The organism is Streptomyces sp. NPDC090045 (assembly GCF_044747975.1).
GTDB lineage: Bacteria > Actinomycetota > Actinomycetes > Streptomycetales > Streptomycetaceae > Streptomyces.
This window is the reverse complement of sequence record NZ_JBIVFA010000005.1, coordinates 113,354-223,583: the sequence shown is the minus strand read 5'-3', so window position 1 is coordinate 223,583 and position 110,230 is coordinate 113,354. Positions and strand designations below refer to the sequence as shown.

The 110,230-nt window shown below is 72.4% G+C and carries 104 protein-coding genes, 1 tRNA gene and 2 pseudogenes (1 of these 107 only partly in view); 53 read left to right on the top strand and 54 right to left on the bottom strand.

Going from position 1 to position 110,230, the window contains the following annotated elements; all coding sequences use genetic code 11:
• From ACIPYQ_RS16400 to ACIPYQ_RS16390, 3 genes are all read left to right on the top strand, one after another.
• Positions 1–705 carry the 3' portion of a hypothetical protein gene (locus ACIPYQ_RS16400; protein ID WP_361769837.1) on the top strand. It extends 114 nt beyond the left edge of the window, so only the last 705 of its 819 coding nucleotides appear in the window; its start codon lies beyond the left edge, outside the window; the stop codon is at positions 703–705.
• A gap of 20 nt (positions 706–725) precedes the next feature.
• Complete coding sequence (locus ACIPYQ_RS16395) at positions 726–1,463, top strand: hypothetical protein (RefSeq protein ID WP_401251348.1); 738 nt, start codon at positions 726–728, stop codon at positions 1,461–1,463.
• 223 nt (positions 1,464–1,686) lie between these two features.
• A complete protein-coding gene (locus tag ACIPYQ_RS16390; protein ID WP_401251345.1) occupies positions 1,687–2,478 on the top strand; it encodes a VOC family protein in 792 nt (263 codons plus the stop codon).
• A 1-nt stretch (position 2,479) separates the two neighbouring features.
• Here ACIPYQ_RS16390 and ACIPYQ_RS16385 read toward each other — a convergent pair whose 3' ends face one another.
• From ACIPYQ_RS16385 to ACIPYQ_RS16365, 5 genes are all read right to left on the bottom strand, one after another.
• Positions 2,480–3,286, bottom strand: a complete 807-nt coding sequence (locus tag ACIPYQ_RS16385; protein ID WP_401251343.1) for an enoyl-CoA hydratase/isomerase family protein — start codon at positions 3,284–3,286, stop codon at positions 2,480–2,482.
• A 162-nt stretch (positions 3,287–3,448) separates the two neighbouring features.
• Entirely contained in the window at positions 3,449–5,683 is a 2,235-nt protein-coding gene (locus ACIPYQ_RS16380) for an acetate--CoA ligase family protein (protein WP_401251340.1), read from the bottom strand.
• Between the two features lie 138 nt (positions 5,684–5,821).
• Positions 5,822–7,369: an MFS transporter gene (locus ACIPYQ_RS16375; RefSeq protein ID WP_401251337.1), complete on the bottom strand. Its 1,548-nt coding sequence runs from the start codon at positions 7,367–7,369 to the stop codon at positions 5,822–5,824.
• Positions 7,370–7,479: 110 nt separating this feature from the next.
• On the bottom strand, positions 7,480–7,965 hold the full coding sequence (locus ACIPYQ_RS16370; RefSeq protein ID WP_361764250.1) for a MarR family winged helix-turn-helix transcriptional regulator: 486 nt from the start codon (positions 7,963–7,965) through the stop codon (positions 7,480–7,482).
• Positions 7,966–8,024: 59 nt separating this feature from the next.
• Positions 8,025–9,212: a flavin-containing monooxygenase gene (locus ACIPYQ_RS16365; RefSeq protein ID WP_401251333.1), complete on the bottom strand. Its 1,188-nt coding sequence runs from the start codon at positions 9,210–9,212 to the stop codon at positions 8,025–8,027.
• A 192-nt stretch (positions 9,213–9,404) separates the two neighbouring features.
• On the opposite strand from ACIPYQ_RS16365, the gene ACIPYQ_RS16360 reads away from it, so the two are divergent.
• Both ACIPYQ_RS16360 and ACIPYQ_RS16355 read left to right on the top strand, forming a co-directional pair.
• Complete coding sequence (locus ACIPYQ_RS16360; protein WP_401251331.1) at positions 9,405–9,857, top strand: DoxX family protein; 453 nt, start codon at positions 9,405–9,407, stop codon at positions 9,855–9,857.
• Positions 9,854–10,282, top strand: coding sequence for a Zn-ribbon domain-containing OB-fold protein (locus ACIPYQ_RS16355; RefSeq protein WP_361764241.1), 429 nt, complete (start codon positions 9,854–9,856; stop codon positions 10,280–10,282). The genes ACIPYQ_RS16360 and ACIPYQ_RS16355 overlap by 4 nt, the downstream gene beginning before the upstream one ends.
• 4 nt (positions 10,283–10,286) lie before the next feature.
• Here the strand turns inward: ACIPYQ_RS16355 and ACIPYQ_RS16350 are convergent, their stop codons facing one another.
• Positions 10,287–10,988, bottom strand: coding sequence for a pyridoxal 5'-phosphate synthase (locus ACIPYQ_RS16350; RefSeq protein ID WP_401251328.1), 702 nt, complete (start codon positions 10,986–10,988; stop codon positions 10,287–10,289).
• Between the two features lie 23 nt (positions 10,989–11,011).
• Between ACIPYQ_RS16350 and ACIPYQ_RS16345 the strand changes: the two genes are divergently transcribed.
• Together ACIPYQ_RS16345 and ACIPYQ_RS16340 are read left to right on the top strand one after the other, a co-directional pair.
• The gene (locus ACIPYQ_RS16345; RefSeq protein ID WP_401251325.1) at positions 11,012–11,602 is read left to right on the top strand and encodes a hypothetical protein; all 591 of its coding nucleotides are present in this window, start codon (positions 11,012–11,014) and stop codon (positions 11,600–11,602) included.
• A gap of 105 nt (positions 11,603–11,707) precedes the next feature.
• Positions 11,708–11,914 carry a DUF4287 domain-containing protein gene (locus ACIPYQ_RS16340; protein ID WP_327414595.1) on the top strand — a complete coding sequence of 69 codons (207 nt, stop codon included), beginning with the start codon at positions 11,708–11,710 and terminating at the stop codon, positions 11,912–11,914.
• 10 nt (positions 11,915–11,924) lie between these two features.
• Here the strand turns inward: ACIPYQ_RS16340 and ACIPYQ_RS16335 are convergent.
• Positions 11,925–12,194 (bottom strand): annotated as a pseudogene (locus ACIPYQ_RS16335) (glyoxalase/bleomycin resistance/dioxygenase family protein); the annotation flags it as partial.
• Here ACIPYQ_RS16335 and ACIPYQ_RS16330 point away from each other — a divergent pair.
• Complete coding sequence (locus tag ACIPYQ_RS16330) at positions 12,195–12,539, top strand: arsenate reductase ArsC (protein ID WP_401251322.1); 345 nt, start codon at positions 12,195–12,197, stop codon at positions 12,537–12,539.
• A 47-nt stretch (positions 12,540–12,586) separates the two neighbouring features.
• Here ACIPYQ_RS16330 and ACIPYQ_RS16325 read toward each other — a convergent pair whose 3' ends face one another.
• Complete coding sequence (locus tag ACIPYQ_RS16325) at positions 12,587–13,771, bottom strand: thiolase C-terminal domain-containing protein (protein WP_401251319.1); 1,185 nt, start codon at positions 13,769–13,771, stop codon at positions 12,587–12,589.
• 264 nt (positions 13,772–14,035) lie between these two features.
• On the opposite strand from ACIPYQ_RS16325, the gene ACIPYQ_RS16320 reads away from it, so the two are divergent.
• From ACIPYQ_RS16320 to ACIPYQ_RS16300, 5 genes are all read left to right on the top strand, one after another.
• Complete coding sequence (locus tag ACIPYQ_RS16320; RefSeq protein ID WP_401251316.1) at positions 14,036–14,218, top strand: hypothetical protein; 183 nt, start codon at positions 14,036–14,038, stop codon at positions 14,216–14,218.
• 58 nt (positions 14,219–14,276) lie between these two features.
• Positions 14,277–15,695, top strand: a complete 1,419-nt coding sequence (locus ACIPYQ_RS16315; RefSeq protein ID WP_401251313.1) for an N-6 DNA methylase — start codon at positions 14,277–14,279, stop codon at positions 15,693–15,695.
• Entirely contained in the window at positions 15,692–16,954 is a 1,263-nt protein-coding gene (locus tag ACIPYQ_RS16310) for a hypothetical protein (protein WP_401251310.1), read from the top strand. Before ACIPYQ_RS16315 ends, ACIPYQ_RS16310 begins: the two co-directional genes overlap by 4 nt.
• Before the next feature lie 116 nt (positions 16,955–17,070).
• Positions 17,071–18,318, top strand: a complete 1,248-nt coding sequence (locus ACIPYQ_RS16305) for an acyl-CoA dehydrogenase family protein (protein WP_401251307.1) — start codon at positions 17,071–17,073, stop codon at positions 18,316–18,318.
• Positions 18,318–18,800 carry a nitroreductase family deazaflavin-dependent oxidoreductase gene (locus ACIPYQ_RS16300; RefSeq protein ID WP_327414592.1) on the top strand — a complete coding sequence of 161 codons (483 nt, stop codon included), beginning with the start codon at positions 18,318–18,320 and terminating at the stop codon, positions 18,798–18,800. The genes ACIPYQ_RS16305 and ACIPYQ_RS16300 overlap by 1 nt, the downstream gene beginning before the upstream one ends.
• Positions 18,801–18,861: 61 nt before the next feature.
• Here ACIPYQ_RS16300 and ACIPYQ_RS16295 read toward each other — a convergent pair whose 3' ends face one another.
• On the bottom strand, positions 18,862–19,509 hold the full coding sequence (locus ACIPYQ_RS16295; RefSeq protein ID WP_361764211.1) for a TetR family transcriptional regulator: 648 nt from the start codon (positions 19,507–19,509) through the stop codon (positions 18,862–18,864).
• Positions 19,510–19,794: 285 nt separating this feature from the next.
• On the opposite strand from ACIPYQ_RS16295, the gene ACIPYQ_RS16290 reads away from it, so the two are divergent.
• The 3 genes from ACIPYQ_RS16290 (at position 19,795) to ACIPYQ_RS16280 (ending at position 24,376) form a co-directional block, all read left to right on the top strand.
• Complete coding sequence (locus ACIPYQ_RS16290; RefSeq protein WP_361764208.1) at positions 19,795–20,586, top strand: VOC family protein; 792 nt, start codon at positions 19,795–19,797, stop codon at positions 20,584–20,586.
• 797 nt (positions 20,587–21,383) lie between these two features.
• Positions 21,384–23,810 (top strand): serine/threonine-protein kinase, encoded by a 2,427-nt coding sequence (locus ACIPYQ_RS16285; RefSeq protein ID WP_401251302.1) that lies wholly within the window; start codon positions 21,384–21,386, stop codon positions 23,808–23,810.
• Positions 23,811–23,878: 68 nt separating this feature from the next.
• Positions 23,879–24,376 (top strand): peptidylprolyl isomerase, encoded by a 498-nt coding sequence (locus ACIPYQ_RS16280; RefSeq protein ID WP_401251299.1) that lies wholly within the window; start codon positions 23,879–23,881, stop codon positions 24,374–24,376.
• A gap of 80 nt (positions 24,377–24,456) precedes the next feature.
• On the opposite strand, the gene ACIPYQ_RS16275 is transcribed toward ACIPYQ_RS16280, so the two are convergent.
• Positions 24,457–24,642 (bottom strand): hypothetical protein, encoded by a 186-nt coding sequence (locus ACIPYQ_RS16275; protein ID WP_401251296.1) that lies wholly within the window; start codon positions 24,640–24,642, stop codon positions 24,457–24,459.
• Positions 24,643–24,950: 308 nt separating this feature from the next.
• Here ACIPYQ_RS16275 and ACIPYQ_RS16270 point away from each other — a divergent pair, with 308 nt between their 5' ends.
• Positions 24,951–25,559 (top strand): hypothetical protein, encoded by a 609-nt coding sequence (locus ACIPYQ_RS16270; RefSeq protein WP_401251293.1) that lies wholly within the window; start codon positions 24,951–24,953, stop codon positions 25,557–25,559.
• Positions 25,560–25,575: 16 nt separating this feature from the next.
• Here ACIPYQ_RS16270 and ACIPYQ_RS16265 read toward each other — a convergent pair whose 3' ends face one another.
• From ACIPYQ_RS16265 to ACIPYQ_RS16255, 3 genes are read right to left on the bottom strand one after another with little or no spacing between them, the layout of a single operon-like run.
• Entirely contained in the window at positions 25,576–26,352 is a 777-nt protein-coding gene (locus ACIPYQ_RS16265; protein WP_401251290.1) for an enoyl-CoA hydratase/isomerase family protein, read from the bottom strand.
• The gene (locus ACIPYQ_RS16260) at positions 26,349–26,816 is read right to left on the bottom strand and encodes a Zn-ribbon domain-containing OB-fold protein (RefSeq protein WP_401251287.1); all 468 of its coding nucleotides are present in this window, start codon (positions 26,814–26,816) and stop codon (positions 26,349–26,351) included. Before ACIPYQ_RS16260 ends, ACIPYQ_RS16265 begins: the two co-directional genes overlap by 4 nt.
• Positions 26,817–26,823: 7 nt before the next feature.
• Entirely contained in the window at positions 26,824–27,975 is a 1,152-nt protein-coding gene (locus ACIPYQ_RS16255) for a lipid-transfer protein (RefSeq protein WP_351294864.1), read from the bottom strand.
• A 94-nt stretch (positions 27,976–28,069) separates the two neighbouring features.
• On the opposite strand from ACIPYQ_RS16255, the gene ACIPYQ_RS16250 reads away from it, so the two are divergent.
• The 4 genes from ACIPYQ_RS16250 to ACIPYQ_RS16235 all read left to right on the top strand — a co-directional run bounded on the left by ACIPYQ_RS16250 (position 28,070) and on the right by ACIPYQ_RS16235 (position 33,104).
• A complete protein-coding gene (locus ACIPYQ_RS16250; RefSeq protein ID WP_401251284.1) occupies positions 28,070–29,719 on the top strand; it encodes a FadD3 family acyl-CoA ligase in 1,650 nt (549 codons plus the stop codon).
• A 157-nt stretch (positions 29,720–29,876) separates the two neighbouring features.
• On the top strand, positions 29,877–30,161 hold the full coding sequence (locus tag ACIPYQ_RS16245; RefSeq protein WP_361764187.1) for a lactococcin 972 family bacteriocin: 285 nt from the start codon (positions 29,877–29,879) through the stop codon (positions 30,159–30,161).
• Positions 30,162–30,672: 511 nt separating this feature from the next.
• Positions 30,673–32,400, top strand: a complete 1,728-nt coding sequence (locus tag ACIPYQ_RS16240; RefSeq protein ID WP_401251281.1) for a hypothetical protein — start codon at positions 30,673–30,675, stop codon at positions 32,398–32,400.
• A 38-nt stretch (positions 32,401–32,438) separates the two neighbouring features.
• Positions 32,439–33,104, top strand: a complete 666-nt coding sequence (locus tag ACIPYQ_RS16235; RefSeq protein WP_401251278.1) for an ATP-binding cassette domain-containing protein — start codon at positions 32,439–32,441, stop codon at positions 33,102–33,104.
• A 42-nt stretch (positions 33,105–33,146) separates the two neighbouring features.
• On the opposite strand, the gene ACIPYQ_RS16230 is transcribed toward ACIPYQ_RS16235, so the two are convergent.
• From ACIPYQ_RS16230 to ACIPYQ_RS16215, 4 genes are all read right to left on the bottom strand, one after another.
• A complete protein-coding gene (locus ACIPYQ_RS16230; RefSeq protein ID WP_401251276.1) occupies positions 33,147–33,974 on the bottom strand; it encodes a hypothetical protein in 828 nt (275 codons plus the stop codon).
• Positions 33,975–34,070: 96 nt separating this feature from the next.
• Complete coding sequence (locus tag ACIPYQ_RS16225) at positions 34,071–34,796, bottom strand: methyltransferase domain-containing protein (protein WP_401251273.1); 726 nt, start codon at positions 34,794–34,796, stop codon at positions 34,071–34,073.
• A 169-nt stretch (positions 34,797–34,965) separates the two neighbouring features.
• A complete protein-coding gene (locus ACIPYQ_RS16220) occupies positions 34,966–35,184 on the bottom strand; it encodes a hypothetical protein (protein ID WP_401251271.1) in 219 nt (72 codons plus the stop codon).
• Positions 35,185–35,356: 172 nt separating this feature from the next.
• On the bottom strand, positions 35,357–38,449 hold the full coding sequence (locus ACIPYQ_RS16215; protein WP_401251269.1) for a BTAD domain-containing putative transcriptional regulator: 3,093 nt from the start codon (positions 38,447–38,449) through the stop codon (positions 35,357–35,359).
• 132 nt (positions 38,450–38,581) lie between these two features.
• Between ACIPYQ_RS16215 and ACIPYQ_RS16210 the strand changes: the two genes are divergently transcribed.
• Positions 38,582–39,808: an amidohydrolase family protein gene (locus ACIPYQ_RS16210; RefSeq protein ID WP_401251266.1), complete on the top strand. Its 1,227-nt coding sequence runs from the start codon at positions 38,582–38,584 to the stop codon at positions 39,806–39,808.
• Between the two features lie 19 nt (positions 39,809–39,827).
• Here the strand turns inward: ACIPYQ_RS16210 and ACIPYQ_RS16205 are convergent, their stop codons facing one another.
• Positions 39,828–41,069: an MFS transporter gene (locus ACIPYQ_RS16205; protein ID WP_401251263.1), complete on the bottom strand. Its 1,242-nt coding sequence runs from the start codon at positions 41,067–41,069 to the stop codon at positions 39,828–39,830.
• Positions 41,070–41,210: 141 nt separating this feature from the next.
• Positions 41,211–42,557, bottom strand: coding sequence for a ricin-type beta-trefoil lectin domain protein (locus ACIPYQ_RS16200; RefSeq protein WP_401251260.1), 1,347 nt, complete (start codon positions 42,555–42,557; stop codon positions 41,211–41,213).
• A gap of 104 nt (positions 42,558–42,661) precedes the next feature.
• Between ACIPYQ_RS16200 and ACIPYQ_RS16195 the strand changes: the two genes are divergently transcribed.
• Positions 42,662–43,177: a GNAT family N-acetyltransferase gene (locus ACIPYQ_RS16195; RefSeq protein ID WP_401251257.1), complete on the top strand. Its 516-nt coding sequence runs from the start codon at positions 42,662–42,664 to the stop codon at positions 43,175–43,177.
• Positions 43,178–43,246: 69 nt separating this feature from the next.
• Positions 43,247–44,104 carry a trypsin-like serine protease gene (locus ACIPYQ_RS16190; RefSeq protein WP_401251254.1) on the top strand — a complete coding sequence of 286 codons (858 nt, stop codon included), beginning with the start codon at positions 43,247–43,249 and terminating at the stop codon, positions 44,102–44,104.
• Positions 44,105–44,201: 97 nt separating this feature from the next.
• On the opposite strand, the gene ACIPYQ_RS16185 is transcribed toward ACIPYQ_RS16190, so the two are convergent.
• From ACIPYQ_RS16185 to ACIPYQ_RS16165, 5 genes are all read right to left on the bottom strand, one after another.
• Positions 44,202–44,645, bottom strand: coding sequence for an NUDIX domain-containing protein (locus ACIPYQ_RS16185; protein WP_361764151.1), 444 nt, complete (start codon positions 44,643–44,645; stop codon positions 44,202–44,204).
• Between the two features lie 124 nt (positions 44,646–44,769).
• Positions 44,770–45,885, bottom strand: coding sequence for an ABC transporter permease (locus ACIPYQ_RS16180; protein WP_362233181.1), 1,116 nt, complete (start codon positions 45,883–45,885; stop codon positions 44,770–44,772).
• A 200-nt stretch (positions 45,886–46,085) separates the two neighbouring features.
• The gene (locus tag ACIPYQ_RS16175; protein WP_401251851.1) at positions 46,086–46,769 is read right to left on the bottom strand and encodes an ABC transporter ATP-binding protein; all 684 of its coding nucleotides are present in this window, start codon (positions 46,767–46,769) and stop codon (positions 46,086–46,088) included.
• Positions 46,770–46,810: 41 nt separating this feature from the next.
• On the bottom strand, positions 46,811–47,920 hold the full coding sequence (locus ACIPYQ_RS16170; protein WP_401251249.1) for a peptidoglycan-binding protein: 1,110 nt from the start codon (positions 47,918–47,920) through the stop codon (positions 46,811–46,813).
• Positions 47,917–48,435 (bottom strand): hypothetical protein, encoded by a 519-nt coding sequence (locus tag ACIPYQ_RS16165; protein WP_401251246.1) that lies wholly within the window; start codon positions 48,433–48,435, stop codon positions 47,917–47,919. The genes ACIPYQ_RS16170 and ACIPYQ_RS16165 overlap by 4 nt, the downstream gene beginning before the upstream one ends.
• A 90-nt stretch (positions 48,436–48,525) precedes the next feature.
• Here ACIPYQ_RS16165 and ACIPYQ_RS16160 point away from each other — a divergent pair, with 90 nt between their 5' ends.
• The 3 genes from ACIPYQ_RS16160 (at position 48,526) to ACIPYQ_RS16150 (ending at position 51,436) form a co-directional block, all read left to right on the top strand.
• Positions 48,526–49,188, top strand: coding sequence for a response regulator transcription factor (locus ACIPYQ_RS16160; RefSeq protein WP_361764139.1), 663 nt, complete (start codon positions 48,526–48,528; stop codon positions 49,186–49,188).
• Between the two features lie 68 nt (positions 49,189–49,256).
• Positions 49,257–50,612: an ATP-binding protein gene (locus ACIPYQ_RS16155; RefSeq protein ID WP_401251848.1), complete on the top strand. Its 1,356-nt coding sequence runs from the start codon at positions 49,257–49,259 to the stop codon at positions 50,610–50,612.
• A 26-nt stretch (positions 50,613–50,638) separates the two neighbouring features.
• A complete protein-coding gene (locus ACIPYQ_RS16150) occupies positions 50,639–51,436 on the top strand; it encodes a L,D-transpeptidase family protein (protein WP_401251243.1) in 798 nt (265 codons plus the stop codon).
• Here the strand turns inward: ACIPYQ_RS16150 and ACIPYQ_RS16145 are convergent.
• Both ACIPYQ_RS16145 and ACIPYQ_RS16140 read right to left on the bottom strand, forming a co-directional pair.
• A complete protein-coding gene (locus tag ACIPYQ_RS16145; protein ID WP_401251240.1) occupies positions 51,408–52,079 on the bottom strand; it encodes a hypothetical protein in 672 nt (223 codons plus the stop codon). The genes ACIPYQ_RS16150 and ACIPYQ_RS16145 overlap by 29 nt on opposite strands.
• A 71-nt stretch (positions 52,080–52,150) precedes the next feature.
• Positions 52,151–53,161 carry a helix-turn-helix transcriptional regulator gene (locus ACIPYQ_RS16140; protein WP_401251237.1) on the bottom strand — a complete coding sequence of 337 codons (1,011 nt, stop codon included), beginning with the start codon at positions 53,159–53,161 and terminating at the stop codon, positions 52,151–52,153.
• Positions 53,162–53,254: 93 nt separating this feature from the next.
• Here ACIPYQ_RS16140 and ACIPYQ_RS16135 point away from each other — a divergent pair, with 93 nt between their 5' ends.
• Complete coding sequence (locus ACIPYQ_RS16135; RefSeq protein ID WP_401251235.1) at positions 53,255–53,653, top strand: VOC family protein; 399 nt, start codon at positions 53,255–53,257, stop codon at positions 53,651–53,653.
• Positions 53,654–53,727: 74 nt separating this feature from the next.
• Here the strand turns inward: ACIPYQ_RS16135 and ACIPYQ_RS16130 are convergent, their stop codons facing one another.
• Positions 53,728–54,642, bottom strand: coding sequence for a hypothetical protein (locus ACIPYQ_RS16130; RefSeq protein WP_401251232.1), 915 nt, complete (start codon positions 54,640–54,642; stop codon positions 53,728–53,730).
• A gap of 157 nt (positions 54,643–54,799) precedes the next feature.
• On the opposite strand from ACIPYQ_RS16130, the gene ACIPYQ_RS16125 reads away from it, so the two are divergent.
• The 5 genes from ACIPYQ_RS16125 (at position 54,800) to ACIPYQ_RS16105 (ending at position 61,322) form a co-directional block, all read left to right on the top strand.
• Positions 54,800–55,747 (top strand): LLM class F420-dependent oxidoreductase, encoded by a 948-nt coding sequence (locus tag ACIPYQ_RS16125; protein WP_401251229.1) that lies wholly within the window; start codon positions 54,800–54,802, stop codon positions 55,745–55,747.
• Between the two features lie 10 nt (positions 55,748–55,757).
• Positions 55,758–56,546 carry an SDR family NAD(P)-dependent oxidoreductase gene (locus ACIPYQ_RS16120; protein WP_401251226.1) on the top strand — a complete coding sequence of 263 codons (789 nt, stop codon included), beginning with the start codon at positions 55,758–55,760 and terminating at the stop codon, positions 56,544–56,546.
• Between the two features lie 114 nt (positions 56,547–56,660).
• On the top strand, positions 56,661–57,782 hold the full coding sequence (locus ACIPYQ_RS16115) for an LLM class flavin-dependent oxidoreductase (RefSeq protein ID WP_401251846.1): 1,122 nt from the start codon (positions 56,661–56,663) through the stop codon (positions 57,780–57,782).
• A gap of 337 nt (positions 57,783–58,119) precedes the next feature.
• The gene (locus tag ACIPYQ_RS16110) at positions 58,120–59,859 is read left to right on the top strand and encodes an amidohydrolase family protein (protein WP_401251223.1); all 1,740 of its coding nucleotides are present in this window, start codon (positions 58,120–58,122) and stop codon (positions 59,857–59,859) included.
• On the top strand, positions 59,856–61,322 hold the full coding sequence (locus ACIPYQ_RS16105) for an aldehyde dehydrogenase family protein (RefSeq protein ID WP_401251221.1): 1,467 nt from the start codon (positions 59,856–59,858) through the stop codon (positions 61,320–61,322). Before ACIPYQ_RS16110 ends, ACIPYQ_RS16105 begins: the two co-directional genes overlap by 4 nt.
• A 97-nt stretch (positions 61,323–61,419) precedes the next feature.
• On the opposite strand, the gene ACIPYQ_RS16100 is transcribed toward ACIPYQ_RS16105, so the two are convergent.
• The 3 genes from ACIPYQ_RS16100 to ACIPYQ_RS16090 all read right to left on the bottom strand — a co-directional run bounded on the left by ACIPYQ_RS16100 (position 61,420) and on the right by ACIPYQ_RS16090 (position 65,083).
• Entirely contained in the window at positions 61,420–63,165 is a 1,746-nt protein-coding gene (locus tag ACIPYQ_RS16100; RefSeq protein WP_401251219.1) for a hypothetical protein, read from the bottom strand.
• Positions 63,166–63,219: 54 nt separating this feature from the next.
• A complete protein-coding gene (locus tag ACIPYQ_RS16095) occupies positions 63,220–64,308 on the bottom strand; it encodes a DNA alkylation repair protein (protein ID WP_401251216.1) in 1,089 nt (362 codons plus the stop codon).
• Between the two features lie 76 nt (positions 64,309–64,384).
• Positions 64,385–65,083 carry a hypothetical protein gene (locus tag ACIPYQ_RS16090; RefSeq protein WP_401251213.1) on the bottom strand — a complete coding sequence of 233 codons (699 nt, stop codon included), beginning with the start codon at positions 65,081–65,083 and terminating at the stop codon, positions 64,385–64,387.
• Between the two features lie 312 nt (positions 65,084–65,395).
• On the opposite strand from ACIPYQ_RS16090, the gene ACIPYQ_RS16085 reads away from it, so the two are divergent.
• On the top strand, positions 65,396–66,961 hold the full coding sequence (locus tag ACIPYQ_RS16085; protein WP_401251210.1) for an APC family permease: 1,566 nt from the start codon (positions 65,396–65,398) through the stop codon (positions 66,959–66,961).
• A gap of 138 nt (positions 66,962–67,099) precedes the next feature.
• On the top strand, positions 67,100–67,378 hold the full coding sequence (locus tag ACIPYQ_RS16080; protein ID WP_401251208.1) for a hypothetical protein: 279 nt from the start codon (positions 67,100–67,102) through the stop codon (positions 67,376–67,378).
• Between the two features lie 26 nt (positions 67,379–67,404).
• Here the strand turns inward: ACIPYQ_RS16080 and ACIPYQ_RS16075 are convergent, their stop codons facing one another.
• Positions 67,405–67,803 (bottom strand): VOC family protein, encoded by a 399-nt coding sequence (locus tag ACIPYQ_RS16075; RefSeq protein WP_401251205.1) that lies wholly within the window; start codon positions 67,801–67,803, stop codon positions 67,405–67,407.
• A 161-nt stretch (positions 67,804–67,964) separates the two neighbouring features.
• On the opposite strand from ACIPYQ_RS16075, the gene ACIPYQ_RS16070 reads away from it, so the two are divergent.
• On the top strand, positions 67,965–68,468 hold the full coding sequence (locus tag ACIPYQ_RS16070; protein WP_401251202.1) for a hypothetical protein: 504 nt from the start codon (positions 67,965–67,967) through the stop codon (positions 68,466–68,468).
• A 6-nt stretch (positions 68,469–68,474) separates the two neighbouring features.
• On the opposite strand, the gene ACIPYQ_RS16065 is transcribed toward ACIPYQ_RS16070, so the two are convergent.
• On the bottom strand, positions 68,475–68,720 hold the full coding sequence (locus tag ACIPYQ_RS16065) for a DUF397 domain-containing protein (RefSeq protein WP_401251200.1): 246 nt from the start codon (positions 68,718–68,720) through the stop codon (positions 68,475–68,477).
• A pseudogene (locus ACIPYQ_RS16060) lies at positions 68,717–69,551 on the bottom strand (Scr1 family TA system antitoxin-like transcriptional regulator). Before ACIPYQ_RS16060 ends, ACIPYQ_RS16065 begins: the two are co-directional and overlap by 4 nt.
• A 129-nt stretch (positions 69,552–69,680) precedes the next feature.
• Between ACIPYQ_RS16060 and ACIPYQ_RS16055 the strand changes: the two are divergent.
• Positions 69,681–70,133, top strand: coding sequence for an ATP-binding protein (locus ACIPYQ_RS16055; protein ID WP_401251197.1), 453 nt, complete (start codon positions 69,681–69,683; stop codon positions 70,131–70,133).
• A gap of 108 nt (positions 70,134–70,241) precedes the next feature.
• On the opposite strand, the gene ACIPYQ_RS16050 is transcribed toward ACIPYQ_RS16055, so the two are convergent.
• From ACIPYQ_RS16050 to ACIPYQ_RS16030, 5 genes are all read right to left on the bottom strand, one after another.
• Entirely contained in the window at positions 70,242–71,492 is a 1,251-nt protein-coding gene (locus ACIPYQ_RS16050; protein WP_401251194.1) for an esterase/lipase family protein, read from the bottom strand.
• Positions 71,493–71,620: 128 nt separating this feature from the next.
• On the bottom strand, positions 71,621–72,193 hold the full coding sequence (locus tag ACIPYQ_RS16045) for a hypothetical protein (RefSeq protein ID WP_401251191.1): 573 nt from the start codon (positions 72,191–72,193) through the stop codon (positions 71,621–71,623).
• Positions 72,194–72,244: 51 nt separating this feature from the next.
• The gene (locus tag ACIPYQ_RS16040) at positions 72,245–72,949 is read right to left on the bottom strand and encodes a hypothetical protein (protein ID WP_401251188.1); all 705 of its coding nucleotides are present in this window, start codon (positions 72,947–72,949) and stop codon (positions 72,245–72,247) included.
• Between the two features lie 66 nt (positions 72,950–73,015).
• Positions 73,016–73,876 (bottom strand): TIGR03619 family F420-dependent LLM class oxidoreductase, encoded by an 861-nt coding sequence (locus ACIPYQ_RS16035; RefSeq protein ID WP_401251185.1) that lies wholly within the window; start codon positions 73,874–73,876, stop codon positions 73,016–73,018.
• Positions 73,877–74,022: 146 nt separating this feature from the next.
• The gene (locus ACIPYQ_RS16030) at positions 74,023–75,213 is read right to left on the bottom strand and encodes an ADP-ribosylglycohydrolase family protein (RefSeq protein ID WP_401251182.1); all 1,191 of its coding nucleotides are present in this window, start codon (positions 75,211–75,213) and stop codon (positions 74,023–74,025) included.
• 1,675 nt (positions 75,214–76,888) lie between these two features.
• Here ACIPYQ_RS16030 and ACIPYQ_RS16025 point away from each other — a divergent pair.
• Positions 76,889–77,974: a tyrosine-protein phosphatase gene (locus ACIPYQ_RS16025; RefSeq protein ID WP_401251180.1), complete on the top strand. Its 1,086-nt coding sequence runs from the start codon at positions 76,889–76,891 to the stop codon at positions 77,972–77,974.
• A 77-nt stretch (positions 77,975–78,051) separates the two neighbouring features.
• Here ACIPYQ_RS16025 and ACIPYQ_RS16020 read toward each other — a convergent pair whose 3' ends face one another.
• The 7 genes from ACIPYQ_RS16020 to ACIPYQ_RS15990 all read right to left on the bottom strand — a co-directional run bounded on the left by ACIPYQ_RS16020 (position 78,052) and on the right by ACIPYQ_RS15990 (position 84,781).
• Positions 78,052–80,628: a bifunctional FO biosynthesis protein CofGH gene (locus ACIPYQ_RS16020; protein WP_401251178.1), complete on the bottom strand. Its 2,577-nt coding sequence runs from the start codon at positions 80,626–80,628 to the stop codon at positions 78,052–78,054.
• A gap of 51 nt (positions 80,629–80,679) precedes the next feature.
• Positions 80,680–81,462 carry an SDR family oxidoreductase gene (locus tag ACIPYQ_RS16015; protein ID WP_401251175.1) on the bottom strand — a complete coding sequence of 261 codons (783 nt, stop codon included), beginning with the start codon at positions 81,460–81,462 and terminating at the stop codon, positions 80,680–80,682.
• A 113-nt stretch (positions 81,463–81,575) separates the two neighbouring features.
• Positions 81,576–81,923, bottom strand: a complete 348-nt coding sequence (locus ACIPYQ_RS16010; RefSeq protein ID WP_401251172.1) for a hypothetical protein — start codon at positions 81,921–81,923, stop codon at positions 81,576–81,578.
• The gene (locus tag ACIPYQ_RS16005) at positions 81,920–82,297 is read right to left on the bottom strand and encodes a hypothetical protein (RefSeq protein ID WP_401251169.1); all 378 of its coding nucleotides are present in this window, start codon (positions 82,295–82,297) and stop codon (positions 81,920–81,922) included. The genes ACIPYQ_RS16010 and ACIPYQ_RS16005 overlap by 4 nt, the downstream gene beginning before the upstream one ends.
• Positions 82,297–82,806 (bottom strand): hypothetical protein, encoded by a 510-nt coding sequence (locus tag ACIPYQ_RS16000; protein ID WP_401251167.1) that lies wholly within the window; start codon positions 82,804–82,806, stop codon positions 82,297–82,299. The genes ACIPYQ_RS16005 and ACIPYQ_RS16000 overlap by 1 nt, the downstream gene beginning before the upstream one ends.
• Positions 82,797–83,570 carry a hypothetical protein gene (locus ACIPYQ_RS15995; RefSeq protein ID WP_401251164.1) on the bottom strand — a complete coding sequence of 258 codons (774 nt, stop codon included), beginning with the start codon at positions 83,568–83,570 and terminating at the stop codon, positions 82,797–82,799. The genes ACIPYQ_RS16000 and ACIPYQ_RS15995 overlap by 10 nt, the downstream gene beginning before the upstream one ends.
• Positions 83,567–84,781, bottom strand: coding sequence for a PLP-dependent aminotransferase family protein (locus tag ACIPYQ_RS15990; protein WP_401251161.1), 1,215 nt, complete (start codon positions 84,779–84,781; stop codon positions 83,567–83,569). The genes ACIPYQ_RS15995 and ACIPYQ_RS15990 overlap by 4 nt, the downstream gene beginning before the upstream one ends.
• A gap of 153 nt (positions 84,782–84,934) precedes the next feature.
• Between ACIPYQ_RS15990 and ACIPYQ_RS15985 the strand changes: the two genes are divergently transcribed.
• A complete protein-coding gene (locus tag ACIPYQ_RS15985; protein WP_401251158.1) occupies positions 84,935–85,792 on the top strand; it encodes a hypothetical protein in 858 nt (285 codons plus the stop codon).
• A 124-nt stretch (positions 85,793–85,916) separates the two neighbouring features.
• Here ACIPYQ_RS15985 and ACIPYQ_RS15980 read toward each other — a convergent pair whose 3' ends face one another.
• From ACIPYQ_RS15980 to ACIPYQ_RS15970, 3 genes are all read right to left on the bottom strand, one after another.
• Positions 85,917–86,126 (bottom strand): DUF397 domain-containing protein, encoded by a 210-nt coding sequence (locus ACIPYQ_RS15980; protein ID WP_319722484.1) that lies wholly within the window; start codon positions 86,124–86,126, stop codon positions 85,917–85,919.
• Between the two features lie 218 nt (positions 86,127–86,344).
• Entirely contained in the window at positions 86,345–87,229 is an 885-nt protein-coding gene (locus tag ACIPYQ_RS15975; RefSeq protein ID WP_361762318.1) for a helix-turn-helix transcriptional regulator, read from the bottom strand.
• A gap of 275 nt (positions 87,230–87,504) precedes the next feature.
• Positions 87,505–88,239, bottom strand: coding sequence for a GPP34 family phosphoprotein (locus ACIPYQ_RS15970; protein ID WP_030390041.1), 735 nt, complete (start codon positions 88,237–88,239; stop codon positions 87,505–87,507).
• 186 nt (positions 88,240–88,425) lie between these two features.
• On the opposite strand from ACIPYQ_RS15970, the gene ACIPYQ_RS15965 reads away from it, so the two are divergent.
• The 6 genes from ACIPYQ_RS15965 to ACIPYQ_RS15940 all read left to right on the top strand — a co-directional run bounded on the left by ACIPYQ_RS15965 (position 88,426) and on the right by ACIPYQ_RS15940 (position 96,016).
• Positions 88,426–91,014 carry a D-alanyl-D-alanine carboxypeptidase family protein gene (locus ACIPYQ_RS15965; protein WP_401251153.1) on the top strand — a complete coding sequence of 863 codons (2,589 nt, stop codon included), beginning with the start codon at positions 88,426–88,428 and terminating at the stop codon, positions 91,012–91,014.
• 110 nt (positions 91,015–91,124) lie between these two features.
• Positions 91,125–93,170, top strand: coding sequence for an MFS transporter (locus ACIPYQ_RS15960; protein ID WP_401251150.1), 2,046 nt, complete (start codon positions 91,125–91,127; stop codon positions 93,168–93,170).
• A 136-nt stretch (positions 93,171–93,306) separates the two neighbouring features.
• A complete protein-coding gene (locus ACIPYQ_RS15955; protein ID WP_361762325.1) occupies positions 93,307–93,510 on the top strand; it encodes a hypothetical protein in 204 nt (67 codons plus the stop codon).
• A gap of 200 nt (positions 93,511–93,710) precedes the next feature.
• Positions 93,711–94,394 carry a sortase domain-bontaining protein gene (locus ACIPYQ_RS15950; RefSeq protein WP_401251147.1) on the top strand — a complete coding sequence of 228 codons (684 nt, stop codon included), beginning with the start codon at positions 93,711–93,713 and terminating at the stop codon, positions 94,392–94,394.
• A gap of 141 nt (positions 94,395–94,535) precedes the next feature.
• Positions 94,536–94,721: a hypothetical protein gene (locus tag ACIPYQ_RS15945; RefSeq protein WP_401251144.1), complete on the top strand. Its 186-nt coding sequence runs from the start codon at positions 94,536–94,538 to the stop codon at positions 94,719–94,721.
• Entirely contained in the window at positions 94,718–96,016 is a 1,299-nt protein-coding gene (locus ACIPYQ_RS15940) for an ATP-binding protein (RefSeq protein WP_401251141.1), read from the top strand. The genes ACIPYQ_RS15945 and ACIPYQ_RS15940 overlap by 4 nt, the downstream gene beginning before the upstream one ends.
• On the opposite strand, the gene ACIPYQ_RS15935 is transcribed toward ACIPYQ_RS15940, so the two are convergent.
• Positions 95,940–96,806 carry a nitroreductase/quinone reductase family protein gene (locus tag ACIPYQ_RS15935; RefSeq protein WP_401251139.1) on the bottom strand — a complete coding sequence of 289 codons (867 nt, stop codon included), beginning with the start codon at positions 96,804–96,806 and terminating at the stop codon, positions 95,940–95,942. The genes ACIPYQ_RS15940 and ACIPYQ_RS15935 overlap by 77 nt on opposite strands.
• Before the next feature lie 235 nt (positions 96,807–97,041).
• Positions 97,042–97,114, bottom strand: a tRNA-Arg gene (locus ACIPYQ_RS15930).
• Positions 97,115–97,300: 186 nt separating this feature from the next.
• Here ACIPYQ_RS15930 and ACIPYQ_RS15925 point away from each other — a divergent pair.
• Positions 97,301–98,053, top strand: coding sequence for a thioesterase II family protein (locus tag ACIPYQ_RS15925; protein ID WP_401251136.1), 753 nt, complete (start codon positions 97,301–97,303; stop codon positions 98,051–98,053).
• A gap of 101 nt (positions 98,054–98,154) precedes the next feature.
• Here ACIPYQ_RS15925 and ACIPYQ_RS15920 read toward each other — a convergent pair whose 3' ends face one another.
• A complete protein-coding gene (locus tag ACIPYQ_RS15920; protein WP_401251132.1) occupies positions 98,155–99,432 on the bottom strand; it encodes a M6 family metalloprotease domain-containing protein in 1,278 nt (425 codons plus the stop codon).
• 279 nt (positions 99,433–99,711) lie between these two features.
• Here ACIPYQ_RS15920 and ACIPYQ_RS15915 point away from each other — a divergent pair, with 279 nt between their 5' ends.
• From ACIPYQ_RS15915 to ACIPYQ_RS15905, 3 genes are all read left to right on the top strand, one after another.
• The gene (locus ACIPYQ_RS15915) at positions 99,712–100,494 is read left to right on the top strand and encodes a TetR/AcrR family transcriptional regulator (protein ID WP_401251129.1); all 783 of its coding nucleotides are present in this window, start codon (positions 99,712–99,714) and stop codon (positions 100,492–100,494) included.
• A gap of 62 nt (positions 100,495–100,556) precedes the next feature.
• Positions 100,557–102,101 carry an MFS transporter gene (locus ACIPYQ_RS15910; RefSeq protein WP_401251126.1) on the top strand — a complete coding sequence of 515 codons (1,545 nt, stop codon included), beginning with the start codon at positions 100,557–100,559 and terminating at the stop codon, positions 102,099–102,101.
• Positions 102,102–102,208: 107 nt separating this feature from the next.
• A complete protein-coding gene (locus ACIPYQ_RS15905; protein ID WP_401251123.1) occupies positions 102,209–103,033 on the top strand; it encodes a dioxygenase in 825 nt (274 codons plus the stop codon).
• A 71-nt stretch (positions 103,034–103,104) separates the two neighbouring features.
• Here the strand turns inward: ACIPYQ_RS15905 and ACIPYQ_RS15900 are convergent, their stop codons facing one another.
• Positions 103,105–103,374 carry a GNAT family N-acetyltransferase gene (locus ACIPYQ_RS15900; RefSeq protein ID WP_401251120.1) on the bottom strand — a complete coding sequence of 90 codons (270 nt, stop codon included), beginning with the start codon at positions 103,372–103,374 and terminating at the stop codon, positions 103,105–103,107.
• A 196-nt stretch (positions 103,375–103,570) separates the two neighbouring features.
• Between ACIPYQ_RS15900 and ACIPYQ_RS15895 the strand changes: the two genes are divergently transcribed.
• A complete protein-coding gene (locus tag ACIPYQ_RS15895; protein WP_361762358.1) occupies positions 103,571–104,548 on the top strand; it encodes a sigma-70 family RNA polymerase sigma factor in 978 nt (325 codons plus the stop codon).
• A 225-nt stretch (positions 104,549–104,773) separates the two neighbouring features.
• Here the strand turns inward: ACIPYQ_RS15895 and ACIPYQ_RS15890 are convergent, their stop codons facing one another.
• Positions 104,774–105,733: a helix-turn-helix transcriptional regulator gene (locus ACIPYQ_RS15890; protein ID WP_401251118.1), complete on the bottom strand. Its 960-nt coding sequence runs from the start codon at positions 105,731–105,733 to the stop codon at positions 104,774–104,776.
• 62 nt (positions 105,734–105,795) lie between these two features.
• On the opposite strand from ACIPYQ_RS15890, the gene ACIPYQ_RS15885 reads away from it, so the two are divergent.
• The 3 genes from ACIPYQ_RS15885 (at position 105,796) to pfkB (ending at position 109,205) form a co-directional block, all read left to right on the top strand.
• The gene (locus ACIPYQ_RS15885; RefSeq protein ID WP_401251115.1) at positions 105,796–107,358 is read left to right on the top strand and encodes an MFS transporter; all 1,563 of its coding nucleotides are present in this window, start codon (positions 105,796–105,798) and stop codon (positions 107,356–107,358) included.
• 138 nt (positions 107,359–107,496) lie between these two features.
• Positions 107,497–108,258, top strand: coding sequence for a DeoR/GlpR family DNA-binding transcription regulator (locus tag ACIPYQ_RS15880; RefSeq protein ID WP_401251113.1), 762 nt, complete (start codon positions 107,497–107,499; stop codon positions 108,256–108,258).
• On the top strand, positions 108,255–109,205 hold the full coding sequence (pfkB, locus tag ACIPYQ_RS15875) for a 1-phosphofructokinase (protein WP_401251111.1): 951 nt from the start codon (positions 108,255–108,257) through the stop codon (positions 109,203–109,205). The genes ACIPYQ_RS15880 and pfkB overlap by 4 nt, the downstream gene beginning before the upstream one ends.
• A 110-nt stretch (positions 109,206–109,315) precedes the next feature.
• Here the strand turns inward: pfkB and ACIPYQ_RS15870 are convergent, their stop codons facing one another.
• The gene (locus ACIPYQ_RS15870) at positions 109,316–110,086 is read right to left on the bottom strand and encodes a DUF6227 family protein (protein ID WP_401251108.1); all 771 of its coding nucleotides are present in this window, start codon (positions 110,084–110,086) and stop codon (positions 109,316–109,318) included.
• Between the last annotated feature and the right edge of the window lie 144 nt (positions 110,087–110,230).

Sequence of the window (110,230 nt, the reverse complement as noted above, 5' to 3'; positions counted from 1 at the left end):
GGAGGCACGCTCCCGAAGATCACGCTGCTCATCCTGAGCACGGTCACCCTCTTCCTCCTGATGGAGTTCGACCGCCTGAAGGTGCTCGACAGCATCAGCACGCAGATCTCCGGCCTCACCCTGGACGGCCTGACGGGCGAGCTCCGGCGCCAGCACTACCTCGGCGTGACGAGGGTCCACCCGGAGTTCCCGACCGCGGAGTTCAAACGGCTCGTGGGCGGCGCCCGGCGCGAGGTGGCCATCCTGCAGACCTGGATCCCCAACCTCGCGGCTCTCGAGGAATCACTGGAGAAGGCCATCACCGAGCGGAACGTCGAGGTGCGCATCCTGCTGGTGCACCCGAAGTCCGACGTGGTGTACCTGCGTGACCAGGCCTTGCGCAACACGAGCCGCACGGTGTCCGTGAACGCCAGCCTCGACATCCTCCACGGGGTCCACCGCCGCCTTCCGGGGGAACTCCGGAACAAGCTCCAGGTACGGGTCTACAACTCCCTGCCGTCGATCTCCGTGTACAAGGCCGACGAGCACTACCTGGTCAGCTCCTTCCTGCACGGGCAGCTCGCCATCGACTCCACCCAGATCGAGATCGACGGGTGCGACACCGTGATGGGCCTGCAGGTTCAGGGAGAGCTGAACATCCTGTGGGGCATCGGGAGCGAAGTGGATCTGCGCGACCCGATGAGATCCATCGACGTCATCCAGTGATCCGGAGAAGGGCTACGACCGTGTGGGAACTGGACAGGTTCGAGGACGAACTGATCGAGCAGTACAGGCGGCATCCGGTGCTCGCGAACATCGAGCGGCTCCCGGAGGAGGCGTTCGCCGAGATCCTGCTCCAGCGGCGCTTCCTGTCGCTCGCCTTCACCCCGGCCTACGACCTGGCGATCGACCTCTTGCAGGACGAGGCGGGGCTGCGGATCGCGCGGATGATCCTGCGCGAGGAGTACCCGGACGACCGGGGGAACACGAAGTCGCACCGCGAGGACATGACGGACGACATGCTCCGGCTCGGGATCTCCCGGACGGCCCTCGTCCGTTCGAGGCCGACGGCGGCGACGAAGCGGGCCGTCGAGGACACCTTCGCCCTGATCGCCGACGAGGGTGACCGTGAACACGCCGACCTCAGGCTGTTGACGGTCCTGCGCTTCTGGGGCGAGATCCTGGTCTCCGTCGAGTACGGACGGCTGTGGGAGCGCATGGAGCCCCTGCTGGTGCGCGACGGCGAGAACCACTCGCGCTTCTACTACCCGCACCACTTTCACGATGCCAAGAAGAACGCGCTGGAGACCGTGAACATGCGGGCCACCACCCACTCCGACCGGCTGGGCAACCGGCTGCGGCACTTGATCGGCGACGGCGGGGCGACCGCCGACTGCTTCAAGGAGGCGGAGCAGCACGCGCTGCGGCTCAAGGTGAGCTTCTACGACCAGTTCCTGCCGGCGCTGGAGCGCGTCGGGAGCTGAAGCGGGGCCGGCGGACGGGGCACGGGGGCACGGGGGCACGGGGGCACGGGGGTACGGGGGTACGGGGGTACGGGGCCACGGGGGTACGGGGCCACGGGTCCCCTTTGTTCCCCCACACGGGTGAACCGTGTCGCCTCCGTGGGTCCGTACGCCGGGGCGGGGGTGGAGGCTCGGCATCGTGGCAGCGACCTCGTAGCGCCGCCGTACTCCCGGGAGGACCCCCATGCTCGGCACCGACTTCAGCACCGGATCACCCAACTGGCTCGACCTCGGCAGCCCCGACACGAAGGCGGCCGCCGCCTTCTACGGAGCCGTCTTCGGCTGGGACTTCGCCTCCGCCGGGCCCGAAGCGGGCGGCTACGGCTTCTTCCAGGTGGACGGGAAGACCGTCGCCGCGCTCGGGCCGCTCACCGAGGAGGGGGCGACGTCCGCCTGGATGCACCACTTCATGACCCCCGACATCGAGGCCACCACCGCGGCCGTCCGCGACGGCGGCGGCACGGTCCGGATGGAGCCCGGGGACGTCATGGGGGAGGGCCGGCTCGCGCACTTCACCGACCCGCAGGGCGCCGAGTTCGCCTGCTGGCAGCCCGGGAACACCGCCGGATTCGAAGTGGCCTCCGCCGAGAACACGCTGGTGTGGGCGGAGCTCCACGTGCCGGACCCGGTCGCGGCCATCGGCTTCTACGCCGGCCTGTTCGGCTGGCGGTACGCCGAGATGGACGTGCCCGGGATGACGTACCGCGTCCTGAGCACCGCCGACGGGGACCAGGAGGACGCCTCCTTCGGCGGGGTCGCGCCGCTGGGCGAGGGCGCCGGCGGCGGGGAGGAGGAGGCGCGCTGGGTGCCGTACTTCCACGTGGCGGACGTGGACGACACCATCGCGAAGGCCGAGAAGGGCGGCGGGTCGGTGCTCATGCCGGCGGCGGACGTGCCGGACGTCGGGCGGCTCGCGTGGCTGGCGGACCCCTTCGGTGCGGTGTTCGCGCTGCTCAAGCCGAACCCCCAGGCGTAGCTCACCGGCCCAGGTACTTGGGCGTGCGGCGCTCCACGAAGCTCGCCACGCCCTCGTTCGCGTCGGCCGTGGTCATGTTGATCTCCTGAGCGGTGGCCTCGGCGGCCAGGGCGGCCGCCCGGTCACCGTCCAGGGAGGCGTTGACCAGCTGCTTCGTCAGGGCGAGGGCACGGGTGGGGCCCTGCGCGAGCCGCTCGGCCCACGCGCGGGCCGTCTCCTCCAGCTCCTCGGCCGGAACCACCTTGTTGACCAGGCCGAGGCGCTCGGCGTCGGCCGCCGGGAGGGCGTCGCCGAAGAACATCAGCTCCTTGGCCTTCTGCGGGCCGACGAGACGGGGCAACAGGTACGCGCCGCCGCCGTCGGGGACCAGGCCGCGGCGGACGAACACCTCGATGAAACGGGCCGGTTCGGCGGCGATGACGAGGTCGCAGGCGAGGGCCAGGTGGGCGCCGATGCCGGCGGCCGTGCCGTTGACGGCGGCGAGGACGGGCTTCTCGCAGTCCAGCACCGCGGTGATCAGGCGCTGCGCGCCGAGGCGGATCATGCGGGCCACGTCGCCGGCGACCCTCTCGCCCGCGGGGGCGCCGCCGCCCCCGCGGAGGTCCGCGCCCGCGCAGAAGCCCTTGCCGGTGGCGGTGAGGACGACGGCGCGGATCGCCGGGTCGGCGGAGGCGTCGGCGAGCAGCGCGATGACGCGTTCGCGCTGGTCCCAGGTGACGGCGTTCATCGCCTCGGGGCGGTTGAGGGTGATCCAGGCGACGCCGTTGTCGACGCGGTGCAGGACTTCGTCCTCGGTGAGGCCGGTCATGGTGAACTCCCGTTCGTGGGTGGGCGCAGCGCCGTTGCCGGGGGCCAGCCCCCGGACCCCCGCGCCTCAAACGCGGCGGGGCTGAAATCCAGCCCCGCCGGCGTTTGAGGCGCGGGGTTCGGGGCGGAGCCCTGAGAAACGGCGCCGCGGGGCAAGCGCAGCTCAGCGGCAGATGGCGAGGGCGTCCAAGGCCACCGCACCCTGGCCTCGGGGGAGGACCATCAAGGGGTTGATGTCCAGTTCGGACAGCTCGTCGCCGAGTTCCAGCGCCATCCGCTGGATCCGCAGGACGACCTCCACCAGGGCGTCCACGTCGGCCGGGGGCGCCCCCCGTACGCCCTCCAGCAGCGCGTGCCCCCGCAGTTCCGTGAGCATCGCGCGGGCCTGGTCCTCGCCGAAGGGCGGGACGCGGACCGCCGCGTCGTGGAGGACCTCGACCAGGACCCCGCCGAGCCCCACCGTGACCGTCGGGCCGAAGAGGTCGTCCTGGGTGACGCCGACGACCATCTCCACCCCCCGCTCCACCATCTGGCAGACCAGGATCCCGTCGAGCGGCACGCTCTCGTAGCGTGCGATGTCGGTCAGTTCCCGGTACGCGTCGCGGATCTGGCTCGCCGAGGTCAGGCCGATCTTCACCAGGCCGAGTTCCGTCTTGTGGCCCAGCTGCGGGCCCGAGGCCTTCATCACCACCGGGTAGCCGACCAGGCCGGCCGCCCGGACGGCCGCCGCCGCGCTCGTCACCAGCTGCTCGCGGGGCACCCGTATCCCGTACGCGCGCAGGAGCTGCTTCGCCGCGTGCTCGCTCAGCTGCTGGCCGGGCCGCATGAGGGCCTGCGCCTTGCGGTACGAGGGCGAGGGCGTGCGCGGTGCGTCCTCGAAGGGGGAGCGGTAGCCGGCGGTGAAGCGGTGGTGGCCGAGGTAGGCGCGTACGGCGGTGATGCAGTTGCCGAAGGTACGGAAGGTGGCCACGCGGGAGGAGCCGAGGAGGGTGGTGCGGTAGGCGTCCTCGGTGCCGACCGGGGAGCCCCAGATCACGCAGATGAGCTTGTCCGAGGACTCGGCCGCGTCGACCAGGTCCTGGGCGAGCTTGTCGCTCATCGGCGGGAAGGGGCCGGTGATCGGGCAGATCAGTACGCCTACGGAGGGGTCCGCGAGGATGGCGTCGATGATCTTCCGGCCGCGCCAGTCGCCGACCGGGTGGCCGCCGTTGTCGACGGGGTTGGCGACGTTCAGGTACTCGGGGATCCACTGGTGGAGCTCGTCCTGCTTGGCCTGGGAGAGGGTGGGCAGGGTCAGGCCCGCCTCCGTCGCCAGGTCGGAGAAGTGCGCCCCGGTGCCGCCGGAGATGGAGTAGACGACGACCCCGTCGGCCTTCGGCTTGCGGGCGCGGGCGAGCAGGGCGGCGGTGTCCTGGAGTTCGTCCAGGCCGTCGACGCGGATCACGCCGAACTGGCGCATGGCGGCGTCCACGACGGTGTCGGCGCCGGTCAGCTTTCCGGTGTGGGAGGCGGCCATGCGGGCGCCGGTCTCGGTGCGGCCGACCTTGACGGCGACGACGGGGACGCCGTTGCGGGCGGCCCGGTCGGCGGCGAGGAGGAAGGACCGGCCGTCCTTGAGGCCCTCGACGTAGCAGGCGATGGCTCCGACCTCGGGCTGCTCGGCGAAGTAGGAGATGAAGTCGGAGGTCTCGAGGTCGGCCTCGTTGCCGGTGGGTGCCCAGTGGGAGAGGCGGATGCCGAGCTCCTGGAGGGTGTACACCGGGCGGCCCTGGTGGCCGGACTGGGTGATCAGGGCGATGGCCGGGCCGTCGAGGTCGTCGCGGAACCCCTCGAAGGCGTTCAGGTTGGTGTTGGGGCCGAGGAGGCGCAGGCCGGAGCGCTGGACGGCGGCGCCGAGCCGGTCCTGGGCGGCGGCGCCCGCGTCGCCGGTCTCGGCGAAGCCGGAGGCGAAGGCCACGGCGAACTTCACCTTGGTCTCGGCCAGTTCCTCGATGACGGGGAGCGGGTCGGCGACGAGGAGGACGGCGAGGTCCACCTGCTCGGGCAGCTCGGCCACGGAGGCGTGGCAGGTCAGCCCGAAGACGGTGGGGCGGGTGGGGTGCACGGGGTGGATCCGGGCGCCGACGCGTTCCGCCCAGGCGATGAGCTGGCGGGTGATGCCGGTGTTCGGTCTGCCCTCGGCGTCGGAGGCGCCGATGACGGCCACGGACTCGGGCCGGAAGAACCGGTCGAGGTCGGGCACGTCGGCGTGCAGCGGCCGCCCGCTGACGTCCACGGCGACCGCGTCGTCGGCGGAGGGGGCCGCCGATGAGTGGACGGCCGTCCTGGGGGTCTCCCCGCAGGCCTCGACACGTGCGCGGAAGTCGGTGGTGAGGGTGCCGTGAGTAGATCCAAGCATCGTTCCGCCCGCTCCTGCTCGATGAACCTTGATGGAACTGGAACTCAATAACTGACGTGTAGTCAGATTACTGAACTGACGCGCCGTCAGGAACAGGCCTGCGCAGGAAAGGTGGTGGAGGTGATGTGGTGAACGGTGTCAGATCCGCGCGGGGTCGGTCCAGAGTGCGGTTCGGCCAACGGCGTCCTGCCCGGCGGCCGCCTCCCGCGGGGCGTCCTCCGGCGCGTCCTCCGGTGCGTTCTTCGGGCGGCGCAGGACCGTGAAGGCGATGGTCAGGGCGGCGACGAGGAGGGCCGCCCCGACCGCGAAGGCCAGGTGGTAGCCGCCGGTCAGGGCCTCGGGGGCGGGACGTCCGGCCTCGGTGAGGGACTCGGTGCGGGAGGCGGCGAGGGTGGAGAGGACCGCGATGCCGAGGGCCATGCCGATCTGCTGGGTGGTGTTGAAGAGCCCGGAGGCGAGGCCCGCGTCCTCCTCCTTCGCGCCGGACATGCCCAGGGAGGTCAGGGCGGGCAGGGCGAGGCCGAATCCGGCGGCCAGCAGCATCACGGGGAGCAGGTCGGTGAGGTAGTCCGCCTGCTCGGCCCGGCCGGGCACCCGGGTCAGCAGGCCGAGTACGCCGATCAGCAGCACCAGGCCGGCCAGCAGGACGGCGCGCTCGCCGAACCGGGCGTTGAGGCGGGCCGAGACGGTCAGGGAGACGAGGCCGATGACGGCCGCGGCCGGCAGCATCGCGAGACCCGTTTCGCCGGCGCTGTAGCCGAGGACGTTCTGCAGATAGAGGGCGACGAGGATCTGGAAGGAGAAGAGGGCGGCGACCATCAGCATCTGGACCAGGTTGGCGCCGGAGACGCTGCGCGAGCGGAGGATCCGCAGGGGCATGAGCGGGTTCGCGGCGGTGGCCTGGCGTAGGAGGAAGCCGGCGAGCAGGGCGAGCGCGAGGGCGCCGTAGCCGAGGGTGCGGGCCGAGGTCGCCCCGTACTCCTCGATCTTGACGACCGTGTAGATGCCGAGCATCAGGCCGGAGGTGACGAGCAGCGCGCCGAGGGTGTCCGCGCCGGCCTTCAGGCCGAGCCCGCGGTCGCCGGGCAGGGCGGGGAGGGCGAGGAGGGCGGTCGCGATGCCGATGGGCAGGTTGATGAAGAAGATCCAGTTCCAGGTGAGCGCGTCGGTGAGGACACCGCCGAGGACCTGTCCGATCGAGGCGCCGGCCGCGCCGGTGAAGCTGAACACGGCGATGGCCTTGGCCCGTTCGCGCGGTTCGGTGAAGAGCGTGACCAGGATGCCGAGGCTGACGGCGGAGGCCATCGCGCTGCCGGCGCCCTGGAGGAAGCGGGCGGCGATCAGCAGGCCGGGGGAGGTGGCGGCGCCGGCGAGGAGCGAGGCCGCGGTGAAGACCCCGGTGCCCGCGAGGAACATCCGCTTGCGGCCGATCAGGTCGCCGAGGCGGCCGGCCAGGAGCAGCAGCGAACCGAAGGCGATGAGGTAGGCGTTGACGACCCAGCTCAGGCCGGCCGGGGTGAAGCCCAGATCGTCCTGGATGGCCGGCATCGCGACGGTCACGATGCTGCCGTCGAGGACCGTCATCAGCATGCCGGTGGCCAGGACGCCGAGGGCGAGCCGGCGGGAGCGCGGGCGCGCGGCTGCGGAGGTGGTGGGGGCGGTGGAGGTGGAGGCGGTGGAGGGCATTGCGGTCTCTCCTGTCGTCGGGAGGCAACAGGAGAGACCGTAGCAGATAGTTTTGTTGCAGACTATCTTTTACGGATCGGAGTGCGAGAGGGGTGTGACGGGTCGCGGTGTCAGCCCTTCTGGCGTGCCCGCCGGGCCGGCCGCGGTCCCTCCTCGGGTGTCTGCAGGTGCCCCGTGACCAGGCGGTTCAGTGCGCGGAGCAGCACCTCGCGCTCCTCGTCCGGCAGGGCGCCGAGGGCACTCCCGTGGACCCGGTCGACGATCTTCTGGCTCTCCTTCGCGACCTTCGCCCCCTCCTCGGTCACCGCGATGATCCGGGCCCGCCGGTCCGTGCCGGACGGCCTGCGCTCGGCCAGGCCGGCCTTCTCCAGCGCGTCCACCGTCACCACCATCGTGGTCTTGTCCATGTCCCCGATCTCGGCGAGCTGCGCCTGGGTGCGCTCCTCCTCCAGGGCGTGGACGAGCACGCAGTGCATGCGCGGGGTGAGCCCGATCTCGCCGAGCTGCGCGCTCATCTGGCTCCGCAGCACGTGACTGGTGTGGTCCAGGAGGAACGACAGGTCCGGTTCGGTGCGGGTGCGCGTCATGGCGGTCATGTCGACCAGGGTAACGAAAGTCGATCCGTCGCGGATTATCGACAAACGGACGACTGGCCCTACCGGGACCGCGCCTGCCGGGCCACGGCCTTGGCGATCCGCTCCGCGTCCATGGCCATTTCCCGGAGCATCCCGCTGATGGGATTGGTGAAGCCGGTGAAGTACAGCCCGGGGGCCTGCTGCGAGGTGCGGGCGCCGTGCGTACGGGGCCGCCCCCGCTCGTCGAGCACGCCGAGGCCGCCGACCAGCCCCTCCAGGGCGCGGCGGTAGCCGGTGGCCGCGATCACCGCGTCCGGGGTGATCCGCGAGCCGTCCGCGAGCACCACCTCGGCTCCGTCGAAGGACTCCACGGCGGCCACCGGCTCCACCGCGCCGCGGCGCACCGCGTCGACCAGGCCGACGTCCTGGAGCGGGATCGCCCCCTCCTTGACCCGGCTGTAGAGGCCGGTGGCGGGGCGCGGAAGCCCGTACGCCGACAGGTCCGGGACCGAGGCCTTCGTGACGAGCCGGCCCAGGCCGTCCACCAGCCTCACGGGCAGCCGGCGGACGAGGATCCCGCTGCGCTGGGCCGGCCAGCCGGCGGTGGAGCGGCGCAGGATGTGCGGTGCGGTGCGCACGGCGAGCCGCACCCGCGCCGCCCCGCCCTCGACGAGGTCGACGGCTATCTCGGCGCCGGTGTTGCCGACACCGACGACGAGGACGTCCTGGCCGGCGTAGGGCTGCGGGTTGCGGTAGTCGGCGGCGTGCAGCAGCCGGCCGCCGTACGTATCCAGGCCCGGCCAGTCGGGGATCGCCGGCGTGTGGTTGTACCCGGTGGCGACGACGACGGCCGCGGCGGTCAGCACCCGCCCGCCGCTGGCGTGCAGGGTCCAGCCGTCCTCGCCCTCGGGGGCGGGTCCGGCGGGCTCGATCCGGGTCACCTCGACGCCGGTCACGAGCTCCAGCTCGTGGAACTCGGCGTACTTCTCCAGGTAGCGCACGACGTCGTCACGGGAGACCCAGCGCCCGAAGCGGCGCGGCATCGGCAGGCCCGGGAGGGCGGAGAGCCGGCGCGTGGTGTGCAGGTGCAGCCGGTCGTAGTGCCGGCGCCAGGACGAACCGACCGCGTCGGACTTCTCGACGACCACCGCGCGGACCCCGCGGGCGCGCAGCGCGGCGGCCACGGCGAGGCCGCCGGGGCCGGCCCCGATGACGTACACGGGGCGGGGCTGGGTGGTCAGGTCGGGTGCTGCGGGGACTCCAGGCATGAGGTGTGATCGTATCGCCACGCAGAGTTGATGGGTCTCGGACAAGGAGGGAATCGATTGCGGATCGGTCACGTTCCGGGCCCGCGGCCGGCGCTTCGCCAACCCGTGGCCGGCCGGGGCCTTGCGGGATCGCCCCGCATCCGCTGAACTGACGTACCGTCAGATCAGTGGTGAGAGGGGTGGGGGCTGCCGATGCAGACCATCTGGCTCAGTGGGGCCGAATGGCTCGCCGTGCTCCGGATAGGCCTCGGCCTGTGGTGGCTGGAGAGCTGGCGGCACAAGGACAAGAGGGGCTGGTTCGAGCGCGGCACCGGCATCGCGTGGGCCGCCGACGTCGCGAACAAGCACCGCTGGACCTTCGTCAAGGGCGGCTTCGAACTGGTCGTCGCGCCGCGCCCGAAGGCGATGGCGTACCTCGTCGTCTACGCGGAACTCGCGCTCGGGCTGGGCCTGGTGCTCGGCTTCCTGACCCCGGTCGCCCTGGTCGGCGGGCTGCTGCTGAACCTGCTCTACCTGGTGCTGATGATCCACGACTGGGCCGAGCAGGGCCAGAACGCGATGATGGCGCTCATCTCGCTCGTCGCGCTCCTCGCCATGTCCTGGCAGACCTGGTCCCTCGACGCGGCGATCGGACTGTTCCTGTGAGCGGCGGCACGGCGCGATACGACCTCCCGGAGACCGACGACTTCACCCGCACCTACTGGGACGCGGCGGCGCAGGGCCGGCTCCTGCTGCGCCGCTGCGGGGACTGCGGGCGGGCGCACCACTACCCGCGCGAGTTCTGCCCGTACTGCTGGGCCGGCGAGGACCGCGTGACGTGGGAGCCGGCGAGCGGCCGGGCGACCCTCTACACCTGGTCGGTGATCCACCGCAACGACCTCCCGCCCTTCGGCACGCGCGTCCCGTACACGGCGGCGGTGGTCGACCTGGCGGAAGGCCCGCGGATGATGACCGAGGTGGTGTCCTGCGAGGCGGCGGACCTGCGCATCGGCATGCCGCTGACGGTCACCTTCCGCGAGGCGGCGGACGGGGTGTGGGTGGCGGTCTTCCGGCCGGGCCCGCCGGACTGACGGATCAGGGCCAGAGCAGCTCGCGGACCCAGGACCCCTCGGCGGTACGGGAGTACCGCAGGCGGATGTGCCGGCGCGCGGCGTCCCCCTGGAAGAACTCCACCTCGTCGGCGTCCAGTACGTACCGGGTCCAGGTCGGAGCCGGTGCGTCCGGCTCGGCCCCGGCCCGTTCCCAGGCCTGCTCCGAGGCCCGGACCAGGTCCTCGGCCGAGTCCAGCACCTCGCTCTGGCGCCCGGTGAGCGCGGCGGCGAGCGCCCCGCGCGAGCGGACCGCCAGGTCCGCGCGGCTCTCCTCGGGCCCGCAGGCGGTGACCCGGCCCCGGATCCGGATCTGCCGGGCCACCGTCGGCCAGTAGAACCCGAGCGCCGCCTCCGGCCGCGCGGCCAGCTGCACGCCCTTGGCGCTGGTGACGTGCGAGGCGAAGTGCCAGCCCCGCGCGTCGGCGTCGTGCAGCATCAGCGTCCGCACATCGGGCCGCCCCGCGCCGTCCACCGTCGCCAGGCTCATCGTGTGCGGCTCCAACTGCCCGGCCCGGGCGGCGTGCACGAGCCATTCCCGGAACAGCGGGAGCGGCTCGTCGGGCGCGGCCCCGGTGTCGAAGCCGGGAAGCGGGGAGTCCCACACGCGCAGGGAGTGCAGGGTGGCGTGGAAGTCGTCGGCGCCGTCAGCGGCGTCGGTACCGAACTCGCTGTTCTCGCTGGTCATGCCCCCAGGCTAGGGTGCCGGCCATGGACGTTCACAGAGGTGTCGCACGAGGTGCCGCACGCGGGCTCTTCGCTCTCGCGGTGGCCCTGACGGCGACCGCGGTCGTCGCCCCGCTGTACGACCGCCCGGGCGGCCCGGCCGTCCTGGCCGAGCTCGACCACCCCGTGCTCCTCGCCGTCCTCGCCGCCCTCTCCCTGACGGCGGGGGTCCTGCTCTCCTCCCGCCGCCCCGAGGTCCGCAAGGCCACCGTCGGCGGCCTCGCGATCGCGGCCGTCTTCGGCGCACTGGCCACCGTGGTGTACGCGCTGGCCGCCGACCCCTTCCCGTCCCGGGAGTACGACGTCCCGGCCCCGGGTGGAGTCCAGCGCCGCCTGGTGGTGGAGCGCACGTCCCCGCTCATCGACCCCGTCTGGCGGGTCTACGTGGACACGGGCGGCTTCCCCACGGCCCGCCGCTGGCCGGTGGCGGAGTACACGGAGTCGAGCTGGCCGACGGGAGTCCTCCACGCCGAGTGGATCGGCCCGGACCGCATAGGGCTGACCGACTACGACCACCGCCAGCACGAGGTCGAACTGGCCCCGGACGGCCGCCCGTTGAACGGGGTGGACTGGTAGGGACGGCCGTCTCCACGGGATTTCGGAAATTCTCCGCAGGACCGATGAGTTCTGCGTCCGGCCGCGGTCATACAGGCAACGGCACCGCGACGAAGGAGAGAGACCATGGCCGAGACAGTGAAGGGCCCCGCCGCCTACTTCCCCTCGATCGAGAAGAAGTACGGCCGGCCGATCGCCGAGTGGAAGGACCTCATCAGGTCCTCGCCGCTGACCAGGCACATGGAGCTCGTCACCTGGCTCAAGACCGAACACGGCCTGGGCCACGGCCACGCCAACGCCCTCGTCGCCCACACCCTCGCCGAGGGCGAGTAGGCCGCCGGCCCTACCCGCAACAGCAGGCGCCGCCGGCCGGGGCCGGGGTCTTGCCCAGCTGGTCGGCGTCGGCCTTGACGACGTAGACCTCCCACGGTTCCCGGCCGGGTCCGTGGACCCACACCTTGTCCTGGAGGGCGTAGCAGCAGGACGTGTCGTTCTCCGCGAACGTCGCGAGCCCGGCCTCCTCGAGCCGGGTGGCGGCGGTGACCTCCTCGGTGGACTCGACCTCGACGCCGAGGTGGTCCAGGCGCGTCTCCTGACCCGGTTCGCCTCGCAGATGGCCGCCGCCTTCCTCACCCACCTCTCCCGGGGCCGGGTCGAGGTCCGTTCCGCCGGGTCCGCGCCGGCGGACGCCGTGAACCCGGCCGCCGTGGAGGCCATGGCGGAGGCCGGCATCGACCTGTCCGCCGAGACGCCGAAGGTGCTGACCGTCGAGGCCGTTCGGGCGTCCGACGTGGTGATCACCATGGGCTGCGGCGACACCTGCCCCGTCTTCCCCGGCAAGAGGTACCTCGACTGGAAGCTCGACGATCCGGCCGGGCGGGGCGTCGAGGCGGTCCGCCCGATCCGGGACGAGATCGAGCGGCGCGTCCGCGCTCTCCTCGCCGAGCTCCTGCCCTGACGGCCCGGCCGCGAGGCCCCGTACGGTGATCCGGAGGGGTCCGCGCGCTACCCCCGGCCCAGCAGGACCGTGCCCGAGGAGCAGAACCAGCCGCCCGTCCCCGAGGCCAGGGCCACCTCGGGGAGGCGGCCGCCGCTCTTGGTGACCTGGCCCGGGCCCGCCTCGCCGCGGAGCTGGCGGACCGCCTCGACCAGCAGGAACAGGCCGCGCATGCCGGGGTGGCAGGCCGAGAGGCCGCCGCCGTCGGTGTTGACCGGGAGCTCCCCGTCGCGCAGCAGGCGGCCCTTCTCCACGAAGGCCCCGCCCTCGCCCTTCGCGCAGAAGCCGAGGTCTTCCAGGGTCACCAGGGTCATGTACGTGAAGGCGTCGTAGATCTCGGCGAGGTCCACGTCCGCCGGGGTGAGGCCGGCCCGCTCGAAGGCGATGCGGCCCGAGACCGCCGCCGGGGACACGGTGAAGTCCTCCCACTCCGACATGGTGGTGTGCGAGACGGAGGTGCCCGCGCCGAGGACCCAGACCGGAGCCTTCGCGGTGTCCGGTACGTAGTCCTCCGCCGCCAGCAGGACGGCGCAGCCGCCGTCCGAGCGGATGCAGCAGTGCAGCTTGGTGAAGGGGTCCGCGATCATGTCGGAGGACAGGACCTCGTCCACCGTGATCGGGTCCCGGAACATGGCGTCCGGGTTGGTGGCCGCGTTCGCCCGGGCCTGTACGGCCACCGCGGCGAGCTGCTCCAGCGTGGTCCCGTACTCGTGCATGTGCCGGCGGGCGGCCATCGCGTACTTGGAGATCAGCGTGTGCCCGTACGGGACCTCGAACTGGAGCGGTCCGCGGGCCCCGAAGGAGAGGTTCGAGGTGCGCCGGCGCGCCTTGATGTCGGCCCGCGCCGTGGAACCGTAGACCAGCAGCACGGCGTTGGCGTGCCCCGCGGCGATGGCGTCCGCCGCGTGGGCGGCCATGACCTCCCAGGTCGAGCCGCCCACCGAGGTGGAGTCGACCCAGGTGGGGCGCAGGCCGAGGTACTCGGCCACCTCGACCGGCGCCAGCGTGCCGAGGCCGGCGGAGGCGAGGCCGTCGATGACGGAGCGGTCCAGGCCGGAGTCGGCCAGGGCGCGCCGGGCGGCCTGCGCGTGCAGGGCGTAGGGGGTGGGTGCGTCCACCCGGCCGCAGTCGGAGAGGGCGACGCCGACGACCGCGACCCGGCGCCCCGGAGTGGGCGGTATGGCTGAAGACATGAATCTGACGGTACATCAGATACGTGTCACGGGGCAGGTCTTGGCGCCCGCGACCGTCGCGCGGATCGCGAATACGCGGAGGAATTGGAAGAGGTGAATTCGTATCCTGAGCGTTGCCTGTCGGCTGACCGAACCGACTGCTGACTGAAAACCAAACGGACTGCTGCGTCTGCTACCGTGGTGCGTGCACCGATGAGGTGGTCTGGTTTCGCCTTGTCCGATGCGACCAATCGGTTGATTCCGGCATAAGAATGGTGGGGGTCCATGACGCACAAGGTTCTGGTGGTCGCGTTCATCGTCACGTTCGCGGCGCTCGCCGCCGTGGTGGCGGGGGCCTGCCTGCGGAGGGTGGGGGCCGAGCGGCCGATCGCCCTGGGCGGGGGAGGGGCCGCCTTCGTGGCGACCGTCACCGTGGGGTTCGTGATCGCGAGCTACCTCCGGTCCTGATGACCCGCGGGGCATGATGGGGTCGGTACGGGGTGGAAGCGAGTGCGGAGGAGGCGGCGTGGCGGCGAACGCGGCGCGAGAGGCGGCGGCGCTGTCGCGGGCGCTGGATGCTCTGGGCGGGGTCGTGTCCGCCGAGGAGGCGCATCGACTCGTCATGGTCCTCGGGCTGCTGCGGCACCACGCGGAGTCCTCGCGCTCCGATGACCTGCCGGACCGCTCGTACAGGACCTACGCGTGGGACCGGCTCCTGTCCTCGGCCATGGGCGGAGACCGCCTGTACGACGTGATCGGCGACGGCGTGCGGGACTGGGAGGCGGACAGCGGGCGCCGGCTCGAGCAGCGTGTTCCGGACCTGCGCGCGGTGCGCCCCGCGCAGCTGCACGAGGTCCTCGACGCGGTGACCCTGGTGCGGAGCCCCGTCCGTCTGTTCGACCTCGTCCTGCAGGCGCAGTCCCGAGACGCCAAGGGCGGTCAGTACTTCACGCCGAGGGACGTGACGCGTCTGATGGTGGAGCTGCTGGATCCCCGCGCGGGCGAGTCCGTCTACGATCCCGCCTGCGGATCGGGCGGCCTGCTCGTCGAATCCGCCGCCTACGTGGCCGCGCACGGCGGCAAGGCCGAGGACCTGGGGCTGTACGGGCAGGACGTCAGCGCCTCCGTGCTGGACACCGCCGCGATGAACATGGGAGTCCGCGACCTCGAAGCCCGTCTCGCGGGGCCCGAGTCGAGCCTCCTCCGTGACGGCTTCCCGGAGCAGACGTTCGACGTCGTGGCGGTCAATCCGCCCTTCAACCAGTCGCGTTGGGACTACGGCCACGGACGGTACGACGGGCTGTGGCCCCTGGGGGTCCCACCGCAGGGGAACGCCAACTTCGCCTGGGTGCAGCACTGCCTGAAGAAGCTGGCGCCCGGCGGGAGGGCGGCGATCCTCCTGCCCACGGGTGCGGCGACCGGAACGCGGGGCGCCGAACGGGACGTACGGGCACGCCTGGTCGACGCGGGGCTCCTGGCCGCGGTGGTCGAACTCCCCGCCGGCCTCATCCCGCACGTCCGCAACCCGGTCTGCCTGTGGATCCTGTCCTCCTTCCGGGGCGCCGGCCCCCTGAAGGAGCGCGGCGAGGTGCTTCTCGTCGACGCGCGGGAAGGCGCCCTCACCGTGGACAAGCGCCAGCGCGTCCTCCCGGACGAGGTCGTCGAGCGGATCTCGGACACCTTCGCGTCGTGGCGCGGGCGGTCCGGCGCTCCCCGCTATGCGGACCGGCCCGGATGGTGCCGGTCGGTCCGCGTCGAGGAACTCGCCGAGCAGGCCGAGTACGACGTACTGCCGTCCCGGCACGTGCCCGCACCCGCCACCCGGGGCGAAGAGGAATCCGACGGCCTTGGGCGGCTGGCGGAACTGACCGCCGAACTCGTACGTCACTTCGAGGACTCGCGCCGCCTGGAGCGCGAGCTCCTGGACCTGCTGGGGAACCGGTGACCACGGGGCGCGTCGAAGAGCGGCTGAGGGCGCTCCCCCCGGACTGGATGCTGGTGCCCCTCGGCGACCTGCCCCTGCAGTCGCCCGTCGGATACGGGATCACCCGCCCCGGTCCCCACGTGGACCACGGCGTGGGCATGCTCCGGGCCACGGACATCCAGGGCGGGCGGGTCCGTCCGGATCAGGCCCGGCACGTCAGCGACCAGGTGGACCGGGCCAACGAGCGCAGCCGGATCGGCGTGGGTGACGTGCTGGTCGTGATGGTCGGCAGGGTGGGTGAGGCGGCCGTCGTCACCGAGGAGTTCGCCGGCTGGAACATCTCCCGGACGATCGGGCGGGTCAGCCTGCGCGAGGAGGGTCCGGTGGACCCGGCCTGGCTCTCGGCCTGGCTCAACTCCTCCTATGTACGCACATGGTGCGCCCAGCGGGCGACGGGCTCCACCCTGCAGCGCACGCTGAACCTGGCCGCGCTGCGCGAGCTGCCGGTGCCGGTGCCGCCCCGGGCGCAGGCCCTGGAATTCCTCCGCCTGATGACCGTGATCGAGGAGAAGGCGCAGGTCGACGCCGAGATCGTGGGTACGGCGCCGGCGGTCGCGGACGCCTGGTTCCGCACGGAGGCGGCCGAAGGGCTGCGGCGTGCGCCGTTCGGGGAGCTCGCGCGGATCAGCGTCGGAGTCCGCATGCGACCGCACCCCGAGGGGCTGGAGCCGGCCGGACCGTCCGTGCCGGTCGTGGCACCCGCGGACATCCTGCAGAGCGAGCTCGCCCACCTCGGCGACACCGGTACCGGGCAGGTCGTCACCGAGGACGTGCCGCTCTGTCCGCCCGGTTCCCTGCTCGTGGCCGTCCGGGAGGGCGGCGTGCGCGTGGTCGTGAACGACGTCGCCGTCGTCCCCGGCAGGGGCGTGCTCGTGCTGGAACCGTGGTCCGAGGACGACCGGTACTGGCTGCTCCACGCGATCCGCTGCCATGCCCTCGAACTGGCCTCGACGGCGCAGGGCTCGGCCGGGCGCGAAATCAGTCACCGCGCCTTCGCGGGTGCCGCCGTGCCCTGGGCCCCGGCGGAGGTCCGCGCCCGCTTCGCGGCGGTGGCCGGGCGTCTCCATGGACGGGCGCGCACGGCCGCGCAGGAGGTCAGCACCCTCGCCGCGCTGCGGGAGGTGCTGCTCGAGGAATTCCTCGCGACGGGCGCCGCGCCGTCGCGCGGGGGCCCGGCACGCGGCGGGGGAGTGCAGGAGGGGCTCTTCGCCATGGAGTAGCGGCTCGGAGAGACGTCTCCGCCCCCTGTGCATCTGCGGCCGCCGGCCCTAACATGACGGCCCGTCAGATCCGCCCCCGGCCGCCGCCGGGAGGTGCCCCCAGGAGGAGCCAGACGATGGATGCCGCCTTCACTGCGGAGCAGGCCGAGATACGCCGCACCCTGCGCGAGATCCTGGGCAAACGCTGCGGCCCCGACGAGGTCAAGGCCGCCGTCCGCACCGCCGCCGGACACGACCGCGAGCTGTGGCAGCAGCTCGCCGAGCGGCTCGGCCTGCCCGGCCTCGCCATCGCCGAGGAGTACGGCGGCGTCGGCTGCGCCCCCGCCGACCTGGCCCTGGCCTGCGAGGAGACCGGGCGGGCGCTGCTGCCCTCGCCGCTCCTGGCCACCGCCGTGCTCTGCGCGCCCCTGATCACCGCCCTTGGCACCGAAGCCCAGCGCTCCGCACTGCTCCCGCCGCTGGCGGCGGGCGGGCTGACCGCCGCCCTCGCCGTCCCGGGCCCGGCACTGGCCACGGCGCTCGCGCTGACCGGCGACGACAGCACCGGGCAGTGGTCCGGCGGCGGCCGCGCGGGCGGGGTGCAGGCCCGCGCCGACGCCGCGGGCGGCGGCTGGCGGCTGTACGGGGAGGCCGCGCAGGTGCTCGACGGGCACAGCGCCCCGCTGCTGCTGGTCGCCGCGCACGCCGGGGGCTTCGCCCGCAGCCGTACGCTGCTGTTCCTCGTACGGGAGGACGCGCCCCGCCTCGTACGGTCCCGGCAGGCCGTGCTGGACGAGACCCGCCCGCAGGCCAGGATCCAACTGCGCGACGTACCCGCCGAGTTGCTCGGCGACGAGGAGGGCGACGTACCGGGCGCCCTCGCCGCCACCGGGCGCACCGCCTCCGCGGTGCTCGCCGCCGAGGCGGTCGGCGCGGCCGGGCAGGCACTCGCCCGCACCGTCGAGTACGTGCGCCAGCGCGAGCAGTTCGGCCGGGCGATCGGCTCCTTCCAGGCGGTCAAGCACCGGCTCGCCGACCTCTACGTACAGGTGCAGGCGGCCCGCTCGGCGGCCTACTACGCCGCCTGGGACCCGGACCAGGGCTGCCTCGCCCTCGCCCAGGCGCTCGAGGCCCTGCGGGTGACCGCGGGCGAGGCGATCCAGCTGCACGGCGGCATCGGCTTCACCTGGGAACACGACGCGCACCTCTACTTCAAGCGGGCGGCGGCCGACGAGCTGCTCTTCGGACCGGTCCACCGGCTGCGGGCGCACGCCGCGGACCGCGCGGGCCTGTTCACGGCCCCCGCCCCGGACCCCGTCGCGCCCACGGCGGTCGCGGCTCCCGCACCCCACGTCCCGCCCGCCCAAGAGAAGGTGGCCGTCTGATGGCTCGCGTGGCTCCCGGCGTCAAGCTGATGCAGAAGGTCTCCTCGACCATGCTGTTCGCCAAGATCGCACCGCACTTCATCCCCGCCCTGGACAAGGCGGTGCACAAGCTCACCCGCGGCAAGGTGATGCTCAGCGCCCAGATGCTGCCGGGCGTGATCCTCACCGCCAAGGGCGCCAAGACGGGCGAGCCGCGCACCACCCCGCTCGCCTGCATGCCGGAGAACGGCGGCACGAGCTGGGTCCTGATCGGCTCCAACTTCGGCCGGCCCGGGCACCCGGCATGGACCGGGAATCTGCTCAAGCACCCGGACGCGGACGTGAGTTGGCAAGGCCGGGACATTCCCGTACGGGCCCGGCTGCTGGCGGGGGAGGAACGCGCTGCGGCATGGCAGGCGGTGCTGGGGTTCTGGCCGCCGTACGCGACGTACCAGGCGCGCATCGAGCGCGAGATCCGGTTGTTCCGTCTGGAGCGTCGCTGATCCCGGACGGTACACGTCGGCACGGAGCCGCCCAAGGCGGCGGACCCCGAGGGATCCGCCGTTACTTGGTGGGCTTCTTGCCCGTGATGCCGAGGTGGACGAGCAGCGCCAGGTTCGGCTTGAGCTCGGCCTGCTTGACGCCCCAGGTCTGGAAGCCCTTCTGGTGCGAGGCGACCGCGGCCAGCATCGCGACCAGCGAACCGGCCATGGCCGCGGGACTGACGTCCTTGTCGACCTTGCCCTTGGCCTGGAGCTCCTTCATCGACTCCGTCAGGGAGTTGGTGACCGAGTTCAGGATCTTCATGCGGATCTTGTAGAAGCGCTTGTCGCCCTCGGCCGCACCGAGGTCGACGACCCGCAGGATCGCGTCGTTGCGGCGCCAGAACTCGAGGAAACCGTCCACGAGTTCCTCGGCGGCGGACCAGCCGGACTTGCCGACCCAAGTGCGGCCCTCGACGAGCGACGTCAACTGCGCGCCCTCGGTGGCCATTTGCTCGGCGATCTCCAGGACGGCGCCCTCGACGTCCGGGAAGTACTGGTAGAAGGTCGCGGGGGAGGTACCGGCCTTGCGGGCGACGTCGATCACTTTGACGTCGCGGTACGGCGAGGAGCTGAGCATCTCGCTGAGGCAGTCGAGCAGCTTCTGCCGCGTCGCCTGGCCGCGCCGGCCGGCGACACGCCCGTCGACGGTGCGTACTTGTCCTGTCATGCCGTCAGCTTACCGAGGGGTGATCGGCGCGCTATTCGGCCGCCTGCAAATGGGGTTACGGGGTCCCTGGCCTGGGCGGGAGGCGGTCCGAGGGGTCGCGGAGGCGGATTTCCGGCCGGGCGCGCCCCGGGTACACCGCGTAGTCGCAGGCCGGGCGTGTCGCCCGGTTCCGCAAGGTTTCCCCCGAATAGTCTTATCAACAGGCTGTGGACAAGTTTTCGGACGGATCATGGCTGAGAGAGGTGAGAGGGTACACACCCCCGCACAACGGAAGGAACCGGGCCCATGGCCGCATTCGTGGAAGGCGCACCCTGCTGGGTGGACGCCTCGCTTCCGGACGTCGAGGCGGGCAAGCGCTTCTACGGCGAGCTGTTCGGGTGGACCTTCGCGGACAGCGCGGGAGCCGAGTACGGCCACTACACGCAGGCCTACAGCCGCGGCCGCAACGTGGCCGCCCTCGCACCCAAGCCGGACGGCCGGATGCCCACCGTCTGGGGCGTCTACCTCTACACGAGGGACGCCTACGCCTGCGCCCAGCGCATCCGCGCCGCGGGCGGCCAGATGGTGATGGACCCGATGCCGGTGGGCCCGTACGGCACCGCCGCGATGGCCGCCGACCCCGGCGGGGCCGTCTTCGGCCTGTGGCAGCCCGGCACCCACGACGGCTTCGAGGCCCAGCAGGAGCCGTACACGTACTGCTGGACCGAGGTCTACACGCGGGCCCGCGACGCCGTCGACGTCTTCTACGCCAAGGTCTTCGGCTACGTCCCGCAGGACCAGGACGACGCCGGTGTCGAGTACCGCATCTGGTCCCCGCCCGGCAGCGCGCCCGGCATCGACAGCGCGGTCCTCGGGCGCAGCCTGATCACCGACGCCTTCCCGGAGATCATGCCCGCGCACTTCCTCGTCTACTTCGCCGTCCCGGACTGCGACCAGTCCGTGGCCACGGCGCGGCGGCTCGGCGGCCGGGTCACCGCCGATCCCTTCGACACCCCCTACGGACGGATCGCGGTCGTCGCCGACAACCAGGGCGCCGTCTTCGGCCTCCTCTCGGAACCCCGCACCAAGCCGGACTAGGCGTGCTTCCGCCGGGGCTCCGCTGCTGGGACTCCGCCCCAGACCCTCCCCCAGACTCCGTCCGGGGGACCCCCACGCCTCAAACGCCGGCGAGGCTGAAAGACCGGGGCTCCGCCCCGCACCCCGCGCCTCAAACGCCGGCGAGGCTGGAATGTGCGGCAGGGCTGGATGGTGCGGCTCAAAGATCGGGGCTCCGCCCCGGACCCCGCGCCTCAAACGCCGGAGGGGCTGGATTGTGCGGCGAGGCTGGAATGTGCGGCGGGGCTGGAGTTGGTGCGGCGGGGCTGGATGGTGCGGGGGCGGGTGTGTGCAGGGGCGCTCCCCGCAGGGCGTCGAACACAAGGTGCCTCGGCCCTCCGACCCCCCGACACGTTCGACGTCCGAGGAGACGCACCGGAACACACCCGGCCCCACCCCTCCGACCCCGCCCGAGCGGCGCAGCCAACCGGCCTGGCCCAAGCCGCACCGCCGAAGCCCGCACCCCGGCCGGCCAGGCCACCGGCACGCCCGGCCCCACCCCTCCGACCCCGCCCGAGCGGCGCAGCCAACCGGCCCGGCCCCACCCGAACCGATCTGCCAGCCTCCCGCACCCCGGCCGGCAAGGCCACCGGCGGGCGTTCGCCGAGCAGATCACACCGCGCTGCTCGACGTGCCGGGACCGGACCCGGCCCGGGCCTGACAGAATCGGGGTTGCGCGACCCGGGCGGCGCCCGGAGTGAGACGCTGCACGAGGCCCACGGCCCCGTGCCGGTGGGAGCGGGTCCGGCGAGGGCCCGTACGGGGAGGTGTGGAGGCGAGTGGTGGAGCAGCTGACGCAGCACGACCCGAGACGGATCGGCCCCTTCGAGGTGCTGGGACGGCTCGGCGCCGGCGGCATGGGGCTGGTCTATCTCGCGCGGTCCGCGTCCGGACGGCGGGTCGCGATCAAGACGGTGCGCACCGAGCTCGCCGAGGACCAGTTGTTCCGGGTGCGCTTCACCCGCGAGGTGGAGGCGGCGCGCGCCGTGTCAGGCTTCTACACCGCGGCCGTGGTCGACGCCGACCCGCGCGCCGCCGTGCCGTGGCTGGCCACCGCGTACGTCCCGGCGCCCTCCCTGGAGGAGATCGTCAACGAGTGCGGGCCCATGCCCGCCCAGGCCGTGCGGTGGCTCGCCGCCGGCATCGCCGAGGCCCTGCAGTCCATCCACGGCGCGGGCCTGGTCCACCGCGACCTGAAGCCGTCGAACGTGCTCGTCGTCGAGGACGGCCCGCGCGTGATCGACTTCGGCATCGCGAGCGGGGTCTCCAACACCCGCCTGACCATGACGAACGTCGCCGTCGGCACCCCCGCGTACATGTCGCCCGAGCAGGCGAAGGACTCGCGCAGCGTCAAGGGCGCCAGCGACGTCTTCTCGCTCGGCTCCACCCTCGTCTTCGCCGCCACCGGGCACCCGCCGTACCACGGGGCGAACCCGGTGGAGACGGTCTTCATGCTGCTGCGCGAGGGGCCCAACCTGGAGGGGCTCCCCGAGGAGCTGCGGCCGCTGATCGACTCCTGCATGCAGATGGACGCCACGCAGCGGCCGACCCCGGCCGACCTGCAGGCGCAGCTCGCCCCGCACCTGTTCGACGGCGGCGACGACAGCGGTACCGCCTCGGCGTGGCTGCCCGCGCGGGCCGTCGCGATGATCGAGGCCCGGCGCGCCGGCAACCGTACGCCCGCCGCCGTTCCCGCGCCCGCGCCCGCCCCCGGCCCCGGCCGGGACTCCGGCTCCGGCCGGGACTCCGGCTCCGGCGGCCCGGCCTCCGGGCACGCCACGCACCGCCGCCCGCGCGGCGGCGCCGACCCGTGGGTGGACCCGCGGACCGGCCAGGCCGTACCGCCGCGCCCGCACCGCCCGCCGATGTCCCCGGCGCCCTCGGGCGAGCCGGTGCGGCTGGGCGGCTCGCCGGTGCCGATCGGGCCCGGTCCGCGCGCGACCGCCGCGGCCCCGGCCGCGCACGCCTCCGCCGCGGACTCGGCGACCGGCTGGGTCCGCCCGCCCGGCGGGTCGGCGGCAGCGGTCACCCCCTCCGCCATGGCCGTGCCGAGCCCGGGCCCGGCCCCGGACAGCGGCCGCTGGCGCCCGTGGCGCTTCCGCATGTCCAACGAGGTCTGGGGCACCCCGACCGTCGCCGGCAACCTGCTCTACGTCACCTCCTTCGAGGTCCACGCGCTGGACGTGGCGAGCGGCCGCCGCCAGTTCAAGACCCGCGACGTCGCCTGGTCCATGGCGGTCTCCGACGGCCGGATCCACGCCTCCGACGGCCCCTCCCTCTACGCGCTCGACGCCTCCGACGGCTCCGAGCGGTGGCGGCTGTCCGCCGACGCCTGGGTGTACGCGCTGCGCGCCGACCACGGCACGGTCGTCACCGCCACGCGCGGCGGCGGCGTCCAGGGCTGGGAGGCCTCCAACGGCCAGAAGCTGTGGGAGCTGACCGGCGCGCAGAGCGACTTCGAGACCCCGGAGGCGGCCCCCGTCCTCCACGACGGCACCGTGTACGTGTGGCAGGACGCCCGGCTGCGCGCGCTCGACGCCCGCAGCGGCCGCGAGTCCTGGTCGTACCCGGTCGGCGACGCGGCCTCCTGCGGGAACGTGCCCGTACGGGTCACCCCCGCCCCCGACGGCAACGTCTACATCGCGGCCGGCACCCGGGTGCTCTCCGTGGACCGGGCCTCTGGCCGGGTCCGCTGGCACTTCGAGGCCCCCGCGGTCTTCCTGGCCGCCCCGGCCTTCGCGCCGGGCGCGGCCGTCACCGGCGGCGGCGTCTACCTCGTGGACTACCTGGGGACCGTCTACGCCCTCGACGCGGCCACCGGCCACGACCGCTGGCGGATCGCGACCGAGTCCCGGCAGTCCTCGGACCCGGTGGTCGTCGCGAACGGAAACGTGCACCTGGGCGCGGGCAGCGCGCTCTACACGCTCGACGCGGTCACCGGCACCCCGAAGTGGCGCTTCGCGGCGGGCGGCGAGATCACCGGCCTGCCGGCGGTCGCGGACGGCCGGGTGCACTTCGGCTCCGCCGACCACTGCCTCTACACCCTGGACGCGGCGGGCGGCCAGCTCCGCTGGAAGCTGGCCACGGGCGGCGAGATCACGGGCGCGCCGGTGGCGGAGGCGGGCGTGGTGTACGCGTGCAGCAAGGACCGCTGCGTGTACGCCCTGGACGCGGCGAAGGGCACGGGCACCCGTACGAGCGGTTGACCTGCCCGGAGGCGGGGCTCCGGCCCCGCCGGGTAGCGCACCGCACCGGGAGTGACAGGATGGACCCCATGAGCAACGTCTACTTCGACATCACCATCAACGGCGCCCCCGCCGGCCGCATCGTCTTCGCCCTCTTCGACGAGGTCGTCCCGAAGACGGCGCGCAACTTCCGTGAGCTGGCCACCGGCCAGAACGGCTACGGCTACGCCGGCTCGGGCTTCCACCGCGTCATCCCCCAGTTCATGCTGCAGGGCGGTGACTTCACCAACCACAACGGCACCGGCGGCAAGTCCATCTACGGCGAGAAGTTCGAGGACGAGAACTTCCAGCTGAAGCACGACCGCCCGTACCTGCTGTCGATGGCGAACGCCGGCCGCAACACCAACGGCTCGCAGTTCTTCATCACCACGGTCGTCACCTCGTGGCTCGACGGCAAGCACGTCGTGTTCGGCGAGGTCGTCTCGGGCCAGGAGCTCGTGGACCAGATCGAGGCCCTGGGCACGCAGTCCGGCGCCCCCAAGGGCAAGGTCGAGATCGCCGCCTCCGGCGTCGTCGAAGCCGCCTGATCCCACCCGCCTGCCCGGCCGGTCGGCCCCGCCCCCACCCGGGGGCCGGGGCCGCCGCCATGTCCGCACCACCCCCGCGCTCAGCGCGCAGCGCCGAAGGCGTTGGCGAGGGCGGCCCTGTGATCGGTGATCCCGGCGGCGGTGAAGAGCTCCAGGACGCGGTAGCCGCGTCCGTGACGGCCGTCGTACCAGGCACGGAAGGGGCTCCAGACGGCGGCCGCCGCTCCGATCAGACCCATCAGCGAGCCGAGTACGTTGCGGATCATGCCCGGCCCTTCGCGGTAGGGGTCCGATCCCGACGCTACGCCCGGCGCCTGCGCCGCGCATGCGGGAGCGGCCGGGCGGAGTCCGGCCCAGCGGCCCGAAGCCGCTGAGGCCCCCAGGGGCCGAGGGGTGCGAGGGGTGCGTTGGGGAGAGGTCGCTACGCCCGGCGCCTGCGCCGCGCATGCGGGAGCGGCCGGACGCCCCGCATGTGGGGGCCGCCGGGCGGAGGCGGTCGCTGGCCGGACCGTTACCGGCGTGGCGGCGCACTGATAGCGTGGCCCGCCGTTGTCCAGGGGGAGGGGTTCTGGCCATGGTGGCTGGGCGTCGTATCAGGTTCACCGCGGTGCTCGTGGCCGTCGTCTTCGCGCTGACCGGGTTCTCGTCACACGGTGGAAGCAGCAGCAGCGGGAGCAGCGGCAAGAGCAAGGGCAAGAGCAGCAGCGGGGGCGGCTGCTCCAGCTCCAAGAAAAAGAAGAAGTCGCACAGCAGCGGCAACGGCCACGGCGGCAGCACCGCATCCGCCTCGCCCTCGTCCAGCCCGAGCGGGGATCCGGCCACCGCCGTCGTCGTGACCTGCGCGGGCGGCGGCGCCCAGCAGGCGACCACCGTCAGGTTTACCTCGCGGCTGGACCGCAAGGCGGACGTGAAGGTGAACCTGTACCGCGAGGACGCGGCCGGAACGGTCATCGAGTCGACCGTCGTCCGGGTCACCCTGGCGGCGCGCGAGACCCGCACGGTTGACGTCGCCCTCGAGGATCCGTCGCATGCCGCCGAGGTCAAGGGCTGCCGGCTTGCCTCGCCCGAGTCCGACAGCGCCGGCAGCGGCTCCGCGTCGAGCGGCGGCACCTCGAATGCCACGCCCAGGGCGACGCCCAAGTCCACGCCCAAGGCGACGCCGAAGCCGGCCAAGTCCCGCTGACGGGGGCGCATCGCGCTCAGCGCAGTCGGAACTCCGTCCCGGGCCGCCGCCCGAAGAACAGTTCCGCCTGCCGCTCCGGCGTCAGGTTCCCCAGCGCGATCAGCGCCGGGGCCTGGGCCAGGGCCTGCTGGAGCGCGGCCTGCTTCGCCGACCACAGGGCCCGTACGGTGCCCTGTACGGCCTCCGTCGGGAAGCCGGCCAGGGTCTCCGCCGCCCGCAGGGCCGCCGGGAGCAGCCCGTCGGGCGCGGTCAGCTCCGAGACGAGCCCGATCTCGTGGGCCCGCCGCGCGGAGAGCCGTTCGGCCGTGCCCATCAGGGACATCCGGGCGGCCTCGCCGAAGGGCATGCGCTGCGCCATGTAGACGGCCTCGTAGGCGCTGACCATGCCGTAGGTGGTGTGCGGGTCGAAGAAGGTCGCGGTCTCGGAGGCGATCAGGAACTCCGCCTCGCCCAGCAGGTAGAAGGCCCCGCCGCAGGCCATGCCGTTGACGGCGGCGACGACCGGCTTCCACAGGTCGCCCGCCTTGGGGCCGATGGCGATCAGCGGGTCGTCCGCCGAGTAGGGCGAGGCGGGCTGCGGCACGTCCACGCCGCGGTCGATGCCGGTGCAGAAGGCGGCCGTCCCGGCACCCGTCAGCACCACCGCCCGCACCTCTTCGGCGAACCGGAACTCCCGCCACACCGCGCTCAGTTCGTCCGCCGTCGCCAGGTCGATCGCATTGTGCCGGCGTTCCCGGTCCAGGGTGACGACCGCGACCCCGGTCGCCTTGTCCCGCTCCACCCGTACGGTCACGACTTCTCCAGGAGCCAGCGCGGCACGGCCATCCCGCCGAGCTCGGTGAAGGCCACCTGGACCCGCGCGCCGATGCGCAGCCGGGCCGGGTCCATCGAGTCCAGCGGGGCGTCGGCCGAGGTCACCAGGTTCCCGGCGAGCCGGATGTCCGGGGCGTCGGCGAGCTCCACGAGGACCACGTTGTACGGGGCCTGCGCGGCGTAGGCGGGCAGCAGTGGCGGGTGCGGCCGGACGTAGGACCAGATGCGGCCGCGGCCGGACATCAGCCGCCAGTCGCTGTCGAAGGATCTGCAGTGCGGGCAGCAGGGGCGGGGCGGGAAGCGCAGCCGCCCGCAGGCGGCGCAGGCCTGGATGCGGAGCTCGCCCTGGGCGGCGTACTCCCAGAAGGGGGCGCCGTCCTCGTCGGGGACGGGGAGGAGCAGCTCGGCCGCGGCCTCGGCGGCGGCTTCGGATGCGGTGGTCATCGGTCGGTCAGCTCCTCAGCAGGATCGCGGACGTCGGGACTCCCTCGCCCGCCGTCACCAGGCAGGTCGCGGCGTCCGGCACCTGGGCGGTGGAGATCCCGCGCAGCTGCTTGACGCCCTCGTTGATCAGGTTGAAGCCGTGCACGTACGCCTCGGACAGGCCGCCGCCCCCGGTGTTGATCGGGAGCCGGCCGCCCATCTCCAGGGCTCCGCCCTCGGTGAAGGCGGCGCCCTCGCCGCGCCCGCAGAAGCCGTAGCCCTCCAGCGAGAGCGGGATCAGCGGGGTGAAGGCGTCGTAGATCTGGGCGACGTCCACGTCCTGCGGCCCGAAGTCGGCCTGCTTCCACAGGTGGCGGGCGGCGGTCCAGGCGGGCCCGGAGAGCGGGTCGTCGTTCCAGTAGTTGACCATCCCGTGGTGCTGGGAGGGCAGGCCCTGGGCGACGGAGTGCACGTAGACGGGCTTCTGGCGGCAGTCCCGGGCCCGCTCGGCGGAGACGATCACGCAGGCCAGCGCCCCGTCGGTCTCCAGGCAGTTGTCGAAGAGGCAGAGCGGGTCGCTGATCATGCGGGAGGTCATGTACATCTCGCGGGTCAGCGGGCGCTCGTACATCATCGCGGCCGGGTTGGCGTTGGCCCGGTTGCGGCAGGCCATGGCCACGTTGAAGAGGTGGTCGCGGGTGGCGCCGTACTCGTGCATGTAGCGGCGGGCCAGCATGCCGATCTCGTCGGCGGGGCGCAGCAGCCCGAAGGGGCGGGTCCACTGGCCGGGGGTGGGCAGCTGGACGGCGGTGTTCTTCCAGGGGCGCGGGCCGGAGCCGCGTTTGCGGGAGCGCCAGGCGACGCCGACGGTGGCCTGGCCGGTCGCGACGGCAGAGGCGAGGTGGCCGACGGTGGCGCAGGAACCGCCGCCGCCGTAGCCGATCTTGGAGAAGAAGGTGACGTCGCCGGCGCCGATGGCCTTGGCGACCTCGACCTCGTCGGTCTCCTCCATGGTGTAGGAGGAGAAGGCGTCGACCTCGGAGGGCTCGATGCCGGCGTCGGCGAGGGCCGCCAGGATGGCCCGGCAGGCCAACTCCTTTTCGGACTGCGGCAGTCGTTTGGCAAAGGCGGTCTGCCCGATGCCCACTATCGCCGTAGCGTCCTTGAGCGTTGCCGCCATCGCCACCTCCGGAGTGCGCCAGTACTGACAGCCGCGAAGGCTACAGCTAATCTGACGGATAGTCAGCTACTGGGTTCGCGGGAGGATGACACGCATGGGCGACGACGCACGCGGGGCCGTACGCGACGTGAGCGACCACGGACGCGCGGACCTGCGCTGGGGCAGCATCGCGGGGCTCGTCCGGGCGGCGGCCGTACGCCACGCCGACCAGGAGGCCGTCGTCGACGGCCGCGTCCGCATCAGCTACGCGCAGCTCGGCGAACGCGTCGAGCGCGCCGCGGCCGCGTGCATCGCCGCCGGGGTCGAGCCCGGCGACCGGGTCGCCGTCTGGGCCCCCAACACCCTGGAGTGGATCGTCTCCGCGCTCGGCGCCGTCTCGGCGGGCGCCGTGCTCGTCCCCCTCAACACCCGTTTCAAGGGTGCGGAGGCGGCGTACGTCCTCCGGCGCAGCCGGGCCCGGCTGCTCTTCGTCACCGGCACCTTCCTCGGTACCTCCTACGTCGCCTCCCTGCGCCGGGCCGCGGGCGAGGGCCCCGGAGCCGGGCCGCTGCGCGGGCTCCCGCACCTGGAGCAGGTCGTCGTCCTCGCCGAGGACGCGCCCGAATCCTTCCGCACCTGGAAGGACTTCCTGGCGGGCGGGGACCGCGTACCGGCCGCGGCCGTGCGCGAACGCGCCGCGTCCATCCCCTCCGACGCCCCCTCCGACATCATCTTCACCTCCGGCACCACCGGCAGCCCCAAGGGCGCCGTCATCACCCACGCCCAGTCCCTGCGCTGCTACGACGTGTGGTGCGAGCTCGCCGGACTCCGCGAGGGCGACCGCTACCTGATCGTGAACCCCTTCTTCCACACCTTCGGCTACAAGGCCGGGATCATCGCCTGCCTGATGCGCGGCGCCACGATGGTCCCCCAGCCCGTCTTCAACGTGGACACCGTCCTCGCCAACGTCGCCGCCGAGCGGATCTCCGTACTCCCCGGCCCGCCCACCCTCCACCAGTCGCTCCTCGACCACCCCCAGCGCGACCACCACGACCTGTCCGCGCTGCGCCTGGTCGTCACCGGCGCGGCCGTGGTCCCGCTGCGGCTCGTCGAGCGGCTGCGCGGCGAGCTGCACATCGCCACCGTCCTCACCGCGTACGGGCTCTCCGAGGCCAGCGGCATCGTCACCATGTGCCGGCGGGGCGACCCCGCCGAGATCATCTCCGAGACCTCGGGGCGGGTCATTCCGGACACCGAGGTGGTGATCGTGGACGCCGGCGGGGCGCCGCGGCCGACGGGCGAGGCCGGCGAGATCCTCGTCCGCGGCTACCACGTCATGCAGGGCTACTTCGAGGACCCCGACGAGACCGCCAGGGCGATCACCGCCGACGGCTGGCTGCACACCGGGGACGTCGGGTTCAAGGACGCGCACGGCAACCTGCGCATCACCGACCGGATCAAGGACATGTTCATCGTCGGCGGCTTCAACGCCTACCCCGCCGAGATCGAGCAACTCCTGGGCCTGCACCCGGACATCGCGGACGTCGCGGTCGTCGGCGTCCCCGACCCCCGCCTCGGCGAGGTCGGCAAGGCGTACGCGGTCCGCCGCCCCGGCTCCACGCTCACCGCCGACGACCTGGTCGCCTGGTCCCGGCGGGAGATGGCCAACTACAAGGTGCCGCGCGCGGTGGAGTTCGTCTCCGAGCTGCCGCGCAACGCGAGCGGCAAGGTCCTCAAGCGCGAGCTGCGCGCCCGCCAGGAGTAAGAACCGGCCATGTCTAACCATAGGTAACCGTGAGATGAACAGCGGTTTTCGGAATCATTTCAAATGAATCAAGCCATTGTTGCCCTGGTTGGCGATCATGAACATGGCCTGATGTCACCCTTACGAGGTCAAGATCGTTTAGCTGAAAGAGCTCCTCGTGCAGATCAAGCGTGGTATTAAGACCGCCCTCGCCGCCGGCGTCCTCGTGGCGGCCATCGCCACCCCGGCGATGGCCGACAACGTCTCCGGTGGCATCTGGAACTACGGCGTTTCCGACGGCAAGGCGTACTCGAACTACTACCACCCCGACAAGTGCCACGGGTCTTCGGTGCAGGGCGCCTACTTCGCCTCGAGCGGCAACGCCGACAAGGGGACGTGGGCCCTGGCCTCGGTCGCCAAGGCCCGCTCGGGCAACAAGTCGTACTACCGTTCCTCCTGCTGATCCAGGGCGAATCGCAGCTCCGGGTTCCCCGTAGCTGATCCGGGCCGTGGGGAGGCGAGAGTCTCCCCACGGCTCGTTCCGCGCCGTGCCGAGATGTGCTCCCTGAGTGCCCTGACCTAGGTAATAGATGCTGCACCGAGGTATCAAGTTCGTCCATGCCGCCGTGTTGGCGTTCTCGGCGGTCGTAGCGTTCCTGTTCGTGCGAGGACTGGACGAGGACTGGGTACTGGGTCACTCGGCGCTCGTGTGGGTGTCCGAGTCCGAAGACTCGGCAAGCGGCGCTCAAGTCGCCGATGCGGTGTCCGCGTTCGCCGCAAGACGGGGCGTCACGGTGGCACGGGAAGTGCCGGACCTGCAGGATCCCGACAGGCGCCGGCACCTCTATCTCGCCCCGGGCAGGCCGGGATCCGATGCCGCGTCATGGCCGGGCGAAGGCTACCCGGCGTTCGGACGGGACTACCGTACGGATGTCCACCCGATCGCAGACATCGGGCAGCGGGACCCCAGAGGCATGTACTACATCTTCGGCACCCCCGAGGACACCAACGCGCTGGTGGCCGAATTCTCCGGCCTCGGCCTGAGCGCCGGCCCCGATCACCCGCTCTCCTTCAGCGCACTGGCGCCCTACTACACGGACACCGCCCTGTACTGGTCCGCCCTCGTGGTCGCCCTCGCCGCCATGACGATGACCGGCGCCGGCGTCCTGCTCAACGCCAAGGCGTACGGGGTCCTGCGGCTCCAGGGCAAATCCTTCACCGACATCCTCGTGCGCGATCTGCGCCAGCTGGCGGTGTTCTGGGCAGCGGCGGCAGCAGCGGTGGCCGCTGCCGCGCTCGCCTTCCTCGGCCTCTACAACGGCCTGGCATGGCTCGGCCTGTTCGCGTCGGTGGCCGCCGTCCTCACCGGTGTGATCGTCCTGCTGATGCTGGCCACCCACACGGCCGCCCTCGCCCTGACGTTCAAGACCGACGTGCTGCACGCCCTCAAGGGCGAACTCCCGGCCCGGGCGGCCTCGGCCAGCGCCTACCTGGTACGCATCCCCGCACTCCTCCTGGCCCTGGCCATCGCCACGGACGTCGTCCTGGCCAGCCAGGACGTAGCGGCCCGCCAGGACAGCCGCATCGCCTACGCCGCGGCCCGCGACGCCACCGCCATCCGTCTCAACGGCAGCCTCGGAAGCGAATCGCCCCGGATGGAAGCGCCGGTGGGCCAGTGGCTGCGCCGATCCGACGCCGAGGGGAAGACCATCATCGCCGGGCGCCGGGATCTCCAGGGGATCGCCCCGACCGCGCACCTGCCCCAGGGCGAGATGCTCATCGTCAACGAGACCTTCCTCGCCAAGCAGCCGTTCCTGGACCCCGCAGGACAGCGCCACACCCCGGCGGCTCAGGGCGGTACGGCCCCGGACGCCCGCAAGGTGCGCCTCATCGTCCCCGAGTCCCTCGGCGCGCACGCGACGACCATCGCCGCCAGGATCCCCGGGATCCTCAGCCCGACCGACCCGAAGCTCATCCGGCCGGACGCGGTGGAGACGCTCCGGGCCAGGAGCGGTCAGTCCGTCTTCGCCTACAGCCTCGGTGACCAGACCTTCAGCGGCGGCCACACCGCCGACCAGGACCGCTCCTTCGTACGCGACCCCGTCCTCGTCGTCGTACCCAACGGGTCCACCTTCCTCACCGACAACGCCTACACGGCGTTCGCCACCCAGGGCGGAGTGGTCTTCACCGACCCGGACGACGTCCTGGCCGGCATCGCGGCGAACAAGCTGCAGACCTACGTCACCGCCCTGCGCCCGATCGGACAGAACGCCGCCCTGCAGATGCGGGACGCCGAGATCAACCTCCGGCTGCAGCTCTTCAACCTCATCGTGGCCGTGGCAGTGCTCCTCATCACCGGCGTCGGCGTCTGCATCGTCTACTCGCGCAAGAACGCCCAGGCCATCTTCGTCAAGCACATCAGCGGCTGGACGTTCGCCGCCACCCACCGCTCCGCACTCGCCGTGGAGGGCGTGCTCGTCGTACTCCTCACCGCCTGGGTCCCGTTCAACGTGTGGCAGCAGAACCAGGAGCTCGAGCAGTTCACGGCCATGGGCGTACCCGCCCCCCGTCCGCCGGTCACCGTCACCACACTCGACATCGCCCTCACCGCCGGGCTGATCGTCACCGAGGTCGTCGCCGTACTCGTCGCCCTGGCCTTCTTCCACAGCCGCATCGCCAAGGAAGGGGCGACGGAATCGTGAGCCCCGCCTCGACCGCAGCCTTCAGCAGGAGCACCACCATGATTGAGATCGACCACCTGGCGAAGTCGTTCGGCACCCGGAACCTGTGGACCGACGTGACCCTGACCATCGGCCGCGGCGACATGCTCGCGCTCGTGGGCCCCAGCGGATCGGGCAAGTCCACCCTCCTCAACTGCCTCGGCCTCCTCGACAAGCCGAGCGCGGGTGCGATCCGTTACGACGGCAAGGACATCACCAGGTTCAACCAGCGGGCGGTCCGCGCGTTCCGCCGGAACGTCCTCGGCTACCTCTTCCAGAACTACGCCCTGATCGAGAACGCCACGGTCGCGGCCAATCTGGAGATCGCCGTCAGGCCGCAGCGCACGCTCCCGCGGGAAGGGCGCGTCACCATAGCCGAAGCCCTTGAGCGCGTCGGCCTCGCCGGGCGCCAGAAGGAGAAGATCCACCACCTCAGCGGTGGGGAGCAGCAACGCGTCGCCCTGGCCCGGCTCATCGTCAAGCAGCCGGCCCTGGTCCTCGCGGACGAGCCGACCGGCGCCCTCGACCAGGAGAACACCACCATGGTCGTCGACATCCTCCGCGACATGAGCGCCGCCGGATGCGCCGTCGTCATCGCCACCCACGACGACTACGTCCGCGACCGGTGCGACTCCACGTTCGCCGTCAACCAGCCCGTTTCCCTGCGGAGCCCGCAGGCGAAGTAGGCCACCGGATCCGTTCGACCGGGTGCGGCGCGGGCTGCGGGCTCAGCGGGCGTACGAGCCGAGGCCGACCAGGCAGTACACGTACTGGTTGAGGACGATGGCACCGCGCATGTAGCGGTAGGAGAACGCGTACTGCGTCCTGGGGTTGGAGTTGCAGCGTTCCATGTCCGAGGTGCCGGGGATGGACTCGATCACCTTGTAGTGCGCGTCGGACGCGGAGCACGAGACCTCGTCCACGCCGCTGACGCTCTGCGGCGTCGTCGAGTCCGGCAACTGTCCGTTGAGGCAGGTGCCCCGGTCGAACGGACTCGGCTCCGGGGTCGCCTCCGGGGTCGGTTCCGGGGCGGGTTCCGGGCTGTACCGGGTGGGCACGGGGTTCGGGGCGGTGGTGGGTTCGGTCGTCCACGGCGTGGAGGAGGGCGGCGACAACGCGCCGGACGAGTAGGTCGGGGTCGGGGAGGCGGAGTTCTTGCTGTCGTCGTCGTCCCCGTTGCTCACCGCGACGAAGACGACGACCAGCACGGCGGCGACCAGGATCGCGGCGATGCACCCGCGGCCGTTCGCCATGGGGGACGGGCCGGGCCGCGGCACGCCCGCACCCGCGCCGCCGGTCGCGCTGGCGGCACCGGTCGCGAAGGCGGCTCCGACTCCGGCCGCCGCACCGGTTCCCGCCGAGGTTCCCGTGCCGGCCCCCGAGACGCGGATGCGCAGCAGCAGCTCCTGGTCCCCGACGCGGGCCCGGACGAGATCGCCGTTCCGGCAGGCCGGGATGCGCAGCCGGGCCGGGCCGTTCGCCAGCTGAACGGGGAGGATGACACCGTGGGCGGCCTGCTGAGGGGTGATCGTTACGGGCATTTCCTGCGACGACACCGGCTGCTCCAAAGGGTGAGGGTGGTGCGGAAGCGCGCTGCCTGACGAACCCTCATCGATTGTGTCCCGTGCACCGGTGGTGACGCAGTGATTCCGCTAGGTACGCCGGGCCAGCACCAGCCGCCAGCGGGGAGCGCCCCCGTCCTGCCGCCCGAAGTGGTCCAGCGGCACGGTCTCCACGGTGAAGCCGGCCGCCTCCAGGTCGCGGCGGACCCCGCTGAGCGGGAAGGTCCGGTAGTACATGACGAAGGACGGCCGCCACACCGCGTTGCGCACCCGCATCGCCGCGTCGAAGCCCGCCGCCGCCCACCACACCGGGGAGCTCGGCGGGATCGGGGCGCCGATCGGGAAGGCGAACACCCCACCGGGGCGCAGCGCGCGGTGCACCCCGGAGAAGAGGGCGGGCCGCTCGGCCGGCAGGAAGTGGCCGAAGGCGCCGAAGCTGACCGCCAGGTCGTAGGCGTCCCCGAGCGCGGGCGGCAGGGCCCGCGCGTCGGCCCGTACGAAGTCCACCCGCTCGTCCGGGTGGGCGCGCCGGGCCTCGGCCAGCATGCCCGCGCTGAGGTCCACCCCGGTCACCCGGTCCCGGCACAGCCTGTGCAGCATGCCGATCGCGGCGCCGGTGCCGCAGCAGACGTCGAGCCCGGCGCCGAAGGTGCCCTCCCGCTGGGCGAGGGTCTCCTCCACGGCGTCGAGCATGCGGTCAGGGGTGCGGAAGGGCGTCCGGTCGAACTTCGGCGCGAGCAGGTCGTAGCCGCGCTCGATCGAGGAGAGGCCCTGTACGGCGAGTTCGCGGACGCTCGGTCCTTGGGAGGTGAACACACCCCCAGCGTATGCCGCGGGCCGGGGCGGGGCCGGTGCGGACCGGACGCGGACGTGCGGCGGTCGCGGTGGCTCCCCCTCCGGGCCACCGCGACCGCCGTTCCCCCGTTGAATCCCCCGTACGTCTTGCGTTCTTGCGTGGCGCCGTGTGCCGGGCGCCGTGTGCGTCCTACGGACGCGGACCGGACGCGTGGTTGTCCAGCGTCTGGATCTCCTCGGCCGGCGTCACCGGGGCCGGCACGGGAGCCGGAGCAGGAGTCGGGTCGAGCGGCTTGATCTCGATGCCCGAGGCGTGGTTGTCCAGAGTCTCGACGTCGACGCCCGGGGCGTGGTTGTCGAGCGACTTGCTGTCACCGTCGGCCGGCAGGATGTTCTCGTTCGTCGTCATCGGTTCTCCTGGTGGATGGGTAGGGCCCGCTCGGCGATTCCCCCGATGACCGCCGAGCGGGTAGTCCTCCAACCGACCCGGATGCCCCCCGACGCGCCGGGTCGATGCACCTATCGTGCCGAACGGCGATAAACGAACGATGAACGCCTCGTTCAACGGGCATCGTCGCAGGTCAGGCCGCGATCTCCGAGGCCAGCAGGGCCTGCACCTCGGCCAGTTCGGTGGACCCCAGCTGCCGGAACACGGCCTCCGCGTCGCGCCAGCACGCCCGCGCCCGGTCGGTCTGCCCCAGCCGCCGCAGCGCCTTGCCCAGCACCGTCAGCACGGTCGCCCGGCGCCACTCCCCGCCGATGCCGCGCAGCGCGATCGCCTGCTCGGCGTGCGAGGCGGCCAGGGTGGGCCGGCGGGCCGCCAGGTGGGCCACGGCGAGCCGGAAGTGGGTCACGCCCTCCCACAGCGGCTGCCGGTTCTCGTGGAAGAGGGACAGGGCCTCGGTGAGCTGGGCGAGGGCCTCGCCGAGGCGGCCCGCCTGGGTGAGCGCGATGCCCAGCGCGTAGCGGCCGTTGGCCAGGCGCAGGGTCAGGCCCATCCGGTCGTAGATGGCGATGCCCTGCAGGGCGAGGTCTATGGCACTGGAGAGGCGGCCCAGTTCCACGTGGATGCGGGACAGGTTGCACAGGGCGCTGGCCTCGCCGACGTTGTTGGCGTCGGCGCGGAAGTTCTCGATGGCCTCCAGCAGGTACCGCTCGCCGTCCGCGTGCCGTCCCTCGTAGAGGGCGATGATCCCGCGGTCGTTGGGCGCCCAGCAGCTGGGCAGGGGGTCGCCGGCCTCGCGGGCGAGCACGGTGGCCTGGCGGGCCTCGTCGTCGGCCGCGGTGAACCGGCCCGCGACCAGGTGGACGTTGGTGAGGGTGGTGCGGGCGCGGCCCTCGGCGTACGGGTCCTTGGCGGCCTGGGCGGCGTCGCGCAGGGCGACGGCGGCCGACTCGTACTGCTTGGAGTTGGCCCCGGATTCGGCGAGGTCCTTGGCCGCCCACAGCAGGTCCACGGCCCGCCGCAGGACCAGCGTCTCGCCGCCCCGTACGGAGGCCTGCCGTACGCACGCCAGCAGCGGGTCGGCCTCGGCGTACAGCCAGTCCAGGGCGGCGCGCGGCTCGGCGAAGACCAGCCCGGGATAGTGGGTGTCGGAGAGGTGGGCCGGCAGCCGGTCGCCGGGGCGTTCCAGGGCGTACACCCCGGAGGCGGTGGCCAGGTAGAAGTCCAGCAGCCGGTCCAGGGCGGCCTCGCGCCCGCCCGGGGGCTGCTCGTCGCGCTCGGCGCAGGCACGCGCGTAGAGGCGTACGAGGTCGTGGAAGCGGTAGCGGCCGGGGGCGGCGGATTCGAGCAGGGAGCAGTCGACTAAGGCTTCGAGGAGGTCCTCGGTGTCGTACTCGGGTAGGTCGAGGACGGCGGCGGCGGCCGAGAGGGAGATGTCGGGGCCGTCGGCGAGGCCGAGGAGCCGGAAGGCGCGCTGCTGGGCGGGTTCCAGCTGGCCGTAGCCGAGCTCGAAGGTGGCTTTGACGGCGAGGTCGCCGGCCTGGAGCTCGTCGAGGCGGCGGCGCTCGTCGCCCAGCTTGGCGGCGAGGACGGAGACGGTCCAGGTGCGGCGGGCGGCGAGCCGGGAGGCGGCGATGCGGATGGCGAGCGGCAGGAAGCCGCAGGCGCCGACGACGTCGAGGGCGGCCTGGCGTTCGGCGCGCACCCGCTCCTCGCCGACGATCCGGGTGAAGAGCTGGAGGGCCTCCTCGGGGCTCATCACGTCGAGGTCGACGAGATGGGCCCCGGCGAGGCCCGCCATCCGGACCCGGCTGGTGACGAGGGCGGCGCAGCCGGCGGTGCCGGGCAGCAGCGGGCGGACCTGGGCGGCGTCGCGGGCGTTGTCGAGGAGGACCAGGACGCGGCGGCCGTCGAGGGTGGAGCGGTAGAGCGCGGCCCGGTCGGCGGGGGAGTCGGGGATGGCGGTGTCGGGGGTGCCGAGCGCGCGCAGGAAGGAGCCGAGGACGGCCTCCGGTTCCGCGGGGCGGGCCTCGGTGCCCTGGAGGTCGACGTAGAGCTGGCCGTCGGGGAAGTGCGGGCGGGCGGCGTGGGCGACGTGCACGGCGAGGGTGGTCTTGCCGACGCCGCCGATGCCGGCGAGCGCGGAGACGGCCATGACCTGGTCCTGGGCGCCGCCGGACAGGATGGCGCCGAGCTCGTCGACGAAGCTGGTTCGGCCGGTGAAGTCGGGCACGGTCGCGGGCAATTGGGCGGGCCTCACGTGGACGGTCGCGGCGGCCGGGGCCGGGTCTTCCGCGCGGGCGAGATCGGCATCGGCGTTCAGGATGCGCTGCTGGAGCGCGGCGAGTTCGGGGCGCGGGTCGACGCCGAGTTCGTCGGCGAGGAGGCGGCGGGTGTCGGCGTAGACGGCGAGGGCCTCGGCCTGCCGGCCGCTGCGGTAGAGGGCGAGCATCAGCAGCTCGCGCAGGCGTTCCTGCAGCGGGTGGGCGGCGGTGAGGGCGGTCAGCTCGGAGACCGCCTCGGCGTGGTGGCCGACCTCCAGGTCGAGGTCGAGGCGGGTCTCCAGCAGCTGGAGACGCCATTCGGCGAGCCGGATGCGCTCGGTCTCGGCGTGCGGGCCGGGGACCCCGGCGAGGGGTTCGCCGTCCCAGAGGTCGAGGGCGCGGGCGAGGAGCGTACGGGCGAGGGAGCGGTCGCCGGCGGCCCGGGCGGCGTCGGCGTCGGCGGCGAGGCTGCGGGCGACGCCCAGGTCGAGGGTGGCGGCGGAGCGCAGCCGGATGGCGTACCCGCCGGACTCGGTGACGAGCAGCCCGGGGGCGACGACCTTGCGCAGGCGGGAGGCGTACGTGCGGATGGTGGCGAGGGCCTGCTGCGGCGGGTCGTCGCCCCAGATGGCGTCGATGAGCTCGGGCGCGGTGGCGGTGCGGCCGTCGCGCAGCAGGAGTACGGCGAGCAGGGCGCGCTGCTGGGGGGTGCCGGAGGGCAGGAGCTCGGCGCCGCGCCAGGCGCGGACGGGGCCGAGGACGGCGAAGCGGGATTCGGCCGGGGCGGCGTGGGCGGCGGCCGTGGCGGGGGCGGCGGAGACGGCGGCCGGGGTGGCCGGGGCGGCAGTAGGGGCGGCCGGGGCGGCAGCCGGGGCCGGGCGCGGGGCCGGGGGTTTGGACGTGCTGGTGGGCCGGGCTCCCTCGGGATGCTTCCGCGGGTGCGGGATGGCCGGTACGCCGTCCATCTGTCGTCCCCCTGCCTTCCGTTCGGTGTAAGGGTCAGTCTGCCCTGTCTTGCGCGTACACGTCAGCCCGTCCATGGCCGATCACGAACCAACTAGCTGACGGTTCGTCAGATCAGCGCTACCGTATGAGCCATGGAGACCTTCCCGAAGATCATCTCGGTGGACGACCACACGGTTGAGCCCCCCCACGTCTGGCGGGACCGGCTCCCGTCCAAGTACCAGGACACCGGCCCCCGCGTCGTCCGCGCCCCCCTGAAGGAAATGACCTTCCTCGGCGGCAAGTTCGCCCCCGTCATGGGGGCCAAGGGCGACGACGGCCCGATCGGCGACTGGTGGGTGTACGAGGACCTGCACCGGCCGCTCACCCGCCTCGACACGGCCGTCGGGTACGACCGCGACGAGATCAAACTGGAAGTCATCACCTACGAGCAGATGCGCCCGGGGTCCTTCTCGGTTCCCGACCGCCTCGCCGACATGGACGTCAACCACGTCCAGTCCGCCCTGTGCTTCCCGACCTTCCCCCGCTTCTGCGGCCAGACCTTCACCGAGGCCAAGGACCGTGAGCTGGGACTGCTCGGCGTACGGGCCTACAACGACTGGATGGTCGAGGAGTGGTGCGGCCCCGACGCCCGCGGCCGCCTCATCCCCCTCACCCTGATACCGCTCTGGGACGCCCGGCTGGCCGCCGCGGAGGTCCGCCGCAACGCGGCGCGCGGCGTGCGCGCGGTCGCCTTCTCGGAGATACCCCCGCACCTGGGCCTCCCGTCCATCCACACGGACGACTGGGACCCCTTCCTGGAGGCGTGCAACGAGACCGGCACGGTCATCGCCATGCACATCGGCTCCTCCTCCCGGATGCCGTCCACGTCCGCGGACGCCCCGCCGGCGGTCGGCTCCACCATCACCTTCGCCAACTGCTGCTTCTCGATGGTCGACTGGCTGATGAGTGGCAAGTTCGAGCGCTTCCCGAACCTGAAGATCATGTACGCGGAGGGCCAGATCGGCTGGATCCCGTACATCCTCGAACGGGCGAACGTGGTCTGGGAGGAGAACCGCGGCTGGGGCGGCGTAGCGGACAAGGTGCTGCGCCCGCCGTCGGAGCTCTTCGCGGAGCACGTCTTCGGCTGCTTCTTCGACGACGCCTTCGGCCTGAAGAACCTCGACTCGATCGGCGTCGCCAACGTCCTCTACGAGACGGACTACCCCCACTCCGACTCCACCTGGCCGAAGTCCCGCGAGGTCGGCGAGGCCCAGATGGGCCACCTGGCCCCGAACGTGGTGGACCGCATCGTCCGCGGCAACGCAATCGACCTCCTGGGCCTCACGGCGGACGGCCTGTGGGCGGGCCCGGGGTCGTGACCCCGGAACCGGCCGGCCGCTACGGCTGACGGGCCGCGCGGCGGGCATCGTCGCCGCGCGGCTCCGTCCCCGCCCCCGGGCGGGCGGCCACGAGGAGCAGTGCCACGGTCAGGCCTGCCGCCGTGAGGACCGGGAGCAGTACCCGTACGTCCACGAGGGCCACCAGTCCGGCCCCCAGCGCGAGGGCCAGCGCGTTCGGTACGAAGGCCAGGGTGTTGGCCGTGGCGGCGGCGCGGCCGAGGACGGCGTTCGGGACTTCGCGCTGCACCGCGGTCAGCGCGACGACCAGCACGCACGGCAGCCCGGCCCCGATCGCCGCACTGCCCGCCAGCGCCGCCGCGTCGTACGGCAGCGCCCTGGCCCCGACGCCCAGCGCGAACACGGCCGCCCCGGCGGCCGTGAACACCCGGTCCGGCAGAAGCCGCAGGAGCGGGCCCGCCGCGAGGCCGCTCAGGACGGAACCGGCCCCCTGCACCGCGTACAGCACCCCCACGTAGGTGGGCGCGTGCCCCAGCACGCCGTCGGCGACCGCGTAGATCACCGCGCCGTTCAGACCCGCCAGGAACATCACCGCGGCGCCGGCCAGTACCAAGGGCCGCAGCACGGGCGACCCCCACAGCTGCCGCCCGCCCTCCAGCAGCTGCCCGAAACCGCCCGGCCCCGCGATCCGCTCCGGCTTCTCCTCGCGGACCCGCAGCAGCGTGAAGATCCCCGCCGCCAGCGCGAACGTCACCGCGTCGAGCAGTGCCACCGACGCCCCGCCGTAGCGGACGAACAGGCCCGCGCCCAGCAGCGGCGCGAGCAGCTTCACGCCCTCGTTCGCCGTCATCCGCAGCCCGTTGAAGTCCCCGAGCAGCCGGCCGTCGACGGCCGGCGGCACCAGGGCCGCCTCCGCCGCCTCGTGGAGGGTGCCGCAGACCCCGTACACCAGCAGGACGGCGAACAGCAGCCACACCCGGTCCGCCGAATCGAGCAGGAGCAGTACGGGCAGCACCGCGGCCATCACGAGGCCGGCGCCGACCAGCACCGGCCGCCGCGGCAGCCGGTCGGCGAGCGCCCCCAGCGCCGGCCCGGCCAGCACCGGTGCCCACAGGGCGAACACCGTCAGCGCCGCGAGGGCGTCCGACCCGGTGAGCGACTTCACCCAGATCCCGGCCACCAGCCACATCGCGGTCGTCCCGAACCCGGAGACCACCACCCCGGCGAGAAAGAGCCCCGCATTGCGGTCCCGCAGCACCCGTCCCGTTCCCCAACTGCCCATCGGACCAGCGTGCGTCTGAGGAGGCGGCACCGGGATCGGGCAACCGCCCTATTTCCCGTGCCGTTTCCGCAGGACAGGCCGCCCGCGGGGATGCGGGCGGCCCGTCCGGTGTGCGCGGGGCGGGGTAGGTGGGTGGGTGGGTTACTTCGGGGTGGTCCAGATCTGGGCCTTGGTCGTGTTCGGCGTGTAGAGCTGGACGGCGGTGCCGTTGGCGGTGGCGCCGCCGGTCACGTCGAGGACCTTGCCCGAGGCGACGTGGACGATCTGGCCCTTGGCGTTGACGGACCAGCGCTGGGCCGGCGTGCCGTTGCAGTCGTAGAGGCTGATCTTGTTGCCGTTGGTGCTCGCGTTGCGCGCGTTGTCGAGGCACTTGCCGAAGGCGCGGAACGTGCCGTCCTGGCCCAGGATCCACGACTGGGCCGCGGAACCGTTGCACGTGTAGAGCTGGATCTGCGTGCCGTTCGCCGCCTTGCCGCCCTTGACGTCCAGGCACTTGGAACCGATCCCGGTCACCTTGCCCTGCGGGGACAGCGCGGCGCCCGCGCCCGTCGCGAGGCGGCGCAGGCCCTGGACGTCAAACTGCTGGACGTAGGTGCCCGCTCGCTTGTCCTGGTACGCGATCGTGGGCGTGCACATGACCGGGAACTGGCCCGAGTCGGTGCCCTTCACGCAGTCGCTCCTGGTCAGGCTGCGGTTGGCGTGCGCCAGGCCGAGCGTGTGCCCGAGCTCGTGGCTGACGTGGTTGCGCAGGTACGGCTCGCCCCAGGCGGCGGCCGGCTTGCCGTCCGGCGCGAAGAACTCGTCGTCGATGTAGGCGTGGCCGCTGGTCACGGTCTCGGCCACGGACGAGCTGGTGAACCCGCAGCTGAGCTTGGCGGCGCCCGAGCCGTCGCGGACCACCTTCCAGCCCGAGCTGCCCATGCTGCCCTCGTCGGCGGGGGGTACGCACGGGTGGTGCAGGACGCCGAAGATCACCTCGCCCTTGGGGCGGACGTAGTCCCAGCCGACCGGCCGGGTGTCGACGGAGACCGGCAGGTTGGTGATGCGGCGCAGGTCCGCGGCGGAGGCCTGCACGTACGGGGCCAGCCAGTCGGCGGACTTCTGGTCGTAGAACTTGATCGTGTAGCCGGTCTGCAGCCACTTGGTGGCGCCGCTCAGCTTCCACCCCTCGCCCGAGGGCGGTACGGGAGCCGCTGCCGCGGCCTCTGCGCCCGATGCTCCCGACGCGGCCGACCTCGCGGCGGCCTTCGGCGCGTCCGCGCCGAGCGACATGACGCCGTCCTTGAAGACGGTGCCGTCGGAGCCGTGGACGGCGGAGTCCTCCGCGTGGGAGTCGATGGAGTCTTGGGAATCCGGTGCCCCGGCCGCGGGGGGTGCCGTCTCGCCGGTGCCCTCGGTGCCGAACGCGGTGGGGGAGAGCTGCAGACTTCCCACGATCGCCACCGCGGCCGCGGCGGCCACCATGGATATCCGGTGCTTGCCTGTCAATCGCAAGGGTTCGTCGCCCTCTCATCAGAATCGGAGCGACGATTAGATCAAGAGGCCAAATGCTCGTGCAAACCGCAGAGTTGGGGGTCCGCTAGCATCGGGGCGTGTCCCGAACGCCGCCCCGGCTCCAGCCCCGGCTCCAGGTCCTGCGCCTCGACCACGCTCCGGCCCTGCTCGACTTCGAGCGGGAGAACCGGGCGTACTTCGCGGCGTCCGTTCCCGACCGGGGTGACGAGTACTTCGCCCACTTCGGGGAGCGGCACCGGGCGCTGATGGCCGAGCAGGACGCCGGGCTGTGCCACTTCCACGTCCTCGTGGAGGACGGCGGCGAGGTGGTGGGGCGGGTCAACCTCGTCGACGTGGCGGAGGGTTCGGCCGAGCTCGGCTACCGGATCGCCGAGAAGGCCGCCGGGCGGGGCCTGGCCACGGCGGCCGTGCGCGAGGCGTGCGGGCTCGCGGTCACGGAGTACGGCCTGACCTCGCTGCGGGCGGTCACGACGCTCGACAACCCCGGTTCCCGGGCCGTACTGGCCCGCACGGGCTTCGTGCCCACCGGCGGACTCCAGCTCGACGGCCGCCCCGGCCTGCGCTTTCTGTGCGACCTGCGCACGCCCGCCTGACCGTCCCGCACCTTGCATCCGGCCCTGCCACCGAGGCATGCTTCGCCAGGGCAAATCGGAAGGATCATCATGCCGGTGGACAAGCGGAGCGTCGTGACGGCGGTGCTGTGTGCGGTGGCGGCTCTGGGGGCTTCCGCAGCGGTGGCCGAGCTTGTGCCGCCGCCCGAGGGGGCCGCGCCGGTGCGCGCGAAGGCCGGGCCGACGGCGTCGCCGACGGCCACATCGCGATCGCAAGCGTCGAAGCCCCAGCTGTCGACCCCGCCCGGAACCACCCTGCCGCCCGCCGTCACGCCCCCGCCCGGCGGTCCCGCGGCCTTCACCGGCGCCCTGTTCACGGACGGCCTGGACAGTGATCACTTCTGTACGGCCACCGTGGTGCACAGCCCCGGCCGGAACCTGATCATCACGGCCGGGCACTGCCTGCTCGAGGGCGACCAGCGCGACGGAACCGCCGTCTTCGCACCTGCGTACGCGAACGGCATGGCCCCGTACGGCACCTGGAAGATCGAGGAGGTCTTCGAGGACGACCGCTGGGCGGAGGGCACGGACGACGACTACGACCTCGCCTTCGCCCGCCTCGCCCCCGACGCCAAGGGCCGCACCATCGAGGACGTGACCGGCGCGGCCGTGCTCGACACCAGTGGGCGTGCGGGCGAGGAGGTCACGGTCACCGGCTACCCCGCCGACCGCAAGATCCCCCGCACCTGCACGGCGGTGGCCGTCCGCGAGAGCGACGCCCAACAGCGCTTCGACTGCGCCGACTTCCCCGGCGGCACCAGCGGCAGCGCGTGGATCGCCCGCGACGGCAAGATCATCGGCATCCTCACGGGCGGTGACACCGACGACGTCTCGACCAGCACGGTCCTCGGCGAGTACGCGGCCTCCCTGTACGCCAAGGCCACGGCGAAGGCCCCCGCCGCCCGCTAGCCAGCCGGCCCGCCAGCCCGCTAGCTCGCCGGCCCGCAAGGCCGTTTCGCCTGATGAGGATCAGCGACATGGACTGGCTCAAGTCCAGCCCGACCGGTCAGGCCAGCAGGCCCAGGTGGACCGGCTCCGTCGGGGTGTTCGCCAGGAGGTCCGGGAGGCGCGGGGGCCACAGGGCTTCGCCCAGGGTGGCCAGCCGGTCCGCGGGGAGCCACTGCCAGTGGATTCCCGGGGCCTCCAGTACCGGTTCGCGGTGGGGTCCGCGGGCGAGGTAGATGTGCTCGTGCTGGCGGACCGGGATGCCCTGGTGGGTGAAGTCGTGCTCCCAGGTGCACAGCAGCCGTTCCGGCTCCAGGTCGGTCCAGCCGGTCTCCTCGCGCAGCTCGCGCCGCACGCACTCCTCGGGGCTCTCGCCGGGATCGATGCCGCCGCCGGGCGGCAGCCAGTGGATGCCGACCTCCACGTTGTTCTCGCGGAAGAGGAACACCGACCCGGCCGGGGACAGGATGACAACGCGCGCCGCGTGACGTGGAGTTCGTCTCATCGACTCAGGGTACGTCGGTGATCCGTTCCGGGGGACGGGGGCGGAGCACCGATCTTCCGCCCGGTCCTCCGCCCCCGCCCCCGGGGCCGCAGCTCCCACTCGGACCCGCCCGGCCCCGACCGCCCTACGCCGCCGCCAGCGCCAGCGTCGGCGACAGGCGGGCCGCCCGCACCGCCGGGTAGAGGCCGGCCAGGGTGCCGATCGCCAGGGTGGAGGCGAAGCCGCCGGTCACCGCCCAGAGCGGGACCACCCAGGGCAGGTCGCCGGCGCGGGCGTAGACCGCCGTGGCCGCGCCGCCGAGGACGATGCCGGCCAGTCCGCCGAGGCCGGACAGCAGCAGGGACTCCGTCACGAACTGGATCCGGATCTGGCCCTTCGTCCCGCCCAGGGACCGGCGCAGGCCGATCTCGTGCCGCCGTTCCAGCACCGAGATGATCATGGTGTTGGCGACGCCGACCCCGCCCACCAGCAGGGCGATACCGCCCAGTCCCAGCAGCAGGGTGCTGAACGCGCCCTCCGTGGCCGCCTTCGCCTGCAGCGCCGCCGAGGGGTCGGTGACCGCGACCGCGCTCGGCGTCTGCGGGTTGGCGGTCTGGGCGATGAGCTTCCTGACCGCCGCCACCCGGTCGTCCGCCGAGCGTTCGTACACGGCCGTCGGGTGGCCGTCGAAGCCCAGCAGCCGCTCGGCCGCGTCCCAGCCGATCAGCGCGGAGCGCTCGATCTCCGGGGCCAGCGGAACCGGCTTCAGGATGCCGATCACCGTGAAGTACCGGCCTCCGATGAAGACCTGCTGGCCCGGTCCGGTGATGCCGAGCCGGCGCGCGGAGACGTGCCCGAGGACCACCGAGGGGTACCGGCCGGTGGCCCCGTTGAGCCAGGTGCCGTCGGCCATCCCGGCGCGCAGGGTGCCCAGCAGGTCGTCCTTGGCCGCCTTGAGCACGACCCCGCCCGTCTCCTCCTTCGGGATGTTCTCCGAGCGGCGTACGGACTCGGCGACGTCACCGGTGGTGCCCACCGACTCGACCCCCGCGATCCGGGAGACCATGCCGGGGGCGTCCTTGGGCAGTTTGGTGTCCTGGCCGCTGAACATCCCCTTGCCGGGTGTCGCGACCAGCATGTTCGTGCCGAGCGCGTCGAGTTCGCGCAGCAGCTTGGCCTGGCTGGAGGAGGAGATCCCGACCACCGCGATCATCGTCGCGATGCCGATGGCGATGCCGAGCGCGGACAGGAACACCCGCATGGGGCGCGAGCGCAGGCCCGCCGATCCGACGTGCAGGACGTCCCGCGGGGAGAGCCTCGGCGGGGTCAGCCGCCGGGCCCGCCGGCCCCTGCCGGCGCCCGTGGCCGTACCTGCGCCCGTACCTGCGCCCGTACCTGCGCCCGTACCTGCGCCCGTACCTGCGCCCGTACCTGCACCCGTACGTGTCCTCGTACGGCCCCTCACGCGACCACCCCCGCCCGGCTCCGTACGTCCGCCACGATCTCCCCGTCGCGGATCCGCACCTGCCGCGGCAGGCTCGCCGCGATCTCGTGGTCGTGGGTGATCACGGCGATGGTGGCCCCGTCCCGATTGAGCTCGTGCAGCAGCTCCATCACCGATTCCCCGGACGCCGTGTCCAGCGCGCCCGTCGGCTCGTCGGCCAGCAGCAGGTCCGGTGCACCCGCCACCGCCCGGGCGATGGCGACGCGTTGCTTCTGCCCGCCGGACAGCTCGTGCGGCCGGTGGTCCATCCGGTCCCCGAGGCCGACCCGCTCCAGGGCCTGCGCGGCCCGGCGGCCGCGCTCGGCGCGCGACAGGCCGCTGTAGAGCAGCCCTTCGGCGACGTTGGCCCGGGCGCTGATGCCCGGCACCAGGTGGAAGGACTGGAAGACGAAGCCGACGTGCCGGGACCGCAGCGCCGACAGCGAACGGTCCGAGAGGGCCGCGATGTCGTGCCCGGCGATCCGCACGCCGCCCGCCGTCGGGCGGTCCAGGGTGCCGACGATGTGCAGCAGGGTGGACTTCCCGGAGCCCGACGGGCCGACGATGGCGAGGAGTTCCCCGGCAGTGACGGTGAGGTCGACCGCGCGCAGGGCGGTGACCCCGCCGGGGTACTCCTTGGTGACCCCGGTCAGCTCCACCACGGTCTCCACTACCTCTACTGCCTCCACTGTCTCCAAGTGCGTCACAGCTTCGGGATCCCCACCTGCATGCCCTCCTCGAGGGCGCCGCCGGTCACCTCGACCCGGCCGTTGCCGAACATGCCCAGCTCGACCCGGACCTCGCGGGCCCGGCCGTCCTCCACGACCTGGACGCCGAAGCCGCCGCCCGCGAGGGCGAGCAGTGCGTTGACCGGTACGGAGAGCACGCCCTTGCGGGTCTCGCCGGTGAGGCCGACGGTCACCGGGGACTGGTCGGGCGCGTTGACCTCGGCCGGCTTGTCGAAGGTGACGGACACCTCGACCTTGGCCTTCTGATCGCCGCCACCGCCGCCACCGCCACCGCCCGCGCCGCCGTTCTTGTCGTTCGGAGCGGCCGTCCCGCCCACGGAGTCGATCCTCCCGGTGGCGCCGGCACCGCCCGGCAGCCGTACGGTCACCGGGTCGCCGGCCTTCGCCGCCCCCGCCTTCGCCGCATCGATCTGGAAGCGGACGATCCGCTCGGTGCCCGTCACCGTCAGCACCGGCTTGCCGGGCCCCGGCTCGTCACCCACCGCCGAGTCGCCCTTGCGCACCCGCTGCGGCCCCGACGCGAAGGCGATGTCCTCCTTGCCGACCTCGCCCGTCTCCGCCGTCTTGTGCGCCTTCTGCCACCGCTTGACCGCCGTCGCCGTGCCCGCCGTGAAGACGCCGTCCTCCGGGTCGAGCCCGGTCCCGTACCCCAGCGCCTGCAGGTTCCGCTTGAGCTGCTTGACGTCCTCGCCCTTGTCGCCGCTCTTCAGCGGCCGGTACATCGGCGTGGACCCGTACATGAGCCGCACCGCCCTGCCGTTGACCTCGTACAGCTTCCCGTCCCGCTCGACCGCCGAGCCCTCGGCGGCGATCCACGTCAGCACGCCCGGCCCGCCCGCGTTCAGCTTGCGCTCCTGCGCGTAGCCGAGGGTGCCCTCCACCTGGAGGCCCGAGCTGAGGTCGCCGCGCTGCACCGGAGCCGTGGCCGGCGGCAGGCCGCCCGCCTCGCGCTGTTCCTGGCCGCCGGCGCCGCGCTGCGGCTGGGCGATGACGGCGTAGCCGCCGCCCGAGACGGCCAGGACCGCGGCCAGTGACCCCAGCAGCCACTTGGCGCGCTTCCTCATCGGGCCGTTTCGCACTTCTTCTGGGCCTCCTCGAAGGCCTTCTCCTGACCCTTGGGGATCTCGGTGGCGCTCTTCATGCCGCCGTTGTACTCAGGGTCCTTGAGGGCGACCCCGTTCTCGCGCATGCACCGGATCCACTTGAGCTCCTGGTCCTTCTCCTCCTGGGTGGGTTCCTTGCCCGACCCCGGGCCGCCCATCCCGCACGCCTTCATGGCCTCCTGCATCTTCTGCGGGTCGGCGCCCCCGCCGAGCGTCATCCCGCGCGGGTCCTGGCCGGGCTCGGGGTCGGGCACGTCCACGCCGTGCTCGCGCAGGCACTGGCGCATCTTCACGGCCCGGTCGGCGTCCGCGCCGGCGCCACTGCTGGTCCCGCTGCCGCTGCCGCTGCCGGTCCCGCCGCCACCGCCTCCGGAGGCGTCGTTCTTCCCCGCCGACGAGTCGTTCGCGCAGGCGGTGGCGAACAGGGTCAGCCCGGTGACGACCGCGGCCGTGGTCATGATCAGGGATCGCTTCATGGGCCCGAGCCTGCGGTGAAAGGGCCTTTCGCTTCCCTCTCGCACCCTGCTTACAACGGCGAAATGCGCTTCTCCGGTAAAGAGGACGCCATGCGCGTACTGGTGGTGGAGGACGAGGAATTCCTCCGGGAGATGATCGCCGAGGGGCTGCGCCGCGACGCGCTCGCCGTCGACGAGGCGAGCGACGGCCCGGAGGCCCTGCGGCGGCTGCGCCTGGGCGAGTACGACGTCATGGTGCTGGACCGCGACCTGCCCGGCCTGCACGGCGACGAGGTCTGCCGGCAGGTCGTGCGCGAGCGGCTGCTGACCCGCGTCCTGATGCTGACCGCCTCCGGGACCGTACGGGACCGCGTGGAGGGCCTCGGGCTCGGCGCCGACGACTACCTCACCAAACCCTTCGCCTACGACGAGCTCCTCGCCCGCGTCCTGGCCCTCGGCCGGCGCGCCCGTCCCGCCCTGCCGCCCGTGCTGGAGCGCGCCGGGATCGCCGTCGACACGGCCCGGCGCAGCGCCACCCGCGACGGGCACCGGCTCGCGCTGTCCCGCAAGGAGTTCGCCGTACTGGAGGCCCTGCTGCGCGCCGAGGGCGCCGTCGTCAGCAACGACGACCTGATCGAGCAGGTGTGGGAGGAGGACACCAGCTACTCCACCAACGCCGTCCGCGTCACCCTCAGCAAGCTCCGCGCCAAGCTGGGCGAGCCGCCGCTGATCGAGACGGTGCCGGGCGCCGGCTACCGGATCGCCGCCTCGTGACGCGCCGCCCGAAGCCCGGTCGCCCGAAGCCCCTTCGCCCGGCGGCCCGCCGTCCGTTCGGGGGAGTCCTGCGCACCGAGCGCGGCCGGCTCACCGCCCTCTACGGCCTGCTGCTGCTCCTCGCGGGCGGCGGACTGGTGGCGCTGGTCTACGTCCTGGTCGGCCAGGGCCTCTACGCGAGCGTCAGCGGGGCCGTCCGCACGGTCAGCCCCGCCTACGTCCTCCCCTCGCCGGGGACCTCGCCCGGTGCCACGCCAGGTGCCACGCCCGGCGTCACGCCAGGTGCTACGCCCGGCGTCACGCCAGGTGCCACGCCCGGCGTCACGCCAGGTGCCACGCCCTTCCTCCCGCCCGGTACCGCCTCGCCCGGCCCGCGGGCCGACGTCGGCCGCAGCTGGGAACCGGCGCGGCGGCGGCCCTCGGGCGAGCCGCTCACCCCCGAGGAGCTCAAGGGCTACGCGTTCACCCAGAACCTCTCGGACGCCGTCACCGACGCCACCCGGCACCGGCTGCTGATGTACTCCCTCCTCGCCCTGGCCGTCTTCGCCGTGCTGTCGATCTGGCTCGCCTGGTGGATGGCCGGCCGGGTGCTGCGCCCCGTCGGCGTGATCACCGAGACCGCGCGCCGCCTGTCCGGGGAGAACCTCGACGAGCGGATCTCCCTCGACGCCCCGCCCGGCGAGCTCAAGGAGCTGGCCGACACCTTCGACGCGATGCTGGGGCGGATGGAGCATCTGGTCTCCGCCCAGCGGCGGTTCGCCGCCAACGCGGCGCACGAACTGCGCACCCCGCTGGCCGTGCAGCGGGCGGCCGCCGAGATCGGGCTGGCCGGGGACCCGTCGCCGGAGAAGGTCGCCCGGATCCGCGCGAAGCTCATCGGCGTCGCGGACTCCAGCGAGCACCTCATCGAGTCGCTGCTGCTGCTCGCCGTGTCGGAGCAGGGGCTGGAGGCGACCGGTCCGGTGGACCTGGCGGCGCTCGCGGCGGCCGAGCTGGCGGCCTGCCCGCAGCAGGGACTGACCGTCGTACGGACCCTCGCGCCGCTGACCGTGACGGGCGACCGGGTGCTGCTCGGCCACCTCCTGCGGAACCTGCTGATCAATGCAGTACGTCACAACCGGGACGGCGGCCGGCTGACCGTGGCCACCTCCGCGGAAGGGGAACTGACGGTCTCGAACACGGGTCCGGTGATCGATCCGGCGGACGTGCCTGGCCTCCTGGAGCCCTTCCGCAGGCGCGCCGAGCGGCAGCACACCGCAGGTGAGGGCGCCGGGTTGGGCCTCTCGATCGTCGCGTCGATCGTGCGCGCGCACGGGGCGGAGCTGGTGGCCGAGGCCAATCCGGGCCCGGACGGCGGCCTGACGGTCCGTGTGCGCTTCCCGGTGTCCGGCGGGACGCGCACACCTCAGGCGCACCGCCTCTGAAGACCGCCTGCTGTACGGTCGGTTTAATGAGCAAGCACGCCCGAGCCCGCTCCCGCGCCCCCCGCACGCCCCGCCGTCTGGCCCTGGCCGCCACCCTCGGCCTCGCGACCTTCGCCGTCGGCTGGCTGTACGTCGCCCAGGACCCGGGCAAGGCCGCCGACGCCGCGACGCAGGTGCGCACGGACGCCCGTCCGCAGGCCCCTGAGCGCGCAGCCCGTGACGTCCAGCGCTCCGCCCTGCAGGGCTTGACCGGCATCAGCGAGCAGACCAAGGCCCGGATCCCGGCCGAGTCCCGCCAGCTCATCCTGGTCACCGGCAAGGCGGGCGACTCCTCGGAGTCCACCGCCGCGCTCTACACCCGCCCGGCCGCCGGCGCCGACTGGGTGAAGGCCGAGAGCTGGCCGGCGCGCAACGGGGCCAAGGGCTGGTCCGCGGAGCGCACGTACGGGGACCTGACCTCCCCGCAGGGCGTCTTCGCGCTCACCGACGCGGGCGGCCTGCTGCCGAAGCCGCCGGGCACCCGGCTCCCGTACGACAAGAACAAGGGCTTCGTCGCCTCGGGCCGCGGGGTGAACGGCGAGTCCCTGGCGGGCTCCTTCGACTACGTCGTCGCCATCGACTTCAACCGCAGGGCGGGCAAGTCACCGCTGGACCCGGTCATGCCGGAGGGCGGGGACAAGGGCGGCAACATCTGGCTCCACGTGGACCACGACGGCCCCTCGCAGGGCTGCGTCGGCATCCCGAAGGAGGCCATGAAGAAGGTCCTGGAGACCCTCGACCCGGCGGCGAAGCCGGTCATCGTGATGGGTCCGGAAGGCTTCTGACGTCGGTCCGGACCGGGGTCCGGTTCCCGGGCCCGCCGTCGGTCCGGGACCGGAGCAGCAGCCCGATGTAGGCGAGGTCGAAGACGCTGCACAGGATCCCCAGGCCGAGGATGAACGGGGATTCCTCGATCACCCCGAACAGCAGGGTCGGGGCCAGCGTCCCGAGCCACTTGGCGACGGCGATGGTCAGGGACTGCCCGCGCGGCCCCTGCCGGGCGGCGTACAGGGAGATGAACAGGCCGGACATCAGCAGGTTCTGCAGGAAGGCCGAGTACCGGGTGGCGTCATGCATCCCAAAGTGCGCGAGGAACAGCCACTGCACGGCGAAGCCGGTACCGAACACCAGGACGGACCAGGCGGCGAAGAGCGGCCGGGTCACGAACTCCGGCAGCTCGGCCCGGCCGAACCGCAGGTAGGTGTAGACGATCACCACATCGGCCACCGCCCACACCACGTTCACCACGCCCTGCGCGGAGATTCCCGCCGCGAACTCGTGGACGGCGTAGGTCGCCTCCCAGGCGAAGTTCAGCGCGAGCGCCGCGACGGGCATCGCGTACGTCCGGTCCCGCAGCCCGACCCGGATCGCCTCCACGTACACGACGGTCCAGGCGATCCCGCTGACCAGCGTGAGCATCAGGTCCATCCGCCGAACCCTAGGGGTGTCTCGCCGATCGTGCCAGGCTCGACCGGCAAGGCGCCCCTGGCTGTGCCATCTCATGACATCGGTTCCTCGCGGTCAGGCTCGGCGGCGTAGGACGTGAGGCGATCGGCGAGCGCGATGACGAGGTCGCGGAGTTCATCGGGGCGCTCGATGACGAACGGCCGGTCGAGTGAGGCGAGTACCGGGGGTACCCAGTCGAGCCGCTCCGCCCGCAGCTCGACGCGCAGCCAGCGCTCGGTCGCGCCGTCCCCGCCGGCCGCGGACTCGTGCTCCCCCAGGCTCGCGACGCTGGCCGGAAGGTGGGCGCGGATCTGCTCAACCGTCCCGTGGATCCGCAAGGTCACCTCGTGCTGGTACTCGGCCGTGGCGAACCCTGACAACACGCGCTGTTCCGGACCGGGACCCACAGGCGCTGCGAATGAGCCGGGCAGGGTCCGCGCGTCCTCGATGCGATCGAGTCGGAAGGTCCGGTCCTCGCCGATCCGGGCGTCCTTGCCCGTGACGTACCACCGGCCCGCATGGGCGACGATCCCGTACGCGTGCAGCGTGCGTTCGCTGCGCCGTCCGTCACGGTCGGTGTAGCGGATCGAGACCGGTCGGAGGTGGCGCACCGCATCGGCGATCGTGAGCAGGACCCCGGCGTCCGGGGTGTCGAACTCGCCGGGCTGATCCGTGAAGGCGAGCGCTTCCAGGAGTGTGTCGAGCCGACGGGCGATGTGCTTGGGCAGCACCCGCCGGATCTTCGCCGACGCCGTCTCGCTTGCCGTGCGCTCCGTCGTCGTCAACCCTGCTCGGCGGCCCGCGACCAGGCCGAGCACCACGGCCAGCGCCTCGTCGTCGCTGAACATGAGCGGAGGCAGGCGGCACCCGGGAGCCAGCCGGTACCCGCCGTAGCGGCCGCGCACCGATTCCACGGGCACGTCGAGATCGATCAGTTGATGTACATACCGGCGCACGGTGCGCCCTTCGACGCCGAGCCGGTCGGCGAGTTCGGCCACCGTCCGGGTGCCGCCCGACTGCAGCAGCTCCAGGAGTGTCAGCACGCGGCCGGTTGGTCGAGGCATGGTGGCAGCCTAATGCGAATACAGGACCGATTCTGTCCACTATTTCTCCTAGCCTGCGACGAGCACGCCTCCAGCACAGCCAAGGAGATTTCCATGGACTTCGTCTCGATCCGCATCATCACCAGCGACGTCGCACGCCTCGTCGACTTCTACGAGCGAGCCACAGGGGCGCGGGCGACGTGGGCCACCGAGGACTTCGCCGAACTCCGGACCGCGGGCGCCACCCTCGCGATCGCCGGCACCCGCACCGTCCCGCTGTTCGCCCCGGACTCTGCCCGCCCGGCGGACAACCACAGCGTGATCACCGAGTTCCTCGTCGACGACGTGGACCGCGTTCACCAGAACCTGACCGGCTTCGTCACCGACTTCGTCAACGAGCCCACCACGATGCCCTGGGGCAACCGGTCGCTGCTGTTCCGCGACCCCGACGGCAACCTCGTCAACTTCTTCACCCCCGTCACCCCGGCGGCCATCGAAAAGTTCGCACGCTGACGCCACGCACAAGGACATCCCGCAGCAGTTCACCTTCGAGGACTTCGCGTGACCAAGGTCCCGAGACACCACACCTAGGGGGTCCCGTAGCTCTCGAACCAGTGGATGTCGAAGTACCGGGCCGTCGAGAACGGATGCTGCCGGTCGGTGAGCAGCCGGTAGACGAACTCGGCGGTCGTCCCGTCGAACCGTCGCCACGAGTCCGGGATGTCCTCCGTCACGAGGATGGGCCACCTGTCGGGGTCCGGGTCCCCGGTGAGCCAGTAGAACTGGTCGGCCTGTTCGGAGCTCGCCCACTCCAGCAGCCCGCCGGGGGCGGGGTAGACCTCGTACGGCTCCCACAGACCGCTGTCGTGCGTCCCGGCCCACTCGCCCAGCCACTCGGTGTGCAGGACGATGTCGTCGCTCTTGAAACGGGCGTCGGGTGTGTGGAGCTGGAGGTAGCCGTCGAAGGCGCCGTGGCCGAACAGCTCCGCGAGCTGCTTGTAGTCACTGGGCAGTGCGGTCCCGATCCGGGTCTCGACCGAAGCCCAGTCGATCGTGCGGGCACGGGTCGTGTCCCATCCCGTGACGGCGACGACCCCGTCGACCCAGGACGTCACCTCCGCCATGTCCGCAGCGGGATCCTCCCGTTCCGCGACCACTGCCACCAGCCGTACGTCGTCGTCGACGCGGACGGAGCCGCAGCCGATCCAGCGGCCCGCGTGCGCCCACGCGCGCATCTCCACGATCCGGTCGCCGAACGGGGCCAGCAGCGGCAGTCCGGTCCGCCCGGTCACGGTCGGATCGGCGTACCCGTCCATGGCGAGAGAGCGCGGGTGTCCGTACCGCCCGCCGAGTGCCTCCTGGAGTGCGTCGAGGTCGCACGCCTCCGAAGGCACCAGGCACACGTGCCCCGCCGGATGTCCTGGCTCGTCACACTGCAGATCGCCCGTACCCGGCCAGGCCAGGTGGTGGACGGCCGAGAGGAGTTCTTCCTGTTCGTCCATGGCAGGCATTGAAGCGGACGCCACCGACATCGGCCCGACATCGGCCCGCCGCCGGCCGGGCACCGACGTCCGACCCCTTGCCTGACGGACCGTCAGCTACGACGATGGCCCGGCACCGATAGGACGAATCGGCAGACGAAGGCGAGGCGGGCCCGCCATGGCGCGCGTGTTTCCGGAAGGTCGGCTGGTCTACGGGATGCAGCTCCCGGTCCAGTCGCAGAGCACCATCTACGCCGAGCCCTGGGAGGCGTCGGCCACCGCCGCGGATCTCGCCGAGGTGGCGCGGGCCGCCGACCGGGCCGGCTTCGGGTACGTGGCCACCTGCGACCACGTGGCCATCCCGCGCCGGCTCGCCGGCCCCATGAGCACCATTTGGTACGACCCCGTGGCCACCCTCTCCTTCCTCGCCGGCGTCACCGAGAACGTCCGGCTCCTCAGCCACGTCGCGATCCTCGGCCTGCGCCACCCGCTGATCAGCGCCAAGCAGTACGCCACCCTCGACCACCTCTCCGGCGGCCGGCTGATCCTCGGGGTGGGGGCCGGGCACGTGCAGGAGGAGTTCGAGGTCCTCGGCGTGGACTTCGCCCGCCGCGGGGCCGTCCTCGACGAGACCCTGGACGCGCTGCGGGCGGCGCTGGGGCCCGAGGAGTACCCGGAGTTCGAGGGCGAGCTGTTCTCCTTCAAGGACCTCGGCCAGCTGCCCCGGCCCGCGCAGGAGCGGATCCCCGTCTGGGTCGGCGGGTCCTCGCCCGCCGCCGTCCGCCGGGCCGCGGTCCGCGGGGACGGCTGGCTCCCGCAGGGGGACCCGCGCGACAAGCTCCCCGCGCAGATCGCCCGCATCCGGGAGCTGCGCGCCGGGGCCGGGATCGCCGGCCCCTGCGAGATCGGCGCGATCACCGAGGCGCTGTACGTGGGCGAGCCCGGCTGGGACACCGGCCGCCGGGCCCTCACCGGCAAGGCGGAGGCGCTCGCGGAGTCCCTGCGGGAGTACAAGGCGCTCGGCGTGGACCAGATCCAGGTCCGCTTCCGCAGCCGCGACCGCGCCGAACTGACCGACCAGATCACCGCTTTCGGGGCCGAGGTCGGCCCCCTCCTCAACGACTAGGAGCACGGGCATGGGCAAGCTGGACGGGCGCGTCGTGATCATCACCGGCGCGGCACGCGGCCAGGGCGAGCAGGAGGCCCGGCTCTTCGCCGCCGAGGGCGCGAAGGTGCTCCTCGGCGACGTGCTGGACGAGCAGGGCGCGGCGGTGGCCAAGGACATAGGCGAGGACCGGGCCCGGTACGTGCGGATGGACGTGAGCCGCGAGGAGGACTGGGCGGTGGCCATAGCCACCGCCAAGGAGGCCTTCGGCGGCCGGATCGACGGCCTGGTCAACAACGCGGGCATCCTGCGCTTCAACGAGCTGACCTCGACCCCGCTGGAGGAGTTCCAGCAGGTGGTCCAGGTCAACCAGGTCGGCGCCTTCCTCGGCATCAAGTCGGTGGCCCCCGAGATCGAGGCGGCCGGCGGCGGCACCATCGTCAACACCTCCTCGTACACCGGCCTGACGGGCATGGCGTACGTCGGCACCTACGCCGCCACCAAGGCGGCCATCCTCGGTCTCACCCGGGTGGCCGCGCTGGAGCTGGCGGCCAAGGGGATCCGGGTCAACGCGATGTGCCCGGGCGCCGTGGACACCCCGATGGCCAATCCGGGGCTGCTGGACCCGGCGAACATGACCGACGAGGCCCGGGACGCGATGGCGGAGCTCTACCAGCGGGTGGTCCCGATGGGGCGGGTGGGGCAGCCGGAGGAGATCGCCAAGCTGGCGCTCTTCCTGACCGGCGAGGACTCCTCGTACATCACCGGCCAGCCGTTCGTCATCGACGGCGGCTGGATGGCGGGCGTCAGCATCCTGTAGCGGTCCGCCGGTCTATCTGATGGAGCGTCAGGTATTGACGCTCCCGCCCCCGCGATGGAACAGTCGAGACATCGAATCTGACGCAACGTCATAAACCAAAGGACGGTGAACCCCTTGGAATTCGGGCTCTTTGTGCAGGGATACGTGCCTGAGGCGCGGTCCAAGGTCGACCCCGAGGCAGAGCACAAGGCGCTGATCGAGGAGACCGAGTACGTCATCCAGGCGGACAAGTCCGGCTTCAAGTACGCCTGGGCCTCCGAGCACCACTTCCTGGAGGAGTACTCGCACCTGTCGGCGAACGAGGTGTTCCTCGGGTACCTCGCCCACGCCACCGAGCGCATCCACCTCGGCTCCGGCATCTTCAACCCGCTCGCCCCGGTCAACCACCCGGTCAAGGTGGCCGAGAAGGTCACCATGCTCGACCACCTCTCCAAGGGCCGCTTCGAATTCGGCACCGGCCGCGGCGCCGGCAGCCACGAGATCCTCGGCTTCCTTCCCGGCATCGAGGACATGAACGGCACCAAGGAGATCTGGGAGGAGACCATCGCGGAATTCCCCAAGATGTTCCTCCAGGAGGAGTACGAGGGGTTCCAGGGCAAGCACTGGTCGCTGCCGCCGCGGAAGATCTTCCCCAAGCCGTACGGGAAGGCGCACCCGGCCATGTGGTACGCCGCCGGGTCCCCGTCCTCCTACGCGATGGCGGCGAAGAAGGGCCTGGGCGTCCTCGGCTTCAGCGTCCAGAAGGTCTCGGACATGGAGTGGGTCCTCGACCAGTACAAGACGGCGATCCGCGAGGCCAAGGCGATCGGCGCCTTCGTCAACGACAACGTGATGGTCACCTCGACCGCGATCTGTGCGGAGACGCACGACAAGGCGGTGGAGATCGCGGTCAACGCGAACATGAACCGCTTCCAGTCGCTGGTCTTCCGCTACCACGACACCTTCCCGCGTCCGGAGGCGATCCCGCAGTGGCCGGAGACCCTGCCGGAGTACAACGCGGAGATCATCGAGCTGCTGATCGCGGAGGAACTGCTCATCTGCGGTGACCCGTCGGAGGTCCGCGCCCAGTGCAAGCGGTGGGAGCAGGCGGGGGCGGACCAGCTCTCCTTCGGCCTGCCGACCGGGGTCTCGTACGAGGACACGATGACCACGATCAAGCTCATCGGCGAGCACGTGATCCCGGAAATAGACACGGACCCGGTCCACCGCACCACCCGTTTCCGGCAATCCGCGTAGCCCCCAGTACGGGGACGGCGTCTTCCCGGACCGCCGCCCCGAACCCGCCCCGGCCGGGCGGCCACCGGCCGGGGCCAAACCCAGCCCCGCCGGCGTTTGAGGCGCGGGGTCTGGGGCGGAGCCCCAGGGAACCCGGCTCCGCCGGGCAGGGGGGGGGGGCCCGCGCCCCCCCCCCCCCCCCCCCCCGCGGGGGGGGGGGGGGGGGGCCGCCCCCCGGGGGGGCGGGGGGGGCGGCGCCCCCCCCCCCCCCCCCCCGGAACCCGGCTCCGCCGGGCACCGGGCTCTGCCCGGACCCGCGCCTCAAACGCCGGCGAGGCTCAAAGTGCGAAGGGACGTCATGCTCGACCACCTGATCAAGGGCGCGACCGTCGTGGACGGCACCGGCGCCCCCGCCCGCGTCGCAGACGTGGGGATACGCGACGGCCGGATCGCCGTGATCGCCGCGCCCGGCCGCGTCACCGAAGAGGCCCGTACCAGCGAGGACGCCACCGGCCTGGTCCTCACCCCCGGCTTCGTCGACCCCCACACGCACTACGACGCCCAGCTCTTCTGGGACCCGTACGCCACGCCCTCCATGAACCACGGCGTGACCACCGTCGCCGGCGGCAACTGCGGCTTCACCCTGGCTCCGCTCAACCCGGCCCGCCCGGAAGACGCCGACTACACCCGCCGCATGATGAGCAAGGTCGAGGGCATGGCCCTCAAAGCCCTGGAGGAGGGCGTCGACTGGACCTGGTCCACCTTCGGCGAGTACCTCGACGCGCTGGAGGGCCGGATCGCCGTCAACGCCGGCTTCATGGTCGGCCACTGCGCCCTGCGTCGGCACGTCATGGGCGAGGACGCCGTCGGCGGGCAGCCCACCCCCGAGCAGATGCAGCAGATGCTCGACCTCTTCCACGACGCCATGAACGCCGGCGCCTGGGGCCTGTCCACCACCCAGTCCTCCACCCACTCCGACGGCACCGGCGCCCCCGTCGCCTCCCGGCACGCGAAGCCGGCCGAGCTCCTCGCGCTCTCCGAGGCCGTCGCCGAACACGAGGGCACCCAGCTCGAAGCGATCGTCGCCGGCTGCCTCGACCAGTTCTCGGACGACGAGATCGACCTGTTCGTCGACATGAGCGCGGCCGCCGGAAGGCCCCTCAACTGGAACGTCCTCACCATCGACGCCTCCGTCCCCGAACGGGTCCCGCGCCAGCTGATCCCCAGCGAGCGCGCCCGCAAGGCCGGCGGCCGGATCGTCGCGCTGACGATGCCGATCCTCACCCCCATGAACATGTCGCTGGGAACCTTCTGCGCGCTGAACCTCATCCCCGGCTGGGGCGAGGTCCTCGGCCTGCCCGTCCCCGAACGCATCGACAAGCTCCGCGACGCCGGCGTCCGCGCCGAGATGCTGCGCCGCGCCGACAGCAAGGAGGCCGGCGTCTTCCGGCGCCTCGCCCACTTCGGCCGGTACGTCATCGGCGACACGTACAGCAAGGAGAACGAGGGCCTCTCCGGCCGCGTCGTGAACGACATCGCGGCCGAGCGCGGCCAGGACCCCTTCCACTGCCTGGTGGAGATCTGCGCCAACGACGACCTGCGCACGGTCCTGTGGCCGATGCCCACCGACAACGACCCGGCCAGCTGGGCGCTGCGCGCCGAGACCTGGCAGCACGAGGACGTCATGCTCGGCGGTTCCGACGCCGGCGCCCACCTGGACCGGATGTGCGGGGCCCCGTACACGACCCGCTTCCTCGGCGACTGCCTGCGCGGCCGCAAGCTGGTGCCGCTGGAGCAGGCGGTACGGATGCTGACGGACGACCCGGCCCGGCTGTTCGGGCTGCGCGAGCGGGGCCGCGTCGCCGAGGGCTACCACGCGGACCTGGTCCTCTTCGACCCGGAACGCATCGAGGCGGGCCCGGCGACGCTCGTCCACGACCTGCCCGGGGACAGCCCGCGGCTGGACGCGCGGGCCATCGGCATCGTCTCGGTGCGGGTCAACGGCGTGGAGACCATCCGCGACGACGAGGTGACGGGGGCGGTCCCCGGGATCGTGCTCCGCTCGGGCCGCGACACGAGGACGGTGAGCACCCGTTGAACGCACAACCCCTGTACATCGGCGGCGAGTGGGTGGAGCCGGCCGGCGGCCACTACGACGTGGTCAACCCGGCGGACGAGACGGTGGTAGGGCTCGCGCCCGAGGCCTCGCGCGGGCAGGTCGAGGACGCGGCCCGCGCCGCGGCCGAGGCCTTCGAGAGCTGGTCCCGTACGAAGCCCGAGGTGCGGGCGGCGATCCTCGACCGGGCCGCGGACATCATGCAGCGGGAGTTCGAGCCGTGGACGGCGCTGGCCCAGGCGGAGACGGGCGCGCCGACCGGGATCGCGCGCGGCATGCAGGTCGGCGTCGGGGTGGCCCGCTTCCGCCGGTACGCGCGCGGGGCCCTCGAACCCGTGGAGAAGGGCCTCCCGCCGCAGGTCACGGAGGCCGGCCCGATGGGTAGGGCGAGCATCCTGGGCGCGCTGGAGGTGCGCCAGCCGGTCGGCGTGGTCACCTGCATCACCTCCTACAACAACCCGTGGGCGAATCCGGCGGGCAAGGTGGCCCCGGCCCTGGCCATGGGCAACACGGTGGTGGTGAAGCCGGCCCCGCAGGACCCGCTGTCGGTGTTCAGGATGGCGGACGCCCTGCACGAGGCCGGGGTGCCGGCGGGCGTGGTGAACGTGGTCAACGGCCGGTCGGTGGAGGTCGGCGAGGCCGCCGTGGACTCCCCGTACGTGGACATGGTGTCCTTCACCGGTTCCACGGGCGTCGGGCAGCGCATCGCGGAGGTCTGCGGCCGCACGATGAAGCGGCAGTTGATGGAGCTCGGCGGCAAGGGCGCGGCGATCGTCTTCGAGGACGCCGACCTGGACGCGGCCGTGATGGGGATCGGGACGACCTTCTCCTTCTACTCCGGGCAGATCTGCACCGCCCCGACCCGGGTGATCGCGCACCGCTCCGTCTACGACCGGCTGATCGAGAAGCTCACCGGATACCTGGCCTTCATGAAGGTCGGCGACCCGGCGGCGGCCGGCACGGTGGTGGGCCCGGTGATCTCGGCGGTCCACCGGGACCGCGTGGAGTCGTACGTCGAGCTGGGGAAGAAGGAGGGCGCGCGGATCGCGTACGGCGGCGAGCGCCCGGTGGTGGGGGAGGCCGGCAAGGGCTTCTACGTGGCCCCGACCCTCCTCGTCGACTGCACGAACGACATGCGGGTGGTCCGTGAGGAGATCTTCGGCCCGGTGGTCGTGGTCGTCCCCTTCGACGGGGACGAGGACGAGGCGGTCCGGCTGGCCAACGACAGCGACTTCGGCCTGCTGAGCTACGTGTGGTCCGGGGACTCGGCGCGCGCGTTCCGCGTGGCGCGGCGGCTGCGGGCGGGAGGGGTCGGCGTGAACACCATCGGCCGCAACATGGAGGCCCCGTTCGGCGGCTTCAAGCGCAGCGGGGTGGGGCGCGACGTGGGCTCGTACGCGCTGCACGCGTACAGCGAGATCCAGTCGATCGTCTGGACGGGCTGAGCCGGCCGGGCCGGGCTGAGCAGGGCCGCCGGGCCTGTTCGGCCCAGGGGTGGGCACGGCACTGCCGTGCCCACCTCCGTCCTTGCCGTGCCCCCGGTCAGCCGCCGTCCGCGAGGGTCCGCGGGTCGGTGGCCGAGAGCAGCTCCAGCGCGGCGGCGGCCTGGACCGTGGGCGGACGGCCGTCGTCCGGCAGAGCCCACCGCAGGTACCGCCGCTGGGCGCCCGGGGCGGCGTCCGGGCCCGGATCCGGTGCGGGCGGGGCGGTGAACCACACCTCCACCGTGTCCGGTTCGTTCCAGTCGGTGCCGATCCGGCCCGGCTCCACGCCCCACCGGCCCGTCAGGTCAGGGTGCTCCCGTAGTCCCGCCTTGATCAGCCGGGCGGTGTTCCGGGCGGGCCAGCACCAGGAGTGGTCCTTCCCGGCGCGTGCGACTTCGGCGTCGTAGGCGGTCGCGTCGAAGCGGAGCTCGGGCGGGGTCGGTCCGGTCGCTCCGCGCCAGCCGTCCCACACGACCTCGTCGCCGTCCCGGCGGATCGTCACGTACAGCGCCCCGCAGCAGCCTTCGGTGCAGTCCGCCTCGGCGAGCTGCACCTCCCGCGGCGCCGTCCCGGCCCGCAGGTGCCCGGTATCGAGCAGGTACTCGGGGGCGTGGGCCCTGCCCGCCCCGAACAGCGTGGCCACCAGGGGGCGGCCGTCGACCAGGATCCGGGTTTCGACCGCGGGCGAGTCGGCGGGATCGTCGACGACCACCTCGATGCGCAGCCGCCCGCCGCCCGCGGCGCGTACGAACGGCTGCCGCCCGGTCCGCCGGATCCATTCGGCGGTCCGGTTCCGGCCGCCCTCGGCGCGGGCCGCCGCTCCGGCCGGCAGCCGGCGCTCCAGCAGCTCCAGCACCGCCTCCACTTCGCCCGGCCGCCAGTCGAGCAGCGCGGCCGGCCCGCTGTGCAGGTCGAGGGCGATCGACAACAGCAGCGCATGGTGTTCGAGGGTCGCGGGCAGCCGGCCCGCGTGCGCGGCCAGGGCCTTGAACACCTCCATGGCCGGCCCGTAGTCGAGGATCTCGGCCCGGCGCCCCACATCATGGGACATCCGGTGCAGCAGGCGGCCCGTCAGGGCCAGCAGTTCGGGGTCCACGGGGCGGGTGCGCAGCAGCCCGTGCAGGTCCGCGGCCTCGGCGATCCGCCGGCCGAGCCACATCACCCTTGGCTGGTCCGCCAGGCCGATCAGCGCGGTCCGCACCGCTTCCTGGTCGCCGCCGGCGGCGGCGTCGATCAGCGGGGTCAGTGCGTCGTCCCTGCTGCGGTAGGCGAGGGCCAGCAGGGCGGCGGCCTGCCGGTCGAGCGGGTCGAGCGCGTCGGCGGCCGCCGGCGCGAAGGTGCGCAGCAGGCCGAGGACCTTCAGGCAGGGCACGTCCTCGGGTTCGCCGAGGCGGGTCAGGAGGCCGAGGCCGACGCTGACGGCGGCCGGGGTGGTGCCGGTACGGGCCAGCTGCCGGGCGGTGCGCCGGGCCGCGTCCTCGTCGTCCGTGCTCGGCAGCAGTGCGGCGGCCGCGTTCAGGGCGCGGGCGGGCAGGTCGAGCCCGTCGGCCCACCGGTGGACGGCCTCGGCGGCCCGTACCGGGTCGGGGTCGGCCAGCAGGGGGGTGAGCGCGGCGCGCACTTCGGCCTGCACCTGTTTCCAGCTCAGGCGCGGGCGGCCGGGTTCCGGCGGGGTTCCCTCGGGCAGCGGGTAGCCGCGTCGCGGCATCCGCCCGTCCGGCTCGATGCCGTGCCGGAAGAGGGCGTAGTCGTACAGGGAGGTCGTCCGGGGGTCGAGCGGCTCGCGCTCGTCGCGGACGCTCATCGGGCGGGGTGGGACTCGATTCCGTAGGTCATGCCCTGCAGCATGCCGCAGTGATCATCCGGCGTCCAACGAAAATCCGGCCTCGCCGCGGACCCGCCCGTTGACCTGGAGCTGCACCAGGTGCTCGCCGGAGTGGTAGCGGCGGGTGGTGATCGGCTTGAAGGAGTGCCGCTTGGTGCCGCTGAGGGTTTCGCCGGGGGCCAGCGCGCGGGTGAGGAGCTTGAAGACCTTGGGGGTACGGGTGCCGTTCGCCTTCGTGTGGTGCACGACGTAGTCGACGACGAGCTCGGCCGGGAGCGTGCCGGTGTTGGTGACCGCGTAGTCGAAGACGAGGTACTCGCCGACGGCGACCCGCGGGGTGGTGACCTCGGGCCCGCGTACGGCGACCGGTACGTCGGGGGAGTGCCCGAGCAGGGTGAGCGCCTCGGGCCGCCCCGCCTTGATCAGGGTGCGCAGGCCGTGCCGTACGACGCGGTCCGTCGTGCCCGTGGGCCCGGTCAGCCAGCGGGCCGCGGTGTCGACGGCGAGGGCGGGGTGGTCGCGGCTGATGTCGTTGAGGTGGTTGGAGACGGAGCGGCGCACGTACTCGGACTCGTCGCGGTAGAGGGCGTCCAGTACCGGCAGGGCCGGGCGCGGGTCGGCGACGAAGGCGGGGAGCTGCGGGGCCCAGGGCAGCCGGGGCCGGGTGCCCTCGCTGGCCAGGCGCCGTACGTGCGGGTCCGGGTCGTCCGTCCACTTCTGTACGACGGCCAGGGCGCGGGCCGGGTCGGCGCGCAGGAAGGGCCGTACGGCGGATTCGGCGGTCAGCCGGGAGGTGAGGTCGTGCAGCAGGGCCAGCCCGGGCTCGAACGCCTCCAGCCCGCGGACGGCGACGGCCTCGTTGACGGGGAAGGTCATCCAGCCCTCGAAGCCGGGGTCGGCGAGGGCGGTGCGCACGACGGCCTCGAAGCCGGGCCAGTCCTCGGGGAGGTCGGCGAGGACGGCGTCGCGGACCGCGCCGACCCGGCCGCTGTACGTCAGTCCGTCGAGCGCGCCGGCGCGGGCGCGCAGGGCGGGCGAGGACCGGCGGCCGCCCGCCCGGGCGAGCAGCCCTGCCAGGGTGCTGACGGTTTCCGCGCTGAGGAGCTCATCGGCCGTGGGCATGGGGCCAGTCTCGCGGATGCCGGCCCGGTCCGGGGGCGGTGGGCGGCCTGGCGGCCGGGCCCACCGGCCTTGCCGCTCAGTCCTTGAAGTAGTCCGTGAGGACGCAGCCCTTCACCAGGGCCGGTTCCTTGCGGAAGCCGCTCGGTGCAGTGAACTTCGGGTGGCAGTTCAGCATCAGCAGCCCGGCCTGGGGCTTCAGCAGGGCGGTCGCCGCGCTGGCGCGGGTGGAGCCGACGGTGAAGTCCTGTCCGACGACGATTCCGGCGCTCGGGTTGCCGCCGCCGGTCTCCTTGTACTTCTTGTCGACCTCGGCCTTGTAGGCGGCCTGGAAGACCTTGGGGTCCTTGAGCATGAAGATCCGGGTGTCGCCCCCGTCGCAGCTGCCGCGCTCGATGACGGAGTACGTCTTCTCGTCGTACTTGGAGTCCAGCTCCCAGTGCTCGTAGCCGTCCTTCGTCGTGGTGATCTCGACACACTTGGTGTGGCTGTTGACGAAGCGGGCGGCCGCGGCCATGGTCGCCGCCTTGGGGAGCTTCTGGAACGCCGTCCCGTCCTTGGGGGCGTTGCCGTTGACGCCGCCGTTCTTCGTCGGGTTGTCCAGCGTGCCCTCGTTGGGGCCGCCGTCACCGGTGCCGTTGTAGGCGTTGTCCCCGCCCGTCGCGACGGATTCCCCGCCGATGCCGCCGAGCGTCGGGTTGTCGCCGCCTCCGCAGCCGGTGAGGGAGAGCAGGGCCGTGGTGGCCGTGACGGTGATGATCAGTGGCTTGAAACGCATGCGTGGTGTGTCCCCCGGTAAATGACCTTGAACGGCGGCGACTCTAGGGCGGTGATCATGTCCGCGGCAAACCAGAGGGCAGAAAACTCGCACGGGAAAGTTTGAAAACGGCCAAAACGGACATGGCTGCGGTTTCCGCATGCCGAAAGCTCCCCTCGGGAGCCTGCTGAAGCATGGATGGAGGCCGAGGTGAACCTTGTATTAAGGGTTCGTTAACGGTCCAGGACTCGGAATTCCAAGGCATCCGGGGTGGTCGGATTCCGGACTTCGATCCTCCAGATGTGGAAAACGCACCCTCTAACGTCCTGACCCATGACTCAGCTGGACGTTCGGCCTCAGGCCGGAGACACGGTAAGCGGCGTCGCCGAGGGCGACGTTCGCGGCAAGGGCCTCGGCAAGGGCTCCGTCGGCCTCGTGGGAAGCGCCGTCATCGGCATCTCCACCGTCGCCCCCGTCTACTGCCTGACCTCGACCCTCGGCTCGACCGCCGGGGAGGTCGGCCTCCAGATGCCGGCCATCTTCCTCGCCGGCTTCCTCCCGATGCTCCTGGTCGCCTTCGCCTACCGCGAGCTCAACAAGGCAATGCCGGACTGCGGCACCTCCTTCACCTGGACCGTCAAGGCCTTCGGCCCGCGGATCGGCTGGATGTGCGGCTGGGGCCTGGTGATCGCCACGATCATCGTCCTCTCCAACCTCGCGGGCGTCGCCACCTCGTACTTCTGGCTGCTGGCCGGTGAGATCACCGGCAACGAGTCGGTCGCGGCCCTGGACGACAACAAGCTCGTCCACATCGCCACCTGCCTCACGCTGATCGCCGTCGCCACCGCCATCAGCTACCGCGGCATGACCGCCACCAAGGGCGTCCAGTACGCCCTGGTCGGCCTCCAGCTCCTCGTGCTCGCGATCTTCGTCGCGATGGCCTTCCAGAAGGCCTCCGCCGGCACCTTCGACACCGGCCTGGACTTCTCCTGGTCCTGGATGAACCCCTTCGCGGTCGAGTCCATGGCGGCCTTCACCGCCGGACTCTCCCTCTCGATCTTCATGTACTGGGGCTGGGACGCGTGCCTGGCCACCAACGAGGAGACCACCGGCTCCACGAAGACCCCCGGCCGCGCCTCGCTCATCGCGATGGTCGTCCTGGTCGGCTCCTACCTCGCCACCGGCGTCGCCGCCCAGATGGCCGTCGGCGCGGGCGGCGAAGGCCTCGGCCTCGCCAACGAGGAGACCTCCGGCAACGTCTTCGCGGCCCTCGCCGGCCCCGTGATGGGCCCGGTGCTCGGCGTCCTGCTCTTCGTGGCCGTCCTGGCCTCCGCCGCCGCCTCCCTGCAGACCACCTTCATCCCGGTGGCCCGCACGGTCCTCGCCATGTCGACGTACGAGGCCCTGCCGCCCTCCTACGCCAAGGTCCACCCGAAGTTCAAGACCCCGGGCCGCGCCACCGTCATGGCGGGCGTCGCCACCGGCGCGTTCTACACCGTGATGACCCTCGTCAGCGAGAACGTCCTGACCGACACGATCTTCGCGCTCGGCCTGATGATCTGCTTCTACTACTCGCTGACGGCCTTCGCCTGCGCCTGGTACTTCCGCGCCGAGCTCCGCCGCTCCACCCGCGACCTGCTCTTCAAGGGGGTCTTCCCGGTCCTGGGCGGTCTGCTGCTGGCCGCGGTCTTCTTCAAGACCCTCTACGACGCCTGGGACCCGTCCTACGGCTCCGGCTCCACCATCCCCGGCATCGGCGTCGGCAACGTCTTCGTCATCGGAGTCGGCCTGCTGGCCCTCGGCCTGGTCGTCATGTTCGTCACCGAGCGCCGCAGCCCCGCCTTCTTCCGCGGCGAGGTCCTGACGAAGTCCACCCCGGCCCTGGTGGTCGAGGACTGACCACCCCCTCGCACCCCTCGCGCACGACCCGCTGAGTCATCCCCGCGGCCCCGGACCGGTCCCCCTGATCCGGGGCCGCCGGCGTTCCCGGTCGCAGCGGGCGGTGACCACGGGTGCGGGGGAGTCGTTGGGCGGGGCATGAACGCCATGAAGCGCACCCTCGCCGCCCTGGTCGTCACCGGCGGCGCCGCCCTCGCCCTCACCCCCGTCGCCGCGCACGCCGACGAGGCGCCCGCCCAGACGCCCCCGGTCGTGGGCCGCGTCGTCGACATCGTCGACCACCCGGCCCAGACCGTCCAGGACGCGAAGACGGCGGTCGCGGTGACCAGCTCCGCCGCCGGGACCGCCACGGGGGCCACGAACGGCTCCCTCAAGGCCCCGCTGGACACCCTCCCCAGGACCCCGTCGGTCAAGTGACCCCCGGAGGCCGCGTCGGCTGCCGCTCAGCCCCAGGTACGGGAACAGAGCACGAGCCGGTAGCCGTCGGGGTCCTCGATGGTGACCCCCCACTCCTCCCAGTACGGATTGTGGGCGGTGACGCGCGTCCCGCCGTGCTCGACGAGCCGCTGGACCAGGGCCGCGTCCGGCGTCTCGCCGAGGTAGACCACGAAGAGGTCGTCGACGGTCGGCGCGGGCAGGATCGGGTTCGAGGCGTCACGGGTCAGCTCGAAGTGCCACCCGCCCCCGGCCGGCCCGACCATCAGCAGGTCGTGCTCCCCGGGCGCGCTCCCGGTGGTGCGCCACTGCACCTCCAGGCCGAGCCCGTCGACGTAGAAGCGTTCGGCGGCCTTCAGGTCGAGGGAGGGCCGGGCGACGCGGACGTGGGTACGTGAATCGATCATGCCTGGCAGCGTACGAAACCCGTTCGGGGCGCGGGAGGTCCGGCCTCCGGTACCGGCCGAGCGGGTGGAACACGGGGAGTCACCGGGACGGTCGGCATCCCCGGGCGGGCGGGGTTGCTTGGGTGGGCGCGTCCCACCCGAGCCTTCCCCAGGAGATCCCCGTGTCCCCTCGCCCGATCCTGCGCAGCCTGGTCATCGGAGCCTGCACGGCAGCACTGATGGCCGGCTCCGGCCTGCTCACCCTCACCGCCCAGGCGGAGGGCAGACCGGCCGCCTCGGCCTCCACCGCCGTCGCCCCGGCCCGGAAGGCGACGCGCGCGGAGCTGAAGGTCATCGAGTTCTGGGAGCAGTACTACGACGCGGCCAACGGGTGGCACAGCAAGGGCAAGGACACCTTCGCCGTCCGGAAGGACTTCCTCACCACCGAGCTCGACGAGGCACTCACCCAGTGGGGCTCCGACCACCAGACCGACCCGGTCCTGCGCAGCAAGGAACTGCCGAAGGAAGCCACGATCGTGACGGCCGGTGCCGGCGCCGGCCTCAACGCGGGTCACGAGAAGGTCGTCGTGACCCAGACCTTCGAGAACGGCACCACCCAGGACGTCTGGTACCAGGTGAACCTCGAAACGATGATCATCGACGGCCTCCAGGACCCGACGGCCTGATCCCGGCTAGCCCGCCGCGATCCCGTCGAGGAACGCGCCCCAGCTCGCCGGCGCGACGGCGAGCTGGGGGCCGGCCGTCACCTTGGAGTCCCGGATGTGCACGGCGTCCGCACAGGCGGCGACCTCGACGCAACTGTCGCCGTCGCCACTGCTGTACGTGGACTTGTGCCAGGCGAGGGCGACCTCGACGCAGCTGTCGCCCTGGCTGCCGCTGTAGCTGCTCTTGAACCACCGCAACGGGGAGCTGTTCACAGGGATCCTCGCATTCGCATCAACAGGGCCCTGCTGTCCGCAGGATTGAGGGCCTGGATGCGAAGTTTGGCATACCGCAGGTGGAGGAGACTCAGGTCTTTCGGGTCATTCAGCACGCGGCCCGACTGCTGGCCCTCGCTGTAACCCATCCACTCGTGGTCCTGGGTTTCGAGTAGCTGGAAGGCCCCTCCCAGGCCCGCGTGTTCCGGGCTGATGAGCGGCATGATCTGCAGATCAACGTTGGGGAGTTGCCCGCACTCCAGGAGATGGTCGATCAGCTGGCGGGTCACCTCCGGTCCGCCGGTCTGCCTGGATCACGGCCTCGTCGATGATGAAGCTGAAGACCGTGTACGGAGCACGGAACAGGAGTTGCTGTCGCTCCAGCCGGGCCGCGATGCGTTCCTCCACCTTCTCAGAGGTGGGCGGCGGCAGGACGGCGTCCACCAGAGCCCGCGCGTAGGCCTCGGTCTGCAGCAGTCCGGGAACGGACCGGCACTCGTACGTGTTGAGGATGACGGCGCCCTCCTCCAGCTCCGCCCACCGCCGGAACCATGACGCCAGCCCCTGTCGGCGGGACAGCCGCTTCGCCGCGATGTCGATGACGCCGAAGGTGTCCAGCACCGTCTCGGTCTTGCTGATGAACTTCCGGGACGGATGGCGGCGGCCCTGCTCGACCGAGCCGACGTACTGGACCGAGTAGCCGATCAGCGGGGCCAGTTGCTCCTGGGTCAGGCCGGCGCGTTTGCGGGAGGCCTTGACCGTCTCGCCGAAGCTGCGCAGGGTGTCATCCGGTTCGACCTCGCCGTCACCGCTGTCGTCGGCACTCACCATGGCGGTCACCTCCCCGACAGGAAGACTCACGCACGGTGACTCCCACTGTCCAGGGAGTGGACTCGTACAGATGGTTTGTACGAGTCCGGGTGGTGTTGAACGAGCCTGGTCGGGCGGGATGTTGGCGCCATGACCGCACCCTCCGGCCCCGCCCGGACCCTCGTACGCGTGTTCACTCAGCGTTTCAGCTCCACCCGGCGCGGGGCCCGCCTCGCCCGCCAGCTGACCCTCGTCGAACTGCACGACTGGGGCTTTCCCGAATCCACCGCGCTCTCCGCCGACGCCGGACTCCTCGTGGCCGAGCTCGCCGCCAACGCCGTCACCCACGGGCGGGTTCCCGGGCGGGACTTCGAGCTCAAGCTGACGCTGCTGGAGAACGCCCTGCGCGTCGAGGTGTCCGACGCCCGCCGCGACCGTCGCCCGACCCCGCTGCCGCACAGCTACCAGGCCGAATCGGGCTACGGGCTCCGCATCGTCGAGGCACTCGCCGTCGGCTGGGGCGTGACGGACCGCCTGATCGGCAAGACGGTATGGGCCGAACTGGCCCGCCGGGCGGGCCCGCGGGCCGAGGGCGAGTGGTGAGACTGCCGCCGCGCCCGCACGCACCGGCGGACGGCCCGGCTTGAGGCCCTGTGATAGCAGCGGCTCAAGTCGGGCCCCGTGGCCGTTCGTCAGATCGCGCGGGAGGTGCTAGCCCAGGTTCCCGATGTGCTCGACGATCCAGCCGCCGAGTTCCTCGGTCATCAGGGTGTGCGGCTCGTTGTGCGAGGCGAGTCGGAACTCGTCGAGCTCGCTCGTCCCCGGCTCAAGGCGGTCGATGTTGATGTAGAGGTCGTCGTTGGTGGTGACGTCACGGATGGCGACGGCGCTGACGGAAGGCACGAACGAGTGGTGGCGGATGAGGGCGTTGGTCTTGAGTCCGAGGATCGGGGGCTGCTCGTTGAGCTTGTCGGCCAGGATGCCGAAGCCCTCCAGGGTGCCGCCGGGGGCCCCGTCGAACTCGGGCAGGTCGTCGGTCCGTACTTCCTTGGCCGGCGGCGGGGTCACCAGCCGCAGCTTCGCGACGAGTTGGTTGTCGCCGCTGCGCTGGGCGTAGAGGTGGGTGCCCAGGATGGTCAGGCCCTTGCCCTCGACCGTGTGGTCGCCGGGCTTGATGCCGTTGCCCTGACCGGTTCCGACGCCGTTGGCGACGCCGATCTTCATGGGGATCGCGGGCCAGTTGCCCATCCGCTCCAGCTCGGCGAGGAGCTTTTCGCGGAGCTCGTCCATGCGGGGCTTGCCGTCCCACTCCTCGATGTGCCAGGCCAGCAGCTGCCGGGCGGCATCGCTGTTGATCTGGTCGGAGAAGCCGCTGTTGAGTTCCCGCGAGTAGTGCGCGAACGCCTGCAGGCCGATGGGGATCCAGGCGCCCCGGTGCGGAGTGTCGTACGAGAAGTAGAGGCCGGTCTCGTGGTCGATCCGCTCGTGCTCCATCTTGGTGAGGGCGTAGCGGGTGACGAGGCCACCCATGCTGAAGCCGCCGACGGCGAGCCGGTGGTTGCCCACGCGCATCTTGCAGGCCTGGTTGATCGCTTGGATCACGGCCTTCGCGTTCTGCTGGATCGCGGCGCTGCGCTCGTGGAAGCCGACGATGATGACGTCGCGCCCGCGGCGGCGCAGCTCGCTGAGGAATGCGTACTGCTCCCAGTCCAGGCCCTGCCACAGCATGTCGAGGTTGCTCGGGCCCATGTTGAACCCGTCGGCGAGGATCACGGGCCTGGTCAGCTGGTGGCTGCCCTCGGCGTGGTAGACCCAGGCGGTGCCGCCCGGGAGGTCCCAGACGTCGTTCGGGACGGGCGGGATCTGGGTGGGCGGTTCCTTGGGGCCGGGGGCCAGGATGATGGGCTCGGCGGCGGCCAGGGCCTTGCGGATCTGCTGCTCGGTGGCCTGCTGCTCGCTCATGGACGGTCCCTTCCAGGATGATCACAGTGAGTATCTGCGTGAACACGGAGAGTATGCACTAATTTGATCACCGGAGCCCAGCTCCACATCCGACGGCGGGGCGTGCCGGGCGGGACACGCCCGGGTGGTCAGGGCCGCCAGCGGGGCGCTTCGTCGTCCGGGGTGTCCGGACTGGCGAAGTGGAAGGGCACGCCGAGGTGGGCGGCCAGGTCGCCGCCCGCGCGGGTGGCGGCCGCCGCCGAGGGGTGGAGCGCGCCCTCGTCCGCGCCGTCCAGGGCGCGTACGGCCGTGCCCCAGTAGATCGTGGCCAGGCACTTCTCCCCGGCGGGCTCGTCCGTGACGGCCAGCAGCCGCACGAACCAGTCGTGGACGGTGTCCCCGTCCCAGACGGCCTCGATGGCCACCACGCGGGCGCGGATGCCGCGGGCGAGGGCGGCGAGCGAGTCCAGGTCGAGCGGCGAGTCGGGGGTGCGGGCCACCCGGTCGCCGAAGTGCAGGTAGCGGAGGTGGACGATCTTCTGCGCCTCGTACAGGCCCACGCCCTGGGCGCGGCCCGCCTCCCACACGAGCCGGATCGCCTGGAAGCTGCCGTCCTGCAGGACGTATCCGTCGACCTGGGTGCGGATACCGGCCGGGAGCCCCTCCCACTGGCTCTCGGTCTCCCGGTCCACGGCGTCGGCGTCCGCTCCTCGGTTCGTCATGGCGTCATGATCGGCGCGGCGGGCCGCGGCCGTCGAGAGGATTTCGGCGGGCTACTCCCACGAGCGCCGGGGCGGGCCGTACCTGCGGCGGCGCAGCTCGGAGACCTCCAGGTCCGAGCGGCGGCGCTGACCGGCCGTGAACATCGTGCCGCCGATGAGGAGGAACAGGCCGCCGGTGATGCCCAGGCCCAGCGGGTCGAGGGCGCGGCTGCCGGTGGTCTCCATCCAGGGGTCGAGGCCGCCGAGCCGGTCCTTGAAGAGGACGACCTGCCCGCCTGGCGCCACCTGCGCGTAGCAGTTCCGGATGGCGTCGAGCTCGTGGCTCTCGCCCGAGGGCTCGACCACGCGGCAGTAGAAGCGTGAGTCGCCCTTGGAGTTGGTGTACTCGCGGGACTCCGTCACGACCGCGTCCACCCGTTCGCCGAGCAGCTTCAGGTACGACTCGTTCAGGTTGGACCCGGCGAAGACACCGAGCGCCATGGTGCCGAAGCCCACGAGGGTGGCGGCTCCCGCCCGGTTCCAGTTCGAGCCGGCGACGCCCGCGCCGAGGCCGGCCGCGGCGAGGACGATGAGCACGCCGACGTACAACAGGCCGTACGGGAACTGGGAGATGAAGCCGCCCAGCGTGCCGCCTCCCGCGATGAGCGCGGCCCAGAACAGGGAGTTCCGGATGCGCCGGGCCCCGGTGGGGGCGGCCTTCCCCCAGGGTCCCGTTGTCCGGGCCGTGCCGGCCGTGTTCATGTCGGCCGTGTCCATGTCGCTCTCCTCAGGTCCCCCGCGGGCAGTCCGGCCGAGCCTACGCAGGGGCCGGGCGAGGCGCGCTCAGAGGTACTGGGCGAAATCGTCCAGGGTGCGCAGCACCTGCGGCTTCGGCTCCGAGGGGAGCTGGAGGACGACCTCCTCGATGCCCAGGTCGGCGTAGTGGCTCAGCTTGCCGGGGGTGGGCTGCACGGCGTACGGGACCACCTGGAGGGACTTGGGGTCGCGTCCGGCGGTCTCCCAGACCTGGCGCAGCACCGGGAGGGACTCGGTGAGGCCGCGGCCGCCGATCGGGAGCCAGCCGTCGGCGTGGTCGGCGATCGCGGCGAAGAGCTTCGGGCCGGCCGCGCCGCCGATCAGGGTGCGGGGGCCGTGCAGGGGGGCGCCGGGGCCGAGTTCGCGCGGGGTCTGGACGGGCTTGGGGTGGGCGCTGCTGGCCTGGACGGAGCAGTACTGGCCGACGTACGCCGTGGGCTCCGGGGCCCACAGCGCGCGCATCAGCGCCATGCGGTCGCGGACCAGCTCGCGGCGGGTGCGCCACTCCACGCCGTGGTCGGCGGCCTCCTCCACGTTCCAGCCGTAGCCGATGCCCAGGGTGAAACGGCCGCCGGAGAGGTGGTCCAGGGTGGCGACCTGCTTGGCGAGGCCGATCGGGTCGTGCTGGGCGACGAGGGTGATGCCGGTGCCGAGGTGCAGGCGCTCGGTCACGGCGGCGGCCTGGCCGAGGGCCACGAAGGGGTCGAGGGTGCGCCCGTACATCTCGGGGAGTTCGCCGCCCATGGGGGCGGAGGTGTCGCGGGCGACCGGGATGTGGGTGTGCTCCGGGAGGTAGAGGCCGGAGAAGCCGCGCTCCTCCAGGCTGCGGGCCAGGCGTACGGGGGAGATGGTGCGGTCGGTGAGGAAGATGGTCGTGGCGATCCGCATGGGTTCTGGCACCTCCGAGACGTGGGACCCGCAACGGTACGGGCTGGACCCGCGATTGTTGAGGGGGCGTCAGATGGCGGGGTCGCGCTTCGGCCGTACGCCTGCCGTACGGCCTGCCGTACTCCTGCCCGTACGCCTGTCGTGCGTCAGCCTCGTGGGTAGCGGGCCAGCCAGCCGGGGGAGGCCTCCGTCGGGCTGTGGAGGGACGGGCCCTGGGTCATCTCCAGGGCGAAGTCGTCGGCGATCTCCAGCAGAGTGCCGCGGCCTTCCAGCTCGGCGAGCCAGGCGGCCGGGAGGGCCGTCTCGCCGTGCAGGGCGCCGAGCAGCGCCCCGCACAGGGCGCCGGCGGCGGTGGAGTCGCCGCCGTGGTTGACGGCGAGGCGCAGGCCGTGCGGGACGTCTTCGGCGACCAGGGCGCAGTAGACGGCGACGGCGAGGGCGTCCGCGGCGTCGGGGCCTTCGGCGCCGGGACCTTCGGTGTCGGAACCCTCGGCGTCGGGACCTTCGGCCGTCCGGCCCAGGCTTTCGACGGCCCGGGGGCCCGGCGAGCCCTGCGTGACGGCCGACAGGCTGCGCTGGAGGGCGTCCGTGACGGGCTGGTGGCCGGGGCGGGCGCCCAGCAGGCCCAGGGCGCGCTGGACGGCGGCGTCGAGGGAGTCGCCGCGGGTCAGGCCGTGGACGATGACGGCGAGGGCGCCGGCCGAGAGGGAGGCGGTGGGGTGGCCGTGGCTCTGCGCGGCGCACTCGACGGCGAGCTGGAGGACGAGGGCCGGCTCCCAGCCGACCAGCAGCCCGAAGGGGGCCGAGCGGGCGGCGGCGGCCGCGTCACGGGCGGCGGGGTTCTTCGGCTGGTCGAGGGTGCCGAGGATGTCGTCGGCGAAGCCGGTCAGGCAGGCGCGGTCCGGGCTGCGGCGGGCGTAGAGCCACTCCTCCTGCGCGAGCCAGCCGTTGTCCTTGCGGCGCTCGTCGGGGCCCCAGTCGTTCTGGGTGGCGGCCCAGCGCAGGTACGCGCGGTGGATGTCGGTGGGCGGGTGCCAGGCGCCGGTGTCCCGGCGCACGTGGGCCCGTATCAGCCCGTCCACGGTGAAGAGGCTGAGCTGGGTGGCGGCGGTGACCCGGCCGCGGCGGCCGTCGGCGGGTGCGGGTGCGGGTGCGGGCGCCGGCGCGGTGAGGCCGTCCGGGCCGTGGGCCTCGCGGATGCCGTCGAGGGTGAGGCCGGCGAGGGGGGCGCCGAGGGCGTCTCCGAGCGCGGAGCCGAGCAGTGTCCCGCGGACGCGACTACGGAAGTCCTGCTGCTCGATGCGCCCCCAGAGCCCGGTGACGACGGCCCGCCCCAACGTCCGCCCCTCGCCTGCCGCGGGCTCGGCCCCCTCCCGCCCTGCGGGCCCGGCTGCGGGCCCGTGCCCTGGCCCGCCGGCGGGTCCGGCCGGGCGCCCGGCTCCGCCCGCCGGCCCCTGCCCTGCGGGCCCGGTTTCGGTGGCGGGTGCGGCCGTGGGCCCCTGCCCTGCGGGCACGTGCCCAGGTCCGCCCGTGGGTCCGGCCGGGTGTCCGGTTCCGGCTACGGGGCCCAGCCCCTGCCCTGCGGGCCCGGCGGTGGCAGTGGGCGCGGGCAGGTGCCCGGCGGACCCGTCGTCGGCCCCGGCCACGGGCCCGGCGGCGAACCGGGGCCCGTGCCCGGCGGTCCCGGCCGCCGGTGCGGCGGGTACGCCCGCGTGCCCCGGTCCGGCCGGGGTTCCGGTCATGGGCCCTGCCAGGGGGGCGGCCCCCTGCCCTGTGCGTCCTGATCCGGCCGCAGGTGCGGCTCCGGCTCCCGGCCCGGCGGCGAATCCGGCTGTGGGGCCCGCCGCGGGCTCGGCGACGGGCGGGGGCACGGGTGCCGGTCCGCCCGGGATTCCGGCCACGGGCCCTGCCGCGGCGCAGGCCCCCTGCCCTGCGGGCACGTGTCCAAAGGGCGCGGTTCCCGCCCCGGGCCCGGCGGAGAACCCGGGCGGGAGGTAGGCCGGCGGCTCGGTGAGGGGCTGTGGTCCGGCCGGGATCCCGGTCAGCGGTCCTGCCGCGGGTTCGAAGCCGGTCATCGGTGCGGTGAGTTCGTCCGCGGGTGCGTGTCCGAAGGGTGCGGTTCCCGCCCCTGGTCCGGCGGAGAACCCGGCCGGGAGGTAAGCCGCGGGCTCGGTGAGGGGCTGTGGTCCTGCCACGGATTCGAAGCCGAGCATCGGTGCGGTGAGTTCGTCCGTGGGAGCGTGTTCGAAGGGTGTGGTTCCCGCCTCCGGCCCGGCGGGGAACCCGGCTGTGGGGTAAGCGGCGGGCTCGGTGAGGGGCTGTGGTCCGGCCGGGATCCCGGTCAGGGGTCCTGCGGCGGGTTCGAAGCTTGCCAGCGGTGCGGTGAGTTCGTCCGCGAGTGCGTGTTCGAAGGGTGCGGTTCCCGCCCCTGGTCCGGCGGGGAACCCGGCTGTGGGGTAAGCCGCGGGCTCGAAGCCGACCATCGGTGCGGCGAGTTCGTCCGCAGGAGTGGGTATGGGGGCATGTCCGAAGGGGGTGGTTTCGGCCCCTGGTCCGGCGGAGAAGCCGGCTGCAGGGTCGGCCCCGGGCCCGGCTGCGGGTGGGGCGGCGGGCGGGGGGCCGGCCGGGAACCGGGCCAGGGGGCCGGTCCCGGCTCCGGGTCCCAGCCCGGTCGTTGCTGCAGGGCCCACCGCAGGTGCACCGCCGTTCGTACCGATCACTTCTTCCACCCCCGGCACCGCGCCCCCCGCTGACCACTTCACCCGATGCCCGGCGCCCGGCACTGCACTCGTACCCGCCGCGCATGCGAAACCCGCACTGTAGTGGACAGCTTCGATCGAAGCCGGAAATGGTGCGCCAAGAGGCGCGTAAGTGATCAGAGAACGGCCAGATTGCAAATACTTCCGGCCGCGACCTGGCTCATGGCACGTTTTGCCACTTGCCTTCGAGCCGGCTGGTTTCGGCCACGCCTCGTTCATCCGACGTTCTCCGGGCCCGATGAGCCTCGAACGCATGAAGAAGGCTCTCCTCGCCGCGACCGCCGTCGCCGCCACACTCACCGCCTCCCTGGTCGTGGCCCCCGCCGCCACCGCCTCCGGCCTGGACCACCTCCCGTGGGCCGGCCACCAGAACGACCGCTCCGCCATCCCCTTCACCGAGGCCACCGTCACCGCCGGCGCCGACGGTTCCTTCACCCTGCAGTGGAAGGCCCGGGGCACCAAGCGGGTCGAGATCAAGGCGAACGGCAAGGTCGTCGCCAAGGGCGGCGCCGAGGGCCGGGCCGTGGTCACGGGGCTGCCCGCCGCCGACCGCCAGTGGTTCGACTTCAAGCCGGAGCGCGGCGGGAGCCTGCGCCTCGCCGACCGCCTCGTCAAGCTGGACGGCGCGGTCAACTTCCGCGACGCCGGCGGCTACCGCACCACCACCGGCCAGTGGGTCAAGATGGGCGAGATCTACCGCTCCGACGCCCTCAACAAGCTGACCGCGAACGACCTGGCCAAGCTGGAGCGCCTGCGCGTCAAGACCGTCTTCGACCTGCGGATGCAGGACGAGCGCACCAAGGACGCCGACAAGCTCCCGGCCGGCGCCACCTACGTCGTCGCCGACGTCTTCGCCGGCTCCGGCTCCTTCCAGACCCTGCCGAAGACCCCCGACGAGGCCGTCAAGGCCATGGTCGAAGCCGAGAAGGCGATGGTCAGCGGCGACGGCGGCAAGAAGGCGTACCCCCAGGTCTTCGACGGGATACGCAACGACCACCGCCGCTCCGTCCTCTTCCACTGCACCGCCGGCAAGGACCGCACCGGCTGGGCCAACGCCTCCCTGCTCACCGCCCTCGGCGTGCCCAGCGAGACCGTCATGGCCGACTACCTGGCCAGCAACGACTACCGCAAGGCAGCCAACGACGCGATCCTCTCCCACCTGCCCGCCCAGCAGGCCGCCGTCTACAAGCCGCTGCTCGACGTGCGCCCCGAGTACCTCAACTCCGGCTACGACGAGGTCAAGGCCACGTACGGCTCCTTCGACCGCTACCTGAAGGACGGCCTCGGCATCGACAACCGCGAGCTGCGCCAGCTCAAGAAGGACATGCTCGTCGGCTGACCGCCGGCAGGAGCGCGCGCGGGCCCGCCCGGCCGCCACACCGACCGGGCCCGCACACCACCGTCAGTCCAGCACCGTCAGTCCAGTACCGGCAGCAGCTCCGGCAGGTGCCCGTCCGAGGCGCGGGCCGCGTCCTGCCGCTCCCGCGGCACCTCCCCGTACAGCGTCGTACGGGCCTTCGCGGGCCGCCCGGCGGCCTCGGCGACGGCGATCAGGTCCTGGACGGACTTGTACGAGCCGTAACTCGACCCGGCCATGCGCGAGATGGTCTCCTCCATCAGGGTCCCGCCCAGGTCGTTCGCCCCGGACCGGAGCATCTCGGCCGCGCCCTCCGCCCCGAGCTTCACCCAACTCGTCTGGATGTTGGGGATGTGCGGGTGCAGCAGGAGCCGGGCCATCGCCGTCACCGCCCGGTTGTCGCGGACCGTCGGACCCGGCCGCGCGATGCCCGCCAGGTACACGGGCGCGTTGGTGTGGATGAAGGGGAGCGTGACGAACTCCGTGAAACCACCGGTCCGCTGTTGGATCCGGGCCAGCGTGCGGAAGTGGCCGAGCCAGTGCCGCGGCTGGTCCACGTGCCCGTACATCATGGTCGACGAGGACCGGATGCCGAGCTCGTGCGCCGTCGTGATGACGTCGATCCAGTCCGCCGTCGGCAGCTTCCCCTTCGTGAGCACCCAGCGGACCTCGTCGTCGAGGATCTCCGCCGCCGTGCCCGGGATGGAGTCCAGCCCGGCCTCCTTGGCCGCCGTCAGCCAGTCCCGTACGGACATCCCCGTCCGCGTAGCCCCGTTGACGACCTCCATCGGGGAGAAGGCGTGCACGTGCATGCCGGGGACCCGCTCCTTCACCGCGCGCGCGATGTCGAAGTACGCCGTCCCGGGCAGGTCCGGGTGGATGCCGCCCTGCATGCACACCTCGACCGCGCCGACGTCCCAGGCCTGGGCGGCCCGGTCCGCGACCTGGTCCAGCGACAGCGTGTACGCGTCGGCGTCCGTGCGGCGCTGCGCGAACGCGCAGAAGCGGCAGCCGGTGTAGCAGACGTTGGTGAAGTTGATGTTCCGCGTGACGATGTAGGTGACCTCATCGCCCACGACCGACTTGCGCAGGTCGTCGGCGATCCGGCACAGCGCGTCGAGGGCCGGGCCGTCCGCGTGCAGCAGCGCGAGCGCCTGCGCGTCGGTCAGCCTCGTCGGATCGTCGGCGGCCCGGGCGAGGGCGGCGCGCACGTCGGTGTCGATGCGCTCGGCCACCATTCCGGGAGCCGCCGCCTCGCGCAGCGCCTCCCAGTCCCCGTAGACGTGGTCGAAGTCGTCACGGCGGTCGCCGGTGCGGCCCTCGGTGTCGATGGTGGCGTGCAGGTCGGTGCGCCCGTAGGCGACGAACCCCTCGTCGGGCTCCTGCCAGGGCCGGCCCTCGACGGTGGCCGTCTCGTCGGCCAGTCCGGTCTCCGGGTCGGCCAGCGCCCGTACGTGCGGCAGCAGGCGGGGGTCCAGCCAGGGCTCCCCGCGCTGCAGGAACTCCGGATAGATGGTGAGGCGTTCGCGCAGCTCGAAGCCGGCGGCCCGGGTGCGCTCGGCCAGCTCCTCGATGTGCGGCCAGGGACGCTCGGGATTCACGTGGTCGGGGGTCAGCGGCGACACCCCGCCCCAGTCGTCGATGCCCGCGCCGATGAGCAGGGCGTACTCGGCGTCCACCAGGTTCGGCGGGGCCTGGATCCGGGCGCTCGGGCCCAGGATGTGCCGGGCGACGGCGATGGCGGCGGCCAGCTCCTCCAGCTCCGCGTCCGGCATGCCGCGCATGGCGGTGTCCGGCTTGGCGCGGAAGTTCTGGACGATGACCTCCTGGATGCCGTGGTAGCTGCGCTGGATCCGGCGGAGCTCGAAGAAGGCCTCGGCCCTCTCCTCGTAGGACTCGCCGATCCCGATCAGCACCCCGGTGGTGAAGGGGACGTTCGAACGCCCCGCGTCCTCCAGCACGCGCAGCCGTACGGCCGGCTCCTTGTCGGGGGAACCGTGGTGGGGGCCGCCGGGCTCGGACCACAGGCGGGTGGCGGTGGTCTCCAGCATCATGCCCATGCTCGGCGCGACCGGCTTCAGCCGCTGGAGGTCGGACCACGACATGACACCGGGGTTGAGGTGCGGGAGCAGCCCCGTCTCCTCCAGGACGCGGATCGCCATGGCGCGGACGTAGGCGAGGGTGTCGTCGTAGCCGTGCGCGTCGAGCCACTCGCGCGCTTCGGGCCAGCGGTCCTCGGGACGGTCGCCGAGGGTGAACAGCGCTTCCTTGCAGCCCATCGCCGCGCCCTGGCGGGCGATGTCGAGGACCTCGTCGGGGGAGAGGTACAGGCCGTGGCCGGCCTTGCGGAGCTTGCCGGGCACGGTCACGAAGGTGCAGTAGTGGCACTTGTCGCGGCACAGTCGGGTGAGCGGAATGAAGACCTTGCGCGAGTACGTGATGACACCGGGCCGCCCGGCGGCGGCGAGCCCGGAGTCCCTTACGCGTGCGGCGGACGCGGCGAGGTCCCGCAGGGCCTCCCCGCGCGCCTGGAGGAGCACGGCCGCCTCGGTCGCGTCGAGGGCGACGCCGTCTCGCGCCCGCCGGAGCGCGCGGCGCATCGCGTTGTCGGTCGGAGCGTCACTCGGAGTGGTCATGGGCCGAGCATACGATCCGACGTTGCGGCGGTGGGGTGGCTGCGCAGTGGCTCATCTCATCAGCTCACCGGCGTTGACCAGCAGGGACTGGCCGGTTATCGCCCGCGCCCGGTCGGAGGCGAGGAAGACGGCGGCGTCGGCGACGTCCCCGTCGGTGGCGAGATCGGGCAGGGCCATGCGCTGGGTCAGCCGACCGTGCACCTCGGCCTCCGGAACGCCCTCCGTGTGGGCGGTGAAGGTGACGAACGCCTGCACCGGCGGCCCCCACATCCAGCCGGGCAGCACCGTGTTGACGCGGATCCGGTGCGGGCCGAGCTCGCGGGCCATGGAGTACATGGCGGAGGTCAGCGCCCCCTTGGAGGCGGCGTAGGCGGCCTGCTGCACCTCGTTGGGCGCGGCGACGGCGGACTGGGTCCCGATGATCACCACGGATCCGCCGCGCTCCTTGAGCGCGGGCAGGCAGGCCCGGGTCATCCTCAGGGTCCCCAGCAGGTTGACGTCGAGGATCTGCTGCCAGGTCCCGAAGTCGGCGTCCTCCAGCCCCCCGAAGTACGAGTCCCAGGCGGCCACGTGCACGACGGCGTCCACGGCCCCGAACCGCTCCACGGCCAGGGCGGCGAGGGCCTCGCACTGCGCCTCGTCGCCGATGTCGGTCGGCCGATGGGCGGTGTGGGTGCCGTCGGGGTCGATCTCGGCGGCGGCCTTGGCGAGATTCGCCTCGGTCCGCGCCCCGAGCACGGCGTTCCCCCCGTCCCGTACGACGGCGGCAGCCACCTGATGCCCGAGCCCGGCCCCGACACCGGAGACGACGACGGTCTTCCCTCGCAACAGCATGACGGACCTCCGGCACGGGTGAATCTGACGAGGCGTCAGGCTACGACGCGGGCCCGGCGGTGTGAAGGGGCGCGGACCCGAAGAGTGCCGGATCCGGAGGCGGTGACGCGAAGTCAATGCCTGGTCTGCCCGGTCCCATCGATCCGCGCGAGCATCCGGTTCACGATGTCGAGGAGTTCCGCGTCGGTGGTGTCTCCGTCCTCCCGGAAGGCCGGGTCGATCGCGTACTCGTCCAGGGCGTAGAAGACCTCGTTGAGCGCTCGGTAGAGGTGGTCCCCGGTGCGCTCGCCTTCGTTCAAGGCCTTCCTCCGGGCGTCCAGCCACTGCTTGGCGAACCTCCCCGGCCGGATTTCGGCGCGGGACAGCCTCCTCATGAGGTCCAGCTGCATCCCGGTTCCCGAACCCTCGGGGACCTCCCGGGCGGTCCTCCACTGCCTCGGGCGTGCGGCCTTGTCATTCATGGCGCGGCGTCCTCGATGGCCTGGAGGATCAGATCCATGTCCTTCGCGGCGAGGAGGCAGAAGTCCTGGTCCTTGGTGACGGTGATCTGCGCTTCGCCGAAGTCGTCGCCATTGCGTGCCGACTCCTCGGTGAGGCGTACGGGCAGGATCAGCCAGTTCTTCGCGGCCTTGAACCGCCACTCGACATGGCGCGGGGCGTCACGCGCCACGGCCTCGAAGACGGGCTTGAACTCGTCGTGAGGCTCGGCGAACCGCCAGCCGAGGTGTGCGATCTGCACGTGCCCGAGGCGGGGATGGCGTTCGACGGGCGACCGGAACCAGAAGAGCGGAGCAAAGCGGGAGAGAGCGGCATGAGCCCTCAGGGCACCTGTCATCAAACGCTCCACGGCGGCTCGCCCGTGCGCCCGAGCTTGAGAATGGATTCGGTTTCGAATGCTTCCAGGTCGGCCACATAGGGACGCACCCCCGGGTGGTCGCCGCAGAAGGTGACGTTCGCCGTGAGGTGGTCGTCGGCCAGGCCGCCGTAGGACAGGGAGATGTACGCGGAGACCTCCACGGTGGAGCGGAGTGCGTCCGCACTCAGGAGAGCGCTGCCCGCGTACGCCACGCAACGCCGCAGCAGCCTCGACTCCCTGTCCTCCCCCGAGGCCGGAAGGTCGTAGTCCGTCATCCCGCGGCCGTTGACGGTGTACTCCTCGTGCACCACGTCCGAGAACGGTCCCGGCGGAGCGGACTTCAGCGCCGACAGGACGTGCGCGCCGCCGGGCGTGACCTCCCAGCCGCCTTCCGCGATTCGAAGGAACCCGGGAGGAGCCTCGTCCGGGGTGATGTCACCCGTGTCGACCCGGCCCAGCAGGCGCGCCATCGAGCGGTTCATTTCCATACGACGCCCTCCTCGAGCAGGGCCCGCACGTGCGCGTTGCCACTGCCGTACAGATGATCGGCCAGCACCTGCCCGGCCGGCCCCTTGGTCCGGTGCACCGCGGCGACGGCATGGGCCATCGTGCGGCCCGCCGGGGCGGCCCGCAGGATCCGCAGGACGAGCTCCACGGCCGCCTCCTCGTCCACGACGACGACCGAGTTGGCGAGATCGACGAGCTGGGTCGCCACGTCGAACCGGTACGGGACTCCCGCCGCGATGGAGTCGAGGCCCCGGCCGATGACGGCGCGGATGTCGGGCAGGCAGGCCCGCACCACGGCTTCGTCCAGGTAGTCCCCGAGCTTCTCCTCGAAGTACTCGCGGTCCGCGATGCGAATGAGGGACCGGAAGGTCTCCAGCCGGAGCCCCGAAGACCCCTTCTCTTCGGCGAGCTCCCGACTGTCGGCCGCGGCTGCGGAGAACTGCCCGTAGCTGCTGTCCACGGAGAACTTGCGGTCGATGAGCAGGTCGTACCAAGGCGCCGCCCGCGGGTCCAGGGTCGCCTCCCGGACCGCCTGGTAGCCCGTGGGCTCACCCCAGGCCACGAGCGTCAGGCAGGCCAGATACCTCTCGCGGTCCGACGCCGACGCATCACCGAGCAGCCGGACGAGACCGGGCACGCGATCGCGGTGTTCCGGGCGGTCGTAGCCGCCGTAGATGACGTCATCGACATCATCGGTGCGCCGCCCCTCGAAGTCGGTCCCGAGCAACTCTTCGCATCTCGTCACGCGGCACCGTACTCCGCCAGTGCCCGCCCCAGGCGGGCCACGCCCTCCGTGATCTCCGTCGGGGTGTGGGTCGTGAACGAGAGGCGGAGGGTGCGGGGGTCCGGGGTGGTGGCGTGGAAGGGGGCTCCCGGGACGAAGGCGACGCCGTGGGTGACCGCCGTCTTGAGCAGGTCCGTCGCGTCGTGGTTCTCGGGCAGGCGGGCCCAGACGAACATGCCCCCCTCGGGGAGGTTCCAGTCGCAGTCCGCCGGAAGGGTACGGCTCAGGGCGCGCTGCAGGGCGTCGCGCCGTGCGCGGTACGCCGCGCGGACCGTGGCGATGTGGGCGTCCAGGTCGGCCGTCGCCAGGTAGTGCGCCGCGGCCAGCTGGTCCACCGTGGAGGTGTGCAGGTCCGCCGCCTGCTTCGCGACCACCGCGGCCCGGCGCAGGGCCGCGGGGGCCCGGAGCCAGCCCAGCCGGAGCCCCGGCGCCATGATCTTCGAGAAGCTGCCGAGCAGGGCCGTACGGTCCTCCGCCCCCGGATGCGCCGCCAGCCACGGAACGTCCGCGCCCTCGTAGCGCAGTTCGCCGTACGGGTCGTCCTCCACCAGCCACAGCCCGAGGCGTGCCGCCGTCCGTGCCACCTCCGCCCGCCGGGCGGCCGGCAGGGTGCGTCCCGTCGGGTTCTGGAAGGTGGGGACGGTGTAGAGCAGCTTCGGGCGTTCCCGCGCGACGAGTTCCGCGAGGGCCTCGGGGACGATGCCCTCACCGTCGCACGGGACGGCCACCACCCGCGCCCCCGCCAGCCTGAAGCACTGGAGCGCCGCCAGGTAGGTGGGGTTCTCGACCAGCACCACGTCCCCGGGTTCGATCAGGGCGGCGGTGATGAGGGTGAGGGCCTGCTGGGAGCCCGAGGTGATGACGACGTCGTCGGCGTCGGTCGGCAGGCCGCGCGCCGTGGTCCGGGCGGCCACGGCCGCGCGGAGTTCCGGCGCGCCCTCGGTGGTCGAGTACTGGAGCGCGCGCCGCGCCGATAGGGCGAAGGCGGCCTCGTACGCGGCCCGCAGGCCCTCGGTGTCGAAGAGCTCGGGCGCGGGGAGGCCACCGGCGAAGGAGACGATCCCGGGGCGTTCGGTGAGCGCGAGGATCTCGCGTACGGGGGAACCCTCGACCGAGACGGCGCGGGCGGCGAACGCGGGCGGCGGCGATGCGGGCACGGCGGTGGCATACATGGGCGCTCCTCCGGAGACGGGTGCGCGCATCGTAGCCAGGAGAAGTTGTAGACGGCATGTATATATCAGGGGGTGGACCCTTCCCGATCCTTCCCGACCCTTCCGGCTTCCCGACCCCTCCCCATCTGACGTCGCATCAGCTAGACCGGTCCCATGACGACAGGAGAGCAGGAACCGCAGCAGGACACCCGCGCCGACGACTACGCCGCGCTCGCGTCCGTCGGCCCCTACGGCGTCCGCCCCGGCCACGCGCTGATCACCATGGTGGAGCCGCACCCGGGCCATGAGTTCGCGTACAACCGCTGGTACGAGGACGACCACTACTACGCCGGCGCCATGGCCATGCCCTGGATGTACGCGGGCCGCCGCTGGGTCGCCACCCGTGACCTCCAGGAGCTGCGCTACCCCGAGAAGTCGGCCGTGGCCCAGCCCGTCACCGCGGGCTGCTACATATCGACGTACTGGGTCACCGAGGGCCGCTACGACGAGCACATGAAGTGGACCGTCGGCATCAACAAGCGCCTGAACCGCGACGGCCGGGTCTACCAGGACCGCACCCACGTCTTCACGGCCTTCCAGGACCACGCGGCCACCGTCTACCGCGACGGCGCCGCCGGCCCGCGGGACTTCCACGCCCTCGACCACCCGTACGCCGGCCTCGTGGTCCAGGTCGTCGACGCCGACGGGCCCGAGCAGCGGGCCGAGTTGCTGGAGTGGTTGCGCTCGCGCGCCCTCCCGAAGCGGCTGCACGGCTCCCCGGCCGCGATGGTGACGCTCTTCCGGCCGACCCCGCTGCCCGGTGACCGGATGACGTACGTCAAGCAGGTCGAGGGGGTCGACACCCGGTTGACGCTGCTGTGGTTCCTGGAGGCCGACCCGCGGGAGTGCTGGGACCGCTTCCAGGGGCTGGACACGGAGGTCGCCGAGGCGGGGCTGGGGCGGGTGGAGCTGGTGGCGCCGTTCATCCCCACGGTGCCGGGGACGGACCGGTACGTCGACCAGCTGCGCTGACGCCGACGGCGCCAACCGGCCGCGCCCGCGCCCGCACGCGGACATGGCCGAGCCCCCTCGGCCAAGACGGCGGACCGGTCGAGAGGGCTCCAGTAAGAGGGAGGGTTGGGACGCGCCGTGATCTTCAGGCGAGGCGTCCCAGCCGGCCCTCGGTGACGTCGGCGACGAAGGAGGTCCAGGAGCCGGGGGCGAAGGTCAGGGAGGGACCGTCCTGCACCTTCGAGTCGCGGACGGCGATGGCCTCCATGACGGGGGACTTGACCTCGACGCAGGCGCCGTTGGCAGAGTAGGAGGACTTGACCCAGTTGACCGTGGCGCCCTGACGAATAGCCATGTTTCTCTCCGGTGAGCGAGTAGTGCCGGTGTCTTGTCGGCCATTTCCGGCTGACCTGATCGACGCTACCGGGAGCTCCTGATAGGTGAACGAAGCGTTCACCCGACCGAGTGGCATATTCCATTCAGGCCTTATGTGGCTGGGGAGTGACGGTGTACGGTACCGACCCTTCCGCCACCCCTCCGCCACCCCACCGGCACATCACGGCATCAGTCGCCCTATTCGCCCTTGTCGGCATATTCGTCGATGATCCCGGAGATGAACTGCCGGGTCTGGTCGACGTTGAGGGCCTGGGCGCGCAGGTGTTCGTACATCACGCTGTACTTCTGCACGTCGTTGGCCTTCTCCAGGTACAGGTCGCTCGTCACGCCCTCGATGTAGACGACCGTCGAGTCGGAGGCGTCCGGGAACTCCAGGATCGCGTACTGGCCGTTGACCCCGGGGTGGGCGCCCAGCGAGAAGGGCATCACCTGCACGGTGACGTGCGGCTGCTCGGACTGCTCTATCAAGTACTCCAGCTGCCGCGTCATCAGCTGGGCGTCGCCCACCCGCCGGCGCAGCGCGGCCTCGTCGATGACCGCCCACAGGCGCAGCGGGCCGAGTTCCGGGTTGTTGTTGTCGGTCTCGGAGAGCCGCTTCTGGCGGTGCATCCGGACCTGGACCCGCTTGTCCACGTCGGCCGGGGCGGTCTCCGGCCAGGCGCCGCGGACGAGGGACTGGGCGTACTCCGTGGTCTGGAGCAGACCCGGGATCACCAGGGGTTCGTACGTGCGCAGGCTGGCGGCGTCCGTCTCCAGGCCGATGTACACGCTGTACGGGATGTCACCGAAGGCGTGCCACCAGCCCTGCTGGCGGGAGTCCTTGGCCATCTGCATGAGCGAGTCGATGAGCCGGCGGTCCTCGACCTCGTACACGTCGCACAGATCGCGGACGTCGCGCTGGCTGATGGAACGGCGGCCGTTCTCCAGTCGGCTGATCTTCGACTGGGAGACGAGGAGGCGCTCGGCGACCTGCTCGGCCGTCATGCCCTTGTCCTCACGGAGCTTGCGCAACTCCATACCCAGTCGGCGGCGTCGGACGGTGGGATTGACATTGGACGCCACGGGAACGGCACCTCCGCCTTCTTCTGTCGTGCAGCTGTCTCTCTGCGTGTCTGATGTCGAGCAGACTGCCACCGAAGCGGGCGCCGCCGCTGGGGAACGGCAGGGAAAACACAGACGCGCGGGGCGGCGGGGTCGGCGAACCGGCCCCGCCACCCCGCGCGCTGGCGGCTCCCGAACCGGGTCTTTGCGGACGTCGGTCACGGCGATGGCGTTGCGATCGAGCTGAGGTGGATCCGGGATGGATCTGTGGACCCGAACTGGTTGTAACCGGTGGATCAGTGCGCGGCCGCGCGGGCCATCGCACCCGTCCGGCGCGGCTGCAGCGGAACGCTGCTCGCCGTGGCCCGGGCAGGTGGCGCCGGTGCGCGGTCACGGCGCGGCTGTGCGGCCACACCGTTCTGGACGTCCATCACGGCATGCGCCACGAGTCCGCCCATCGGGTCGTGCCGGATCAGGTCCCGCAGCCGGGACCTGGACGACCGCCCCTCGTTGCCGGGGTACAGGTGCTTGCCGAGTCCGACCGCGTGGGCCAGTGCGGCAAGCGCCGCGGTCCGCGGGTCCGGCGGTACGCCGGTGCGGATCGCACTGTCGAGCCGGGCTCGGATCTCCCGGCTGATCTCCGTGTCCGTCGCCTGGTAGCGAGTTGTCGGCAACACACCGCACATCTGTCCCGCGACGGCATGGACCATGCCGCAGCGCTCCAGATGAGCGAGGTAAATCTGACGGAGCCCCAGTCGGGGTCCGCCGATCCAGTGGACGGCCCGTACCGGGCTGCCGCGCCTGCGCAGCAGTTCCAGTGCGGAGTCCAGAGTCGGATCTCCTGTCGGCCGTGGCATCACCACGGCGATACGATCCCCATCAGGGGCTATCCGTCCTGCCAGAGCCAGCTCCACTAGCTGTGCCCCGGCCAGGCCGAGGTCGAGCGACTGCGGCTGCGCCGTGGTACCCGTGGCCGGGTCCAAGGCGAGCAGCAGAAGCTCCTCCGGAATTGTTCTGCGGCTCCTGCCCATCCATGCCTCCCCGCGTGGATGAGTGACAGGGTGACGCCTCTCACATTCATCTGTCGAGAGCGCGTGGCCGCTTTGTGGGGGAACCCGCAGCTATGTCGTTCTCGTCTAGCACGTGGGCGATGCCCCCGAGACGGGACACTGTTAGACATTCGGACAGCCGGACGTGGCGGCGATGGAGGAGGAACGGTGGCGGGCGAGTCCCCCGACAAGTCGGTAGATGCAGGAGCGCCGGGGGCGGCGGAGTCGTCCGCGGAGCGTGACCCGAGGCTGTCGGTGTTCCGGCCGAGGGATCCGGAGGACCGGGACGCGCGCGCCGGCGCGGCGGAAGCCGAGGCGGTCGCCGAGGCCGAGGCCGAGGCCGCCGCTGAGCCTGAGCCGGTGGCCGAAACCGAGCCCGTTGCCGATCCCGAGCCCGAGCCGGTGGCCGGAACCGAGGCCGAGGGTGGATCCGAGGCCGAGGGTGGATCCGAGGGCGAGCGGGATCCGCTGCGCGAGGCGGTGGCGGCATGGATCGCCAAGGCCGACGGACCCGCGGACACCTCCGAACGGGTGGAAACGGCTGCTGATGCGGACGCGGATGCCGAGGCGCCGGCGGAGGAGCCGGAAGAGGAGCCCGAGGCCGACGAGCCGGCTGCCGCGCCGAAGCGCGAGGCCGCTCCGGAGACCCGTTCCGAGGAGCCGGAGTCTGCTTCCGTTTCTCGTTCCGGGTCTGGTTCCGCTTCTGCTTCCGGCAGCGCTTCCGGTTCGGCTGCGGAGAAGCCGAAGGCCGTGGACGGGGAGCGCGCCGCGGCGGCTCCCGCTGCGGAAAAGCCCGCCGACAGCGAGCGCACGGCCGTGTTCCGCTCGGTGAAGCCGGATGTCGCAGCGGAGAACCCCGAGCCCAAGCCCGAGGCTGCACCCAAGCCCGCGCCCGCGGTCGAAGAGTCCGCCGACAGCGAGCGCACCGCCGTGTTCCGGGCCGTGAAGCTGGATTCCGGTTCGGCCTCCGCTCCGGAGCGGCCGAAGCCCGGGCCCGCTGCCGACGAGCCCGCGGACAGCGAGCGTACGGCCGTGTTCCGCGCGGTGAAGCTGCCTTCCGGTTCGGCTCCGGTCGATGCGGCGAAGCCCTCCACCGACAAGCCCTCCGCCGACAAGCCCGCGGCCGGCAAGCCCTCCATCGGCAAGTCCGCGGACAGCGAGCGGACCGCCGTCTTCCGGGTCCCGAAGGTGGACGCGGCCAAGGCGGAGACCCCGAAGCCCGCTCCCGCCAAGCCCGCCGCCGCGAAGCCGACCCTGGCCAAGCCGGCCGAAGCCCGGTTCACCCCGGCCCCGGCCAAGCCCGCCCAGGCCAAGCCCGCCGAGGCGCCCAAGGGCAGCACCTTCGTGCCGCTGCGTCCGGAGAGCGTCGCACCGGCACCCGCGTCCGCGTCCGCGCCCGAGGTCCGGCAGCGGCCGAAGCTGCCCGCCGCCGTGGACCAGTCCGAGCGGACCACCCAGCAGCCGCTGCCGCCCAAGCCGCCGCTCGACATGCTCGCGGACCTCACGAACAACCCGCCCCCGCCGCCGAGCCCGATGCGCACCGCCGTCCGGCGGATCAAGATCTACGCCCCGCTCGTCGTGCTCGTGGCGATCATCCTGGCCGTCGTGCAGCTGGTCCGCCCGCTGCCCGAGCCGAAGCTCGTGATGAACGCGAAGTCCTCGTACACCTTCGACGGCGCCAAGCCCCAGCTGCCCTGGCCCGCCGAGGGCCAGGCCTACATGGCCGCCGCCGGCCTCGGCACGCTCGGCCAGTCCGGCGAGCAGAAGCCCGTGCCGATCGCGAGCGTCACCAAGTCGATGACGGCGTACATCATCCTGCGCGACCACCCGATGAAGAAGGGTGAGCAGGGCGCGATGATCGACGTCGACAAGACGGCCGAGACCGAGGGCAAGAAGAACAACTCGACCGACAACGAGTCCACCCTCGACACGGTCAAGGAGGGCGAGAAGATCTCGGAGTACGACGCGATCGCCGCCCTCATGATCCCGTCGGCCAACAACATCGCGCGGCTGCTCGCGCGCTGGGACGCCGGTTCCCAGGAGGCGTTCGTCAAGAAGATGAACGACACCGCCAAGGAACTCGGCATGACCAACACCACGTACACGGACCCCTCGGGTCTGGACGCGACCACGGTCAGCACCGCCGAGGACCAGGTGAAGCTGGGCCTGAAGCTGGTCGAGATGGAAGCCCTGCTGGACATCACGAAGAAGACCAGCTGGGTGGACCCGTCCGGCAAGAACTGGCGCAACTGGAACGGTCTGACCGGAGCCACCGGCGCGCTCGGCATCAAGACCGGTACGACGACCAAGGCGGGCGGAAACCTCCTCTTCGCCGCTCAGAAGAAGGTCGGCAAGACCAACCAGCTGATCGTCGGAGCCGTCCTCGGCCAGCACAAGGCGCCGATCATCGACAGCGTGCTCGCCGCGAGCAAGCAGCTGATGCTGGAGACCCAGAAGGTCCTCGACGGCGCGACCGTCGTGAAGAAGGGCGAGGTCGTGGGCTACGTCGACGACGGTCTCGGCGGCCGGACGCCCGTCGTGGCCACCGCCGACGTGCAGGCGGTCGGCTGGGCCTCGCTGACCGTCGACGTCAAGCTCGCGGACGGCGGCGGGAAGATGCCGCAGACCGCGACGGCCGGGACCGAGGTCGGCGTGCTGACCGTCGGCGAGGGCGCCAGCCAGGTGAAGGTGCCGGTCGCCCTGCAGAGCGACCTCGCGGCGCCGGGCATCGGCAGCAAGCTGACGCGCGTCGGCTGACATCCGGTGAGAGCGTGGATCCGGCGCCCCGGGCAACCCCGGGGCGCCGGGGCGCGTCTTGGCACCCGGGACGTGTGCGGGTGTGGACTCATGTGTTGGGGAGAGCGGCAGTGACCACTGCTGAGCAGCAGGGCCGGCGTCAGGACGCCATCCCGTCGGCCGACGGCGGGGGTGCCGAGGGCCAGCGCCGGGGCGAGGACGAGGGCAGGGGCTCCGGGGTGCCCGGGCAGTCCGCCGGCCCGGGGGTCCTCGCGCCGTCCGCCGACCCCGGCGCCACGCCCGGTCCCGGCCCCGCAACCGGCCCCGGCCTCGGCGTCGCTCCCGACGCCGCCTCCGCCTCCGCCCCGGCTCCCGGCGGCATACGGCCCCGCACCGGGTTCTTCCGCGCCGCCCTCGACGGGGCCCGGCGCCACCCCGTGGCCGTCGCCACCGCGCTCGCCGCCGTACTGCACGTCGTCTGGTTCTTCAGCTTCGCCAACAGCGGCGGCGACCTCGCCGCGCAGGACGCCTGGGCCGAGTTCGTGGGCCGCCACCCCGACTCCGCGTACAACCTCGCCTGGTACGGCGGCATGCACCCCGTCTCGTACAGCGTGGTCTCGCCGTACCTCATGCACATGCTCGGCGTCCGGACCACCATGATGATCGCGGGCACCGTCTCGGCCGGGCTGCTCGCGCTGATCCTCACCCGCTGCCGCGGGGCCGTGCGCGAGCCGCTGTGGCCCGCCCTGGCCGGGGTGTACGGGCTGCTCTGCAACGCCCTGTCGGGCCGCGTCACCTTCGGTCTCGGCGCGATGTTCGCCCTCGCCGCGGTCGCCGCGGTCTTCTGCTGGCCCCGCAAGTGGGCGCGGCGGCGCTGGGCCAAGGCCGCCGTGGCGGCCCCGCTGGCCGGGCTCGCGACCGCCGCCAGCCCCGTCGCCGGCCTGTTCCTCGGGGTGATCGCGGCCGCGCTGTTCCTGAGCGGGCGGCGCCCGGGTGCGTACGCGCTGGGGCTCGCCCCGGTGGCCGTGGTCGGGCTGTCGGCCTGGCTCTTCCCGTTCTCCGGGACGCAGCCGATGAAGATCGGCTCGGCCGGGCTGCCGTTCGTGTTCGCGCTGCTGATCCTCTTCCTCGTACCGAAGCGGTGGAAGACGGTCCGGATCGCCTCCGCCGTCTACGCCCTCGGGGTCTTCCTGACCTGGGTGATCGACTCCCAGGTCGGCTCGAACGTCACCCGTCTGGTGATGCTGTTCGGTGGGGCCGTGCTGCTCGCGGCCCTCGCCTACGAGGTCCCGCGCTCGCGGCGCTGGTACGGGGTGCTGCTCGCCTTCGTCGGGCTGAACGCCTGGATCACCGCCAACAGCATCACGGACATCATCCGCACCACCCCGGTGGCCGCGTGGAACCGTGAGCTGGCCCCGCTCGTCGACCGGCTGCAGAAGGCGGGCGCCGACCGCGGCCGGGTCGAGGTGGTCCCCGCGAGCAGCCACCGCGAGTCCTCCGCCTTCCCCTCGTACGTGAACCTCGCGCGCGGCTGGAACCGGCAGGCCGACCTGGAGCGCAACCCGCTCTTCTACGACGACACCCTCACCGCCGACAGCTACCGGGCCTGGCTGGAGCGCTGGGCCGTGCACTACGTGGTGCTGCCGGCCGACAAACCCGACTCGGGCGGGGAGGACGAGGCGAAGCTCGTGCGCGAGGGGCTCCCGTACCTCCAGCAGGTGTGGGGCGACGCGAACTGGCAGCTGTTCAAGGTCCACGAGCCGACGGACCTGGTGGCCGGACCGGCGACCGTCGTGCGCGCGAGTGCCGACCGGCTGGTCATCGACGTGAAGAAGCCCGGGCGGGTGCTGGTACGGATCCCGCACTCCCCGTGGCTGGGGCTGGTGGACGCGGCGGGGAAGCCCGTACCGCCGCCGCAGGAGACCTTCGCGTCGAAGGCGCGGGGCGGGAGCCGGGAGGGCGGCGCGCTCCGCAAGGAGTACGCGAACACCGCCGGATGCCTGTTCAAGGCGGCGCCGGACGGCACCGGCGACGTGTGGACGGAACTGCTGGCGCCCGCGCCGGGGGAGTACCGGGTGGCGGCGAAGTACCAGCTGCCGCGGGGAACGCCCTGCCCGGACGACCTGGTCCACCAGACGCTGGGGCAGCCGAAGCTGCCGGCTCCGCCGCGCCGGTGATCCGGACCCGAGCCGGAAGCCCTGATCGGAATCTTGATCGGAATTCTTTACGTGCCGGTCCGGGTGCGTTGGTCGCTATATATGCATACGATCCCAGTAGTCCGATTGGGTGCTTCCCGAGGGAGTTGACGACGGGATGAACAAAGAGCAGAAGCGCGACGTCCGGACGGCCATCGCGAAGGCGCAGGAGCAGGCGCAGCCGCCGCGGATGCCGGGTCACGGCTTCGACGGTCCGGTACGGAGCAAGGTCAAGGGCGGGCTGCACACGAAGGCCGCGCTCAAGCGCGCCGGCACTCCGCAGGGTGACCGCATCGGCGAACGCACCAGCGGCCTGAGCTGACCGAGTCGACCCGTCTCTGGACGTAGCCCTTCCGGTCCTGACCGGGAGGGCCTTTTCCGTGGGGGCCGTGGGAGTCGTTGGAGCCGGTTCGCCGGGTGGCGCCCGGAGAATCGTTACATCACCGACGGAACACCCACATATGACCCCCGTAGCGTCATGGCCGTCCCGCCCGCCGCATGCCCGCACGGAGTACGCCCGCCATGACCAGCACCCTCGCCGCCCCCGTCCGCCGCGCCCGCACCGGCCGCGCCCGCACCGGCCGGGCCCGCACCGGCCGGGCCGTGGCGACCGCCGTCCTCGCCGTCGCGGTCTCCGGGGGCCTCGCGGCCTGCGGCGGCGGCAGCACGAAGCTGCCGCCGGACCCCGAGGTCGGCAGCACCGCGGCCCCCGCCCTCACGCCCGTCGTGGACGCCGCCCCGGCGCTGCCCCGGTCGAAGCCGACCGGTATGAAGATCGACGCGGCGGGCGTGGACGCGAAGCGGATGGTCGACCTGGCGGTGGACCCGGTCTCCGGCGAGCTCGGCGTGCCGGACGCCGACACCGACGCGGACACGCCCGGCTGGTGGACCGAGGGGGTCACCCCCGGCGAGAAGGGGGTCTCGGTGCTCGTCGCGCACTTCGACACCCGGCACGGGCCGGCGCTGATGAAGGACGTCAAGAAGATCGGGCTGGGCGACGTGGTGGAGGTGCCGCGCGAGGACGGGCGGACGGCCAGGTTCAAGATCCGCGAGATCGAGGACGTGAACAAGAAGGACTTTCCGACCGGCAAGGTCTACGGGGACACCGACCGGCCCGAGCTGCGCCTGCTGACCTGCGGCGGCGAGGTGAGGAACGGGCACCGCACCAACAACGTCATCTTCTACGCCGACCTCGTGGCGGCCTGATCCGGCGCGATCCCGCCGACCACCCGCCGAAACGGGCGCACTACCGTGAGCTCACCGGGGGAACGGTGAACGGTGAACGGGGACCGCGGAGCAGGGGCCGCGGAGCAGGGACCGCGGAACAGGGGACGGGGAACGGGGACCATGAGCAACATCCAGCGCACCACCATGGGCACAGGCATGCGCTCGGGCATGGGCACGGCCATGGGCACAGCCATGGGCACAGCCATGGGCACAGCCATGAGCTCAGGCACGGCCATGTGCTCCGTCACCGTCCCCGACATCGTCGCCGGCACCGGCACCGGAACCCCGGCGGAGCCCCGCCGATGAGAGCGCGGCCGCCGCGCCCGCGGCTGCCCGCCTGGACCTCCACGCTGATCTGGAAGGCCGCGGTCTTCATCACCCTCATGTGCTGCGGGCTGGCGGCCCTCCTCGGCGTCCTCGTGCACCGCGCCATGACCCACCAGACCGTCGCCACCGCCCGCGAGAAGGCGCAGACGAAGCTGGAGCGGACCATCAGGGCCTACGAGACCGGAGCGCGCCTGCCCCGGGGCGAGGGCATCGACCCGGTCGGCCTGCCCCCCGAGCTGCGCGCACGGGCCGTCGACGGCAAACGCGGCACCGCGCTCGGCGAGCACCGCGGCCGCGCCGCCATGTGGGCGGCCGCGCCCGCCGAGGAGGGCACCGCGATAGCCGTGTCCGTGGACTTCCGCGCCGGCGAGCGGACCATCGCCGAACTGGACCGGGCCATCCTCGGCTCCTCCGGCCTGGCCATCGGCGCCACCCTCCTCATGGGCGCGTTCGGCGTCACCCGCATCACCCGGCGGCTGCACCTGACCGCGCAGGTGGCCCGCCGGATCACCGCCGGCGATCTCGACGCACGGGTCGACGACAGCCTGCGGCACAAGGACGAGGTGGCGGCGGTCTCCCGGGCCCTGGACACCATGGCCTCGTCCCTCCAGCGCAAGCTCGAAGCGGAACGGCGGTTCACGGCGGACGTCGCCCACGAGCTCCGCACCCCCCTGACCGGTCTGAACGCGGCTGCCGAGCTGCTGCCGCCGGGCCGTCCGGCCGAGCTCGTACGGGACCGCGTACAGGCGATGCGCGCGCTGACCGAGGACCTGCTGGAGATCTCCCGGCTGGACACCGGCAGCGAGCGCGTGGAACTGGACTGGCACGACCTGGCCGATCTGGCGGCGCGCACGATCCGGGCCTCCGGCACCGACACGGCCCTGGAGGTGGTCTCCTCCCCGCGGGTGGAGACGGACCGGCGCCGCCTGGAGCGGATCCTGGGCAACCTGGTGGCCAACGCGCACAGCCACGGCGCGGCCCCGGTCACGGTCACCGTCGACGGCCCGACCCTGACCGTGACCGACTCCGGCCCCGGCTACCCGGAGTACCTCCTCACCTGCGGCCCGCAGCGGTTCCGCACGGAGGGCACGAACAAGGGCCACGGGCTGGGCCTGACCATCGCCGAGGGCCAGGCACGGGCCCTCGGCGCCACCCTCGCCTTCCGCAACCGTGAGGAGGGCGGCGCCGAGGCCCGCGTCACGCTCCCAGGGCCCGCAGCACGGGGAGCAACTGCGCCTCCTCGGCGTCGAGATGAGCCTCCAGCTCCCGGCTGAGCCGCTCCACCCGCTCACCGAATCCCGCACCGCCCGGCGCGTCCAGCGCCTGCGTCAGCTCCTGCTGGAGCCGTGCGATGCCGCGGTGCTCGGCGTCGAGCCGGCGGAAGAACTCCCGCAGGTGCGGGTGCTGTTGCTCCAGGTACGGGAAGAGGCCGGCGTCCTCGCTCTTGTGGTGGAACTCCAGCGAGTGGCAGAACGCCAGGCAGTGCTGGCGCAGTTGGAGCCCGAGCGGCAGCGCCCCGCCGCCGCTCGGCTCCTCGCGCGCCCGATCCCGTACGAGCTCCCGTACGAGGGCCAGCTGCGCCCGCAGCCACCCGTGCACGTCGAGCAGCTTCCCGGCGATCCCGCCCTCGCCCGAGGCCGCCTCGTGCGTCCGCTGGAGCACCACGACGGGGATCACCCGCCCGGTGCGCGCCTGGTACTCCCCGTACCCGGGCTCCGCGCGCACGACGCGCGCGAACAGCTCGTCCCGCCGCGCCCCTTCGGCGGGCACGGCGACGGCCTCGTACTCCTCGGCCCCGGTCTCCACCTGTACGAGGGGACGCGCGAGCAGGTTGTGATACCAGGCGGGATGCCGGTCGGCCCCGGCCGCGGACGCCACGACGAGCAGCCCCCCGGCGTCGCGGCCCCCGCCGCGCAGGAACCCGAGCGGGACGGTGTGGGGCTTCCCGGACCTGGCTCCGGTGGTGGTGAGCAGGATCAGCTCGGACCCTTCGAAGGGACCGCCGACGCGGCCGGCGTTGGCCCTGAACTCATCAATGACAGTCTGATTGAACGAAAATGACACGGAGTGTGAACGTCCTCACGGTGTGTGCGTGCGTGTGATGGCAGCGGCAAAACCGAGGGAACTCACCCGTAGCCGGTGGCGTAGACGCCCATGGGCCCGGTCCTTCGACAACAGGTGCCTGCCCAACCACCGCCCGGCCCACATCTCAGTAGGCGGCGTCACGCGACACGTGCGCCATAAAACCACAGAGCGACGAAGGACCTCCAGCCGTTTCCGGCTGGAGGTCCTCGGAGTGTGCCCTCGGCAGGATTCGAACCTGCGACACCGGCTTTAGGAGAGCCGTGCTCTATCCCCTGAGCTACGAAGGCAGGGTGCGGAGACCTGGCTGTAAGGCCGGGCCACCGCGGTCAGTGTAGCGGGTGGTGCTTGATCCGCATCTGTGATCCACGGCGACCGGTGTTCCCGGGCGTACGGTCTGATGGTCCGACCGGCCCGTTGCGTAGGCTGGCCGGGATCATCAACTGCCCGTGAACGGGAGCTTCGAGGTGACGACGATGAACGACCCCTCCGTCCCCTGGTGGCCGTCGCTGCGGCCGCCGGGCGAGGCTGTCGCGCCCCGTCTGCGCCTCCTGGTGTTCCCGCATTCCGGGGCCGGGCCCAGCACGCTCTACCCCGTCGTCGAGGCGCTGCCCGCGGACGTGGAAGTGCTCGGGCTCTCGCTCCCCGGGCGGGAGCGCCGCTACGACGAGCCCGCGGGCTGCCGGCTCGACCAGGTCCTGGACGCCGTCTCCGACGAGGTGCTCGGCCGCGACCCGCTGCCCACGGTGGTCTTCGGACACAGCCTCGGCGCGCTCCTCGCCGCCCGCGCGGCCCGACTCCTCGGCCCGCAGTGCCGGGCGGCCGTCGTCAGCGGCCAGGTGCCCGGCCGGACCCCGCGCCGGGCTCACACCACGGTCACCCAGGAGGACGCGGTCCGGCTGCTGCGCGACGGCGGGAGCACGCCGGAGTGGGTCCTGCGGGACCCGGACATGCTGGCCCACGTCACGCGCGTGCTGCGGGCCGACATCGCGCTCAGCCGGGAGGCCGCGGCGGGGTTCGAGGACGTACGGCTCGACGTGCCGCTCCACGTGCTGGGCGGCACGGCGGACCCGCTGGTCCCGCACGAGCCGCTCGACGGCTGGGCCGGCCACACGACCGGGCCGTGCCGGGTGCGCCGCTTCGCCGGGGACCACTTCTTCCTGCTGGCCCAGGAGCACCGGGTCGAGGTCGGGAACATCCTGCGCGAGGCCCTCACGGCAGAACTCTGAGACCCGGCACCGCGGTTCGGCCACGCACGGCAGCCGGCCGGGGGCCCTGAGCGCGGATGCTCAGGGCCCTGCCGGCCGAAGGCGGCCGGTTCCTTCCGGGGTTACGGCCGGGTGACGCGGACCTGGTAACTGCCGTTGCGCAGCTGGCCCACCACCGAGACGCTGATGCCCGCCTTCTCGTCGGTGAAGGTCTCGCCCGGCCGGAACGGAGCGTCCGACAGCTCCGCGTGCACATTGGGCCGGCGCGTGCAGCCACCGCTCGCGCCGGCGCTGTCCGACACCGTGATCGGGCCGTGCCCGGTGTCCACCTCGGAGTCCACCTTGTAGATGAGGACACCGGGCTTGCACACGGCCTCGTCGTTCCCGGCCCGGGTCCGCACCTCCACCGCGTACCCGGCGCTCTCCGACAACGGGATGAAGGCCAGTTTCGTGCCGCCCCGCACCCCCAACGGGGAGAGGGTGTGGTCGCTGGTGCCCGGCTTGGACGCGCAGCTGATCTGCGTGCTGTCCAGCCAGCCCAGCTTCCACTTGTGCCAGCCCATGAGGTCGTTGTTGGCGCCCCAGTCCTCGCTCATGATGTCCCAGTGCCCGACCGTGCTCCCGCCGTCGGAGGTGTAGAGGTCGGGCAGTCCGAAGACGTGCCCGTTCTCGTGCGGGAGCACCCGGTAGCCGGTCTCCCGGTAGGTTCCGGAGCCGTCGTCCTGCCGGCTGTAGACGAAGGACGTGTTGGCCAGCGGCACCCCGTCGGCGACGGGGGCCTCGCCGTTGCCCGAGAAGGTCACCGAGAGGACGGTGTCCAGGGCGGACGGCCCGGCGTTCGGCGTGACCAGGATGTTGATCAGGTCGTACCGGCTGAAGTCCACCTCGGGGTCGGCGGCCTTCGCGATGTGCTCGACGAGCTGCCGGTAGCCCGGCTCGTACGGGGACCCGCGCTCGATCCCGTACGCCGCGAAGGGCATCGGCATCCGCAGCCAGTTCCTTATGGGGGCCTCGGGCCGGTAGGCGAGCCGGCCGTACGAGCTGGTGCGGAACCAGTCGGCGGTCTGGGGGAAGAACTCGCCCAGCCGGTCCGCGGCGGTCCCCTCCCCCTTGGCGTCGGGGAAGTCGACCATCAGGTTCAGGGCGCGGACCTCGCCGGTCGAGCGCGAGTACCCGGGCGGCGTCGGCAGGCCCTCGGACATCTGCACGCCCATCGCGCCGGCGATCCGGCAGGGCGCGAGAGCCGATTCGACGGTCGTGGCCACAGGGCCGGCCGCCGAGTTCCCACGACTGGATATCCCGGTGCTCGCGGTCGCGGAGACGCCGAGGGCCAGCGCGGTCAGGCCGATGAACGCGCTGGTGCGGCGGGGCTTGCGTATCCGGCGGCGGGTCTGCGGCATGGAGATCGCCTTCGGGTCCGCGGCAGCCGGCCCTCTCCGGTCTGCGCTCTGTGCGATCACCCTCCGACGGGCGCGGCGCGCCCGCGCGTCGGAAGAGGCCGAACGTGGACCGGCTTGTGACTCAGGTCACACGGGGGAGTGAAATAACCGGGGATCGGTTCCCCGTTTGTACGTGAGTCCCGCAAAGCGGGGACCGGCTCCCCGTTTGGGCGGGCCGGGCGAGCAGTCCGTACGGCGAGCCGTCCGTACCGCGTGTCACCGTGCCAGGGAGGCCCCGGAATGAAGCGCCCCACCGCCACCGTCCCGGCGGCCCCGTCCGCCCTCGTGGCGAACGTGGACCCGGCGTCGACGCACGTCCCGGAACCGGCCCCGAAGCCGGCGCGCGTGCGGGAGGCGGCCGGTGCCCGTGCGCCGCGCGCGTCCCGCGCGGGCGGCTCCGGCGTCCCGCGCCCGCGCGCCGACGCCGTACGCAACCGCGAGCGGATCCTGACGGCGGCCCGCGAGGTCTTCGTCGAGTTCGGTTCCGCGGCCCCCTTCGACGAAGTGGCCCGGCGGGCCGGCATCGGCAACGCCACGCTCTACCGGCACTTCCCCGACCGCCCCACCCTCGTCCGTCACGTCGTGCTCTTCGTGATGGGCCGGGTCACGGCCTCGGCCGAGGCCTCCCTCGCCGAGGAGCCCGACGCCTTCGCCGCGCTGTGCCGCTTCACGCACGCCGCGGCCGACGAGCGGATCGGCGCCCTGTGCCCCATGCTCGCCGACGACTTCGACCGAGAACACCCCGAACTCCTCGCGGCGCAGACCGCCTTGGAGTCGGCCGTCGGGACACTACTGGCCACCGGCCAGGGCGCCGGAGCGATCCGTACGGACATCGGCGTCGGCGACCTGATGGTCGCCCTGTCCCAGCTCAGCCGCCCGCTGCCCGGCACCGCCTGCCTCGACACCGACCGCTTCGCCCACCGTCACCTCCAGCTCTTCCTCGACGGGTTGAGGGCTCCGGCCCGCTCCGAACTGCCGGGTTCGGCGGCCACTTTCGACGACCTCCGGCAAAAAACCATGTGACGCGCACAAAGCTTGCCAATTAGTATTTTTCAGTCATTCCGCACAGTGAAGTGGGTACCCCCATGTCAAAAACAGCCGCGACACCGCCGCTGGCTGCCGATCCCAGCCGCTGGAAGGCACTCGTCTTCATAGCCCTGGCCCAGCTGATGGTCGTCCTCGACGCGACCATCGTGAACATCGCCCTGCCGTCCGCGCAGACCGACCTCGGCATCTCGGACGGCAACCGCCAGTGGGTCATCACCGCGTACGCGCTGGCCTTCGGCGGACTGCTCCTCTTCGGCGGCCGCATCGCCGACAAGTGGGGCCGTAAGAACGCCTTCGTCGTCGGCCTCATCGGCTTCGCCCTGGCCTCCGCGCTCGGCGGCGCCGCCAACGGCGAGGCCATGATGCTCGGTGCCCGCGCCCTCCAGGGTGCCTTCGGTGCCCTGCTCGCACCGGCGGCCCTCTCGCTGCTCGCGGTGATGTTCACCGACGCCAAGGAGCGCGCCAAGGCCTTCGGCATCTACGGAGCCATCGCGGGCGGCGGCGGCGCCGTCGGCCTGATCCTCGGCGGCTTCCTCACCGAGTACCTCAACTGGCGCTGGACCTTCTTCGTCAACATCCCCTTCGCGATCGTCGCGGCCGTGGGTGCCTGGATGGTCATCCGCGAGCCCGCCGGCTCCCGCAACCGCGCGCCGCTCGACATCCCGGGCGTGGTCCTGTCCACCACCGGTCTCGTCGCCCTCGTGTACGGCTTCACCCGCGCCGAGTCCGCGGGCTGGTCGGACTCGCTGACCGTGGGCATGTTCATCGCCTCGGCGGCCCTGCTGGCGGCCTTCGTCTACACCGAGTCCAAGGTGAAGTCCCCGCTGCTGCCGCTGCGCGTCCTGCTGGAGCGCAACCGCGGCGGTGTCTACCTCTCGCTCGGCCTGGCCGTCATCGCCATGTTCGGCCTGTTCCTCTTCCTGACCTACTACCTCCAGGTCGTGAAGGGCTTCTCGCCGGTCAAGACCGGCTTCGCCTTCCTGCCGATGATCGCGGGCATGATCCTGGGCTCCACGCAGATCGGCGCCCGCCTGATGACCCGGGTCCCGCCGCGCCTGCTGATGGGCCCCGGCTTCCTGGTCGCCGGCCTCGGCATGCTGCTGCTGACCCAGCTGGAGGTCGGGTCCTCGTACCCGGCGCTGATCCTCCCGGCGCAGCTGCTGCTCGGCCTCGGCATGGGTACGGCGTTCATGCCGGCGATGTCCCTGTCCACGCACGGGGTGAACCCGGCCGACGCCGGAGTCGCCTCCGCCATGGTCAACACCTCGCAGCAGGTCGGCGGCGCCATCGGCACCGCGCTGCTGAACACGATCGCCGCCTCGGCGACCACGGCGTACCTGACCGACCACGCGGCCGAGGCCGCGGCGGGCGGCCCGGCCGGACAGCTGATCCAGGCGCAGGCCATGGTCGAGGGCTACGCCTCCGCCATCTGGTGGGCGGTCGGCATCCTGGTCGCCAGCTCGGTCATCGCCCTGACGCTGATCAACACCGGGCGTCCGAACGTTGGCGGCCCGGTGGCCTCCGGCGACGGCGACGGCGAGGCCGCGGACGCCGAGGTCAAGGTCCCGGTGATCGCCCACTGACGGCGGTGCCCGCACGGGAATGACTGACCACCCCGCTTGGTTCAAATTTGAACCAAGCGGGGTTAGTCTTTTCGGGCAGCCCTGCACCGACGACGGAGGAGCGCCCCATGACCCCGGCCACTGCACCCCCGACCCCCACGGGTGCGACCCCGCAGGGGACCCGCATGCCGGCGCTGTACCTCAGCCACGGGGCGCCGCCGCTCGCCGACGACCCGGTCTGGCCGGGCGAGCTCGCCGCCTGGTCCGCGGACCTGCCCCGGCCCACGGCGATCCTGATGGTCTCCGCCCACTGGGAGGAGGCCCCGCTCGCCCTCGGCGCCACCGAACGGGCCCCGCTCGTCTACGACTTCTGGGGCTTCCCCGAGCACTACTACCGGGTCCGCTACGACGCCCCCGGTGCCCCCGCGCTCGCCGCCTCGGTCCGGGCGCTGCTACGCGGCCCGGGCGCCCCGGTCCAGGACGTCCCGGACCGCGGGCTGGACCACGGCGCGTACGTCCCCCTCGTGGAGATGTTCCCGGAGGCCGACATACCGGTGCTCCAGATCTCCCTGCCCACGCTGGACCCGCGCCGTCTGATGGACATCGGCCGCAAGCTGGCGCCCCTGCGCGACGAGGGCGTCCTCATCGTCGGCAGCGGCTTCTTTACCCACAACCTGGCCGCCCTGCGGCACCAGGGCCCGGGCGTGCCCTCCTGGTCCGCCGAATTCGACGCCTGGGGCCACGAGGCCCTCGCCGCCGGCGACCTGGACTCCCTGCTCGACTTCGAGACCAAGTCCCCGTCGGGCCGCCTCGCCCACCCCCGTACGGAACACTTCGCCCCGCTCTTCGTCACCCTCGGCGCGGCGGATGCCACCGGCGACCTCACCACCCGCCGCGACCCGGTGGACGGCTTCTGGATGGGCCTCTCGAAGCGCTCCCTCCAGTTCGGCTAGGCCTCGTCCCGCAGCACCCCGGTGATCGACTCATCGATCACGAACCCCTTCCGAAGGGATGTGCCCGAGCCTCACTCGGACGGGTGGTCGGCTGGTATCGGGCGGAATGGTCTGCTTGTGGTGTATCCGGTGATTCCCTTGCCGGGGCAGGCAACCAGAAGCTCGTGCGGACCGTCTTCAGGGTGGGAGTGCAGCCAGGGGCGGCGCGGTTCCGCAGTGAACGCGGCTGTGCCGAGCGTGACGGCCGTCTCACGGGCGTCGTGGTGGTGGAGGTCCGTGAGCGCGGCCGGATCGGCCTCGGTTCCGTGCCTGACCTGCACCTCTTCGAGTTCCCGCAGCATTCGGTCCCCGCTCGTGGCGGGGCAGGATACTGCAAGATCTCGAAAAAGAGGGGACGACGTGGGAATTCTGTCCCGATTCCAGTCGTTGTTTCCTTCGGAAGCGGGCACTCGGGAGAGTGTCCGGGGACGTACCACCCCACCACGGTGGCCATCCCGCAGCCGCACCGCGACCGAACTTCATCGCAAGGGAGCACGCATGGCAACCCGCGCCGTCGCCCGTCGTCAGTCCACGAGCAGCGCCCGCGCTGTGGGCGGGGAGATCGCAGACCGCGACCTGGTCGGCATGTACCTGGACGAGATCGCGCGCACCCCGCTGCTCGACGCGGCCAAGGAAGTGGAGCTCTCGCAGATCATCGAGGCGGGCGTCTACGCCCAGCAGATCCTCGACGGCGAGATAGACCGCAAGGGCGACTCCCCGGCACGCGAGGAGCTGGAGGCGCTCGCCGCCGAAGGCGAGCGCGCCAAGGAAGTCTTCATCCGCTCCAACCTCCGCCTCGTCGTGGCCGTCGCCCGGCGCTACCCGCGCAGCGGCCTCCCCCTCCTCGACCTGATCCAGGAAGGCAACGCCGGCCTGGTCCGCGCGGTCGAGAAGTTCGACTACGCCAAGGGCTTCAAGTTCTCCACGTACGCCACGTGGTGGATCCGCCAGGCCATCACCCGCTCCATCGCGGACCAGTCCCGCACGATCCGCCTCCCCGTCCACCTGGTCGAGGAGCTCGGCCGGATCCGGCGCGTCCAGCGCGAGTTCAACCGCGAGAACGGCCGCGACCCGGAGCACGCCGAGATCGCCGCCGAGCTGGACACCACGGAGAAGCGGGTGGGCGACGTACTGGACTGGGCGCGCGACCCGGTCAGCCTCAACATGTCGGTCGACGACGACGGCGACACGCAGTTCGGCGACCTCCTGGAGGACACCTCCGCGATCTCCCCGGAGCAGTCCGTCCTGTCCCTCCTGCGCAGCGAGGAGCTGGAGGACCTGCTCGGCAAGCTCGACCAGCGCACCGCGTCGATCATCAAGATGCGGTACGGAATCGACGACGGCCGCGAGCGGACCCTGACGGAGGTCGGCAAGCAGCACGGCCTGACCCGCGAGCGGATCCGCCAGATCGAGAAGCACGCCCTGCTGGAACTGAAGCGGATGGCGCGCGACACGGGCTTCGACGCCGTGGCCTAGAGCGGCCCGCAGCCAAGCCCCCTGTACGAGCCCCGGTGCCTATCCCCCCCAGGCGCCGGGGCTCCCCCTTCCCCGCCGGCGAGGCTCAAAGCCCGGGGCTCCGCCCCGAACCCCGCGCCTCAAACGCCGGCGAGGCTGGATGTGGCGCCGGCACAATCCAGCCCCTCCGGCGTTTGAGGAGCGGGGTCTGGGGCGGAGCCCCAGGGGCCGGGGCGGAGCCTCGGTTTACTGGGTCGCAGCCGCGGTCAGGCGGGTCGCCAGGGCGCCGGCCGCAGCCCGTAGCGCCGCAGGCCCCCGCACGGTGAACGGCCGCCCCGTCAGCGCCAGCCGCGCCGCCACCCACTCGGGAGCATCCGCACTCTCGAAGCGCACCGAGGTCCGCCCCTCCCCGCCCCCGCCCGGGAGGGCCGCGCTCCGCAGCCACTCCGGCAGCTCCGCCGCCCCCGCCTCGAAGTCGACCTCCACCACGTACGTCTCCGCGCCCCGCGCCCCGAGCCCCCGCCGTACGAACTCCTCCGCATCCATCGGCAGCGCCCGCGCCGCGAACCGCGCCCCCGTCGCGAACGCCTCGGACACCCGGTCCACCCGGAAGGTCCGCCAGTCCTCCCGCTCCAGGTCGTAGGCGACGAGGTACCACCGGCTGCCCGTGCTCACCAGCCGGTACGGCTCCACCAGCCGCCGCGACTCGGCCCCGTCCCCCGCCCGGTAGGCGAACCGCAACCGCTCCCGGCCCGCCACCGCCGACGCCATCACGGTCAGCGTCCGCGGGTCCACGCTCGCCCCGTCCCCCCGGGTCAGCGCGATCGTGGCCGACTGCAGCGCGCTCACCCGGTGCCGCAGCCGCGACGGCAGGACCTGCTCCAGCTTCGCCAGGGCCCGTACGGAGGCCTCCTCGACCCCCTCGATCGCATGCCCGGCCCCGGCCCGCAGCCCCACCGCGATCGCCACGGCCTCCTCGTCGTCGAGCAGCAGCGGAGGCATCGCCGCGCCCGCGACCAGCCGGTATCCGCCTTCGGCGCCCAGCGTGGCCTCCACCGGGTAGCCGAGATCCCGCAACCGCTCGATGTCGCGCCGGATGGTGCGGGCGCTCACCCGCAGCCGCTGCGCCAGCTCGCTGCCGGGCCATTCGCGCGGGGTCTGGAGGAGGGACAGCAGGGACAGCAGCCGTGCGGGGGTGTCGGTCATGAATCAAGGCTGCCAGCGAAATAGGACACAGACTGACCTAGACGCCGTCTAAGTTTCTCCTCATGAGCACCGAGACGCCCAAGACATCGCCCGAAAGAGAGAACGGGCCCATACAAGAAGAGCGGAACGACGTAGCCCACGACGCACCCAGCTCGCCCGCCGACCGCCGCCGCTGGCTGGCGCTCGCCATCGTGATGACCGCGGCCTTCATGGACCTGGTCGACGTCACGATCGTCAACATAGCCATCCGCACCATGCGCGAGGACTTCGGCGCCTCCACCAGCGCGATCCAGTGGATCACCGCCGGCTATGCGCTCGCCTTCGCCGCCGGCCTGATCACCGGCGGTCGTCTCGGTGACATCTACGGCCGCAAGCGCATCTTCCTCATCGGCATCGCCGGTTTCACCGCGGCCTCGCTGCTCTGCGGCATCGCCTCGACCCCGGACGTGCTCGTCGTCGCCCGCCTCCTCCAGGGCGGTATGGCCGCCCTGATGGTTCCGCAGGTCCTGGCGATCATCCACGTCACCTTCCCGCCGCAGGAGCGCGGCAAGGTCTTCGGCATGTTCGGCGCGATCGTGGGCCTCGCGGCCGTCTCGGGCCCGCTCCTCGGCGCGCTGCTCATCGAGTGGGACCTCTTCGGTCTCGGCTGGCGCCCGATCTTCCTGATCAACCTGCCCGTCGGCATCATGGGCGTGATCCTGGGCCGCAAGTTCATCGCCGAGTCCAAGGCCCCGCAGGCGCTGCGCCTGGACCTGGTCGGCGTCGTCCTCGCCACCCTCGCCCTGGTCCTGCTGATCTTCCCGCTGACCCACGGCCACGAGAACGACTGGCCGCTGTGGGGCTTCGGCTGCATGATCGCCGCGCCGTTCGTCTTCGCCGCCTTCATCGCGTACGAGAAGTACAAGATCAAGAAGGACGGCTCCCCGCTCGTCGAGCTCTCCCTCTTCAAGGTCAAGAGCTTCGCCGGCGGCATCGCCGTCCAGCTGACCTTCGGCATCGCCACCGGCATCTTCTTCCTGGTCTGGACGATGTACATGCAGATGGGGCTCGGCTGGAGCGTGCTGCGCGCCGGTCTGACCGGCATCCCGTTCTCCATCGCCGTCTCGGTCGCCGCCGGCCTGTCGGTCGAGAAGCTCGTGCCCCGCTTCGGCCGCAAGGTGCTCCAGGCCGGCGCGCTGATCATGGCCGCCGGTCTGCTCCTCTACATCTGGGAGTCGCAGCACTACGGCATGGAGATCGCCTCCTGGCAGATGGCCGCCCCGCTGGTCGTCATGGGCGTCGGCATGGGCCTGATCGTGGCCCCGCTGAACGACACCGTGCTCTCCGAGGTGCCGCGCGAGCACGCCGGATCCGCCTCGGGCCTGATCAACACCACCGGCCAGATGGGCAACGCCCTGGGCCTCGCCCTGACCTCCGTCGTCTTCTTCGGCCTGATCGACGACGACATGGTCTTCGGTCCGCCGTACGTGGAGGCCTTCCGCGGCGCGCTGTGGTGGGTCGTGGCCGTACTCGTCGTGATCTTCGCGGTGATGTTCGTCCTGCCGCGCCGGGCGCTCCCGATGGAGCAGCGCGAGGGCGCCGCCGAGCACGCGGACCGGACCCCCGAGAAGGTCCCGGCGGGCTGATCCGGCCCTCCGGCGCCACCGTACGGACATGCCCGCCCCTCAGGGGTGGGCATGTCCGTTTTTCTCTGTTTCCGTCCCGGAATCGGCGTACGGTGAGGGGAAGCCACAGATACGGGCATCGAACGGACGCAAACCCACATGTACGCACCGGAGCGCCGCCAGGAGATCCTCCGCCTCGCCCGCGCGGCGGGCAGCGTCGACGTGGTCGCCCTCGCCGACCGCTTCCAGGTCACCTCCGAGACCGTACGCCGCGACCTCAAGGCCCTCGACCGGTCCGGCCTGCTCCGCCGGGTGCACGGCGGAGCCATCCCGGCCGGCCGCCTCGACTTCGAACCGGACCTCGGCGAGCGGGAGGCCGCCGCCGCGGACGAGAAGGACCGCATCGCGCTCGCCGCGCTCGCCGAACTCCCCGACGGCGGCAGCGTCGTCCTCGACGCCGGCAGCACGGTCGCCCGGCTCGCCGCCGTGATCCCCGTCGAGATCGCGCTCACCGTCGTCACCCACGCGCTGCCCGTCGCCGCCCGGCTCGCCGCCCACACCGGCATCGACCTCCACCTCGTCGGCGGCCGGGTCCGCCACCGCACCCGCGCCGCCGTCGACGCCTGGGCGCTGCGCGCGTACGTCGAGATCCGCGCCGACGTCCTCTTCCTCGCGGCGGACGGCTTCACCGCCGAGGGCGGCCTGACCACCCCCGACCTCGCCGAGGCCGCCGTCAAACGCGCCGCGATGGGCGCCGCCCGGCGCGTCGTCCTGCTGGCCGACTCCGCGAAGGCCGGCCAGGAGCACTTCGCGCGCTTCGGCTCCTTCGCGGACGTCCACCTCCTGATCACCGATACGGGGCTCGCCCCCGCTGACAAGGCGGCGATCGAGGCCGCCGGTACGGAAGTCGAGCTCGTATGATCCTCACCGTCACGCCCAACCCCTCCCTCGACCGGACCTACGAGGTCCCCTCGCTGGACCGGGGCCGGGTGCTGCGCGCCACCGGCGACCGGGTCGACCCCGGCGGCAAGGGCGTCAACGTCTCCCGCGCGGTGGCCGCCGCGGGCGCCCGTACGACGGCCGTCCTCCCGATCGGGGGCGCCGCCGGCATCCTGCTCGCCGAACTCCTGGGCGCGCACGGCGTGGACGTCACGGCCGTCTCGATCGCCGGCCAGACCCGCTCGAACATCGCCGTCGCCGAACCGGACGGCACCCTCACCAAGATCAACGCGCCCGGACCGGAGCTCTCCCCGGAGGAATCCGCCCTCCTCCTGGAGACCGTCGCAGCCGGAGCCGCCGACGCCACCTGGATCGCCTGCTGCGGCAGCCTCCCGCCCGGCCTGGAGCCCGACTGGTACGCCGACCTGGTCGCCCGGGCCCGCGCGGCCGGCGCCCGTACCGCCCTCGACACCTCGGGCCCGGCGCTGGCCGCCGCGCTGACCGCCCGCCCGGAGGTGATCAAGCCGAACACGTCCGAGCTGGCCACGGCGGTGGGGCGCCCGCTGTCCTCCCTGGCCGACGTGGTCAAGGCCGCCGAGGAGCTCCGGGCCCTGGGCGCCGGGGCCGTACTGGCCTCCCTGGGCGGGGACGGCCAGCTCCTGGTCTCCGCGGAGGGCACCTACTACGGCACCGCCCCCGCCGCCGCGGTCCGCAGCACGGTCGGCGCGGGCGACGCCGCCCTGGCCGGCTTCCTGCTCGCGGGAGGCGCCGGGCCCGACGCCCTCGCCTCGGCCCTGGCGCACGGCGCGGCCGCCGTCCAGCTGCCCGGCAGCGCCATGCCGACTCCGGCGGACCTGCGTCCCGACCAGGTCCGCATCACCCGGAACCTGCCCCTGGACCTCCCCCTCACCGACCCCGCGACACCCTGAGAGCACCGGGCAGGGGGGCAGGGGGCCCGGACCGGACCCCGTGACCTGTGTGGCCGTCAGCCGCCCGTGGCCGGCATCTCCTTGATCCTCCGCCGACCCCCGCGGGAGCGTCAGCGCACGCGGGCGCGGAGTTCCATGGCTTCGCGCGCGGCCGCCTCGCTCTCGTACACCTCGCACATGTGCCGTCCGTCGGGCGTCGCCGTGTGCTCGACCTCCCAGAGGCTGACCTCGGTCCCGTCCACCAGCACGAAGGCGTGCTCGTACAGGCTGAAGCCGGCGTCCCGGCCGTCCGAGAGGGACTGCCGGCCGCCGAACGCCTGAGTGATCTGGTGCGCGTACGCCGACCGCAGCAGCGCCGCCACCGGCTCGCCGGGCCGGTCCCCGTTCTCCGCGCGGCGCAGCACCCGCCGGGCGTGGTCGGCGGACTGCTCCACCGCGTACTCGCGGTGCCGCCGGGCCGGCGCCGGGTCCGCGAACAGCTCGCTCAGCACCGCCATGTCGTTCTCCGGCTCCTCGTCTCCCGGCAGCAGCACCGGATCGGGGGCCGCCCCGGCCGAGGCCTCTCCGAACAGCCGGGACACCGCCAGGCAGGTCTCCGCCTTGCTCGCGAAGACCTCGTGGCGGACCCGGCGGTCGCCCTCCGGCAGGTACGCCAGCTCCCACAGGGAGACCGAACCGCCGTCGGCCAGCAGATAGGTGTGCCGGTGGGTCTCCCGCCAGACCCCCGTCGCCGGGCTGTGGTGGGTGGTGTACAGCGAAGAGCTGTGGGCGAGCGCCGTGCCGAGGCGCTCGACCAACCTGTCCGGCAGGTCGAAGGAGTTGAGGGCGCGGCCGAGGAGTCGTTCGAGGTGCGCCTCGGTTGTCTCGTACGGATCGCTCAAGGTGGGTCTCCAGGCCGTCGCAGCTTGTCACTTCGCGGAAGCTCAACGTAACCCCTGGCTCTGACATCACGTCCGGGGTTCGGTAAAACGTCCGGGAAGCATCGGGGGTTCCCGCCACCCCTTCAGGTCAACTTCCGTACGGAT

Bases quoted from the DNA above. Each gene is read 5' to 3' on its own strand.
- ACIPYQ_RS16390 (WP_401251345.1), top strand. From the start codon at position 1,687: ATGCTCGGCACCGACTTCAGCACCGGATCACCCAACTGGCTCGACCTC.
- ACIPYQ_RS16385 (WP_401251343.1), bottom strand. From the start codon at position 3,286: ATGACCGGCCTCACCGAGGACGAAGTCCTGCACCGCGTCGACAACGGC.
- ACIPYQ_RS16380 (WP_401251340.1), bottom strand. From the start codon at position 5,683: ATGCTTGGATCTACTCACGGCACCCTCACCACCGACTTCCGCGCACGT.
- ACIPYQ_RS16375 (WP_401251337.1), bottom strand. From the start codon at position 7,369: ATGCCCTCCACCGCCTCCACCTCCACCGCCCCCACCACCTCCGCAGCC.
- ACIPYQ_RS16370 (WP_361764250.1), bottom strand. From the start codon at position 7,965: ATGACCGCCATGACGCGCACCCGCACCGAACCGGACCTGTCGTTCCTC.
- ACIPYQ_RS16365 (WP_401251333.1), bottom strand. From the start codon at position 9,212: ATGCCTGGAGTCCCCGCAGCACCCGACCTGACCACCCAGCCCCGCCCC.
- ACIPYQ_RS16360 (WP_401251331.1), top strand. From the start codon at position 9,405: ATGCAGACCATCTGGCTCAGTGGGGCCGAATGGCTCGCCGTGCTCCGG.
- ACIPYQ_RS16350 (WP_401251328.1), bottom strand. From the start codon at position 10,988: ATGACCAGCGAGAACAGCGAGTTCGGTACCGACGCCGCTGACGGCGCC.
- ACIPYQ_RS16345 (WP_401251325.1), top strand. From the start codon at position 11,012: ATGGACGTTCACAGAGGTGTCGCACGAGGTGCCGCACGCGGGCTCTTC.
- ACIPYQ_RS16340 (WP_327414595.1), top strand. From the start codon at position 11,708: ATGGCCGAGACAGTGAAGGGCCCCGCCGCCTACTTCCCCTCGATCGAG.
- ACIPYQ_RS16330 (WP_401251322.1), top strand. From the start codon at position 12,195: ATGGCCGCCGCCTTCCTCACCCACCTCTCCCGGGGCCGGGTCGAGGTC.
- ACIPYQ_RS16325 (WP_401251319.1), bottom strand. From the start codon at position 13,771: ATGTCTTCAGCCATACCGCCCACTCCGGGGCGCCGGGTCGCGGTCGTC.
- ACIPYQ_RS16320 (WP_401251316.1), top strand. From the start codon at position 14,036: ATGACGCACAAGGTTCTGGTGGTCGCGTTCATCGTCACGTTCGCGGCG.
- ACIPYQ_RS16305 (WP_401251307.1), top strand. From the start codon at position 17,071: ATGGATGCCGCCTTCACTGCGGAGCAGGCCGAGATACGCCGCACCCTG.
- ACIPYQ_RS16300 (WP_327414592.1), top strand. From the start codon at position 18,318: ATGGCTCGCGTGGCTCCCGGCGTCAAGCTGATGCAGAAGGTCTCCTCG.
- ACIPYQ_RS16295 (WP_361764211.1), bottom strand. From the start codon at position 19,509: ATGACAGGACAAGTACGCACCGTCGACGGGCGTGTCGCCGGCCGGCGC.
- ACIPYQ_RS16290 (WP_361764208.1), top strand. From the start codon at position 19,795: ATGGCCGCATTCGTGGAAGGCGCACCCTGCTGGGTGGACGCCTCGCTT.
- ACIPYQ_RS16280 (WP_401251299.1), top strand. From the start codon at position 23,879: ATGAGCAACGTCTACTTCGACATCACCATCAACGGCGCCCCCGCCGGC.
- ACIPYQ_RS16275 (WP_401251296.1), bottom strand. From the start codon at position 24,642: ATGATCCGCAACGTACTCGGCTCGCTGATGGGTCTGATCGGAGCGGCG.
- ACIPYQ_RS16270 (WP_401251293.1), top strand. From the start codon at position 24,951: ATGGTGGCTGGGCGTCGTATCAGGTTCACCGCGGTGCTCGTGGCCGTC.
- ACIPYQ_RS16260 (WP_401251287.1), bottom strand. From the start codon at position 26,816: ATGACCACCGCATCCGAAGCCGCCGCCGAGGCCGCGGCCGAGCTGCTC.
- ACIPYQ_RS16255 (WP_351294864.1), bottom strand. From the start codon at position 27,975: ATGGCGGCAACGCTCAAGGACGCTACGGCGATAGTGGGCATCGGGCAG.
- ACIPYQ_RS16250 (WP_401251284.1), top strand. From the start codon at position 28,070: ATGGGCGACGACGCACGCGGGGCCGTACGCGACGTGAGCGACCACGGA.
- ACIPYQ_RS16240 (WP_401251281.1), top strand. From the start codon at position 30,673: ATGTACTACATCTTCGGCACCCCCGAGGACACCAACGCGCTGGTGGCC.
- ACIPYQ_RS16235 (WP_401251278.1), top strand. From the start codon at position 32,439: ATGATTGAGATCGACCACCTGGCGAAGTCGTTCGGCACCCGGAACCTG.
- ACIPYQ_RS16220 (WP_401251271.1), bottom strand. From the start codon at position 35,184: ATGACGACGAACGAGAACATCCTGCCGGCCGACGGTGACAGCAAGTCG.
- ACIPYQ_RS16215 (WP_401251269.1), bottom strand. From the start codon at position 38,449: ATGGACGGCGTACCGGCCATCCCGCACCCGCGGAAGCATCCCGAGGGA.
- ACIPYQ_RS16210 (WP_401251266.1), top strand. From the start codon at position 38,582: ATGGAGACCTTCCCGAAGATCATCTCGGTGGACGACCACACGGTTGAG.
- ACIPYQ_RS16205 (WP_401251263.1), bottom strand. From the start codon at position 41,069: ATGGGCAGTTGGGGAACGGGACGGGTGCTGCGGGACCGCAATGCGGGG.
- ACIPYQ_RS16190 (WP_401251254.1), top strand. From the start codon at position 43,247: ATGCCGGTGGACAAGCGGAGCGTCGTGACGGCGGTGCTGTGTGCGGTG.
- ACIPYQ_RS16185 (WP_361764151.1), bottom strand. From the start codon at position 44,645: ATGAGACGAACTCCACGTCACGCGGCGCGCGTTGTCATCCTGTCCCCG.
- ACIPYQ_RS16180 (WP_362233181.1), bottom strand. From the start codon at position 45,885: ATGCGGGTGTTCCTGTCCGCGCTCGGCATCGCCATCGGCATCGCGACG.
- ACIPYQ_RS16170 (WP_401251249.1), bottom strand. From the start codon at position 47,920: ATGAGGAAGCGCGCCAAGTGGCTGCTGGGGTCACTGGCCGCGGTCCTG.
- ACIPYQ_RS16165 (WP_401251246.1), bottom strand. From the start codon at position 48,435: ATGAAGCGATCCCTGATCATGACCACGGCCGCGGTCGTCACCGGGCTG.
- ACIPYQ_RS16160 (WP_361764139.1), top strand. From the start codon at position 48,526: ATGCGCGTACTGGTGGTGGAGGACGAGGAATTCCTCCGGGAGATGATC.
- ACIPYQ_RS16150 (WP_401251243.1), top strand. From the start codon at position 50,639: ATGAGCAAGCACGCCCGAGCCCGCTCCCGCGCCCCCCGCACGCCCCGC.
- ACIPYQ_RS16145 (WP_401251240.1), bottom strand. From the start codon at position 52,079: ATGGACCTGATGCTCACGCTGGTCAGCGGGATCGCCTGGACCGTCGTG.
- ACIPYQ_RS16140 (WP_401251237.1), bottom strand. From the start codon at position 53,161: ATGCCTCGACCAACCGGCCGCGTGCTGACACTCCTGGAGCTGCTGCAG.
- ACIPYQ_RS16135 (WP_401251235.1), top strand. From the start codon at position 53,255: ATGGACTTCGTCTCGATCCGCATCATCACCAGCGACGTCGCACGCCTC.
- ACIPYQ_RS16130 (WP_401251232.1), bottom strand. From the start codon at position 54,642: ATGGACGAACAGGAAGAACTCCTCTCGGCCGTCCACCACCTGGCCTGG.
- ACIPYQ_RS16125 (WP_401251229.1), top strand. From the start codon at position 54,800: ATGGCGCGCGTGTTTCCGGAAGGTCGGCTGGTCTACGGGATGCAGCTC.
- ACIPYQ_RS16120 (WP_401251226.1), top strand. From the start codon at position 55,758: ATGGGCAAGCTGGACGGGCGCGTCGTGATCATCACCGGCGCGGCACGC.
- ACIPYQ_RS16110 (WP_401251223.1), top strand. From the start codon at position 58,120: ATGCTCGACCACCTGATCAAGGGCGCGACCGTCGTGGACGGCACCGGC.
- ACIPYQ_RS16100 (WP_401251219.1), bottom strand. From the start codon at position 63,165: ATGAGCGTCCGCGACGAGCGCGAGCCGCTCGACCCCCGGACGACCTCC.
- ACIPYQ_RS16095 (WP_401251216.1), bottom strand. From the start codon at position 64,308: ATGCCCACGGCCGATGAGCTCCTCAGCGCGGAAACCGTCAGCACCCTG.
- ACIPYQ_RS16090 (WP_401251213.1), bottom strand. From the start codon at position 65,083: ATGCGTTTCAAGCCACTGATCATCACCGTCACGGCCACCACGGCCCTG.
- ACIPYQ_RS16085 (WP_401251210.1), top strand. From the start codon at position 65,396: ATGACTCAGCTGGACGTTCGGCCTCAGGCCGGAGACACGGTAAGCGGC.
- ACIPYQ_RS16080 (WP_401251208.1), top strand. From the start codon at position 67,100: ATGAACGCCATGAAGCGCACCCTCGCCGCCCTGGTCGTCACCGGCGGC.
- ACIPYQ_RS16075 (WP_401251205.1), bottom strand. From the start codon at position 67,803: ATGATCGATTCACGTACCCACGTCCGCGTCGCCCGGCCCTCCCTCGAC.
- ACIPYQ_RS16055 (WP_401251197.1), top strand. From the start codon at position 69,681: ATGACCGCACCCTCCGGCCCCGCCCGGACCCTCGTACGCGTGTTCACT.
- ACIPYQ_RS16050 (WP_401251194.1), bottom strand. From the start codon at position 71,492: ATGAGCGAGCAGCAGGCCACCGAGCAGCAGATCCGCAAGGCCCTGGCC.
- ACIPYQ_RS16045 (WP_401251191.1), bottom strand. From the start codon at position 72,193: ATGACGAACCGAGGAGCGGACGCCGACGCCGTGGACCGGGAGACCGAG.
- ACIPYQ_RS16040 (WP_401251188.1), bottom strand. From the start codon at position 72,949: ATGGACACGGCCGACATGAACACGGCCGGCACGGCCCGGACAACGGGA.
- ACIPYQ_RS16035 (WP_401251185.1), bottom strand. From the start codon at position 73,876: ATGCGGATCGCCACGACCATCTTCCTCACCGACCGCACCATCTCCCCC.
- ACIPYQ_RS16025 (WP_401251180.1), top strand. From the start codon at position 76,889: ATGAAGAAGGCTCTCCTCGCCGCGACCGCCGTCGCCGCCACACTCACC.
- ACIPYQ_RS16020 (WP_401251178.1), bottom strand. From the start codon at position 80,628: ATGACCACTCCGAGTGACGCTCCGACCGACAACGCGATGCGCCGCGCG.
- ACIPYQ_RS16015 (WP_401251175.1), bottom strand. From the start codon at position 81,462: ATGCTGTTGCGAGGGAAGACCGTCGTCGTCTCCGGTGTCGGGGCCGGG.
- ACIPYQ_RS16010 (WP_401251172.1), bottom strand. From the start codon at position 81,923: ATGAATGACAAGGCCGCACGCCCGAGGCAGTGGAGGACCGCCCGGGAG.
- ACIPYQ_RS16005 (WP_401251169.1), bottom strand. From the start codon at position 82,297: ATGACAGGTGCCCTGAGGGCTCATGCCGCTCTCTCCCGCTTTGCTCCG.
- ACIPYQ_RS16000 (WP_401251167.1), bottom strand. From the start codon at position 82,806: ATGGAAATGAACCGCTCGATGGCGCGCCTGCTGGGCCGGGTCGACACG.
- ACIPYQ_RS15990 (WP_401251161.1), bottom strand. From the start codon at position 84,781: ATGTATGCCACCGCCGTGCCCGCATCGCCGCCGCCCGCGTTCGCCGCC.
- ACIPYQ_RS15985 (WP_401251158.1), top strand. From the start codon at position 84,935: ATGACGACAGGAGAGCAGGAACCGCAGCAGGACACCCGCGCCGACGAC.
- ACIPYQ_RS15980 (WP_319722484.1), bottom strand. From the start codon at position 86,126: ATGGCTATTCGTCAGGGCGCCACGGTCAACTGGGTCAAGTCCTCCTAC.
- ACIPYQ_RS15970 (WP_030390041.1), bottom strand. From the start codon at position 88,239: ATGGGCAGGAGCCGCAGAACAATTCCGGAGGAGCTTCTGCTGCTCGCC.
- ACIPYQ_RS15955 (WP_361762325.1), top strand. From the start codon at position 93,307: ATGAACAAAGAGCAGAAGCGCGACGTCCGGACGGCCATCGCGAAGGCG.
- ACIPYQ_RS15950 (WP_401251147.1), top strand. From the start codon at position 93,711: ATGACCAGCACCCTCGCCGCCCCCGTCCGCCGCGCCCGCACCGGCCGC.
- ACIPYQ_RS15945 (WP_401251144.1), top strand. From the start codon at position 94,536: ATGAGCAACATCCAGCGCACCACCATGGGCACAGGCATGCGCTCGGGC.
- ACIPYQ_RS15940 (WP_401251141.1), top strand. From the start codon at position 94,718: ATGAGAGCGCGGCCGCCGCGCCCGCGGCTGCCCGCCTGGACCTCCACG.
- ACIPYQ_RS15925 (WP_401251136.1), top strand. From the start codon at position 97,301: ATGAACGACCCCTCCGTCCCCTGGTGGCCGTCGCTGCGGCCGCCGGGC.
- ACIPYQ_RS15920 (WP_401251132.1), bottom strand. From the start codon at position 99,432: ATGCCGCAGACCCGCCGCCGGATACGCAAGCCCCGCCGCACCAGCGCG.
- ACIPYQ_RS15915 (WP_401251129.1), top strand. From the start codon at position 99,712: ATGAAGCGCCCCACCGCCACCGTCCCGGCGGCCCCGTCCGCCCTCGTG.
- ACIPYQ_RS15910 (WP_401251126.1), top strand. From the start codon at position 100,557: ATGTCAAAAACAGCCGCGACACCGCCGCTGGCTGCCGATCCCAGCCGC.
- ACIPYQ_RS15905 (WP_401251123.1), top strand. From the start codon at position 102,209: ATGACCCCGGCCACTGCACCCCCGACCCCCACGGGTGCGACCCCGCAG.
- ACIPYQ_RS15900 (WP_401251120.1), bottom strand. From the start codon at position 103,374: ATGCTGCGGGAACTCGAAGAGGTGCAGGTCAGGCACGGAACCGAGGCC.
- ACIPYQ_RS15895 (WP_361762358.1), top strand. From the start codon at position 103,571: ATGGCAACCCGCGCCGTCGCCCGTCGTCAGTCCACGAGCAGCGCCCGC.
- ACIPYQ_RS15890 (WP_401251118.1), bottom strand. From the start codon at position 105,733: ATGACCGACACCCCCGCACGGCTGCTGTCCCTGCTGTCCCTCCTCCAG.
- ACIPYQ_RS15885 (WP_401251115.1), top strand. From the start codon at position 105,796: ATGAGCACCGAGACGCCCAAGACATCGCCCGAAAGAGAGAACGGGCCC.
- ACIPYQ_RS15880 (WP_401251113.1), top strand. From the start codon at position 107,497: ATGTACGCACCGGAGCGCCGCCAGGAGATCCTCCGCCTCGCCCGCGCG.
- pfkB (WP_401251111.1), top strand. From the start codon at position 108,255: ATGATCCTCACCGTCACGCCCAACCCCTCCCTCGACCGGACCTACGAG.